We start from the raw sequence: 93,222 nt of genomic DNA, 5'->3' as shown, positions 1-93,222 counted from the left end.
GGCGTGCGCTTCCAGATCAACGCCCAGAACTGCGTCCACTGCAAGACCTGCGACATCAAGGACCCCAACCAGAACATCACCTGGATCACCCCCGAGGGCGGCGGCGGACCCAACTACGTCAATATGTAAGGGCCGGCACGAGAGAGGCCGCGCCCGTCGCATCGGGATGGCCGGGACTGCCCGGCCATCCCGCGAGGGCTCTTTTGCTCCGTCTTTGTCGGATCAAATCCTCCCCCTCGGGCGGCTTTTACGCCCACAGCGTCAATCTCCCCCCTTGCGACAGTTCGGGCGACGCGCCATTCTCCGGCCTGATTTGGCGCACATCTCCTTACATCCTGTTCCCGAGATGTCGCGATGATTGGAGCCGCGCTTCGTGCCAACGTTCAAATTATCTTTGACCCGCAAGGGTTTGTCTGTACTTGTTTTGATGGCGGCAGGACTCCTGGGCTCGCCGGCCCTGGCGGTCAATACGGACCCGAACGAGACTCTGATGCCCGCGCAGAGCCTCGAGGGCAACTTCCTCTCGGCCTATGTGGCCGGCTCCGCCCGTGATACTCAGGCCGCAGCGCTGTTCTTCCGTGAGGCCATCGAGGCCGATCCGCGCAATCAGGAGTTGCTGGAGCGCGGCTTCGTCGCGTTCCTCGGCAACGGTTCCATGCAGGAGGCCTATCGGGCGGCCGAACGCCTGTCCAAGCGCGATTCGTCCAACAACCTGGCCCAGTTCGCCCTTGCGGTGCGCTCCATGAAGGCGAAGAAATACGCCGATGCCCGCGCCCGTCTCGCCAAGGGAACGCGCGGCCGCCAGGCCGACCTCACCGCAACGCTTCTGACGGCCTGGGCCTATGCGGGCTCGAAGGACGGCAAGCAGGCGCTGGCGACCGTGGACAAGCTCAAGAGCGAGCAGGCCTTCAATCAGTTCCGGGAGTACCACGCGGCCCTCATTGCGGATGTGGTCGGCAACGCCAGAGAGGCCGAGAAGCGTTTCAAGGCTGCCTATGAAGGTGAGAAGAACACCTTGCAGGTGGTGGACGCCTATGGCCGCTTCCTGGCCAAGCGCGGCAAGAAGGACGAGGCGATCGCCGTCTACAAGGCCTTCGACGAGCTCGCTCCGCGTCATCCCATCGTGATGACGGCGCTGACGGCGCTGGAGCAGGACAAGCCCCTCATGCCCCTCGTCGCCAATGCCCAGGATGGTGCGGCCGAGCTGCTCTACGGACTCGGCGTTGTGGGCAACACCCAGGGCGACGAGCTGACCGCGATCATCTATCTCCAGCTCGCACTCGACCTGAAGCCGGAGCATCCGCTGGCCCTCATTACCCTGGGCGACGTCTATGAGCGCCTCAAGCAGTACGAGCAGGCCAACGCAATATTCGACCGCGTGCCGAAGGACTCGGCCGTGCGCACGAGCGCCGACATCGCCATCGGCCAGAATTACGAGCAGATGGGGCGCGGCGAGGAGGCCATGGCTTATCTCGACAAGCTCATGAAGGAGCGCCCGGACGACGTGGAGGTCGTCATGGCGCTCGGCAACGTGCAGCGCTCGCGCAAGAAGTTCGCGGAGGCGGCCGAGACGTACAGCCGGGCCATCGAGCTCGTCGGCACGCCCCAGCGCGGCCACTGGATCCTCTTCTTCTATCGCGGCACGTCCTATGAGCGGGCCAAGCAATGGGACAAGGCCGAAGCGGATCTCAAGAAGGCGCTGGAGCTGGTGCCCGACACCCTGCCGGCCGGCAAGGCGCAGGTGATGAACTATCTCGCCTATTCCTGGGTCGACCGGAACGAGAATATCGAAGAAGCCTTCGAGATGCTCACAAAGGCAGTGGAACTCGCCCCCCGCGACGGCATGATCATCGACTCCCTCGGCTGGGCCTATTACCGGATGGGCCGCTACGAGGATGCCGTGCGCGAGCTCGAGAAGGCCGTGGAGCTGAAGGCCGGCGATCCGACCATCAACGATCATCTCGGTGATGCCTACTGGAAGGTGGGCCGCAAGCTCGAAGCGAAGTTCCAGTGGGACCACGCCAAGGCCTCGAATCCCGAGCCGGAAGATCTTGTGAAGATCCTCAAGAAGATCGATAGCGGTCTGGAGGAGGAGCCGAAGCCAGCGGCTGCTGAAACCGCCCCCGCTCCGGCGCCGGCTCCCGTGTCGCAGAGCGGCGGGTAGTTCCTCATTCGATCACATGTTCTCCGCCATGGCCGTCCCCGGACTTGATCCGGGGATCAGTCACGGCGGTCCCGATCGGACGAGCGCCGCCCATCATGCCGTCGAGATGCCCGGCACAGGGCCGGTGCCGACGAAGCGAGAAGGGGGGCGGTGACGAAGAGGTGGGGGATGTCTCTTCCCATCATGCCGTGGCTCGGGCATGGAAAGAGCATGTCCCGGTCTCTCGCCACCCGCGCTCCAGCCAAGATCAACCTGACGCTCCATGTCCTGGGGCGGCGGCCTGACGGATATCACACGCTGGAGAGTCTCGTGGCCTTCGCGGATGTGGCCGACGATGTCCAACTGGTGCCGGGGTCCCGGCTTTCGCTGCAGGTCAGAGGCCCGACGGCCGCTCTGGCGGGAAACGATGCGGACAACCTCGTTCTGAAGGCAGCGCACCATCTGTCCGAGCGTGTGGAGGGGCTCAGGGTCGGAGCTTTCCATCTGGCCAAGCGCCTGCCCGTGGCCGCGGGAATCGGCGGAGGGTCCTCGGACGCCGCGGCGGCTCTGCGGCTGCTGGCGCAGCTCAACGATCTGCCCCTGTCGCATCCATCCTTGCGCGAAGCGGCACGGCTCACGGGGGCCGATGTGCCGGTCTGCCTCGACCCTCGAGCCCGCATGATGCGGGGGATCGGGGAGGAGCTCGGGCCCGCGCTCCAAATTTCGCCGCTATTCGCCGTGCTCGTGAATCCTCGCGTTCTTGTCGAAACTCCCGCCGTGTTCAGGGCGCTCGGATTGCAGCCGGGGCAATCCTTGGGAGGCGCGGCACATCCCGTCCTGGAGATGGCATCCGCTCATTCCCTGCTGGAGATTCTGAAGACTGCGCGCAACGATCTCGAACCGCCTGCTCTCGCCATTCAGCCGGTGATCGGAGCCGCGCTTGAACTCCTCGCCCGGACCGAGGGCTGCCGCCTTGCGCGCATGTCCGGCTCGGGCGCGACTGTCTTCGGATTGTATGAGGATTCTCGAACCGCGGCGGAGGCGGTTCGCGCCATTGCCGCCAGCAAGCCGGATTGGTGGGTGGAGGCGACGAGCCTTCGGTAGGCGTCGGGGGCATTTGACCGCCTTTGGTCATCACCGGCCTTGGGCCGGTGATGACGCAGGATCACCAATGGTGTGCAGGCAGCCGCTTACCAGGCCGGAATGATGGCGCCCTTGAAGCGCTCCTCCAGGAACTTCGCGACTTCGGGAGACTGGTAGGATTCCACGAAGGTCCTGATCTCCGGGCGGTTCTCGTCGCCCTGACGGGCCGCGACGAAGTTCGCGTAGGGATTGCCCTCGCGCTTCTCGACCGCGATCGTGTCCTCGCGGATGTCGAGGCCGCCGTTGAGGGCATGATCGGTGTTGATCACAGCCGCATCGAGATCGGGCAGGGCGCGGGGCAGCTGCGCGGCGTCCAGTTCGGAGAACTGGATGTTCTTCGGGTTCTCGGCGATGTCGAGCAGGCTCGGCGACAGGCCCTTGCCCTCCTTGAGCTCGATCAGACCCTCCTGGGCCAGGAGGTTCAGGGCGCGGCCGCCGTTGCTCGGATCGTTCGGGATGCCGATCTTCGCGCCCTTCGGCAGATCGGCGACGGACTTCACCTTGGTCGAGTACAGGCCGATAGGCTGCACGAACGTGAAGCCCACAGGCACGATCTTGTATCCACGCGCCGCGATCTGCGCATCGAGATAGGGCTTGTGCTGGAAGGCGTTGGCGTCAAGGTCCTTGCGCTCCAGCGCCTCGTTCACGAGGGCGTAGTCGGAGAAGGGAACGAGCTCGACGTTCAAGCCCTTGGAGGCCGCTACCTTCTTGACGACCTGCGCCACCTCTTCCTCGGCTCCAGACATGACGCCGACCTTGATGCTCTTCTGCTGGGCGGCGGCGGGCAATGCCGCGGTCAGAGCGGCACCGAGGGCGAAGGTCGCGGACAGGAGGATGCGACGGGTGAAGACGGACATGAGGGTACCTTTCGGGCAGAATCTTTCCAGGCTTCAACCCGAAGCCGGACATATGGTTCGAGGGAAGGAAGAACGATCAGGCCGCGAAGCGGCGACACCGCCCGACTCGGGAAGGCGGATGGGGCCACATGGTGGCCGACATGGGTGTTGGACGCGTCATGGCCGATGCTCCTCGTGAACCACGAGGCGGAAGTCGCTCGTGGCGCTTTAGCCTTTGGTCACGCGGGGCAAGCTGCTCGTCTCAAATCACCGCGGTCCCAAAGCGGCGGAGCCGCCCGGGACAGGAATGCTTTTAGGTCGCATGGATTTTATGTCAATCGATTTGTTCTGTATAAAGAACAAGCCTGCCATGCGGCTCAGTGCGCTCGGGCGATGCAGAAATCCACCGTGTCCAGCAGGGCCTGCTTCATGGGACTCGCCGGGAAGAGGGCGAGCGCGTCGCGAGCCATGGAACCGTAATGGCGGGCGCGCTCGACCGTGTCCTCCAATGCCCTGTGGCGGCGCATGATCGCGATAGCCTGCTCCAGATCACCGTCCTCGATCTCGCTCTGTTCGAGCACGCGTTTCCAGAAGGCGCGTTCTTCCGCTGAGCCGCGGCGGAAAGAGAGGACGACCGGCAGAGTGATCTTTCCTTCACGGAAATCGTCGCCCACGTTCTTGCCCAGCATCGCGGCCTTGCCGCCGTAGTCGAGCGCATCGTCGACAAGCTGGAAAGCGATGCCGAGATTCATGCCGTAGGAGCGGCAGGCGGCCTGCTCGGCCTTGGGCCGGTTGGCGATCACCGGGCCGACCTCGCAGGCGGCGGCGAAGAGCTCTGCCGTCTTGCCCCTGATCACAGCGAGGTATTCGTCCTCCGTCGTCTCAGTGTTCTTGGCGGCGGCAAGCTGCATTACCTCGCCCTCGGCGATCACGGTCGCGGCGGCGGAGAGGATGTCGAGGGCGCGCAGCGAGCCTACCTCCACCATCATGCGGAAGGCCTGACCCAGCAGGAAGTCGCCCACGAGCACGCTCGCCTCGTTGCCCCATTTGATGCGGGCGGCGACCTTGCCCCGGCGCATGTCGCTCTCGTCCACCACGTCGTCGTGGAGCAGCGTGGCCGTGTGCATGAACTCGACGGAAGCCGCGAGCTTCACGTGGCCGTCGCCCTCGTACTCCGACAGGCCGGCAGTCGCGAGGGTGAGCATGGGGCGCAGGCGTTTGCCGCCCGAGGAGATGAGATGGTTCGCAACCTCCGGGATCATGGTGACCTCGGATCCCGTGCGCGAGAGAATCATCGCATTGACCCGCTGCATGTCGGAGGCCACAAGGGAGACGAGCTTCTCGATGCCCGCATTCTTTTCAGGATGCTTATCTTCGAAAGGAACGACGACGCCCACGTCTCAAACCCGGGTTGCCGGCCGGCGTGGCCGGTAGGAATATCATTCATCGTGGCATGGCATTTTCCATGCTGCAATGCAAACGCTTACCGCAAAGGAAGGTTGTCAGCCGATGGTCGAAATCGTCCGCACGAACGATCTCGTTATGGTCGGCTTCCTACAATCCTTATTGGAGAACGCCAATATCCCAGTTCTCGTGGCGGACGCCCATATGAGCGCCCTTGAGGGGATGATCGGCGCCTTTCCCAGGCGGCTCCTCGTGCCCGACGACGACGCGGACCAAGCCCGGAGGCTGATCCGGGAGGCGGGCCTCGAAGCCGAGCTGCGTCATGGATGAGATCACGGAAGATTACTTGCTGGGCGGGCGCGTCCCCCTGGCCCAGCCCGCCAAGGGGCATCGGGCGGGAACCGACGCGGTGCTGCTGGCCGCTTCCGCTCCCGCAAAAGCCGACGACAGAGTGCTCGACGTGGGCGCCTCCACCGGGGCCGTCGGCCTCATGGTGGCAGCGCGGGAGAAGGGAGTGCATCTCGGTTTCGTGGAGCGGGACCTCGCTCTTGCGGAGCTTTGTCGTCGGAACTGCCGGGAGAATGGCATTGAGGCCGAGATTTTCGTGACCGACGTTCTGGACAAGGCCGCTCGCCGGGAGGCCGGCCTCCTTCCGGAATCGGCCGACCTCGTTCTGACGAACCCCCCGTTTCTCGAGGAGGGGCAGGCGCGAATCTCGCCGAATCGGGGGCGGGCGGCGGCCCATGCTCTTCCCGCGGGAGGGCTCGAGGCCTGGCTCAAGGCATGCCTGAGCCTCCTCAGGCCCAGGGGCCACCTCGTTCTGATTCACCGGGCCGACCGGCTGGCCGAATGCCTGGAGGCGCTGAGCGGCCCCTTAGGCGGAATCGGGCTCCGCTTCGTGCATCCCAGCGCCGAGAAGCCCGCCATCCGGGTTCTCATCTCCGGCACTAGGGGCAGCCGGGCCCCATTGGGGGTCCTGCCGCCTCTCGTCCTCAACGGATCCGACGGGCGACTCACGCCTCAGGCCGAGGCCCTGCACCGGGGGGAGGCGGATCTCCTGTGAAAAAGGCGCCGGAGCATCGGATGGTGACCGCTTTTGGGATCCATCCGATGCGTCATGCGCCCTTTTCGAAATTACCAGCGGCGGGGTCTGCGGACTGTGCGGCAGACCTCGACCGGGCGGCGGACCCAGCGGTAGCCGTTCCAGACCCGCTGCCGTTCGACCCAGCAGCGGCGAACCACGCGTGTCGGGCGATAGATGGGGGCTGGGCGGTAGTACCGGCGGCGGTAATGGGGGCGGCCATATTCATGGCGCACCAGTAGGGGACCGACACGGTATTCGACGGCCGGTCCCCGATAGCCGTAGCCGTAATAGGGCTGAGCCTCGGCCTGCGGGGCCGACAGGGCGGCAAAGCCAAGGGTCGCAAATCCGAGAAGACCGAAAAGCAATTTGCGCATGTCACTCTCTCCTTCGCCGCTCGCGCTCATGCCAGAGGCGGCGGGTACGATGGTTCATGCTCAGTGTTCTAAGGGGGATTAACTGAACGAACGCCGAAGGTTTCCCTAACGGTATGTTCATCTTGGGAAGCTGTGCTTGACGCACTACATGAGGGCTATGGCCCATACATCTCTCACCTCCATGCTTCCTGCCAGCCTCCAGGTTCTTCTTCCAAGCCGGTACCGCAGCTATCGTCATCCCATCGTGCCGGTCGTGCGCCTGTCGGGCGCCATCGGAACCGTCACATCCTTCCGCTCAGGGCTTGCCATGGCGAACGTGGCGCAACTGCTGGAACGGGCGTTTTCCGTGCCGGGCGCCAAAGCCGTGGCGATCGTCGTCAACTCCCCGGGCGGATCGGCGGCCCAGTCGCATCTGATCTTCAGGCGGATCCGCAGCCTCGCGGAGGAGAAGAAGCTCCCGGTTCTGGCCTTCGTGGAGGATGCCGCGGCGTCCGGCGGCTACATGATCGCCTGCGCGGCGGACGAGATTTTTGCCGACCCGGCTTCCATCGTGGGCTCCATCGGCGTGGTATCGGCGGGCTTCGGCTTCCAGGAGCTGATCGCCCGGATCGGCGTGGAGCGGCGCGTTCACACGGCCGGCGAGAACAAGGCGATGCTGGACCCGTTCAGGCCAGAAAACCCGGAGGACGTGGCGCGCCTCAAGGGGCTCCAAGCCAAGATTCACGAGGTCTTCGTGGACCTCGTGAAGACCCGCCGGGGGGAGAGGCTCAACGATTCCTACGAGGATCTCTTCTCCGGCGCCTTCTGGGTCGGCGCCGAGGCGGTGGATCTCGGCCTCGTCGACGGCCTGGGCGACGTCCGCTCCATCCTGCGCCAACGCTACGGCGACGATGTGCAGTTCCGCATGATCGAGCCCGCCCGCCCGCCATTCCTGGCCCGCCTGATCGGCCGCCGCCCCTTGATCGGAGGCAGCCTCCTCGACCCGGCGGAAGTCGTGGGGGCGCTGGAGGAGCGGGCCGCCTGGGCGCGGCTGGGGTTGTAAGTGCTTCGCCCCCAGGCTTGTCCCGGGGATTTGTGCCTTCCCGATCGGGGTGGCTGGGACGGGCCCGGCCGTGACGAGAGGGGGATCGGACCCCATCATGACCCTCCTCGCAAAGGGGAGGGGATGAAGGGCGGCGCTTGACTTGAAGCCCCCGTCATCCCAAGGGTTCGCCTGACATTTTCTCGAAACCGGACGCGACTGATGACGAGCGAACCCGCGCACATGAATCCTGCGCGCTCTTTCCAGGGCCTGATCCTAACGCTCCAGCGCTATTGGGCGGAGCAGGGCTGCGTCATTCTCCAGCCCTACGACATGGAGGTCGGCGCAGGTACCTTCCACCCGGCCACGACCTTGCGGGCGCTGGGACCGAAGCCCTGGCGCGCGGCCTATGTGCAGCCCTCCCGCCGCCCGAAGGACGGGCGCTACGGCGAGAACCCGAACCGCCTTCAGCACTATTACCAATTTCAGGTGATCCTGAAGCCGAACCCGCCGAACCTCCAGGAGCTTTATCTCGGATCCCTCGAGGCCATCGGCATCGACACGGCGGTCCATGACGTCCGCTTCGTCGAGGACGACTGGGAAAGCCCGACACTCGGCGCCTGGGGCCTGGGCTGGGAATGCTGGTGCGACGGCATGGAAGTGTCGCAGTTCACCTACTTCCAGCAGGTGGCGGGCTTCGAGTGCTCGCCGGTCGCGGGCGAGCTGACCTATGGGCTGGAGCGCCTCGCCATGTATCTGCAGGGCGTGGAGTCGATCTACGACCTCAACTTCAACGGCCTCGAAGGCGACCGAAAGGTCACCTATGGCGACGTGTTCCTGCAGGCCGAGCAGGAATATTCGCGCCACAATTTCGAATATGCCGACACCGAGATGCTGTTCCGCCACTTCCGCGACGCTGAAGCCGCCTGCCGTAAGTATCTCGAAGCGGGCGAGCCGCGGTCAGGCTCCAACGATAGCCGCCATCTCATGGCGCTGCCGGCCTACGACCAGTGCATCAAGGCCAGCCACGTGTTCAACCTGCTCGACGCGCGCGGCGTGATCTCCGTCACCGAGCGTCAGAGCTATATCCTGCGCGTCCGAGAACTGGCGAAGGCCTGCGGCGCGGCATGGCTGAAGACCGAGGGCGGGGGCGTGGCTGCTTAAAAGCCACGCGCTCACCCGTTCCCTCAACACCCAGATTTCAGATCTCCCATGCCCGATCTTCTCCTCGAACTCTTTTCCGAAGAAATCCCCGCCCGCATGCAGCGCCGCGCGGCGGAGGATTTGAAGAAGCTTGTGACCGATGCGCTGGTGGAGCGCGGCTTCCTCTACGAGGGCGCGCAGGCCTTCTCGACGCCTCGCCGCCTCGCGCTCACGATCATGGGTCTGCCCGTGAAGGGTAAGGACGTGCGCGAGGAGCGCAAAGGTCCGCGCGTCGGCTCGCCCGACGCGGCGATCCAAGGCTTCCTGAAGGGGGCGGGGCTCGCCTCCATCGATCAGGCGAGGATCGAGAGCGATCCGAAGAAAGGCGAGTTCTACGTGGCCGTGATCGAAAAGCCCGGCCGCGCCACCACGGACGTGCTGGCCGAGATCCTGCCGCAGATCGTCAGAAGCTTTCCCTGGCCGAAATCCATGCGCTGGGGCGCTGCCTCCGCCGAGGCCGGAAGCCTGCGCTGGGTGCGTCCCCTGCAATCGATCCTCTGCACCTTCGGCCCCGAGACGGAAGATCCGGAGGTCGTGCGCTTCGAGGTCGACGGCGTCTCCTCCGGAGATGCCACCTCCGGCCACCGCTTCCTTGCGCCGGATCCGATCCGCGTGAGGCGGTTCGACGATTACGTGCCCGCTCTTGAGCGCGCGAAGGTCGTGCTCGACGCCGACCGCCGCAAGGACATGATCCTGCACGATGCGAAGGACCTCGCCTTCGCGCAGGGCCTCGAACTCGTCGAGGACGAGGGGCTGCTGGAGGAAGTCGCGGGGCTCGTCGAATGGCCCGTGGTGCTCATGGGCTCGTTCGACGAAGCCTTCCTCGACATTCCGCCGGAGGTGGTCCGCACCACCATCCGCGCGAACCAGAAATGCTTCGTGCTGCGCGATCCGGCGACCGGAAGGCTCGCGAACAGGTTCATCCTTGTCTCCAACCTCGTGGCGGCGGATGGCGGCAAGACAATTGTCGGCGGCAACGAGCGCGTGGTGCGTGCGCGTCTGTCGGACGCCAAGTTCTTCTGGGAGACAGACCAGAAGGTGAAGCTCGAAGAGCGTCTCGAAAAACTCGAGAGCATCGTGTTCCATGAGAAACTCGGCACGCAGTACGAGCGCGTAGAGCGCATCGCGGCGCTCAGCAGAGAACTGGCGCCCGTCGTCGCCGCCGATCCCGCCTTGGCCGAGCGCGCCGCGCGTCTCGCCAAGGCCGATCTCGTCACCGAGATGGTCGGCGAGTTCCCCGAACTGCAGGGGCTCATGGGCCGTTACTACGCGACCTTGCAGGGTGAGAATCCGTCGGTCGCAGCCGCCATCGAGGAGCACTACAAGCCGCTTGGACCCTCGGACCGCGTGCCGACCGATCCGGTATCGGTTGCGGTGGCGCTCGCCGACAAGATCGACACGCTCGTGGGGTTCTGGGCGATCGACGAGAAGCCGACGGGATCGAAGGATCCTTATGCCCTGCGCCGCGCAGCACTGGGCGTGATCCGGTTGGTCTTGGAGAACAATCTGAAGCTTTCGCTGACCAGCCTTTTTGCAAAGCCTTTTGCCAGAACGGCAAGCTCCGCCCTTTTCGCCGAATTCTTGAAGGCGAAAGAGCTCATAGAAGCGATCGAGCAGAGCCCGTTTGCCCCTGTGGTGGAGCACCCATCGGTTTCGGAGCTGGCGGGTATTTTCAGGCAGCGGCAGATCGCCGAGGCAGAGAAGCTGGCGCGCATCATGCACGTGCGTGCGTTGGATCTCCTCTCCTTCTTCGCCGACCGTCTGAAGGTCTATCTGCGCGACCAGGGGGCGCGTCACGATCTCATCGACGCGGTGTTCTCGCTCGAAGGACAGGACGACCTGCTCATGATCGTCCGCCGCGTGGAGGCGCTGGGCCGCTTCCTCGACACGGAGGACGGCGCGAACCTGCTCGCCGGCTATCGCCGCGCAGCCAACATCCTGCGCATCGAGGAGAAGAAGGACGGACGCGCCTATGACGAGGCACCCGACCTCCAGATCGTGAACGATCACGGTCTCATCGAGGAGAAGGCGCTCGCGGTCGTTCTCCACCAGGCACGCCAGGAGGCTGCCACCGCCGTCGAATCGGAGGATTTCGAGGGCGCGATGCGAGCTCTCTCCCGCCTGCGTCAGCCGGTCGATGCCTTCTTCGACAAGGTGACCGTGAATGCGGAGGACCCGGCCGTCCGGGCGAACCGCCTGCGTCTCCTCAACAGCTTCCGGGAGGCGACCCGTACGGTGGCCGATTTCTCCCGGATCGAAGGATAACAGCGTTATTTCCTATCAAGGTGTTGCAAGAGGGGCACAGCCAAAAGCCCCTCTTGGCCCTAGGTACTTGGTCACACCTTTTCCGGTAGACCTGAGTCATGATCCGACGCCTGCTTCTCGGCGCTCTCCTGAGCGCCTCCCTTTCCGCCTGCCAAACCGCCCAGCAGACCTCTGCACCCATCGAGGCGCCGGCGAACGAATACGCGGCTTGGTACATCGGCTCCATGCCGGACAAGCCGTTCGATGTGCCGCTGGTCGATCGCCGGAGGATGGACGCGAGATACGCCAAGCAGACGGTGGCCTATCATGGTCCCGAGAAACCCGGCTCCATCGTGGTCGATATCGACGAGCGCATGCTCTACCTCGTGCAGCCCGACAAGAAGGCGATTCGCTATGGCGTCGGCGTCGGCAAGCAGGGCTTCTCCTGGAAGGGCGTGGCCTCCATCGGCCGCAAGGGTGTGTGGCCCGCCTGGTCGCCCACCAAGACCATGAAGAGCATCAAGCCGGACCTGCCGGACCACCTCCAAGCCGGTCTTGACAACCCGCTCGGCGCCCGCGCCCTCTACCTTTACCAGGGCGGCCGGGACACTCTCTTCCGCATCCACGGCACCAACGAGCCCTGGAGCATCGGCGAGCAGGTCTCCTCCGGATGCGTGCGCATGCTCAACGAGGACATCGTGGACCTCTACGAGCGTGTCCCGGTCGGCGCGACAGTCTACGTGAAGCGCAATGGGCGCTACCGGGTCTGACCTGACAATCCAGAAGACAGCACGGCCGGGCACGTCCCGGCCTTTTTGTTTCCCTCCAGCGTTATCTCCTCCGGCGCCACGTCATCACGGGCCTTGTGCCGGTGATCCCGATCCGTGGAGCGCAGCGCCTTTCTGATCGAGATAGCCGGGACAAGCCCGGCCACGGTGAATAAGGATGGCAGCTGCGCTCTTGAAGTGACACTTTGGTCGTCATCCTGCAACAAAGGAACCTTGGCTGTTCAGCTTGCGTTTGGGAAGCAGATGCTTCAAGCCATGATCAACGCTGCAGCAGGGCGTTTCACGATCCAAGAGGTTAAGCGATGACGCAGTGGGTCTATACCTTCGGAGACGGCAAGGCCGAGGGCCAGGCGGGGATGAAGAACCTGCTCGGCGGCAAGGGAGCGAACCTCGCCGAGATGTCCAATCTGGGCTTGCCGGTTCCTCCGGGCTTCACCATCACCACGGAAGTCTGCACCTACTATTACGACCATGGCCGTTCATATCCCGAGGAGCTGAAAGGTCAGGTCGAGAATGCTCTCGAGTTCGTGGGGCGCCTCACGGGCCGCACCTTCGGCGACGCCCAGAACCCGCTGCTCGTCTCTGTCCGCTCCGGCGCCCGCGCCTCGATGCCCGGTATGATGGATACGGTGCTCAACCTCGGCCTCAACGACGTGACCGTCGAGGCGCTCGCCAAGGGCGCCGGCGACGAGCGCTTCGCCTACGATTCCTACCGCCGCTTCATCACCATGTATTCCAACGTGGTGCTGGGGCTCGGACACCACCACTTCGAGGAAGTGCTCGACGAGTTCAAGGACCGCAAGGGTTACAGCCTCGACACGGACATGACCGCCGAGGATTGGAAGGCCATTCTTCCGCGCTACAAGAACCTTGTCGAGAAGGAACTCGGCAAGCCCTTCCCGCAAGATCCGCAGGAGCAGCTCTGGGGCGCCATCGGCGCCGTGTTCGGATCCTGGATGAACAGCCGCGCCATCAAGTACCGCGAGCTGCACGCCATTCCCGCGAGCTGGGGCACGGCGGTGAACGTACAGGCCATGGTGTTCGGCAACATGGGCGAGACCTCCGCCACCGGTGTCGCCTTCACCCGCAACCCCTCGACGGGCGAGAAGCAGCTCTACGGCGAGTTCCTCATCAATGCGCAGGGCGAGGACGTGGTGGCGGGCATCCGCACGCCGCAGGACATCACGGAAGCCGCGCGCATCGCTTCGGGCTCCGACAAGCCGTCCATGGAAAGGGCGATGCCGCAGGCTTATGCCGAGCTGGTGCGCATCTACGGCATTCTCGAGAAGCACTACCGTGACATGCAGGACATGGAATTCACGGTGGAGAAGGGCAAGCTCTGGATGCTCCAGACCCGCAACGGCAAGCGCACGGCGAAAGCGGCGCTGCGCATCGCGGTGGAGCTCGCAAGCGAGGGCCTGATCACGCAGGAGGAGGCGATCGCCCGCGTCGAGCCCGCGGCTCTTGACCAACTCCTGCACCCGACCATCGACCCGAAGGCCGAGCGCAAGATTCTCGCGTCGGGCCTGCCCGCCTCGCCGGGCGCGGCCTCGGGCGAGATCGTGTTCAACTCGGATGACGCGGAAGCCGCCAAGAAAGCAGGCCGCAAGGTCATTCTCGTACGCGTCGAGACCTCGCCGGAGGACATCCACGGCATGCATGCGGCCGAGGGCATTCTCACCACCCGCGGCGGCATGACCTCGCACGCGGCGGTGGTCGCACGCGGCATGGGCAAGCCCTGCGTGTCCGGTGCGGGCTCGATCCGCGTGGATTATCAGAAACAGACCATGACCGTCGCCGGCCAGACTCTCACGAAAGGCGATGTCATCACCATCGACGGCTCGAACGGGCAGGTTCTGCTCGGCCAGGTGAAGATGCTGGAGCCCGAACTCTCCGGCGAGTTCGCCACCCTGATGGGATGGGCCGACCAGGTGCGCCGCATGAAGGTGCGCGCCAACGCCGAGACTCCGCTCGATGCCAAGACCGCTCGCAATTTCGGGGCGGAGGGAATCGGGCTTTGCCGCACCGAGCACATGTTCTTCGAGGGCGACCGCATCATCGCCGTGCGCGAGATGATTCTCTCCGACGACGAGGCGGGCCGCCGCGCGGCGCTCAGCAAATTGCTGCCGATGCAGCGCAAGGACTTCGTCGAGCTGTTCACGATCATGAGCGGTCTGCCGGTCACGATCCGCCTTCTCGATCCGCCGCTGCACGAATTCCTTCCGCACACGGATGCGGAGATGGAAGAGGTTGCGAAGTCGATGAACACGTCCGTCGACAAGCTGAGGCATCGAGCCCGCGATCTGCACGAGTTCAACCCGATGCTGGGCTTCCGCGGCTGCCGTCTGGCAGTGGCTTACCCCGAGATCGCCGAGATGCAGGCGCGCGCCATCTTCGAGGCCGCGGTGGAGGCTGGGCGCAGCACGGGCGAGCCCGTGGTGCCGGAAGTCATGGTGCCCCTCGTCATGACGAAGCCGGAGCTCGATCTCGTGAAGGAGCGCATCGTCGCCATGGCGAAAGCGGTCGCCAAGGAAACCGGCGTGACGGTCGAGTATCAGGTCGGCACTATGATCGAGCTGCCGCGCGCTGCTTTGCGTGCGGGCGAGATCGCTCAATCGGCGGAGTTCTTCTCCTTCGGCACGAACGACCTCACGCAGACGACGCTCGGCATCTCGCGCGACGACGCGGCCTCCTTCCTCGGCGCCTACACGCAGAAGGGACTGCTGCCCACCGATCCGTTCGTCACCATCGATCAGGAAGGCGTGGGCGAGCTGGTGAAGCTCGCGGCCGAGCGCGGCAGGAAGACGAGATCCAACATCAAGCTCGGGATCTGCGGCGAGCACGGCGGCGATCCGGCGTCGATCCATTTCTGCCAGTCGGTCGGCCTCGACTACGTGTCCTGCTCGCCCTACCGGGTGCCGATCGCACGCCTTGCAGCCGCTCAGGCGGCGCTGGGCAACAAGGCGGCGAGTCAGGCGTAAAAGGCCGTGTCCCACATCAGGTTTCTCTATATCGGGGCGGTGCTGGTTTCCGGCATCGCCATCGGTTTCCTCGTCAGTCAAAATCCCGAATGGCAGCAGATGGCCGTGCCTCCGGCTGCGTGGCCCTTCGCGGTGTCGCTGATCATCGACATCGTCGTAAGCCAGCTGGCGGCGCAGGGCAGGGCCGAGCCGCTCACGATGAGCGATCGCTTCATCGCCGTGATCGGAGCAGGTCTCATCGTCACGCTGATCACGGCCCTGTGAGACCAGGATATCGGAAGGAGTTGAAATGGCTCTGTACAAAGGCTCGTGCCATTGCGGCCGGGTTGCGTTCGAAGTCGAGGCCGATCTTCAGCAGGCGATCGAATGCAACTGTTCCCATTGCAGTCGGAAGGGCTATCTCCTGACATTCGTAGCCCGGGCGGCCCTTAACGTCCTTCGCGGGGAGGAGGACCTCTCCACCTATACCTTCAATACGCACACGATCCGTCATCGGTTCTGCGCCACGTGCGGCTGCGCACCTTTCGGGGAAGGCAGAAAGCCTACAGGAGATGCGACGGCGGCCATCAACATTCGGTGCCTCGAAGACGTGGATCTGTCGCAGCTCAAGATCGTTCCCGTGGACGGGCGGAATTTCTGAAGCAGGCCCGGGTCTCACCGACTTCCCTTCCGGAACAGCTATTCGAGACGATTGATCCGAAACCAAATAGCATTTGAACAAAATGATCTTCGCATGAGGCGGCAATCGTTTCCCGATCAAACCAGAAAGGGGCAGCGTCGGCTGGGGAGGACTGACTCTGCATCCCTGAAAGCTCAGGATGCCCCACCGTTCGAGCGTTATGAACGATAACGTCACTCCCGATCTGCATGGCGCCCAGGTCGACGCCCGCGCTCTTGGCGCGCTCAACGCCGGGGGGGCGCAGCTCCTCGCCATCCTTCGGCAGATGCCCGGTTTCTTTTGCTGCCTGAACAGCCGGAGCGATACCGTTCTCCTGGCGAATGACACCTTTCGGAAGGTTGACCGGAAGCCTGGATGTCTCCGGCCTCTCCCTGGACGAGACGCCCCTGGCCCTTTGGCGAGGTTTCAAGGGGCGTCTCGAACAAGCCCGCGTCGGCATCGCTCCTCCTGTTTTCCTTCCGGTGCTTGTCTCTTCCCAAGCGGGCCCCGGGGCCACCGCAGAGGAGCGGTTCGTCGAGTTCTCGTTCCAGCCTGTCCGGGAGGGGAGCGGAATGCTTCTCAGAATAGCCGTTCACGGCAGCGACGTGACCGCCCGCGTCCTGCGGGAGCGCGAACTGAACGCCAGCAATGAGCGGTCGGAGGCGATCCTGGAAGCTCTCGGGGACGGCTTCGTCGTTTTCGATGAGGAGTTCCGGGTCACAAGGCTGAACCCGGTCGCCCTCAGGTACGATGGACGGCAGGCGGATGCGATTATCGGCTAGACCCATTGGGAGGCGTGGCCCACATCGGCGGGATCCGTCCTCGAGGACGTATACCGGAAATGCCTCGCCGAGCAGATGCAGCTCTCGATCGAGCGCCGCTGTCTCGGCTTCGGGAAAGACCGCTGGCTCGAGCTGCGTCTCTGCCCCGTTCCAGGCGGCACCGTGACCTTCTACCGGGACATCACCGACCGCAAGGCCTCGGAAGAGGCGCTGCGCGCCAGCGAGGCACGGTTCCGGGCTCTTCTCGAAGCAGTTCCCCATCAGGTTTGGGAGGCAGGGCCGGATGGATCGGCGGCATGGTTCAATGGACGGTTCCACGAATTCCTCGGCGTTACTCTCGATGAACTCGCAGGGGGCTTGGGAACCCATCATCCATCATGAAGACTATCCGGCCGTCGCGCGGGCCTGGGGCAGGCCTTGCAACAGGGGACACTCTTCGAAAGCGAGATCAGGCTCTGAAAGGTGAGCGTCAGGACTTGCCGCTGGTTCCTGTCGACAGCCGTTCCCGTTCGGGATCCCGCCGGAAGCGTCATTCGCTGGATCGGTACCAACACCGACATCCAGGATCGGAAGATGGCCGCGGAGGCATTGATCCATCTGAACGCGATGCTGGAGAAGCGCGTGGAGGAGCGGACGCGGGATCGGGATCGCCTCTCGCGTCTTTCGACCGACCTCATGCTCATCGGCGATTTCCAGGGAGCGATCGTCGCGGCCAACCCCGCCTGGAGCCGCATGCTCGGTTGGAAGAGCGGAGATCTCGCCCGGTCGCCGATCCTCGACCTCATTCACCCGGACGACCTGAACGATGCCCGCCGGACGGTCCGGCGGCTTGCCCACGATTCGAGTACCTGCAGCATCGACAGCCGGCTCCGCCACGGGGACGGATCTTATCGCTGGATTGCTTGGACAGCCGTTTCGGGCGAGCGTTTCATCCACGCGGTGGGGCGCGACGTCACTGCCGGGAGGGAGTCGGCCCAGGCGCTGAAACAGGTCGGGGAAGCGCTGCGGCAGTCGCAGAAAATGGAAGCCGTGGGCCAGCTGACCGGCGGCATCGCTCACGATTTCAACAATCTGCTGACCGGCGTGATCGGCAGCCTGGATCTCATTCGAACTCGCCTCGCGCAGGGGCGTAGTGGTGAAGTTGGGCGCTACGTCGAAGCTGCCATGTCCTCGGCGAACCGGGCTGCCGCGCTCACGCATCGTCTTTTCGCCTTTTTCAGACGCCAGCCGCTCGATTCCAAACCTGTCGATGTGAACAGCCTCGTGGCTGCGGTGGACGAGCTCTTCCGGCGCACAACCCGTGACACGGGTCGAGCTGAGGACCGGCCGGGATCTCTGGCCTATTCTCTGCGATCCGAATCAGCTGGAAAGCGCGCTGCTGAATCTCGTCATCAACGCCCGGGACGCCATGCCCGGGGGAGGGGCCATCGTCATCGAGACGGCGAATGTCGCGTTGGATCGAGCCTATGCCGCCACTCAGCGGGACGTGGAGCCCGGCCAGTATGTCGCCGTGTCGGTGTCCGATACCGGATCCGGCATGTCCGACGACGTGCTCGCGAGGGCCTTCGAGCCCTTCTGTCGGAGATGCGGGCCTCAGACGCCGTCTGCCGGAGGCGCTTGAAATTCGCGCCAAGGCCCATGGGACCGTGGTCGAGGACGAGCACGTCGTGCGCAATCTCATCGTGGAGATGCTCCACGAGCAGGGATATCGCGTTCTTCAAGCCGAGGATGGGCCGCAGGGGCTCGCGATCCTGCAATCCGAACAACCGGTCGATCTTCTGCTGACCGATGTCGGTCTGCCCGGCCTGAACGGGCGGCAGCTTGCCGATGCCTGCGCAACCGGCGGCCGGATCTGAAGGTGCTCTTCATGACCGGCTACGTGGAGCGCAATCTCCTCTCCACCGGGCTCCTGGGGCCGGGCATGGAAGTCATCGCCAAGCCCTTTGCTCTCGATGTCCTCGCGGCCCGGATCGAGGCCATCCTTCAAGGTTCCTGAGGAGGAGGACCTGTCCGGGGAGAACAGGCCCTTCTCGATCGAGGCCAGACATTCAGGCCGCAACGGCTTCCGACCGGCGCAGGCCGACGATCTGGAACTCCGCATACATCAGCACTACGAGCGCCTGCGCGATCACGAAGGCATAGCCTGCGCCGCTCGGCGACACCGATCCGCTGACGAGGAGCAGCAGGCTGTCGGCAGCCCAGAGAAGGTTGCCGAGAATGACGGCCCACACGAGAGCCTTGTGCATCTGTTCTCGCAGGCCGAGCCAGGCGAGCAGCGCCACGTAAGGAACGAGGATCGCGCCTGCGCCGCGCAGAAGCATTTCCGGCAATCCGAGCAGGTGGCTCAACGGTCCGGCGGCGAGCAGCATCAGGAGGCCGAACGCGCCGCTCGTGGTGGCGTCCGCCAGAAGCGCTTGGCGAAGGAGCGGGGAGGGGTGAAGCGTCGTCATGGCATGTTCCTCTCGAATGTGCGGTTGACCATCGCAACCGTATCGAAGGATCATCCAGCGGCGGAACGGCGTCGATTACCTCGGAAGTCATGGAGTTGGACGCGAGGGCGCGCTATCGTGCTGCCCATGAAACCTGCAAAGATCACGGCTTCTGCCGTTCAGCACTTCGGCGACTACCTCCGCGAATGGCGCCAGCGCCGCCGCATGAGTCAGCTCGACCTCGCGCTCGAGGCCGAGATTTCCACACGTCACCTGAGCTTCCTGGAAACCGGCCGCTCTCAGCCGAGCCGCGAGATGGTGCAGCTCTTGGCGGAAAAGCTCGACATGCCCTTGCGCGAGCGCAACGTGATGCTCGCCTCCGCAGGCTTTGCACCGGTCTATTCCGAGCGCCCCCTCGACGATCCGGCCATGAAGAGCATGCGCGAGGCCATTGATCTCGTGCTCAAAGGACACGAGCCGTATCCTGCGCTCGCTGTCGACAGGCATTGGTCGCTCGTCGCGTCAAACGGCGCGTTGCTCTCGCTGGTCCAGGGCGTCGATCCGGTGCTGCTGAAGCCGCCCGTGAACGTGCTCCGCTTGAGCGTTCATCCGGCGGGTCTTGCCCGGCGCATCGTGAATTTCGTGGAGTGGCGCGATCATCTCGTCGCGCGTCTGCACCATCAGGTGAACGTGACGGGCGATGCCGCTCTGTCCGCTCTGATCGAGGAGCTGCGCGCCTACCCGGTTCCGGATGCAGCGAAACGTTCCTCCGGCTCCCCCAGGGACCTTGGAGGCATCGTCGTGCCGCTGCAGCTGATGACGGAGGAGGGCATGCTCACCTTCTTCAGCACGACGACGATCTTCGGCACCCCCGTCGACGTGACCCTGTCGGAACTCGCCATCGAGGCCTTCTTCCCGGCCGATCCAGAGACGGCAGACATCCTGCGGCGCACGGCCGGGAAGCGGCAGGCTGACGCAGGCGCCTGATGCCGCCAGCCATCCTGTCTTAACCACCCATCAACCTTAACCCCGGATAACCATAAGGAACGGAAGCCTTTTGTCCGATGCTTCCCTGGTTTGAGTGGGTGTTCGCGTGCGTCTTCGGTATCGTCGCTCTCGGGTGAAATGGATCTGTGCCACGACGGCGCCCTGGGCGCTCGCGACGGGCCTCCTGATCTCGTTCACCGCCTCCGCCAGCAACGACCCGCAGACGGGCGTGAGCTTCGCAGCCCGGGGCCCGCTGGCGCGTCTGGCCCAGACCGATCTCGTTCCTCCCATCAGCATGTCGATCGCGGGCGGGAGGCTCGATTTCGAGCGCGACGTCCTGCGGTTCGTGCCGCGTTACGACCTGCCCGACGACATGGCGACCACGGTGCCGCCCAAGGACGACCGCAAGGCGGATGCGGGGCCCGATCCGGTGATCGACCGTTCCGGGAAGGGTGACCCCTTGGTCGCGCCGCACGTCACCCTGTCGCTGCGGGCGAGCCAGCTTCGCCCCGACCTCGCGCAGGCCGGCGGTTCGCGCATTCTCTTCGGTCAGGACGAGCGGCTTCTGCCGCCCACCGTCCTCATGGAGGGGGAACTGGAGGGGCCCGAGATGGACCGGGGCTTCGAGCCCTGGGAGGCGCCTGAATTCACCACCACGCGCCAATCCGTCTCCGTGCAGTCGCCCGCCGCGGCCGCTGCCGGTTCGACCGGGGCCGCGGCGAGCCTCACTACGCCCATCGTGAAGCGCGCCGTCACCCTGTCCTCGGCGACCCCGGCTCCCATGGAGGCGACGCCCATCGAGATCGCCGCTGCGCCCGTCTCGCTGCAATCGCCGCATTTCGACAAGGGCGGCTATGGCACGAGCCTCGTGCCGAAATCGGACGAGGCGGCGGCTCCGCGATATGCGGATCTGATCGATCCCGACAAGATAAGCAAGGAGCAGCGCTGCCTTGCAGAGGCCGTCTATTTCGAAGCGCGCAGCGAGCCGGAGGAGGGGCAGGCCGCTGTCGCGCAGGTGGTGCTGAACCGCGTGAAGAGCGGTCTTTACCCTTCGACGATCTGCGGCGTCGTCTATCAGAACCGTCATCGCCACCTTGCGTGCCAGTTCACCTTCGCCTGCGAGGGCAAGGCCCTGCGCATCACCGATTCCACCTCCTGGGAACGGGCCAAGCGGGTGGCGAGCGCCGTGCTCGAAGGCAAGACCTACCTCGCCGACGTGGGCGGAGCCACGCATTATCATGCCAACTACGTGCGTCCCTACTGGGCGCGCCGTCTCAAGAAGATGGACGTGATCGGCCGCCATATCTTCTACAAGCTGAAGCCGGGGCAGACGTGAGAGAGGGGTGCAGTGTCGGGGCAGGCTGCGATCCATCACGCTTCCTCATGCCAAAGCCAATAAACTTTCAATGTTGCTGATGCTTCGCTTCCGTTAGTATCCGCCCTCCGATTTGCCGCTCGAGGGCCGTGCCCATGTCTGCACCGATGTCCGCACCCACCGCTCAATCCCGCGTCTCCCCGGAACTGATCGTTCTCGCCGGATGCCTGATCGCGCTGATCACCTTCGGCCCGCGCGCCTCGGTGGGACTGTTCCAGATCCCGATGACCACGGAGTTCGGCTGGGGGCGCGACACGTTCAGCCTGGCCATCGCCGTCCAAAACCTCCTCTGGGGCCTCGGGCAACCCTTCGCGGGCGCGGTGGCGGATCGCTTCGGGGCCTTCCGGGTCCTCTGCATCGGCGCCGTGCTCTACGCCCTCGGCCTCGTGGTGATGGCCTATGCGACGACGCCCGGCATCCTTCATCTCGGCGCGGGCGTGCTCATCGGCTTCGGTCTCTCCGGCTCGTCGTTCAATCTCGTGCTCGGCGCCTTCGGCAAGCTCCTGCCGGAGCAGTGGCGGCCCATGGCCTTCGGCGCGGGCACGGCGGCGGGCTCCTTTGGCCAGTTCCTCTTTCCGCCCATCGGCAACGCGCTCATCGACTCCTTCGGCTGGCACCAGGCGCTCATCATCTTCGGGGGCTCCGTCCTGCTCGTGATGCCCCTGGCGCTGGCGCTCGCGACCCGTCCGGGGGGCGCGGCTCAGGGGAGCGCCGCCAACGTTCCGAATCAATCCATCAGGCAGGCCCTGACCGAGGCCTTCCAGCACCGCTCCTATGTGCTGCTGGTGCTCGGTTTCTTCACCTGCGGCTTCCAGCTCGCCTTCATCACCGCGCATCTTCCCGCCTATCTGAAGGATGCCGGTCTCTCGGCCTCCGTCGGCGGCTGGACGCTCGCCGTGATCGGTCTCGCCAACGCCTTCGGCTCCCTCGGTTCGGGCTGGCTCTCCACCCGCATGTCGAAGCGCTGGCTGCTGGCATGGATCTATTTCGGGCGCTCCGTGGCGATCGCCGTCTTCATCCTGCTCCCGGCCTCGCCTGCGAGTTCGATTCTCTTCGGCATCTCCATCGGCCTTCTATGGCTCTCCACTGTGCCGCCCACATCCTCCCTCGTGATGCTGATGTTCGGCACACGCTACATGGCCATGCTCTACGGCTTTGCCTTCTTCTCGCACCAGGTCGGCGGTTTCCTCGGCGTGTGGCTCGGCGGCGAGCTGTACGAGATCTACGGCAACTACAGTCTCGTATGGTGGCTCTCGATCGCGCTGGGCGTCGCATCGGCCCTGATCAACCTGCCGATCAAGGAGCGCCCGGTGGAGCGCGGCCCGGCGCTGCAGCCGGCCGAATAAGGCCCCGTCTCGTCCGAAGGGATGAGGCTCGCGCGCTTGCCCTGACCCGCTCCCGTGCCGACAATCGGCGCGAGGAGGAGGAATCTGCATGGGAACGTTCAAGGCGCTCGTCATCGACAAGACCGATGCCGGCCAAACCGTCGGCTTTCGCGAATTCGACGAAGCCGATCTCATGGACGGCGACGTCACGATCCGCGTGTCCCACTCCACGCTCAACTACAAGGACGGGCTGGCGCTCACCGGCAAGGCGCCGGTGGTGCGGCGCTTTCCGATGATTCCCGGTGTCGATCTCGTCGGAACCGTAGAGGCGTCGTCTCATCCCGAGTTCAAGGGGGGCGACGCGGTGATCCTGAACGGCTGGGGCCTGGGCGAGACGCATCTGGGCGCCTATGCGCAGAAGGTGCGCGTGAAAGGCGACTGGCTGATCCCGCTGCCCGAAGGCCTCACCCCCCAGCAGTCCATGGCCATCGGCACGGCGGGCTACACCGCGATGCTCTGCCTGATGGCCCTCGAAAAGCATGGGCTCACCCCTGAACGCGGTCCCGCCATCGTCACGGGCGCGGCCGGCGGCGTCGGTTCCGTCGCCGTCGCCCTGCTCGCCCAGGCAGGCTGGCACGTGATTGCCGCGACGGGACGGCCTCAGGAAGCCGCGTACCTGAAGAGCCTCGGCGCGGCCGAGATCCTGGAGCGCAGCGATCTTGCCGGACCTGTGCGGCCTCTCGGAAAGGAGCGCTGGGCCGCAGGAATCGACACGATCGGCTCGGTTCCCCTCGCCAATGTGATCTCCATGACGAGATATGGCGGTGCCGTCGCGGCCTGCGGTCTGGCGGCAGGCATGGACCTGCCCGCGAGTGTCGCGCCCTTCATCCTGCGCGGCGTGTCGCTCCTCGGCGTCGATTCCGTGATGGCGCCCAGGCCCCTACGCATCGAGGCGTGGAACCGGCTGGCGCAGGAACTCGATCTCGCCAAGCTCGCATCCATGACCTCCATCATTCCCCTCGAGGAGGTGATGGAGGCCGGGAGCCGGATCGTGGCCGGTCAGGTCAAGGGACGCGTGGTGGTGGAAATCGGCTGATCTGCCGGCTTCCTCCTGCCGTTGCCCTCGATCCAGCGCCGCTGCTTGCCGATCTCCGCGGCCATGAAATCCATGAAGGCGCGGACACGGGCCGATTGGCGAAGATCCGGATGGGTGAGCAGCCACAGGCCCGCCGAGAAGTCCGGGTTCACGTCGGAGAGGCGCACGAGGTTGGGCCTCGCATCCGCGATGAAGCAGGGAAGAGGGCCGATGCCGATGCCCGCCTCCACCGCCTCCGCCAGACCCAGCACCGTGTTCACCTTGTAGACGATGTTCTCCTGAGCCACGCGGTCCCGCACGAAACGGGCCGCCTTGAGGGTCGCAAGATTGTCTCCGAGCGCGACCCAGGGGCGATGGTAGAGCGCCGGGGAACCAAGATCCGCCGGCTCGGAATGGTCGGGGAAATCCTCCAATCGCCCATAAATGGCCCAGGCGATCGTGGCCACGCGCCGCCCGACGAGCGTCTCCGGCGGATCATCGGTCGCGCGGATCGCCACATCCGCATCGCGCTTCGACAGGTTGAGGGCCTGATTCGCGAGCACCACGTCGAGGCGCATCTCGGGGCAGGTCTTCACGAAGCGCGAGAAGATATGCGTCAGCATGTGGACGAGGAGCGTGTCGTTCGTGGTCACGCGCAACTCGCCCGCAGGTGCGACGGCCTGGCCCGCGAGCTTGCGCGTGAACGAGGTGACGTTCTCTTCCATCTGCTCAGCAAGCGCGGACATTTCCTCTCCGGCGGGTGTCAGCACGTAACCGGTCCGGTGCCGTTCGAAGAGCTTGACGCCGAGGTTTTCCTCCATTTGGCCGAGCCTGCGGAACACGGTGGAATGATTGACGCCGAGCCGCTCCGCCGCCCCGGCAAGGCCGTTTGCCTCGGCGATGACTTTGACGAGCCTGAAATCGTCCCAATCGAGCTGCTGTTGCTTGGCCATCTTCTCTTGCAATGCTGCAATGGAAACCCTGCATATCTATCACTGGTTATGCATGCTGGAAAGATTATCCTTCGGTCATTCCGCAGCCGTGGCGCGGACGGCATTCGCCGCCTCGGCAAATCCCATCGAAATGGAGCTCTCATGGCCAAGGTTCTTGTGCTGTATTATTCATCCTGGGGACATATCGAGCAGATGGCTTACGCCGCCGCCGAAGGCGCGCGCGAGGCCGGCGCCGAAGCAGTTGTGAAGCGCGTGCCCGAACTGGTTCCCGCCGAGATTGCTCAGGCGGCCCACTACAAGACGGACCAGAAGGCCCCCATCGCCACCGTCGAGGAACTGCCGGAATACGACGCGATCATCTTCGGTACGCCGACCCGCTACGGCACCATGGCGGCCCAGATGAAGAACTTCCTCGACCAGACCGGCGGTCTCTGGGCCCAGGGGAAGCTCATCGGCAAGGTCGGCTCAGTCTTCACCTCCACCGCCACCCAGCACGGCGGCCAGGAGGCCACCATCCTCACCACGCTGCCCGTGCTGATGCACCACGGCATGGTGGTCGTCGGTCTGCCCTACAGCTTCGCGGGCCAGTCGGGCGTCGAAGAGGTGAAGGGTGGGACGCCCTACGGTGCATCCACCATCGCCGGCGGGGACGGCTCCCGCCAGCCGAGCCAGGCCGATCTCGATGGTGCCCGCTTCCAGGGCCGGCACGTCGCCCAGATCGCCGCGAAGCTCGCGGCGAGGTAAGCGTCATCGTCATGGCCGGGCTCGTCCCGGCCGTCCCGATCGGAAAGGCACAGCGCTCCATCCAAACGGGATCATCGGCGCGGGGCCGGTGATGACGTGAGGCCTGAGGGCCTCAGCGGAAGCGGATCACCGCTCCGCGGCCGCGCGCCGGAGGCGGTCGTTGATGGCTTCGCCCAGGCCTGTGTCCGGAACTGGCCCAACGGCAATGGTTTCGGCACCCGACGCATCGAGTTGCCGGAGATACGAGAAGAGATGAGCGGCGGCCTCCCTGAGATCGCCGCTTTCGCTCAAATTGAGCATTGCCTTCGCGTGCTCGACGCCCCGCGGAGGCGTGGCGCCGTAGAGGAGGGCGGCCTCGTTCGGCCCGATCTCCGATGCGTTCAGCCGCACCTGCGCGCGAGGCGCGTAATGCGAGGCGAGCATCCCCGGTGCGAGCGGGTTTTTCTCGCCCGCGGCGCCGCTCTCGAGACGCATTCCGATCAGGGCTTCGATGGCCTCGCGCGGCACGCCGCCGGGCCGCAACAGGCGGGGCGGGCCGCCAAGGCACGCGACGATGGTGGACTCGACGCCGACATCGGACGCTCCGCCGTCGAGTACGGCATCGATGCGGCCATCGAGATCGCTCAAGACATGATCCGCATCCGTCGGGCTCACCCGGCCCGAGCGGTTGGCGGAGGGCGCGGCGACGGGCCGGCCGGTGGCCTTCAGAAGAGCGTGGGCGAGGGGATGGGCGGGGACGCGCAGGCCCACGCTGTCGAGCCCCGCGCGGGCGAGGTCCGAAACCGTGCAGGTGGATGCCGTCGGTACCACGAGAGTGAGGGGGCCGGGCCAGAGGGCCTCGGCCAGTGTCCGGGCGGTGTCGTCGAAGATGCCCTGCACCTTCGCGGCCTCGAAGCTGTCCAGGTGGGAGATCAGCGGGTTGAAGCTGGGGCGCTCCTTGGCGGCGTAGATGCCGGCCACAGCCTGCGCATTCGTGGCGTCCGCGCCCAGCCCGTAGACCGTTTCTGTCGGGAAGGCGACCAGTCCGCCACGGTTCAGAATGGCTGCGGCTTCCGCCAAGCCGGCCTCGTCGGAAGTGAGATGCGCCGTCCGTCGCATTGACCCGTGATCGTTCACGTCTAAACTATCTCCATCCGAGGAGTGATGATACCTTGGGCGGGTTTAATGACGTGTGGTAACGCGTCAATATCAAAAGCCGCTGCTTGAGAGGAAATGCTATGACCTACCGCGCGCCCGTGTCGGACATCGTCTTCACCATGCGCCATGTGGCGGGGTTCGACCGCGCCGTCGCCGATGGTCTCTATGGCGACCTCTCCGTCGATCTCGCCCAGACCATCCTGGAGGAGGCGGGCCGCTTCGCCAATGACGTGATCGCGCCGCTCAACCGCGACGGCGACAAGCATGGTGCGACCCTGCAAGACGGCGTCGTCACCACCGCTCCCGGCTGGAAGGAGGCTTACCGGGCATGGACCGAGGCTGGATGGAATGCGCTTCCCGGCCCGGCGGAATATGGCGGGCAGGGCCTGCCGACGCTCCTGAACTCGGCTTGCGTCGAGATGTGGAACTCCGCCTCCATGGCCTTCGGCATCGGCCCCGTGCTGACCCATGGCGCCATAGAGGCATTGACCCGGCACGCCTCCGAGGACCTGAGGAGCCGCTATCTCGAAAAGCTCGTCTCCGGCGAGTGGACGGCGACGATGAATCTCACAGAGCCGCAGGCCGGATCCGATCTCGCGGCCCTGCGCTCTCGCGCGGAACCGGCGGGCGACGGCACCTACCGCATCACCGGCCAGAAGATCTTCATCACCTATGGCGAGCACGACCTGACCGACAATATCATCCATCTCGTGCTCGCGCGCCTGCCGGATGCGCCGCAGGGCACGCGCGGCATCTCGCTCTTTCTCGTTCCGAAGACTTTACCGGACGGAACCCGCAACGACGTGCGCTGCCACAGCATCGAGCACAAGCTCGGCATCCATGGCTCGCCCACTTGCACCATGATCTTCGGCGACAACGGAGGCGCCGTAGGCTGGCTCGTGGGCGAGGAGAACCGCGGGCTGAACTGCATGTTCACGATGATGAACAACGCGCGCCTCGCGGTCGGATTGCAGGGCGTGGCGATCGCCGAGCGCGCCTACCAGCAGGCTCTCTCCTATGCGAGCGAGCGCAAGCAAGGCCGTGCCATCGGAGCCATCGAGGGCTCGAGCGCCATCGTCCAGCATCCTGACGTGCAGCGCACGCTTCTCACCATGAAGGCGCTCACCGCCGCCGCGCGGGCCATCTGCTACATGACAGCGGAGGCCATTGACCGCGGGCATCTGGAGCAGGATGCGACGCGCGCCAAGAAGGCCCACGAGCGCGCTTCCCTGCTGACGCCCGTCGCAAAGGCCTTCTCCACGGATATAGGCATGGAGGTCGCCTCGCTGGGCGTGCAGGTCCATGGCGGCATGGGCTTCATCGAGGAGACGGGCGCGGCGCAGCATTACCGGGACGCCCGCATCGCGCCGATCTACGAGGGCACCAACGGCATCCAGGCCATCGACCTCGTCACGCGCAAGCTGCCCCTGTCCGGCGGCGACACCGTGCATGCGCAGATCGCCTCCATGCGTGCCGTCGTCACGCGCCTCATGAAGGAAGGGACGCCTGCTTTCGGTGCTACGGCCTCGCGCCTGCGGGACGCCATCGAATGCCTCGACCGTGCGACGAGCTACATGCTCCAGTCTGTCGCCTCGAACGCACCCGCCGAGGCCTTGGCCGGCGCGACGCCGTATCTGCGCCTGTTCGGTCTTGCACAGGGCGGTGCGGCCTTGGCGGAGGCGGCGCTCGCGGCGAGTGCGCTGAGGACGGGCGGCGATACCGATCCGTCTTATGCGGGCCGGATCGCGCTCTGCCGTTTCTTCGCGGAGAACATCGCGGTCGGCGCAAAGGGACTGGAAGACTCCGTGCTCGGCGGCGCGGGCTTCCTGCAGGACGCGAACCTGGCGCTGGCGGGTTGATTCGATGAGCCTCACGGGAAAGACGCTCTTCATCACCGGTGCCTCGCGTGGCATCGGTCTCGCCATCGGCCTGCGCGCGGCCAGGGATGGCGCGAACGTGGTCATTGCGGCCAAGACCGCCGAGCCGCATCCCAAGCTGCCCGGCACGATCTACACGGCGGCGGAAGAGATCGAGAAGGCAGGCGGCAAGGCCCTGCCGCTCGTGGTGGATGTGCGTGACGAAGCTGCGGTGAGCGGCGCCATCGGCAAGGCTGTCGAAACCTTCGGCGGCCTCGACATCGTGGTGAACAACGCCAGTGCCATCAGCCTCACGCCCACGCCGGCGACGGACATGAAGCGCTTCGATCTGATGCACCAGATCAATACACGCGGCACCTACATGGTCTCGAAATATGCGATCCCGCATCTGGAGAAGACCGAGAACCCGCACATCCTCATGTTGTCGCCGCCGCTCGACATGAAGGAGAAATGGTTCGCGCCGCATCTGGCGTATTCCATCGCGAAATACGGAATGAGCTTGTGCGTTCTGGGACTGGCGGGCGAGTTGCGGGGGCGGGGAATCGCCGTCAACGCGCTCTGGCCGCGCACCACCATCGCGACGAGTGCCGTGAAGAACCTCCTCGGCGGCGACGAGATCGTGCGGGCGAGCCGCACGCCCGAGATCCTGGCCGATGCGGCCTATGCCGTCTTCCAAAAGTCCTCCCGGAGCTTCTCCGGCCATTTCCTCATCGACGACGTGTTCCTGAGCGAGGAGGGCGTGACGGATTTCGAGAAGTATCGGGTCGATCCCGGCAGACCGCTGATGCCGGACTTCTTCGTGCCCGATGATATTCCACCGCTGCCGCAATCGTCATAAAGGAAAGGCGACAACTCACCCAATGAGGCGGAGGCGGGGATGATCGTGATTCATAGGCCGGCGCGAACGGCGGTTTCCACGGGGGAAGCTCTCAACCGCGCCGTGCTGCCTCCGGGCGAGCCGATCCCCGAAGATGCGATCTGGGTCGATCTGATCGATCCGAGCCGGGACGAGGACAGGCTCGTCGAGCGCCATCTCGCGATCGAAATTCCCACCCGCGAGGAGATGGCGGACATCGAGCCGTCCGAAATCCTCTACAGCGAGAACAACGCGCGCTACATGACCGCGCGTGTGCTCTGCAGTTCTGACACCGAGAATCCGAAGCTCATCGACGTCTCCTTCATCCTCACCGAGCGGGCGCTCGTGACCGTGCGTTATGGGGAGCCGCGCTCCTTCAGCATGTTCATGGCCCGCGCGGCGAAGCCGGGAGGCTGCCGCCACCAGCCCGAGGCCGTGCTCGACGGACTAGTCGAGACGATCATCGACCGCGCGGCCGAAATTCTCGGCACGGTGGGGCAGCGCATCGACCGCCTGTCGCAATCGATCTTCGAGAACGAGAAGAAGGGCACGCGCCGCACCGCGTCCTTCCGCGCCGCCCTGAAATCCATCGGGCGCAAGGCGGACGTAATCTCCAAGGTGCGCGAGAGCATGGTATCCGTGGAACGGCTGCTGCTGTTCTTGTCCGCCACCATGCCGAGGCCGCAGAAGTCGCGCGGCTATCAGGCGGAATGGCGCACGGCCCTGCGCGACGTGCAATCCATCGAGGAGCACGCGACCTTCCTCTCCAACAAGGTCCAGTTCCTGCTCGACGCCACGCTCGGACTCGTCACGATCGAGCAGAACGACATCATCAAGATCTTCTCGGTCATGTCGGTGATCTTCCTGCCGCCGACACTGGTCTCGTCGCTCTATGGAATGAATTTCAAGCTCATGCCGGAGCTCGAATGGAATTACGGTTATCCCTGGGCGATCATGCTCATGATGCTTGCCGCCGGGCTGCCCTATCTCTTCTTCCGCTGGAAGAGGTGGCTTTGACATGACGAGAGATGTGGATGATCGACCAAGGCCGCCTCCGGACCTGATCCGGGGATGACGAGGAGAGGATGGATACCATGTGCGGGCGCTACGCCATCACCCTGCCTCCCGAGACGTACCGGGAGTTCTTCGGCTATCCGGAGCAGCCGAACTTTCCTCCGCGCTACAACGTGGCACCCACCCAGCCGGTGCCCATCGTGCTGGAGGATCGCGGCGCGCGGCACTTTACGCTGGTGCGCTGGGGATTCCTGCCGTCCTGGGTCAAGGACCCGAAGGATTTTCCGCTCGTCATCAATGCGCGCGGCGAGACGCTCGAGACGAAGCCGACCTTCAAGGCGGCCCTGAAGCGCCGCCGCTGCATCTTTCTCGCCGACGGCTTCTACGAATGGCGGCGCCATGGCCGCGACAAGACGCCGTTCCTGATCCGCCCGCGCTCGCGCAAACCCATGCCGATGGCGGGCTTGTGGGAGACCTACATGAGCCCCGACGGCGCCGAGATCGACACCGCCGCCATCGTGACGACGGATGCCAATGGTGTGCTCTCCGCCGTGCATGACCGCATGCCGGTGATCCTCCCGGAGGAGGACATCGCCGCCTGGCTCCATGTGCGTGACGAACGAGCCAACGTGATGCGCCTCGTACGGCCGTGTCCCGACGACTGGCTCGAGGTGGTGCCGGTCTCAAGCCGTGTGAACAAGGTCGAGAACGACGATCCGAGCCTGGTAGAGCCTCTGGCGCAGCCGGAAGCCGCGCCGGCGAGGAAGAGCAGGCCGACGGCGAAGAAGCCGCTCTCCAGCGACGAGGACGAGCAGGGGAGCTTGTTCTAGGATCGTGCTCGCTGTCCCCACGTCATGGCCGGGTTTAGCCCGGCCGCCCGATCATGGAGCCGTGCCCGCCCTGACCGGGATCGCCGCACAAAGCCGGTGATGACGGGGAGCGGGGCTGGCGGAAATCCCACTTCACCGCCGCTTCTTCACCGCGTCGCGCCTCAGGATGCCGATGACTTCGAGATGGGGCGAGTGCTTGAACTGATCGACGGGGATCACGCGTTCCAGGCGGTAGCCGCCGCTCGTGAGAATGGCGGTGTCGCGGGCGAAGGTAGCGGCATCGCAGGAGACGCTCACCACGAGCGGCACTTTTGACGCGGCGAGCTGCTTCGCCTGCGCCTCGGCGCCTGCGCGGGGCGGATCGAGCACGACTGCGTCGAAGGCGTTGAGCTCGGGCGTGAGAAGCGGGCGGCGGAAGAGGTCCCGCGCCTCGGTGGTGATGCGGCGAAGGCCCGGCGTTGCACGGAAGGCCTTGTCGAGAGCCGTCATCGAGCCCTGGTCGTGCTCCACCGCATGAACCTCGGATTTTTCAGCAAGGCGCAGGGCGAAGGGGCCGGATCCCGAGAAGAGGTCGGCCACGCGCTTCGCGCGCCCGCAGGCCTCCGTCACGAAACTGGCGAGCGTTTCCTCACCCAGGCGCGTCGCTTGCAGGAACGAGCCTGCGGGCGGCACGACGGAAGCGCGTCCCATCGCGATTGCGGGCGGGCGACGCTCCACGATCACGTCGCCATGGATCGAAAGGCGTGAGAGATCGAGCCTTTCGGCCAGGCCAATGAGGCTCAGGCGGTCCGAGTCCTTCAACGGCCCGTGCCCGCGCACATCCACATCGAAGCCCGTCCGCGTGTTGGTGATCTGGATGTCGAGTGGCTTGCGGGCGCCCTTGAGATGCTCGCCGATAGCACGCGCGATGACCGGAGCCTGCTCCTTCAGCCCGGGCTCGGCGATCGGGCAGAAGGCGATCGCGACGATCCGGTGGCTGCGGGCCGCCATGTAGCCCACATGCATGGAACGGTCGGGAAAGCGCACGTGCAGCGTGACGCGGCGGCGGCCGTCCCCATGGGCATCGATCATCGGCTCGACGGGTGTCTCAATGCGCGCCTGACGCAGGGTGCGCGCGAGGATCTCCTGCTTCCAGGCTTGATAGAAACCGTGCTTCATGTGCTGCGTCGCGCAGCCACCGCATTCGTCGAAATAAGGACAGAACGGCGTCTCGCGCTCGGGCGATGCCGCATCCACGCGGATGAGATCCGCGCGTGAGCCGTCGCGCTCAATGGTCACAGTTTCGCCCGGCAGCGTCTTGGGCACGAAGACGGGACCGGAAGCGGTTTCCGCGATGCCGTCGGCCTTCGCGCCCAGACGTTCGATAATCACCTGCTCACCCACGATGGGCTCCCAACAAAAATTCGCGGTTGCCGTCTCCGCCCTCGATGGGGGAGGGGACGACGCCATCGACGGAAAATCCAAGCGATGCGACGAAGGCTGCGATGTCGTCGCACACCGCGCGATGTACGGCCTCGTCCCTTACAATGCCCTTCTTCACGTGGTCGCGCCCGGCCTCGAATTGCGGCTTGACGAGAACGGCCAGCTTCGCGCGCGGCTTCAGCAAAGCGACCGCCGCCGGCAGTACGAGCTTCAGCGAGATGAAGCTCACATCGGATACGAGAAGATCCGCAGGCTGAGGGATGAGAGCGGCCGTGAGGGAGCGCGCATCCGTGCTTTCGAGATTGGTCACGCGCGGATCGCCCGCCACCGTCGGGTGAAGCTGCGAATGCCCGACATCGACGGCATAGACATGCCTGGCGTCGCGCATCAACAGCACCTCCGTGAAGCCGCCGGTGGAGGCGCCGATATCGAGGCAGATGCAGCCTTTCGGATCCATCCCGAAGGCATCGAGGGCCGCCGCCAGCTTCACGCCGCCGCGGGACACGTAGGGATGTGGCTGCACGGCGGTGATCACCGCGCCGTCCGCCACCGCGTCCGAGGGTTTCTTCACGACGACTCCGTCGGCGGTGACGAGGCCGGCTGCAATGGCTTCCTGCGCCCGCGCGCGGCTTGTGAAGAAGCCACGCTCGACGAGCACCATGTCGGCGCGTTTGCGGGTCATGGGTATCTCAACGTCATGTGAATTCAAATCCTCTCATATCCCGGAACCTGCCCTGGCGAGCGGACATATCCGGTCAACGATCCACTCAGCCAATGGAGCCCCCATGCTCAGCCGTCGCCATTTCCTGACCGGTGCAGCCCTGCTGGCTGCGAGCGCTGCCATTCCGCGGGTCTTCGCGCAAGCGTCCTCCGGCCCCTTCAAGCTCGATCCCCTGCCATATGCCCCCTCCAAGAACGAGCCTCACATCGATACCCGGACCATGGAGCTTCACCATGGAAAGCACCACGCATCCTACGTCAACAACCTCAACGCCGCTTTGAGCCAGAACGGGGAGCTGGCCAGGATGCCGCTCCACGAGATGCTGGCGAAGATCGCCGAGGTTCCCGAATCCCTCCGGACCGCCATCCGCAACAACGGCGGCGGTCATGCCAATCACACCATGTTCTGGCAGATCATGGGGGGATCGGGCGGCGAGCCCTCCGGCGAGCTGAAGAGCGCCATCGACCGGGATTTCGGCGGGTTCCAAAGGTTCCAGGCCGATTTTAACACGGCTGGGGAGAAGCAGTTCGGCTCCGGCTGGGTGTTCGTTACGGTGAAGCAAGACGGCAAGCTCGGGATCACATCGAAGCCCAATCAGGATACCCCGCTCATGGATGGACACATGGTCCTGATGGGCAACGATGTCTGGGAGCACGCCTATTACCTCGACTACCAGAACCGCCGGTCGGATTATCTCAAGGCCTGGTGGAACGTGCTGGACTGGAACCGGATCGGCGAGCGCTACGCCGCCGCGAAGGCGGGCACGCTGGCGCTTTAGACGGATGTCATTCCGGCTCTTGTGCCGGGGATCCCGCTTGCGTCAAGCGTTGCGCAATTCCGAACGGTATAGCCGGGATTGGTCCCCGGACCACGCCGGGGGCGGCTGCGACATGGTGACTTGTCAGGCCCGCGCCTGACGAGGCTCTTCTTTGCCGAGGGCCTCGAACACCTTGCTCACGATGCCCACGGCGTCGAGACCGGCCTGGGCATACATGCGCTCGGGCTTGTCGTGATCCTGATAAAGGTCGGGCAGCACCATGGAGCGTACTTTCACGGTGCCGCGATCGAGCGCCCCCTTGTCGGAGAGGAGCTTCAGCACGAAGGAGCCGAAGCCTCCGATGGAACCTTCCTCTACGGTAATGAGCACCTCGTGGTCGCGGGCAAGGCCGATGATCATCTCCTCGTCGAGGGGCTTGGCGAAGCGGGCGTCGGCCACCGTGGTGGAGAGCCCGCGGGCCTCCAGTTCCTCGGCCGCTCTCAGGGCTTCCGCGAGGCGCGTGCCGAGCGAGAGAATGGCGACGCGGCTGCCCTGTTTCACGATGCGGCCCTTGCCGATGGCGAGCGGCACGCCCTCTTCGGGCAGGTCGACGCCGACACCTTCTCCGCGCGGATAGCGGAAGGCGATGGGGCCGTCGTCATAGGCCGCGGCGGTGGCCACCATGTGCACCAGCTCCGCTTCGTCCGCGGCCGCCATCACCACCATGTTCGGCAGGCAGCCGAGATAGGCGATGTCGAAGGAGCCCGCATGGGTCGGCCCGTCCGCACCCACGAGTCCCGCCCGGTCCAGCGCGAAGCGGACGGGCAAGTTCTGGATGGACACGTCGTGCACCACCTGGTCATAGGCACGCTGCAGGAAGGTGGAATAGATCGCGCAGAACGGCTTGTAGCCTTCCGTCGCCATGCCGGCCGCGAAGGTCACCGCGTGCTGCTCTGCGATGCCCACGTCAAAGGTACGGGTGGGGAATTCCTTTCCGAAGAGATCGACGCCTGTACCCGACGGCATGGCCGCCGTGATGGCGACGATCTTGTCGTCCCTTTGGGCCTCCCGGATCAGGCTCTCGCCGAAGACCTTCGTATAGGAGGGCGCATTGGCCTTGGCCTTCGCCTGCGCTCCGGTCACCACGTCGAAGGCGGCCACCCCGTGATACTTGTCGGCGGCGGCCTCCGCCGGCGCGTAACCCTTCCCCTTCTGAGTGACTACGTGAACGAGGATCGGCCCGGTCTCGGAGTCCCGCACGTTCTTCAGAATCGGCAGCAGATGGTCCAGGTTGTGGCCGTCGATGGGTCCGACATAGTAGAAGCCGAGCTCCTCGAACATCGTGCCGCCGGTCCAGAAGCCGCGGGCGAACTCCTCGGCGCGCTGCGCCTTCTCATAGAGGAACTTCGGCAGCTTCTTGGCCAGCTGCTTGGCGGTCTCGCGGATGCCCCGATAGGTGCCGCCGGAGACGAGGCGCGCGAGATAGGACGACATGGCGCCGGTAGGCGGCGCGATCGACATGTCGTTGTCGTTGAGGATCACGATCAGGCGCGAATGCATGGCGCCGGCATTGTTCATGGCCTCATAAGCCATGCCAGCCGACATGGCGCCGTCGCCGATCACGGCGATCACGTTGTTGCGCTTGCCGTCCAGATCCCGCGCGACGGCCATGCCGAGGCCGGCCGAAATCGAAGTGGAGGTATGGGCGGCGCCGAAGGGGTCGTACTCGCTTTCCGAGCGCTTCGTGAAGCCTGACAGGCCGCCGGCCTGACGCAGCGTCCGGATGCGGTCGCGCCTGGCCGTGAGAATCTTGTGAGGATAGGCTTGGTGCCCTACGTCCCAGATCAGCCGGTCGCGGGGAGTATCGAAAACGTAATGGAGAGCTACCGTCAGCTCGACCACCCCAAGGCCCGCGCCCAGGTGTCCTCCGGTGACGGAGACGGCACTGATCGTCTCGGCGCGCAATTCGTCCGCGATCTGCCTCAGCTGGTTTTCGGGGAGCTGCCGGAGGTCTTCCGGAATCTTGATAGTATCAAGAAGAGGTGTATGCGTTGCGCTCACGTGGTCACCAGAATGCAGGTTTTCCTTCACCGGGAGCCCCAGCTTGGAAGCGCCGCAAAGGTTGAAAGCATCGAAGTCAGATGATAGACGGCCAGAAACAATATCCCAATTCCCGTTCCGGGAGGAGGATGCCGCTTCCAATGTTCTCCGTCCCTTCCCGACTGACATATGCTGCTGTCCGGCTGCGAAAGCAACTCGTTGACCCGAATTGGTCCAATTCCATCAGTGCGGCGGCATTCGTCATCTTCATTGCTGCGGCCTTTCTGGTTCGGGGGCACGTACTTCCTGTTGCCATGATCGTCGTGATGGCCCTCTTGGCCTTCATCAGCGGAGCCGCGGCGCAGGCATTTCGGCGGAACACCTGGCTCTGGTTCTTCTGGATCTTCTTCGTCGCCTGGACGGCGCTTGGGGTCATTGGCGGAGGGCCGGGATACGATATCTCCGACTCCCTCAACTTTGTGCTGCTGGGCGCATTCATCCTGTCCATGGCCCAGGTTCGCCGTGCGTTGAGCACGAGGCAGGTTCTGGCCATCGTCGCGGTTCTCGGCGGGGTGAGCGCTCTTGCGTCCATCGTGCTGCACTTTGCCTCATCCGGTGATGTTTTCGATCGCTTGACCCCCCTCGGACGAGGGCGCAACCCAATTCCAGGCGCCGGAGGGCTTGCGGTCGCGCTGATCGCGCTTGCTGCACTCTGGCTGGAGCGTGCTCCGGGACATCGTTTTGCATCGTCCTGCATCGGCCTCGCGATCATGCTTCTCGTGGCCCTGGCCTGGACGCAGAGTCGCGCTCCGATCCTCTCTCTCTGCTTGGCATTGCCCTTGGCATGGTGGCTTGAGAAGCGAGGCGGAACTGCCGCCCTGCTCTTGGCCTGCGGTGGCGTCTGGCTCTGCATCACCGGCCTTGGCATGTTGGAGCCGGTCATCAAGTCAGTGATCTGCGACGGGCAGGCGGATTGGTGCCGTCCAGCGCACAGGGTCGAGATCTGGGGCTGGGTGCGAGACCAGATCTCTCTCCATCCCGTGCAGGGCACCGGGCCTGGCTTCCGGTTCCAGAAGGCATGGATGAGCCATCCCCATAACGGCATCTTCGGGACTGCGATGTATTTCGGCTTCCCGGCTCTCGCGGCCTTTGGGGCGATGATCGGCTTTTACGCCAGAGAATTGACCCGGCAGGGAGATCGATCTCTGCGATTCTTCGGAGCGGCATCCATCATTTTCTCTTTCGGCTACATGGGAACGGATTTGTCGAACCCGTTTGCCTTCTTCAACATGCATTACCTCTTCCTCTGGATGCCCTACCTTCTCGTTCTGATGTCGAGTGAGGCTATGGGCCGGGATGAGGAAGGGCTTGCCCTATCGAGCTCCGACGAGCTCCGACGGATTTGACGGCACATCATGGCAAGGCATCATTCGGCCCTTCACCGAAGATTCGATCTCAAGCCCATAGCCTTCAAGGTGATGAAAGGCTTGACAGGCTCCCGCGCGGGGCTCCGGAAGGCGGTTTCCTTTTTTCCGGATTTCGGCTGGCCCGGTGCTGCGAAGGTGGACCTTCGGGAGGACAGCATCCGTTCCTTCAACCTCGTCCAGGAGCGCTACAGCCGTCAGCGCGCCTTCGTCAGCTCCTACGACGTGGACGTGATGAACCCGCATTGCCGGTTCCCGGATCCGGATTCGGCTCATCGGGTGATCGCACGCATTGCGGATGTGCTGATCCCGGGCCATACGCTGACGCCCGTCGATCCGGACACAGGACGGCAGATCGCGTTCGATACGACCGCGGACAGCAACTGGCACTTCTCCTATCCGGCGCCGGCCGCGCTCCACACGCGGCGGGTCCCGGGACTGGTTGCCGCGATTCCGCCCTACAAGCACTATGGTCACCTTCTTACCGACGTGCTGATGCCTCTGGCCTACGGACTACACCGCAAGGTGCTCGCTCCCGGTGAGACACTGACCATCGTGACGGCGCGCTCGGTCAATCCGTTGGTGGAGAATTTCGTCAAGGGTTTGCAGCGTAATGGCCTTCCCATACGCCACCTGAGGCTGGCTCCCTGGGAGCGGGTTCATGCCGAGCGCTACCTTTATGCGCGCAGCCATTGCTGCAATCTTGAGCGGGTGTTCGCAACTCCGGAAGCGCTCGACTACGCCCGCTCCATTTTCCAGGCCGCCTATGCGGATCGCCCGCTGCCGGAGGCTGCGCCCCGGGTCTATCTCACCCGTGGGCACACACGCCTCCGTCAGGTGGAAGGGGAAGCCGAGCTGATCGAGGGGCTGCGCGGGCGCGGGTTCAGGATCGTCGAGGCGTCCTGGTCGAACCATCACGAACAGATTCACTGGTTCAGCGAAGCGAAAACCATCATGGCCGTCCATGGAGCCGGTCTCGCCAACATTCTCTGGGCTCGCGGTCAGCCGCTCCTGATCGAACTGATGGCGCAGAATGCCCGCAAGAGCACCGGCCTCCACTGGGCCGCCGAGATAGGAGCGGATTACGAACCTGTCATTGGCGGGCCCGAGGGGCCGAGGCAGGCTTTCAGCATCGACCCTGCAGCCGTTCTGCGGGATGTCGATGCGATCCTCGCGAGATATCCCGCCCGTTGAGACCGCGTGCCGGCAGGAAGTTACACCTCGACGTCCAGCGGTGCCGTGCCGGAGGCGGCGCCGTCCGGGCCGACGGTGATCTTCTCGATCCGGGCCTCGGCCTTCTTCAGAAGCTGTTCGCAATGCTTCTTCAGGGCCTCGCCGCGCTCGTAGATGGCGATGGAATCTTCCAGCGGCACATCGCCGCGCTCGAGGCGCCGCACGATTTCCTCCAACTCGGCCAGGGCCTTCTCGAAGGGGAGGGTCTTGATGGAAGTGGTGTCGGTCATGCAGCTATCCGTCAAAATTCGTTGTTGAGCCGTTATCTCATGTGATTGCGGCATTGCCCGGCTGGCGGACGAGGAATCTCTGATAAACGAAGCCGATGCCGATGAGAACAAGCCCGAGGCCAATAAAGGACAGAGCCCGCATCATGCCTTCCAGATTGGATAGGTCGATGATGAAAACCTTCAGAACGGCGAGCACAAGATAGACTGCCGAGGCGATGCGCGCAAAGCGGTTGTCGCGGATGATGCCGAAACCGAGGAGGGCAATGCCGATGACGAGGAGGGCCACCGAATAGCTCCACTGCTCGCCCTGGGCAAAGCCGCCCCGGAAAAAGCCCAGCCCGGGGCCTTGGAAGATCCTCCGGATCTCCAGCGCTACGTAGGCATATTGAAGCAGCAGGCTCAAGACCGCCGAGGCGAGGGCATAGGAAACGGGTCGCGCACGGCGCTCCACGAAAGCGAGTATGCCCGCGAGGATCGAGGGCAGGAGATAGGCCAGGATCAGGCTGTTGAAGAGGATGCCACCTGAGATCTCGTCGTTCGTCAGAAGCGGGTTCTCGATCACGAGCAACCCGATGGCGGACAGGCCGAGAGAGGCGATCTTGAAGATCAGGGAACCCCAGCGATAGACCGGGTCGGGACGCCGGAGATCCATCCGGGTCAGCAGGATCGCGAAAGCGAGGCCTTCTGTCGCAAGCAGGCCCGCCTCCACGAGGCTGAAATCCGCCGCCAGTGGGCTTCCGGCATGCAGGGCGTGACGGATTTCGAAAAAGACCAGGAAGGCGGCGAAGACGATGGCGAGGCTCTCGGTGAGCTGGACGATCCTGTCGTGCCCCGTCCGCCCCAGCAGGCGGCTTGCCAGCCAGAACGCAACGGCGGGAGCGCCGTAGCCCCAAAGGATCCAATTGAAGATCATCGGCCCTGGGGCGTCGCCCACGATGGCGGGATCCCAGATCAGGCGGCCGAGCACGATGAGGCCGATAGCCCCCACCGCATAGCGCAAGGCCGGAATGGCGATACGCTCCGCGGCCCAGGCGGTGCCGAGAGCCGCAAGCGCGAAGGCGACCGTCAGCATGCCCTTCTCGAGCGCGAAGGTCAGGCCGAGCGCGACCGCTCCCAGCGCCGCCGAGGCGGTCGCCCCGATGCCGAGGCGGATGGCCGCACTTCGGTCCGCTTCCACGTGCCGCATGAGCCATTGGGAGACGAGCACGAAGGCGAGGGCCAGCACCCCCGCGATCAGGGCGAAGGAGAGGCTGCGCTCGAATTCGGTCAGGCGCCAGTAGGCGGCAACCAGCGCCAGGAGCGGCCCAGCGCTCGCAACTCCCGCATACCAGGCAGCGACTGGCAGGCGTAGGGATTGTGAGCGCGTCAGGCGCAGCAGGGAGGCTCCCGCAATTGCCGGCGGAAGGAGAGCCGCCAGGATAAGATAGGTGCTGAGCGCATGGGGCCGGACGGCAAAAGCATCCCCGCTCTGGAAGAACAGGCTTTCGGGACCGTCGCCGATCTCCGTGGCGAGAGGCCAGACCAGGAGCGCGCCCACAGCCAGTGCGGCGCTGCTTGCCGCTGCCGGAGAGGCATTGGCGATGCGCACGCCCGCGGCAAGCAGGATCAAGGCCATGGCGGCCACGAAGACCGGCCTTCCGTCGCCCATGGCGATGGAGCCGGCCACGACGATCCCGGCGCAAGCGAAAGCGAACAGTGCTCCGCTCGCCGCCCGATCAACTCGGGCTTCCTCATCTGGCACATGGCGATAGGGATCCAGCGCGAGGAAGAGCGCGGCAAGGCCCGCCTGGAGCACCAGATGCACCATGGCCGGAAGCACGTCCGATTCGTCGATGAAGGCGATCGGTGCCGTCCACAGGAGCACGCCGGTCGCGGCTGCGAGCGCGAGCCAGCGCCAGAGCCGGAGCCGCGCGACGCCATAGGCGGGCAGGACCACGAAAACGAGATAGATTACGAGCGCCCAGGGCTGCGGCCGGTCCGTGGAGACGAGGAGCGGGCTGCCCATGGCGCCGAGAAGGCCCAGCGCGGCGAGGATCGGCCCGTGTAGCGTCGAGGCGACCATGGCCAGAACGGCGACGAGCCCGAGCGCCACGAAGGCCGCGCCGGGGCCGATCAGCCCATAGAGCGCATAGGCCGCATAGATCGAGGCGAAGGCCGTGCAGGTTCCGGCGGCGGTGAGGATGCTCGGCACATGGGCGCTCGGAATGCCCGGCAGACCGAAGCTGCGTTCGCGGCGGCGCATCCATTCGCCCGCGCCGATGAGGGCGAGGGCGAAGAGGATGCCGAGCCCGATGCGGGTTCGGGGATCGAGCAGGCCCTGCTCGATGGAGTATCGGACGAGGAAGATGCCGCCGAGAGCCAGGGCCACGCCCCCCACCCACACGGCCCAGCGGGAGCCGATCTGCTCCTCCAGGCCCCGGCGGGGCGGGACCGGCCGGGCTGCGGCGGGAGGGACGGGCGGAACGGAGGTCGCGGCCGGTTGCGGTGGCGCTTGCCCAGGGGCTGTTTCGGCAATCGCCTCTTCGGGAGCCCCGGTCATCTCCGCTTCAGGTTTGTTCTGCAGCGCTTTAAGCAGGATCACCTGCTCCGAGAGAAGCTTCAGCCGCTCATCCAAATGAGCGAACTTTCGGCGCGCCGAGAGGCCGAACACGAGCGCAATGATACCTAGGACGACAACGCCGATCCCACCAATGAGGGCCAGCGCAATGGCAACAACAATGAAATCCACGAAGAGGCCCCTCAGCATTCCCGATCAGGGCGGCTCTCCAAGATGGAATCGCTCTAGCCCCTGTTAATCTGTAACATGAAGGGCGTGCCCTCCATAGCCTCGGCTCCCCGGCCGATGGCCCGGATGGCGTCCGCCATGCGGCCCTGCCTGCCGAGAAGGTCATCGGCCAGAGCCACAAACCGGACATTGGGCGTGGCGGAGGGAGCCGCCTCCCTCAAGGCGAGGGCGAGCTCGGTCTCATCCCGGTCGGGCGCGAGGGCGCAGGCGGCGATATAGGCCGCCGCCGTCGAGCGGCTGATGCCGGCCCAGCAATGGAAGAGCAGGGGGCTCTTGCGATCCCAGGCGCGGATGAAGGCGAGAAGCTGCTCTATGTGCTCGGGTCCCGCCAGCACATGCCCCTTCATTGGTTCCAGGATGTCGCTGACATTGATGACGAGATGACGATCGGGCGCAATGGAAGCCGGCCGTTCGATCGCCATGCCCATGGTCAGGAGGCTCACCACATGGCTCGGGCCAATGGCGGCGACGGTCTCTTTCAGGCGGGAGAGGGGGCAGACGTGGAGCACCGGCATGGCCTCAGGGCGTGGCGGAGAGAACGCGTTCCCGGAAGCGCTCTTCCGCCACGGCCACGGGCCAGGGTTCGAGAAGGGCATGAACGCCGCGGGGCAAGGACTCCGGTCGCCCAAAGAACTTGATCGCCTCCTCGCGCCCGAAGCCCGCGAGATGCGTCGCTTCGAGATAGGCAGCCTGCCGGTCGGCCTGCTTGATGAAGCGCTTCAGGGCGGCGCTGGGGGCGGCGGGCAGGCCGAAATGGAGATGGATCGCGCCGAGCAGGCCCGCCTCGATGGTCTTGTACGCATCGCCGATCACCGCCTTGAACGGGGAGATGATGTCGCCGATCACGTATTCCGGTGCGTCGTGCAGGAGTACGGCGAGGCGCGTGGCGCATGGCATGTCCGGATCGAGATGATCGGCGATGGCTTCCACGAGCAGGCTGTGCTGCGCCACGGAGAAAATGTGTCCGCCGATGGTCTGGCCGTTCCAGCGCGCTACCCGGGCGAGGCCGTGCGCGATGTCGTCGAGCTCCACGTCGAGCGGCGAGGGATCGAGCAGGTTGAGGCGGCGGCCCGAGAGCATCCGCTGCCAGACGCGGGGTTCCTTCGCCATTCAGAGCGTCTCGGCGAGAGCGGCGCATTCCGCATGGCGGTAGCAGCCGACGAGGTGGTCGTTCACCATGCCCACCGCCTGCATGAAGGCATAGACGATGGTGGGGCCGACGAAGTTGAATCCTTCCGCCTTCAGGGCTTTCGAGATGCGCCGTGACACATCCGTTTCCGCCTGCACGTCGCTCCGGCTCTTCAGGTTGTTCTGGATCGGGCGGCCGTCGACGAAATTCCAGAGGAAGCCGGAGAAGCCGCCGCGCTCCTGAAGGCTGAGCCATGCGCGGGCGCCCGCGATTGTCGCCTCGATCTTGGCGCGGTTGCGCACGATGCCCTGGTCGAGCATCAGCGCCTCCACATGCGACTGGTCGAACCGCGCGATCACGGCCGGATCGAAGCCTGCGAAGGCCTGCCTGAAATTCTCGCGCTTGCGCAGGATCGTGATCCACGACAAGCCGGCCTGGAACCCGTCGAGGATGAGCTTCTCGAACAGAGCCCGGTCGTCGAATTCGGGCACGCCCCATTCGTTGTCATGATAGGCGACGTAAAAGGGGTCCGTGCCGGGCCACCAGCAGCGGTGCCTGTTATCGGGGTGCAGGATCAGTCCGTCGGTCATGGGCAACGTGTAGCGGGCTTAAATGAAAACGGAAAGATCCGCCTCGCCGGAATGCACATCACCGGCGGGGAAGGGATTTTCGGTAATACACGACCCGCTCGGTCTCCTCGAAGCCGACGGCCAGGTGCATGGTTTGAGAGGTGCCGTTGTGGATCTCCACGTCGGAGGCGAGTTCCGCGCAGCCGAGACCTTCGGCCCAGCTTTCCACCGCTTGGACCAGGAGACGGGCGATGCCCTGTCTCCGGTGCGATGGGCGGACGTAGATCCCCTCGAGGAAAGCGACCGGGGACGTAACGCAGCCGTTCACGTAGTCGTGGCGCAGGACCGCCTCTGCGAAGGCCACCGCCGCGCCTTGGGAATCATGCGCGAGAAATGCGACGGACTGCTCCGGGTCGGCCAGGATGGCTTCGGCTTCCGCGACGTGATCCGGCCGGGACGTGTCCGGCCACATCTCATGTCTGAGAGCGACCCAGGCATCGACGGATTGCCGGTCGCGGGCTACGATCCGCATCACGCGCCTCGGGTGTCGACGAGTTCGGCCATGTGCAGGGCGCTCTCGTCGCCCAGGGCGCGCAGGCCTGCCGCCACGCCCCTGCGGTCGGCCTCCGGGCGGTTCTGGCTCACCTTCCACTTGCCTTCGATCCGCGTGATCTCGATCTCCACGCCCACGATGCCCTTCAACTGCGCTGCGAGGAATTCGGGCGGCGTGTCGTCGACCGCCCAGGGCTCCGGCCGGGCGGCTTCCTGAGCCGAGGTCATGGACGTTATCTGTTCCAGGAGCCATGCCGGATCCTCGATGACCCGCATGCGCCCATGGGCCTGAACGATGGCGTAGTTCCAGGTGGGCACGACCTTGCCGTGCTCGCGCTTGGTCTCGTACCAGGACGGTGTGATGTAGGTTTCCGCGCCCTGGAAGACCACGAGAGCCTCTTGGGCGGGGTCGAAATCGCGCCATTGCGGATTGGCGCGGGACAGATGGGCCCGCAGCGTCCCCAGCTGCGAGGCCGCTTCGTCAAGGGCGAAGGGAATGGGATTGGCGGCGAGACCCGCCTTCCCGACGGTCACGAGAAGACCGAGCGGATGCGCCCTGATGAGCGCGTGCTGGATGTCTAGGCGGTCCTCGCGGAAGTGCGGCGGCTGATACATGGCATTCCCATTCCGATGGAGCGGGAATGCTAATCGCAAGTCCTCGGGGCGGACCAATGAAAAATCGCGATTCCGGCCATCAACGTAATGGATGAGTGATCAGGAGCCGACCCGCAGCGCGCGCAGCTTGTCGGCCAGTTCCGTCCAGCGATAGGGCTTGCTGATGAAGGATATCCCCGCCTCGAATCCCTCGGACGGCAGGGCCGACATGGGGTAGCCGGAGGCGAGCAGAACCTTGATGCCCGGCCGCAGTTCGCGCGCCTTGCGGGAAAGCTCGACGCCGTTCATGCCGTTGGGCATGACCACATCGCTGAACAGCACATGGATGGGCACGTCCTGTTCCAGCACCTCGAGCGCCTGCTTGGCGTCGCACGCCGTCAGCACGTCGTAGCCCAGGCTGTCGAAGATTTCCGTCGCCACGTCCAGAACGGCCGGCTCGTCCTCGACGATCAGCACGGTTCCGGCGGTGTCGCGAGCGGGCCTGACCGTATCGGGGGATGCCTCCTCGTCGGACGCGCCCCGCTCGTCTCCATGGGCCGGGAGCAGCATGGAGATCGTCGTGCCCTGGCCCGGCTCGCTGTTCACCTCGATATGCCCGCCCGATTGCGTGATGAAGCCGTAGACCTGGCTCAGGCCGAGGCCCGTGCCCTTGCCGACCTCCTTCGTGGTGAAGAAGGGCTCGAAGGCCCTCGCCGCGACCTCCTTGCTCATGCCGAGGCCTGTATCCCGGACCGTCAGGGACACATAAGGACCCGCGGGAATGCTCCAGGCTGCCGCGTGCTGGTCATCCACGGAGGTCTCGCCGAGGGCGATCGTCAGCTCGCCTCCCTCCGGCATGGCGTCGCGGGCATTGACGACGAGGTTGAGGAGGGCGGCCTCGAACTGCGCGCCGTCCACGTTGATCGTGCTGATGCGGGCGGGAAGGGACAATGTGAGCCTCACCGTCTCGCCGCAGGCGCGGCGCAGGACGTTTTCGAAGCCTTCGATGAGTGTGCTCGGATCTTGCAGCGTCGGCTGGAGAGGCTGGCGGCGCGAGAAGGCCAGAAGCTGCTGGGTCAGCCTCGCCCCGCGTTCGGCGGCGCGCTGCGCGCTCTCGATGAGGCGGGTCTCGCGGGCGCCGTTCACGTGGCGGGTCAGGAGGTCCAGGTTGTTGACGATGATGGTCAGCAGATTGTTGAAATCGTGCGCGATGCCGCCGGTCAATTGCCCGATGGTCTCCATCTTCTGCGACTGGAACAAGGCGGCCTGAGCCTCTGCCAGCGCCTCCTGCGCTTTGCGGCGTTCGGTGATATCGCGCGTGATCTTGGCGAAGCCGATCAGTTCCTTGCGCTCATCGTAGATCGGGTCGATGACGACGCTGGCCCAGAAGCGCGTGCCGTCCTTGCGCACGCGCCAACCCTCGGCCTCGAACTTGCCTTCGCGCTTGGCGGTCTCGAGAGCGCGGTACGGCAAGTTCGTGGCGCGGTCCTCTTCCGTGTAGAAGCGGGAGAAGTGCTGGCCCCGGATCTCGTCCTCGGTATAGCCCTTGATGCGCTGCGCCCCCGGGTTCCAGTTCGACACGTGACCTTCGGGATCGAGCATGTAGATGGCGTAATCGGTGACGCCCTGCACGAGCAGGCGGAAGCGCTCCTCGCTCTCCCGTAAAGCGTCCTCGGCCTTACGGCGTTCGGTGAGGTCTCGGGTGATCTTGGCATAGCCGAGAAGATTGCCATGGGCGTCCCGGATCGGGTCGACCACCACATGGGCCCAGAAGCGCGTGCCGTCCTTGCGCACGCGCCAACCCTCGGCCTCGAACTTGCCTTCCCTGGCCGCGGTCTCCAGCACGCGCTGGGGCAGCCCCGCGGCGCGGTCCTCGTCGGTGTAGAACCGGGAGAAATGCTCTCCGAGAATTTCGCTTTCGACGTAACCCTTGAAGCGCTGCGCTCCGGAGTTCCAGCTTGCGATGATGCCGTTGGGATCGAGCATATAGATGGCGTAATCCGTGACGGCATCGACAAGAAGCTGGAAACGTTCCTTGTCTTGCGCCGTCGGTCGCGCTTGTACAGCAATCATCGAGAAACCCTTGGAATGGAACTCTTCGCGCATGACTTCCGGCACGTCAGAGGTCCGTTTGCGGCTAACGCAGTTTCGCTCGGTCCGGTTCCCGGAATCGGCTCCTAGGCCGGTCCTGCTCCCGATTGAGTAGCACCGTCCCCAGGGTAGGGAAAGTTCACCCAGCGCGGTTTTTCCAGGCGGACGGGGATTCCGCCGGCGAGGATGGGGTGTCCGGCCGCCAGCGCATCGGCGGCGCGGTCGAGGCGGATCATCAGGAGGCCCCGCCCTTCCATCGCGGTTCCGGTCCTGCCGAGTGCCTTGTCGCCGGCCGTCACCTCCACGCCGACATCGGCGGCGAAGCCCCCCTCGTAGATGGCGGGCACGATGCGTGTGCGCGCCGTCCCCCGGTGCTGCATGCGGGAGACGACCTCCTGACCCACATAGCAGCCCTTGTCGAAATCGACTCCGTGCAGCTGATCCATCAGGGCCTCGTGGGGGAAGGCGTCGCCGAACAGGAAGTCACGACCGCCCTCGGGCACGCCGAGTCCGATGCGGTGGGCGTGATAGGCCGCGGCCGGGACCTTCTCGAACTCCGCCGCATCCTGTGCCGCCACAATCGCGCGCCAGCCGAGTTCGGGCAGGCGGGGGTCCTCCGCGACGAGGCCGACCTCGTCGTCAGGTCTCGGCTCGTCCCAGCCCGCCACGATGGCCATGGCCTCCGACAAGTCCTCGATCGCCACCTTCGCGCGCAGTTTGTAGAAGCCGAGGCGCTTGGCGAGATCGGGGGCGAAGACCTTGAATGTATCGAGATAATAGCCGCCGCCGATCTCCTGGGGCGCCTGGAACACGATGAAATCGAACAGGATCTTGCCCTGGGGCGTCAGCAGCGCGCCGAGTCGCGCGGCCTGCGGCGAGACCCGGTCCAGGTCGCAGGTGACGAGACCGTCGAGAAAACTCTTGGCGTCTTCGCCCGAAACCCTTACCACGCCCCGGTCGGCTAAATGGACTGACGGCATGTCCCGCTCCAGTTGCTATTCGCGATGAGCGTGACATATGCCCCCTTCGCACGAGCCTCAAGGGATGAGATCGCCATGCCCCAAACCTTCGACCTGATTCTCAAGGGCGGCATCGTGGTGAATCACGACGGACGCGTCGAGCGCGATATCGGCGTGCGAGCCGGCACCATCGCCGCCATCGGCGATCTCTCGCGGGCCTCGGCGGACCGGGAGATCGATTGCCGTGGTCTGCACATCCTTCCTGGCGTCATCGACACGCAGGTGCATTTCCGGGAGCCCGGCCTCGATCACAAGGAGGACCTGGAAACGGGCTCCCGCGCGGCGGTCATGGGCGGCGTCACGGCCGTATTCGAGATGCCCAACACCGACCCGCAGACCACGAGCCCCGAAACGCTCGCCGACAAGGTGAGGCGCGGCCATCACCGCATGCATTGCGACTTCGCCTTTTGGGTCGGTGGCACGCACGAGAACGCGAAGGACGTGGCGGAGCTGGAGCGCCTGCCGGGTGCCGCGGGCATCAAGGTGTTCATGGGCTCGTCCACCGGCTCGCTGCTCGTCGAGGACGACGAGGGCATCGCCGACATCCTGCGCCGCACCCGCCGCCGCGCCGCCTTCCACTCGGAAGACGAAGCGATGCTGCGGGCTCGGAAGGAACTTCGCGTCGAGAACGACCCGCGCTCACATCCCGTCTGGCGCTCGGCGGAAGTGGCGCTCGCCTGCACGCAGCGTCTCGTTCGCATCTCCCGTGAGACCGGCGCGCGCATTCACGTGCTCCACGTCACCACGGCGGAGGAGATCGCGCTCCTGAAGGACCACAAGGATCTCGTCTCCGTCGAGGTCACGCCGCATCACCTGACGCTGGTCGCGCCCGACGACTACGAACGCCTCGGCACCTATGTGCAGATGAACCCGCCCGTGCGGGACGAATATCATCGCGCCGCGATCTGGCATGGGCTCGACGAAGGCATCGCGGATATCCTCGGTTCCGACCATGCGCCGCATACCCGCGAGGAGAAGGACAAGGCCTATCCGAACACGCCCTCCGGCATGACTGGCGTGCAGACGCTCGTGCCGATCATGCTCGACCACGTGAACGCGAGCAGGCTCACGCTGGAACGCTTCGTCGACATGTCCAGCGCAGGCCCCAAGCGCCTGTTCGGCATCGCCCGAAAAGGCCGGATCGCGGTTGGCTACGATGCGGATTTCACCGTGGTGGATCTCAAGCGCACCGAGACCATCACCAACGGCTGGATCGCCTCGAAATCCCAGTGGACTCCCTATGACGGCAGGAAGGTTACCGGCTGGCCCGTCGGCACCGTCGTGCGTGGGCATGTGGTGATGTGGGACGGCGGACTCGAGACGCCGTCGCAGGGCGAGGTGGTGCGGTTCGAGGAGACGCTGCGCCCTTGAGGGTGCGGCGGCCTCGTGAAGGCCGGCGCCGCACAGGCTCGTCCTGAAGGGGGCTGCTCTCCGGAGAGTCTCGTCCTTCGCGACGCGAGCAGGCTCGCTCCTCGGGATGACGCTACCCCGGTGCCATACCGCTCAATGCTTCAGCGCGCCCGCCATGGAGAACGCCCCGCTGCGGATCTTGTCCGCGAGCGACGAGGCGTACTGCGCCACCGCGTCCTCGCCGTAAGTCGCGACGAGTTCCGTGAAAGCTGCAAAGAGCGCGGCCTGCGCCATGCAATCGGCGTCGAGCCCGTCGAGCTCGGCCTCGGCGAAAGCCTCGTTCACATAGCTCAGGGCAGCCTGCTTGATGGAGCTGAGTTCGGGCAGCTCACTGAGAGGGACGTCGTTATCGTTCATGGATCCATGCCCCTTTATGGGGGCGGCGCGCGGGTCGGTTGAATCGACCTTAGATATAGCGCCGTCCCACCGCCAGCATCACCTTGCAAGGAGGTTAATGCGAGAGGGTTATTGCCGAAAAATGTGGATAAAACCCTTGATTTATTGCGAATTTGGCTGTGCTAAATCGTCACTCTCCTTGAACGGAGGGGCACTCGGCCGGTGTTTCGTCAGCCACCGTAGCGGCTGGTGATGTTGCGGGCGAGCTCCTCGCCCTCATGGATGAATCGCGCCGAGGCCTCCTGGGCGGATGGGGTGCAGATGCGGTACGTGAGGGCATAGGCCTGATAGCCCTTGTTGTAGGCCCCCGCCAGACGCTCGCGTCGGCCCGGGGTCGTGCCTTCCGTCTCGAGCAGGATCTGCATGCGCCGGCTCCATTCATGCGCATCGGGCGCGGTGCAGAGGGGGCGTAGCATGGCGAGGGCGCCCATGATTTCGGCGAGCCGCAGGAGTTCCTTTTCGTAGGGCGCGGGCGGCGGCTCCACCGGTGGAGCGGGCTCGGCCTGCTGCTGGTCCGGCTGCGGCTGGGGGGGCGGCTGCTGAGGCCGCCGTTGCTGCGGCCGCGGCTGCGGACGCGGGCGATATTGAGGCTGCGGCTGATAGCCCTGCCGTGGTGCGTTCGGATCCCGCGGGGGACCGAACAGGCGCTCGAAAAAGCTCTGCGCCGCCGCAGGCTGCAGCGGGACGGGCAGAAGCGCCAGGGCGGTGAGCAGCAGGATGGTCCTCCTCATGGGCGCGCGCGCTCCCGCGCGATCCTGAAGGCCTGTTCCAGAATGCTGCTGAGCCCCGCCGTCATGGGCAGATCCACGATGTCCCGTTCCGTAACCCAACGGATGTCCTTTGCTTCCGGTCCTGTCTGGGGTTCGCCGGAAACCCAGCGGGCTGCGTGGGCGGCGATGACGACATGATGCTTTATATGGCCTTGCGCGTCCCTTTCAATGAATTCCACGGGGGCGATCATGCCGATGAGCTCCGCCTCCACGCCGACCTCTTCCCGCAGCTCCCTCAAAGCCGCCTCGCCGAGGCTCTCCCCGGTTTCCACCATGCCGCCGGGGAGCGAATAGAGCCCCTCGCACGGCGGCTTGCCGCGGGCTGCGAGCAGAATCCGCCCGTCGCGGATCACCGCGACCGAGGCGGCGAGGAGGGGGCGGGAAGGATAGAGGCGGTCGCTTGTCACGGCGAGGGTCGCTCCTCGCCCACGCGATAGCGGGCGCGCGGCCGGATGAGCTGGGCCTGGCTGCGCTGCTCGATGGCGTGGGCGAGCCAGCCGGCGGTGCGCCCGACTGCAAACAGCGTGAAGGCCGCTCCGCGCGGGAGTCCATAGGCGCGCTCCAGCATCACCAGCGCCGTGTCGATGCTGGGCGTTCCGCCCGTTGCGCTCTCGATGGCCTGGAGCATCGTCGCGTCGGAGGCCAGCAGAGGCACGTGATCGAGGATCGCGGGCGTGCGGGGATCGCCCTCGGGATAGAGCCGGTGCCGGAAGTTCGGGGCGGGGATCCGGTCCGGGGCCTCCAGGAAGGCTCTCACCCGCTCGGTCATGCCGCCGTGATAGGGCCCGCTCAGGGCCGCCAGCCCCGAGATCATCGCGTGGCGCAGCGAAGCGCCTGTCGAGGCCGTGACCCGGACCGCGAAGGCGGAGGAGCTGAGCTCGTGATCGGCGCAGAGCACGAGTGCCCGGCGGATCGCTTCGGAAGCCTGGGGCGTCTTCCAGGCTTGGGCCAGGTGGCGGTGGAGGGGCTCCGTCCGTGGGTCCTCGCCGCTGCCCGCGGCAGCCAGGAGCCGCAGGATTGCCGCCACCTCCGCGGCGCGCATCTCCTTGGGGGCGGGCTCGGAGAGGAGGCGCACGGCGTTCGCGACGAAAGCGTGCATGCCGGTTGCGGGGGGCGGAAGGTTCCGCGGCAACCGGGAGGGCAGGCGGAAGGCTTCACCGTCGAGGCCGCCGATCAGAAGGAGGGCCGTGTCCTCAAGGGGCGCTGTCGCGGCCCAGGCAAGGGCGTCATGCCTCCGGTAGAACAGCCGCCCGTCTTTGATCTGGGTGATGCTGGTCTCCAGCACTGGCAGGCCCCAGTCGAGGGCCGTCGCGGCCGCGGCGGCCGGGCGGCGGAACCGGGTCTTGCGCGAGACCAGCGCCTCCACGTCGTCGAGCGCGTAGAGCCGCTGGCGGGGGTCGTGCGGAGAGGAAAAGGAGCGGATCAGCCCCCGGCTCACATAGGCATAGAGGCTCGCCCGGCTGATGCCGAGACGGGCGGAGGCCTCTTCGGCCGAGGTCAACTCGATGCTCATATGTTGATATGTTGATTCAAGATTGACGGTTTCGCAAGTCCGGCGCGAAGCTCCTCTCGAAAAGGAGAGGTCTCATGAGCAATGGACTTGATGACGTCGTCGCCGCCGAAACCGTCCTGAGCCACGTGGATGGCGAGGCCGGTCGCTTGATCGTCCGCGGCCACGACCTGGAGGAGCTGGCGGGCCGCGTGCCCTTCGAGGAAGTCACGGCGATGCTGTGGGACGGGCTGGTGCCCGGCGTATCCGCTGATCCGCGCGTACGCTTCGGCGAGGCGCGGGAAAGGGCCTTCCGCACCCTCTCGCCCCTCGCCAGGAACCTGTCTGTCCTCACGCCGGTCGAGGGTATGCGCCTTCTGCTCGCGGCCCTGCCGGATGCCGACGAGGATCCGGCCTTCCTGGCGGTCGGCGCATCGGCGGTCGCCGCCGCCATGGCGATCAGGGGCGCGAAGGGCCTCCCCCCGGTGGCGCCCGATCCTTCGGCGGGTCATGCGGCCGATCTTCTGCGAATGATCAAGGGGGCGCCCGCCGACGAGGGCGGGGCGAAGGGGCTCGACACCTACCTGGTGACGGTGATCGACCACGGCCTCAACGCTTCCACCTTCACGGCTCGGGTGGTGGCCTCCACCGATGCGGGGCTGCTCTCGTCGGTGGTCGCAGGGCTCTGCGCCCTGAAAGGGCCGCTCCACGGCGGCGCTCCCGGCCCGGTCCTCGACATGCTCGACGCCATCGGCGCGGCAGACAACGCGGAGAGCTGGCTCGACGGCGCCATGGCTCGCGGCGAGCGCCTCATGGGCTTCGGCCATCGCATCTATCGCGTGCGCGACCCCCGTGCGGATGTGCTCAAGGTGGCCGCCGCGAAGCTCAAGAACGAGAGCAATCGCATCGCCTTCGCCGAGGCCGTCGAGCATGCGGCTCTCAGGGTGCTCCAGCGCCGCAAGCCGGGCCGCCGGCTGGACACCAACGTGGAGTTCTACACGGCGATCCTGCTCGATTCCCTCGGCGTGCCGCGCGAGGGATTTACGCCGCTCTTCGGGGCGGGCCGCACGGCGGGCTGGGTGGCGCATGCCCTCGAGCAGGAGAAGGCGGGCCGCATCATCCGCCCGCAATCGCGCTATGTGGGGCCGTGGCCGGCGCAGGCGGCTTGAGAAACACACCCCGCCATGGCCGCACTTGTCGCGGCCATCCCCACGTCCTGACCAGCAGCCTTTCCTGAGACGTGGATGCCCGGCCCAAGGCCGAGCATGACGAGGTGAGCACTCAGACGTGCTGGCCGCCGTTGATGTGCAGCTCCGCGCCGTTCACGTAGGAGCTCGCCTCGGTGCAGAGGAAATAGATGGCCTTGGCCACTTCGTCGGGGGTGCCCAGCCGCCGCATGGGGATCTGCTCGACGATCTTCTCCGTGCCGGGCGAGAGGATCGAGGTATCGATCTCGCCGGGGGAGATGGCGTTCACGCGTACGCCCAGAGGACCGAAATCGGCGGCCATCTCGCGGGTGAGGGCGGCGAGGGCCGCCTTCGAGGTGGAATAGGCCGCGCCCGCGAAGGGATGGACGCGCGAGCCCGCGATGGAGGTGACGTTCACCACCGATCCCTTGGCGCGGGTCAGTTCGTCCTGCAGGCCGCGGGCGAGCATGATCGAGGCGAAGAAGTTCACCTGGAACACCCGCGTCCAGTCCTCATAGGCCGTGTTGATGGCGTTCATGCGTGCGCCGCCGGGGCCCTTCGGCGAGATGCCCGCATTGTTGACGAGCGCGTGCAGGCAACCGCCCTCGGTCGCGAGCCGCTCCTTCACCTCGGCGATGGCACGCAGGGTGTCCTCCGCATTTGCGAGATCCACCTGCAGGTGATCCTCCGGCCCCATCTCCCAGGGACAGTTTTCCGGGAAGCCGTGGCGCGAACAGGTGATCACCCTCCAGCCGGCGGCGGAGAAGCGCTTGACCGTGGCATGCCCGATCCCGCGGCTGGCGCCGGTGAGCAGCATGATGCGGCGGGAGGTGTTGGACGAAGAGGACATGGTGACATCTCTATGAGCGGGGGCGCATCCTTAACCGATCCGCAGGCGCAAGTCTCATGGATAAAGCTCTCACGGATAGAGCCGGACCTTTCGCCATCCGTCTCCCTCGCGGGTGAAAACCACCCGGTCGTGGAGGCGGAAGGGCTTGTCCTGCCAGAACTCGATGGAGACGGGCGCGATCCGGAAACCGGTCCAGTAGGGCGGGCGCGGCACCTCGCCGATGGCGTATTTCGCCGCGTTCACCGCTACGGCCTTCTCCAGGGCGAAGCGACTCTCGAGGGGGCGCGACTGCTGGCTAGCCCAGGCGCCGATCCGGCTGTCGCGGGGGCGGCTCTGGAAATAGGCGTCGGCCTCCTCGTCGCTCACCAGGGTCACCGGTCCGCGCGCGCGGACCTGGCGGCGCAGGCTCTTCCAGTGCAGCACGAGCGCCGCCTTCTTCTGACCCAGAAGCTCGCGGCCCTTGTTGGATTCCGTGTTGGTATAGAACACAAAGCCATTCTCGTCGAAGCCCTTGAGCAGCACCATGCGCACATTGGGAAGCCCCGTCTCGTCCACGGTGGCGAGCGCCATGGCGTTGGGGTCGTTCGGCTCCGATGCCTCCGCCTCCTTCAGCCAGGACTGGAACAGGGCGAAGGGCTCTTCCGATTCGGTGAAGTCACCGGTTATTAACTGGTTCAATGGTTTATCTCGGGGTGTGACTTTTCGATATGGGGGCCCGACGCGTGCCGTGGACCAATACGCGCCGTTATAGATCAGATGATTTCCTGCGCGAAGCCGGGAAAATTCTGACGGCTGGCCTGATTGCCCTGTCCGCCTCCGCCTGCAGCTTCTCTCTCGGCATGGCGGGCATGGACGTGGGGGAGCCTGAGACCACCGGCTCCATCGCGCCTGCGAGCGCTCGCGCCGAGCCGTCCCCGCTCTCGCCCGATCTGAACGAGGAGGACTGGCGCCGGGCCAAGGCGGCGCTCGGCGTTGCCCTCGACCCCCAGGGCCCCGGTACCCAGGTTTCATGGGACAATCCCGACACCGCCGTGAAGGGCAGCTTCACGCCCACGGGCTCGCCCTTCGTGAGGAACGACGAAATCTGCCGCGCCTTCGACGCCCGGCTGAGCGGCCCGACCCAGGCCGTCCTGCGCGGCACGGCCTGCCGCCTCTCGGGCGAGGAATGGACGATCAAGGAGATCAGGCCGGCCGGAGACGAAACGAAGCCCGCCATGGCACCCGTCAGGCCGGGGAAAAAGATCGTGAAGGCTTAAGCTCGGCCGAACTGCTCGTTGCAAAGCAGCAACACTTTTCCCATATGAACCGGGAGTTCCGTGGGGCGGTTCTGCCCCGATCCAACGGTTCATGGATTGTCCAAGATGCGAAACCCTTACGACGTTCTAGGCGTGTCCCGCTCCGCAAGCGAAGCGGAGATCAAGAAGGCGTTCCGCAAGCTCGCCAAGTCCTACCATCCGGACAGCAACAAGAACGACCCCAAGGCCAAGGACAAGTTCGCCGAGGCCAATGCCGCCTACGAGATCCTGGGCGACGCGGAGAAGCGCGCCCAGTTCGACCGGGGCGAGATCGACGCGGAGGGCAAGCCGCGTTTCCAGGGCTTCGAGGGTTTCGGCGGCCGGGGTACGGGAGCCCAGGGCTTCGAAGGCTTCGGCTTCGGCGGCGGCCCGTTCGGCCGGCGCGGCGCGCGAGGCTTCACGGGCGGGGAGACCAGCGACTTCTTTTCCGAGCTCTTCGGCGAGGCGTTCCGCTCGGCCGGAGCCGATGGCATGCGTCAGCAGAGCCGCGCAAACTCTCAGAAGGGCGCGGACGTGTCCGCCACCCTGACGGTGACCCTCGAGGAGGTGGCCGCAGAGGCGAAGAAACGCATCCGGCTGCCCACGGGCCGCGACGTGGATGTCGTCATCCCCAAGGGCGTCACCGACGGGCAGGTGATCCGCCTGCGCGGGCTGGGGCAGGGGGCGCCGGGTGTGAACCCGGGCGACGCGCTGCTCACGATCCAGATCGCGCCGCATGAGCGTTTCACCATGGAGGGTGCGAATCTCCGCCATCGCCTGCCGATCCAGCTTGAGGAGGCCATCCTCGGCGGCCCCGTGCGCATTCCGACTCTGACCGGCGCGGTGAGCATGAACATCCCGCCCATGACCGATTCCGGCCGCACCTTCCGCCTGCGCGGCAAGGGCCTGCCCATGAAGGGCGGAGGGCATGGGGATCTCCTCGTCACCGTGGAGATCAGGCTGCCGCAGGTCGTGGACGAGGAACTGATGGACTACGCCCGCAAACGCCGTTCCGCCAAGGCTCAGTAACCGAAAACCACGATATAACGCCTGGATTGGCCTTCTGGCGGCCAAGAGGGCTTCCCCATGCCTGCCGGGTCGGCTAAAGAAGCCGCTCTTTTCACGTGTCCAGCGACGATCTAGGTGAACTCATGGCGGAGACAAAGGCCACCGGCATCCTGGCCGGTAAGCGTGGCTTGGTGATGGGGGTGGCGAACAACCGTTCGATCGCCTGGGGCATTGCGCAGGCTGCCCGTCAGCAGGGTGCGGAGCTTGCCTTCACCTATCAGGGCGAGGCCCTGAAGAAGCGCGTGGAACCCCTGGCGAGGGAGCTCGATGCCCATGTCGTGGGCCATTGCGACGTGACCGAGGGCGACACGATCGATGCCGTGTTCGAAGAAGTGAAGGGCCTCTGGGGCTCCATCGACTTCGTCGTCCACTGCATCGCCTTCTCCGACAAGGACGAACTCACCGGCCGCTACGTTGACACCAGCGAGGGCAACTTCTCCAAGTCGCTCCTCATCTCCTGCTATTCCTTCACGGCCATCGCCCAGCGGGCCGAGAAGCTGATGCCCGACGGCGGCTCGCTCGTGACGCTCACCTATTACGGCGCCGAGAAGTGGATGCCCCACTACAACGTCATGGGCGTGGCCAAGGCCGCTCTCGAAGCGTCCGTGCGCTATCTCGCGGCCGATCTCGGCCCCAAGAACATCCGCGTCAACGCGATCTCGGCCGGCCCGATCAAGACGCTCGCCGCCTCCGGCATCGGCGATTTCCGCTACATCCTGAAGTGGAACGAGTACAATTCGCCGCTCCGTCGCACGGTCACCACCGAGGAGGTCGGCGAGACGGCCGCCTATCTCGTGTCCGACATGGCGCGCGGCATGACCGGCGAGATCCTGCACGTGGATGCCGGCTATCATGTGGTGGGCATGAAGAATCCGGAAGCGCCCGACCTGTCCCTCGACAAGGAGTGATCTGACCAATCATGCATTCGCCTCGCCCGACGATCTATTTCATTCGCCATGGCGAGACGGATTGGAACCTCGAGGGCCGCCTCCAGGGCCAGAAGGACATTCCGCTCAACAAGCTCGGGCGCGTCCAGGCCGAGGAGGCGGGTCGCCGCCTCCGTTCCGTTTGCCCGCATTATGAGGATCTCGCCTATGTGGCGAGTCCGATGCGGCGTACCCGTGACACCATGGAGATCCTGCGGGGAACCATCGGCCTCCCGCCCCAGGGCTATGGGGTGGACGAGCGCCTGATCGAGATCACCTTCGGCGCATGGGAAGGGATGACCTGGAAGGAGGTCCGCAGGGCGGAGCCGCAGCTGGCGGCCCTGCGCGAGCGGGACAAGTGGAATTACGTTCCCCCGGGCGGAGGCGAGAGCTACGCCATGCTCGTGGACCGCATCCGTCCCGTCCTCGACGATCTGACCCGCGACACGGTGATCGTCGCCCATGGCGGCGTGGCCCGTGCCTTTCTTTCCCTGTGCTGCGGCATCTCCTCGCGCCAGGCCGCGAGCATGGATATCTGGCAGGGCCGGGTGCTCGTGCTCCAGGACCGCAAGCACCGGTGGGTATGAGGAGCCTAGGCTCGCCCCCTGCCATGGCCGTCCCTTCCTCTCTCGTCACGGTCGGCTCGTCCCGGCCATTCCGGCGAGGAAAGGCGCGGCGCTCCGAGGGCCGGGATCACCGGCGCGGGGCCGGTGACGACGTGCGGGAGGGCGCGGCGCGGGTGCGGCCCGCCCATTGACCCGTCACCCTGCAACCGTGTTATCCCGTCACCGGAGCCGGGCGCACCCGCCTCTGGGGCGTCAGAACCCTGTCAGGGCGGCGCAAGCATCCGCCGCAACGATGCCTTCCCAACCTTACGGTCAGGGAGGCGATGGCGCATGTCCAGGGCGAAGGCCTAAAGGTCAGCGCGGTCGTCCCTGACGGCTTCTGAACTCCCCGGCCACCAGGGCTCCTGGTGGTCGCTTCATCTGAGGGAGTTGCGAGCGATGGACCAGCCCTACAGCGTCGTGGCCGATTGGCTCTCCAGGTTCACACCTGGCCGGAGACCATCCAGGCCCTCTGGTTCGTCGCCGTTCCCGCCACCGTGCTCGGCGTCACATGGATTCTGATGCGGGGCCTGCGGGACATCCTCCACGCCGTTCGACGAGACGAGGTCCGCCGGATCGGCGGGGTTGACCGGCATGCCCAGGGCCGCATCCTGATCGACCGGCGTGAGCGGACGCGGGACATCGAGCGGCAGACCCCGCCCGAGCTGATCGCGCGCGAGCCGCGTCCGTTCGGGCGAGCGGAGGAGTGAGCCCCGTCCCGGCGCCAAGTCCTCTGTTCGCCGCTCCGGAGGAACCTTCGGGAAGGCATCGAGGCTGCGGGAGGTGACACCCGCCCGCTTTGGCTCTAAGACGCCCTGAACCTTCGAAGAAGCGCCATGTCCCACAATACCTTCGGCCACCTTTTCCGTGTCACCACCTTCGGCGAGAGCCATGGCCCGGCCCTCGGCTGCGTCGTCGACGGCTGCCCGCCGATGATCCCGCTGGAGGCCTCCGAGATCCAGGCGGAACTCGACCGCCGACGCCCGGGCCAATCCCGCTTCACCACTCAGCGCCAGGAGCCGGACCAGGTGAAGATCCTCTCCGGCGTGTTCATGGATGAGCGCACGGGAAAGCAGGTCACCACCGGCACGCCTATCGCTCTGATGATCGAGAACGTGGACCAGCGTTCCAAGGATTACTCGGAGATCAAGAATTCCTATCGCCCGGGACACGCGGATTTCACCTACGATGTGAAATACGGGATCCGTGACTATCGCGGCGGCGGCCGCTCCTCGGCTCGCGAGACGGCGGCCCGCGTGGCGGCGGGGGCGGTGGCACGCAAGGTCCTGTCCGGCGTCACCATCCGTGGCGCCCTCGTGCAGATGGGGCCTCACGCCATCGATCGCGGCAACTGGGACTGGGACGAAGTCTCGCGCAACCCCTTCTTCTGCCCTGACGCCAAGGCGGCCGAGTTCTTCGCGGAATATCTGGACGGCCTGCGCAAGGCGGGCTCCTCCATCGGTGCGGTGATCGAGGTCGTCGCCGAGGGCGTGCCGGCGGGGCTCGGCGCGCCCCTCTACGGCAAGCTCGATTCCGATCTCGCCGCCGCGATGATGTCGATCAATGCCGTGAAGGGAGTCGAGATCGGCGAGGGCTTCGCCGCCGCCGCGCTGCGCGGCGAGGAGAACGCGGACGAGATGCGTCCCGGCAACCAGGGCGCGCCGACCTTCCTGTCGAACCACGCTGGCGGCGTTCTCGGAGGTATCTCCACCGGCCAGCCTGTCGTCTGCCGCTTCGCCGTGAAGCCCACCTCGTCGATCCTCACTCCCCGCGCCAGCGTGACCCGCACCGGCGCCGAGGCCGACGTCATGACCAAAGGGCGCCACGACCCTTGCGTCGGCATCCGCGCCGTTCCGGTGGGCGAGGCCATGATGGCCTGCGTGCTCGCCGATCACCTCCTGCGCCACCGGGGGCAGGTGGGTCAGGGGGCGTCCTGGCCGTTCGAGGGGTGAGCAACTCGGCGCCGCCTCATGCGGAACGAGCGGCTCGCCATTGGCGCGACGGGGAGAGGCCGAGGGTGAGGGCGGACATTCAGGACGCTCTGTCATCCCGAGCCTGCAACGATCATAGGGGCGTCACGGCCAGGCTTGCCCGGCCGCCCCGATAGGGAGAAACGCGGCGCTCCATCGAAACGGGATCACCGGCACAAGGCCGATGATGGCGTGAAGAGGTCCGGTTCGCCGGTCCACCAGTCGGTCTCTCGGGATGAAGGGCGGGATGCACTGCAGCCCTAATCGACGATTTTTAGTTTTACTAAAATCGTCTCATCCGCTAAATCGGCCGCATGAAGCTGGCTGAATGGTTGTCCCGCAATGGCATCTCGCGCGTGGAATTCGCGCGGCGGATCGGCGTCACTCCCGGCGCCATCACCCAGATGTGCAACTCCGATCATGCTTGGCTTTCGCGAGATACCGCGCAACTGATCGCCCGCGAGACCCGCGGAGCCGTCACCCCCAACGATTTTCTGCTCCTATCCGCCCAGGAGGCCCTGATGTCCAACTCCGTCACCGAAGCCATCGAGGCTTTTAGTCGCGGTGAAATCGTCATCGTCACGGATGACGACGACCGTGAGAATGAGGGTGATCTCATCGTGGCTGCCTCCCTCTGCACGCCGGAGAAGATGGCCTTCATCATCCGCAACACCTGCGGCATCGTCTGCGCGCCGCTCACCGCCGCGGAGGCGCGCCGCCTGCGGCTCGACCCCATGGTGGCCTCGAACGATGCGCCGCTCGGCACGGCGTTCACCGTCTCCGTTGACGTGAAGCACGGGCTCACCACCGGCATCTCGGCCGAGCAGCGTTCCAACACGGTGCGAGCGCTCGCCAACAACAACATGGGCGCGGCCGATTTCGTGCGTCCCGGCCACGTGTTCCCGCTTATCGCCAAGGATGGCGGCGTGCTCATGCGCTCCGGCCACACGGAAGCCGCCGTCGATCTCTGCAAGCTGGCGAATCTGCCGCTGGTGGGCGTGATCTGCGAGCTCGCCAACGACGACGGCACGGTGATGAAGGGCGCCCAGATCGACGCCTTCGCCGAGAAGCACAGCCTCAAGCGTATTTCGGTGGCCGATCTCATCGCCTACCGTCAGTCTCGCGAGAAACTCGTCGAGCGTATCGCTACCTTCCCGGTGGAGACGCCCTGGGGCTCGTTCACGGGCTATGCCTACTCGACGCCCTTCGACAGTGTGCAGCACATCGCGGTAGTCCACGGCCGCATCGGCGACGGCACCAATGTTCCGGTTCGCCTGCATCGCGCCAATGCGCTCACCGACGTGTTCGAAGGAGGCAGGACGGTGGCGGCCGTCATGCAGCGCTTTGTGAAGGAGGGCCGGGGCGTCCTCGTTTACCTGCGCGACGGCACGGCGGGTGTACCGACCACATCCTTCTCGGAGCACGAGGAGACCACATCCGAAGCCGCGCGCTCCAGCCAGTGGCGGGAGATCGGGCTCGGCGCGCAGATTCTGAAGGATCTCGGAGTCGCCTCGATTCGCAATCTCGCTACCTCGAGCCGCTCCTATGTGGGCCTCTCCGGCTTCGGCATCGACCTGCTCGGCCAGGAGCCGATCGAAGGCTGAGGGGCTGGCGTCGTCCGCGGTCTCGTGCCGGAAATCCGCGCCCTTCCGCAGAGCGGTTGCCGTGAGGCGTGGATGGCCGGATCAAGTCCGGCCATGACGGAAACCGCCACTACGCGTGCATCTCGCGTCCCATCAGGGCGTCGAGGTGGAACGCGGTCGATTTCGCCAGCCCTTCGAGGTCGTAGCCGCCTTCCAGAACCGACACGATGCGCCGCCCGCAATGTCTGTCGGCGAGATCCATCAGCTTCCGCGTCGCCCAGGCGAAATCCGTCTCGGTGAGGTTGAGGCCCGCGAGCGGATCGCGCCAATGCGCGTCGAAGCCCGCGGAAATGATGATGAGATCCGGCGCAAAGGCGTCGATGCGCGGCACGATCGCCGTGTCCACGGCCTCCCGGAAGGCTTCCGAGCCATCGCCCGCATTGAGGGGAGCATTGACGATGGTGTCGTGCTCGCCGGTTTCCGAAACAGCACCCGTTCCGGGATAAAGCGGGGCCTCGTGGGTAGAGCAGTAGAGCACGCTGCCGTCGTTCCAGAAGATGTCCTGCGTGCCGTTGCCGTGATGGACGTCCCAATCGAAGATCGCGACCCGTTCCACGCCGTGTTTCGTCTGTGCGTGCCGCGCGGCAATGGCCGCATTGTTGAAGAAGCAGAATCCCATGGCCCTGGCGCGTTCGGCATGGTGCCCCGGCGGGCGCATGGCGACGAAAGCATTCGTCACATGACCCGCTACGACCTCGTCGACGGCTTTCACCGCGCCGCCGGCGCTGCGGAGAGCTGCCTCGTAGGTCCCGGGCGACATCACCGTGTCATCGTCGATTTTCACCAGCCCCTCGCGGGGAGCCATGTCCCGCAGCCTCACCACATAATCCTCAGGATGAGCGAGAGTGAGGCTTTCCATCTCCGCCATGGGGGCCTGATCGCGGACGAGGGATGTAAAGCGCTCCTTCTCCAAGGCGCGCTCAATGGCGCGGATGCGGTCCGGCCTCTCGGGGTGGCCGAGAGGCGTCTGGTGATCGAGGCTGGACGGATGGCTGATGTAGAGCGTGGACATGCAAGCACTTGACCGGTGGTGGAAAAACAGTGTCGCAGCCGCGTGAGCGGTTGTCTATGTTGTTGCAATGCAACAGTGATCGCGCTGGAACCGTGGCATTGTTACGGTGATTCGCTAGATGGCCCGGCTTCAACCGCTCGAAGGTCATAGCGTACCTTCAACCCAAGCTGTCCCCTGCGGCAGTCAAGTAGAGCTTTGTTCCGATGCGCCTCTCGAGCCTCGTCTTCCTTATGGCAACCATGGCGGCCGCGCTGGCCGGGTGTACCTACAAGGGCGTTCCAGATCCACAGGTCTCCACCCGCGACGCGGAGTGGATGGCGCAGATCCCGGCAGCCCAGGAAGAGCCGCGCAACGGCCGTTATATCGTCGACGATCCGACGGGCGAGGCGCCGGGCACCATCGTGGTGGATACGAAGCAGCGCTTCCTCTATCTCGTGCAGGAGGGCAAGAAAGCCATCCGTTACGGCGTCGCCGTCGGTGACGAGGCCTATGGCTGGGCCGGCACGTCGCGCATCGCCCGCAAGGCGGAATGGCCGAATTGGAACCCGCCCGCCGAGATGAAGGCGCGCTGGCCGCATGTCCGTCCCATGAATGGCGGCCCCGCTAACCCGCTCGGCGCCCGCGCCCTGTATCTCTACGAGGGCAACCGCGACACGCTCTACCGCATTCATGGCACCAACGAGCCGGAGAAGATCGGCCAAGCCGTATCCTCCGGCTGCATCCGGATGCGTAATATCGACGTGATCGATCTCTACAACCGCGTGGCGCTGAATACGAAAGTCATCGTCCGCTAGATCATCGATCCCAAAAGGGGCCTGCATTTCGGAACCGGTCCGAAGGCCAAGAGATCCGAAGGCCAAGAGAAAAGCGCCACCTCGGGCGCTTTTTTCATTGCAGGCGGGGCGGGCTTACCGGTCCAGCATCGCCTCCTTGCGGAGGATCGCGGGAGGGTCGAACGTCCTGGTCTTTGCCGGGCGGGTGTTCAACGAACGCATGGCGGCGGCCAGGGCCGGGAGCGCGACGGGCTTGAAAGCGGGAATGGTCTGAGCGGCTGCTTTCGAGGTCGATTGCTGATCTCGATTTGGGGCATGCAAGGTCATCGGTTTCCTCCTGGTCATAGCGGGTGCTTGCACCTGCCGTCATGATCGGGAGAGACGCGACCTCTTTGAGGCAAACCCTCGACCATGTGCTTATTGTCCAACGGGTAATCGAAACAGGCTTAATCCAGAATGAACGCCGGCGGCGTCGCAGGGGCTGCCGGATCATGCGTCGGGCAAAGCTCTCGCCATCCCTCAGGCCCTGCGGATCCCATCGGGATTGGTGACGTCGAATTGGCCATAGGCACCGGCTCCGACCGCTGGTGGAGATGGGTCCCCGTATCCGCGGGATGACGCGGTAAAGGCGGGAGAGGATGGCGAGCGCCCTGCCGCCCTGCTCCTCGATCGGAAGCAACGGTTGGGCGGGCACGTTGTCCACGAGCCCGCCGTCGAGTGCCGCCATGCCTCCGACGCGGCCGACCGGCAAGAAGGGCGGCATACTGGCGCTCGCCGTCAGGGCCGCAATGATTTCGGCGGGCGAGGCGAGATCCTGAACAAGGACGATTTGAGGGGGCGAAGTCCAGCGCCGGCTGCCGCGCGGGTGGACGGGCGAGCGCCGCTTCTGCTCGATCTGATAGGTTGCGATCCCGAGTTGGATCGTAAAGGGCCAGGACGAGCCCTCGTTGCGCCAGGAGCGCCATTCGAAACTGCGGCGTGCCCCGAATACAGGCCTCCGCCACCATCGCGTTGGCCGTCCGGCCCAGGGCCAGGAGGCTGTAGCATGCGGACCACGCGCCCGCGCTCATACCGACCACCATGGAAGGGGCGAGGCGCGGGAGGGGAGCCACCGCCGGCGAACGCCACCTCGCCGAACATGGCTCCTATCGCCGCATTGCTGCGAGTGCTGCCTCCTCCTCGGCCCGGGCACGCTCGCGCCAGGCGAGCACGATGCGTTCGAGATCGGCGAGGTCCTGCTCGGGGAGAGAGCCCAGCGTGCGGTGCACATAGGCGCGCTGCGCCGCGATCCCCTTCTCCGCCAGGTCACGCCCCTTCTTCGTGAGGTACAGCGCGTTGGAGCGCCTGTCGCCCGGAATCGAGCGGCGCTCGACAAGGTCAGCCTCCACCATCCGGTCGAGGAGACCCGAGACATTCCCCTTGGTGACATACAGCCGCTCCGCCAACTCCTGCTGGCTCAAGCCCTCCCTCTCCGTCAGTGTGGACAGCAGATCGAATTGGGGAATCGACAGGCCGAGCGCCTTCAACTCGCTGGCGACCGTGTTGAGCGCGCGGCGATGCAGGCGAATGACGCGAAACCAGATGCGAAGCGGATCCGATCCGAGGTCCGCAGGGGCGGGGGAAGGGGAAGACACAGAGGAAGGCTCCTGTTGAGGGCGGATAGTTTATGGTGAAACGGTCCATGTCGTCATCCCCGCCCGGAGAGTGCCCGACGCAAACGAGGAGTCCGGCGCATGGAAACGGCCGTGAATGACACGTTCAGGTTATGATATATTGTTATGTGGGACGGCCCGTGCTAAGGCGGCCTATCTTCCGCGAAGGTTAGATCATGACCGCCACTCTCTCCTCCAACGTTCCGCTGCCCTCGCCTCAAGCGTCTTCCGTGTCCTTCTCGGGCCGAGGGGGCGAGTTTCTCAGGATGCTGGTGACCGGGAGCCTTTTCCAGATTCCCACCTTCGGCTTCTATCGCTTCTGGCTGATCACGAAGCTGCGCCGCCATCTGTGGGCGAACACCCAGATCGAGGGCGAATCCTTTGAGTACACGGGTACCGGAAAGGAACTGCTGATTGGCTTCCTGATCGCCATCGCCATTCTGGCACCGCTCTATATCGGGATCTTCCTGGCCTCGATCCTGCTCGAAGAGCAGGCCGCGTTCGCCAGCATCCCTCTCTTCCTGATCCTCTACGTGCTGGCGAATGTCGGCAGCTACCGCGCGCGCCGTTACCGCGCCACGCGGACCGTCTTTCGCGGCGTGCGCTTCTGGATGAGGGGCTCCGGCTGGGCCTATGCCTTTCGGGCCATCCTGTGGGATTTCGCCGTTCTGCTCACCCTCGGCCTCGCCCTTCCGTGGGCGATGGCGTCCCTTGAGCGCTATCGCATGCGCAACACCTATTTCGGCACCATTCAGGGGGACTTCTCCGGCGCGGGCTGGGCCCTGTTCAAGCGCGGTTGGTGGCTCTGGGCCCTGAGCCTCGCCTCTCTTGCCGGCACCATCGCGCTCGCCGGCTACGTGAGCGAAACCTATCCCGAGCAGGAGGAGGTGTTCGGAGCCATGGTGCTTCTGCCGATCATCCTGGTCGGCATCGGGATCTGGCCTATCGTCATGGCGATCTTCACCCGCTGGCATATCGACGGCCTTCGCTTCGGCGACGTGGCGGTGTCGAGCAGGCTCCAAGCAGGCACCATCTACGGCCTTTTCTTCAAGGTGCTCTTCTCATCCGTCGGCTGTTTGATCGCCTTCGGCGTCGTCTTCGCGATCGGAGCCTTCCTGGCCGGCCGGTTCCTCCAGGAGGGGCTGGACGACTTGCAGGCTGGTGAATGGACCGGAGGAGCGATGGTCCTCGGCATTCTGGGGGCTCTGGCCTATCTCGTGATTCTCTTCGGCCTCGGCGTCATTCAGCGCTATTTCTTCGGCCGTGGCTTGTGGGCCGCCGTCGCCAACACCACGTCGGTTTCGAACCTGCGTTCATTGGACAATGCCGGCGCCGTCGGACGCCCTATGGGCAGCATGGGCGAAGGTCTCGCCGATGCGCTCGAATTCGGCATCGGCATCTGAGAGGATGCGTGGTGGATGCGGTGTTCTATGACGGAGCGAGCGCCCGGCGACGGGCCGTCACTCTCAAGGTCACCGCATCGAGACTCGACCTCCATGAGGGAGGCGAATGGATCGCCTCCTGGCCTGTCGGCGAGGTCCGCCGGAAGGATGCATCCGATGGCGTCTTGCGCCTGGCGTGGGAAGGTGGATCGGAGCTGGCGCGTCTTGACGTGACGGATCGTGCCGCTCAGGAAACCGTTCGGTTGCATTGCCTTCACCTCGATGATCGCGAGACGCGGGAGAGGAGAGGACAGATTTTCCTCTGGTCCGCCGCAACCGCGATCTCGATCATCCTGTGCGTGCTTTACTTCATTCCGCTGCTGGCGGAGACGCTCACTCCACTGATCCCCGTGCCTTATGAGCAGCGCATCGGCAAGGCCGTCGACAATCAGCTGCGTGCTTTGCTGGGCGACGGACTTTGCGAAGCGCCCGAGGGAACGACGGCCCTGCGCAAGCTGACCGAACGCTTGAGCGGGGTGATGGACGTCGAAGCCCCTCTTGAGGTCGCGGTCCTCGATTCGAAGATCCCCAACGCCATCGCGCTTCCCGGAGGGCGGATCTACATCTTCCGCGGGCTCCTGGAGAAGGCGGAGACAGCCGACGAGGTGGCCGGCGTGCTGGCACACGAGATCGGGCATGTCGCCGCCCGGGACGGTCTGCGCATGATGCTTCAGTCGGGCGGCACCTCCTATCTCTTCGGCCTCCTGTTCGGCGACGTGACAGGCGGCGGCGCCATCGTATTCGCGAGTCGCTATCTCATCGACAGCGCCTATTCCCGCCAGGCGGAAGCGGCGGCGGACGATTTCGCGGGCCGCATCATGGTCTCGTTGGGCAGGCCCGCCCATCCCATGGCGCTGTTGCTCAAACGCATCGAAGCGGAGGTCGATGAGGACGAGGAGGAGGGTGACGGGAACGAAACGAGCATTCCTGCTTTTCTGTTGACCCACCCGATCACCGATCAACGCTTGAAAGCTTTGGAAAAACAGGTGCCATCCCAGTCCGGCGAGCCTCTTCTGAACCAGGAGGAGTGGCGCGCGCTCCAAGAGATTTGTAAGACCCCTTAATGCGTCGTCTCATCATCGAAGAGCCCTTTTCCCGTCCGGCCCAATGGTCGCCTACGGTGGCCTGGTTCGCGCTTGTCGTGACGGTTCTCTCGGTTCTCCTGATCCGATTCGGCCGCATCGACTATCAATCCGGTTTCATCGTCCTGGGAATCGGGCTTGCTATTGCCGGTTTCGCTGCCGGGCTTTCCTTCATTGCCTTCCTTCGCATTTGGCAGGAAGGACGGCGTGGCCTCGGCAGCGCCATCAAGGGGCTGGTGCTGGCTGCTCTCGTTCTAGGCTATCCGGCCGTGCTGAGCCTCAAGGCCGTGACGCTGCCGGCGATCAACGATGTCAGCACCGATACGGATGATCCGCCCGCCTTCTCGCGCTCGCGCGTCGCTCTCGATGCTCGCCACGGCCGCATCCCTCCCGATGTTTCGCCAGAGGAGCGCGAGTTGCAGCGGGAGGCCTATGTCCAGATTGCGCCGCTCTCGCTCGATATCCCGCCCGAGGATGCCTTCCCCCTGGTGCGCAGGGCTGCTGAAAACCTCGGGTGGCAGGTAATCGAGGCCGTGCCTCCCGGAGGACGGACGGGTGTCGGCCGGCTCGAGGCCGTCGACCGCACGCTTGTCCTGAGGCTTCCCAGTGACATCACGATACGCGTCCGGCCACGGGTCGACGGGACGCGCATCGATATCCGCTCCGCATCCCGCATCGGCCAGCACGATCTCGGCGCGAATGCCACGCGGATTCGCGCCTTTCTCGAAGAGGCCTCGAATCTGGCCCTGGCGGTGAAGTAATCCGCCTTCGCATCCTGCGCAAAAGTGGCGCCGGTTTTTCGCACGACGCGCTAGACCGGGCGATACTCCCCCTTGAGGCTCGGGGCGCCGTCCGTTGCCGCCATCTCTTTGGCGATCAGATCTTCCAGATGGGCAAAGACGGACAGTCCTGCGGCATTCAAGAGGGCCGGGTTGAGCCCCTGATAGATGGCGCTCACGATCTCAGGGATCGTCCGGTCGCCGGCTTTCAGGCGGTTGAGAATCGAAGTCTCGCGCAATCGCCGGTGATGGATAAGCGCGCGCACGAAGCGCTGAGGCTCCTGCACGGGACCTCCGTGGCCGGGCCAATAGACCGCGTCCTCGCGTCCTCTGAGCTTGTCGAGGGAGGCCATGAACGCGCTCATGGATCCGTCGGGTGGCGCGACGACGGTGGTGGACCAGGCCATCACGTGATCGCCGGAGAACAGGGCCTTCTCCTCGGGCAGCGCGAAGGCCAGATGATTGGCCATGTGTCCCGGCGTCGCAACGGCCTCGAGGGTCCAGTCGGGGCCTTGCACCACGCTGCCTTCGGCCAGTTCAAGGTCGGGAGCGTAATCCTTGTCGGAACTCGCCTCGAGAGAGTTCACTTCACCGCTGAACAGGGGGCGGGAGCTCCGGTGCGGGCTGCACCCGACGACGAGAGCTCCCGTCGCGGCCTGGATGGCTCGGGCGGCGGGGGAGTGATCCCGATGGGTGTGGGTGACGAGGATATGGGTCACTGTCTGGCGGCGGACGGCGTCGAGCAGGGCCTCGATATGCCCGGGGCTGTCCGGGCCCGGATCGATGATGGCCACCTTGCCCGAGCCGACGATGTAGCTGCAGGTGCCGGTGAAGGTGATAGGACCTGGGTTATTGGCGACGATTCGGCGTATGAGCGGGCTCACCCGCACGCATTCGCCCGACCGGGCCGGAGGACGGACATCGAAGGTGAGATCGTCTGCCATGAAAGATCCTGGGAAATCTCTGTCGGTTCCACATCGGGGCCGTGCCGCGGCTTGAGGCTGGCCTGCCCCTCCTATAGGGCTTTCCTTGCCGCCTGCGAATGGCGGATTGAACTGGAGATATGTTTCATGTCGACTGGCGCCACATCGCCATCTACTTCGTCGACCCTCGTCGGCCTGATCTGGCCCTCCCGGGACGACGCCCGTTTTGCCGCGCTTCGCGCCATCGTTCTGATGGCTGTCGGCACGGCGCTTTTGACCCTCTCCGCCAAGATCCAGGTGCCGCTGCCTTACGTTCCCATGACGCTGCAGACGCTCGTCGTGCTGATCATTGGCACCTCCTATGGTTGGCGTCTCGGCGGCGCCACCGTCGGTCTCTATCTGCTGCAGGGGGCGATGGGCATCCCCGTTTTCGCGGGCCCGACGGCCGGCATCGGCTATATGATGGGGCCGACGGGCGGCTTTCTCTTCGGCTTCCTGGCCGCCGCCGTCGTCATGGGCTTCATGGCGGAGCGCGGCTGGGACCGCTCGCTCCTGCGCGTCATCGTCATGATGAGCCTCGGCCATGCACTGGTTTTCGTGTTCGGACTCGCTCAGCTCTCGCTGGTCATGCCCTTCGCCAAGGCCTGGACCGTCGGCGCCGCGCCGTTCGTCGCCGCAACCGTGGTGAAGACCGCTTTGGCAGTGGCCCTGATGCAGGCGGCCTGGTCCGTCACCTGCCGTAGCGAACGGTCTCAGTAAGAGCCTTCGCAAAAGCCCATGATCGAAGCCGCCTTCCAGGCGGCTTCTTTCGTTTGAGGCCGCGTGTCGCGCTCAGCGTATGGTGGGAGAAAGTGGACCCGGTCCTTCGCTCCAAACGATGCTCTCTCCAAAGAGTGGAGCATCGGATTGGATCCCAAAAGTGGACCCGCCGATCCCGTCCGATGCTCTAGCCGACCGAATGGACGAGCCGGAGATTGGGCTTTGCCTTGATGCTGCCATGGCGGAACGTGAGCTCGACCCACTCTTCGTCGCCGCCTCCCTCGGTGACGCGATAGCCCATCTGCCTGGCAATCGCTTCCACCTGTCCGAGATTGGACCTGGAAATCCAGCGCGAGAATTCCAGAGTTTCCTGATCCATGAGAACGGCGACCATGCCGATCTCGACGCCTTGGTCAAAATCTTCGCTGCGGCCGGGAAAACGCAAACGCAAGCCCTCATCGAGATGGATATGTCGCATGGTGGGAGCCCCCATATCGCCGTGCGTGGCATTATTTTTTATAAGTGTAGCAACATTCCGTTAAGATCGGAAGGCGTCAAGGGCGCGCAGTGTTGCAACGGAACTTGGCTGCGACGCAAGAACAGCCGGAACCCTCCAAGGAAGCGCTCATTAGCCTTGCAGGACGGAAGAGCAATCCTTGGAGGCGGACTCATGGCCGAGCGCAGAATCACTGCTTTCTTCAACACCTATGACGAGGCGGCCAAAGCCGTGCAGCGGCTGGAGGCGGCGCACATGCAGAATTTCGAGATCAGTCTGATCTCCAACAACGCCGACGGCATCTCTTCGCACAGAGCGGCGCGCTCCGCCGAGGACGAGAGCCGCTCCCACGACTTCGCCGAGGCCGGAGCCGCGGCGGGCACGATCGCGGGCGGCGGTGCAGGGCTTCTGGCCGGGCTCGGCACGGTGGCCGTTCCGGGGTTGGGACCCTTGGTCGCAGGTGGATGGCTGGTCTCAGCGCTTGTCGGCGCAGGGGCGGGGGCTGCGCTCGGCGGCCTCGTGGGAGCGCTGGCCGATTCCGGCATGAGCGAAGAGGAGGCCAAGGCCTATGTGGACGGGATCCGCGACGGTGGAACCCTCGTGACCGTTCGCGTGGACGAGGCCGAGATCGATCGCGTGGTGGATATCCTGGACGACGAGGGGCGCATCGAGCCCGGCCAGCAGGAGCGGGATTGGCGTTCGGAAGGAGCCGCCCCCCCGATCGGAGCTGCGGCCTCGACGACGACAGGGCTCACGACGGACCTCATGCCGAACCCCCTCGACGAGGAGGATGACGGAACGTTGCATGTCGAAATGGAGGACGAACGTGTACGGCGCATGACCCGTCCGGGCGGCGAGCGGTCCTGAAACAGGCGGAAGGCCGTATCGGCCTTCCGCCTCCGCTCGCCGAGGTGTTACTCAGCGGTTCTTGCGCAGGAGATTGTCCAGGCTCCAGACTCCGCCCCCGGCAGCTACGAAGTAGAGGAACACAAAGCAGTAGAGAATCGCCGCATCGCCGCCGTTCAGCACGGGGAAGAAGCTCTTGGGCGCATGGGCGATCCAGTAGGCGCAGGCCATCAGCCCAGAGAGAACGAAGGCGACGGGGCGGACGAAGACGCCCAGAACCAGAAGGGCTCCCCCGAAGAGTTCGAGGACGCCCGCGATCCACGAGAGGCTGAACATGGCAGGCGAGGAGCCAGCGGGAAAGCCCAGGATTTTCTGGGTGCCGTGCGCCATGAAGATCAGCGCGGCCACGATTCGCAGAACGCTGAGAAGGCGGGGCGACCAAACGGCCTCAAGCGTGCTTGTATGCATCGGTTGTGTCTCCGGTAGATGGGATTGCGGCGCCGACTGAATGCGCGCCGTTTGCGATCCCCGGCTTTAAAGGTCACGCTTCTCCGTTTCCAGGTGCGAGGGCGCACGCTGCGGTAACGAATTGCTTACCACGTTCGAAGGACACTTTGATCGTTCCCTCATGCTCGGCGTTTTCCTCATGCCAACAGCACTGGAGGCTGCCATGACCATCCTCGATCCTCAAACCGGTCAACTCGTCACGATCGATCTCACGCCGCGTCCGCGTCCCTGAGAAGGAGGCGCGTTTCTTCCGGGAACCTGAGTTCCTCCTTTCCTTGTTCGTTTTTCGCGCAGATCATCGTGCCGCAGGGCTCCAAAAGGCTTGAGGTCCATTGTGCGGAACATCACCTTCCAACCTGGCTGCGCCTGGTTCCGGCGAACGGGCCGGAACCTGAAAGCCGCCCCTGCATTGGCCTTGCAACGGCAAGGTTCGATAGACGTTACGGCCGAGGTTTTACTCGCCCGTTGAGGCAACCTCGGCTTTGAAGCGCTGTATTTGCAGAATGCGGTCGAGTTGGGAGAGTTGAATGGCTCTGACGGGACGTTTTAATCTTCGCAAGACCTTTACGGGTCGCATCATCCTGCAGGTGGAGGAGGAGGTGCAGGGCTTCTGGGGCCGCATGATGGGCCGCCCCAAACTGCACCGCCGCTGGCGCGATGCCAATGTGCTCGACCTGGCGGCTCCGGAATTGCGCTCCCTGGTCGATCTGCGGTTCCGCCCCCGCTACATGCCGCAGGCCCAGGAAACCGTCCAGGACTGGCCAAAAGCCTCGCGTCAGCTGGAGGCGATTCCGGCTCAGACCCTTCATTACGAGACCTATGACGAGAACGGCCGCTTCTCGACGCACTAGGCGGTCGACCCGCCCCGGGGTGGCTGAGCCCGAACGGGCTCGGCGATCTCGGTCACTGTCTAGAGAAAGAATGGTCGGAGTGATAGGATTCGAACCTACGACCCCCTCGTCCCGAACGAGGTGCGCTACCAGACTGCGCTACACTCCGACACCGATTTTTCATCGGGAGGCCGGACTTATAGCGACGAGGGGCGGGGGCCGCAAGAGGGGATTTGCGCGTTTCGGGCGATATCTTTTCAATTTGAGACCTTCGCAAAACCGGGTTGCCAGGAACGGCTCCGCCGATTATGTACACGCCCACCATTGGGGCGTAGCCAAGCGGTAAGGCAGCGGTTTTTGGTACCGCCATTCCCAGGTTCGAATCCTGGCGCCCCAGCCATCTTTCTGTCTCAGTTCCTGAAATTTCGCCGATTGCTTCGACAAGAGCCGACACATCCGCCGGGGCGTGCGAAAGCTACGTTGTGGGTGAGACCGCGGAGGCTTGTGGCTAGTTCCTTGATCCCGGCATGATCGGAAGGGCCATCTGATAGAGCAATGCGGCCTGCCGGAGGTACCCCGAAGGATCCTGGTTCGTCCCTGGACGTCACCGAGCCTGCGGCCCTATTAATCTGCTGATGATCCAGACAGATGAAAACCAAGCGGCAGGAATCGGAGCAAGTTCCCTGAAGTTCGGGACCAGCGGGCTGCGAGGGCTCGTCACGGAGCTAAACGGCGTTCCGGCCTATGCCTATTCGTGCGCTTTCGCCGAGATGCTCAAGGAAGACGGTGCCACGGCCCGGGGGAACGGGATGGTGCTGGTCGGGCAGGATCTGCGTGGCAGCAGCCCCAGCATCGCGCAATTGTGCCGCGCTGCGTTAGAGGATGCCGGGCTGGTCCCCGTGGATTGCGGTGCGCTGCCGACTCCGGCATTGGCCTTCCATGGTTCGCAGCGCGGCCTCCCGGCGATCATGGTGACGGGGAGCCATATTCCTGAGGATCGCAATGGGTTGAAATTCTACCGGGCCGAGGGAGAGATCGACAAAAAGGACGAGGCCCGTATTCTCGCCCATCACACCAAGCTGAACATTCAGGCTGTGCCCGGCGCCATCCAGGAGGGGCGTTCCACTGCTCCGGACATAGACCTGCGCACCGCTTACAAAGCGCGCTACGTAGATTTCTTTGGAGCCGAGGCGCTCTCCGGGCTGACGATCGGCGTCTATCAGCATTCCTCTGTGGCCCGCGATCTTCTGGTTGAAGTTCTCGAAGCGCTTGGTGCCCGTGCCATTCCACTGGGACGCGCAGAGAACTTCATTCCCGTCGATACCGAGGCGTTGCGGCCGGAGGATGAGGCACTGGCGCGCCAATGGGCCAGCGAGGGCATTCTCGATGCAATCGTCTCGACCGACGGCGATGCTGATCGTCCTTTGATCGCCGACGGATCAGGCAGGTTCCTGCGGGGCGACCTCGTCGGCGCCATTACCGCGCGCGGCCTCGGCGCCGATGCCATCGTGACGCCGGTCACCTCCAATTCGGCTTTGGAGGCGTCCGGAGGGTTCAAGTCCGTCATCCGCACGAAGGTTGGATCACCCTATGTCATCGAAGGAATGGCTGAGGCGGTGCAAGCCGGAGCCCAGGTCGTCGTCGGCTTCGAAGCCAATGGCGGCGTCTTGCTAGGCTCGGACGTTGAGCGGCAGGGACGCCGCCTCGCGGCGCTCCCCACGCGGGATGCCATGCTGCCCATTCTCTGTACCCTAAACGAAGTTGCCGCACGTTCGCAGCCCCTCGCAGAGATCGCGGCTGATTTCTCCTTCAAGGCTGCCGCGAGCAACCGCTTGAAAAATGTCGCAAGCGAGAGAACTGGATCTTTTCTCTCTCGGCTCCAGCAGGACGTCGCTTTCCGCAGCGATCTGTTCTCTCCTCTCGGCGGCGTCGCCGGTCTCGATGCTCGTGACGGGCTGCGAGTCACCGCAAGCAACAGTGAAATCGTTCACTTCCGTGCATCGGGGAATGCGCCGGAATTGCGAGTGTATGTGGAGGCCGCAAGCCCAGCCCGGGCAGAGAGTCTGCTCGACTGGGGCCTTTCTCTCGCTGCACTGCAGATCAAAGGCTGATTGATCTTCCGAAGAGGAGAGCCTGCCATTGTTCGAGGGCAGGGGCCTTCGCATCGAGCACCTCTGTCGCCGTTTGAGCGAAGGGGCCTCAGGAGCAATGGAGGCCGAATGGCCACCAAGCTATGTAATGATACGACATTGATATGACGTGCTGGTTTGGGATAAAAGGGTTCGGCGTGGCGGAGCCTTGGCTGGGGAGCGCGAACTTCGCCCGCTGGGAGACAGAACCTTGAACTGTTTCGCGAGTCGTGTGGAAGTTTTCGCAAAGTCTCTGTCTCAGCGGATAATAGTCGTTATCATCGATGATCGTGCGGATCGTAAGATTGCTGTCTGGTGAATGTCATGGTGCTGGTTTGAATTTGGTCACGACATCCGTACGGGAAGCCTTGGCGATGATGTTTGGGTCAAGGGTGATCCTTGACTGCTGCAATCTTCGGGAGGCGCGATTCTCCGCTTTGGCTCCGAAGCTCTCACAGCGGTCGGCAGAAGGTTTGTCGAAATGACAAAACGCTTCCTGGTGACGGGTGGGGCCGGATTCATAGGTTCGGCGGTCGTTCGCCGCCTGATCGGCGCGACGCCTCACCAGGTACTGGTGGTGGACAAGCTGACCTACGCGGGCAATCTGGATTCCCTGGCTCCCGTTTCCGGCGAGCGCCGCTACGCCTTTGCGCGGGCGGACATCGCAGATGCGGCCCGGATCCAGGAGATCATCGCGCGTTTTCAGCCGGACGTGATCATGCATCTGGCGGCAGAAAGCCATGTGGATCGCTCTATCGATAGTCCGGGAGAGTTCGTGCAGACCAACGTCGTCGGCACCTTCGTGCTGCTGCAGGAGGCGCTGCGCTATTGGCAGGGCTTGAGCGGACAGCGGCGCGACGGCTTCCGTTTCCATCACGTTTCCACCGACGAGGTCTTCGGCTCGCTGGGAGAGGAAGGCTTCTTCCACGAGCGATATCCTTACCAGCCGAATTCCCCTTATTCAGCCTCCAAGGCAGCCTCCGATCACTTTGTTCGGGCTTGGCACCATACATACGGGCTGCCCGTTATCGTGACGAATTGTTCGAACAACTACGGACCCTACCATTTCCCCGAGAAACTGATCCCGCTGATGATCCTGAACGCCTTGGAGGGCAGACCGCTGCCGGTTTATGGCAGGGGCGAGAACGTGCGCGACTGGCTCTATGTGGACGATCACGCGGAGGCGCTCATCCTCGTCGCCGAAAAAGGCAGGATCGGGGAGAGCTACAACATCGGTGGCCGGAACGAGCGTAAGAACATCGATGTGGTGAAGGCCATCTGCAGACTGGTGGACGAGATGGCTCCCGATGCTCGGATCGGCTCCCGGGAAGAACTGATTACCTTCGTCGCCGATCGTCCAGGGCATGATCTGCGTTATGCGATCGATGCCACGAAGATCGAGCGGGATTTAGGCTGGCGTCCTGCCGAGACCTTCGAGACGGGCGTGCGCAAAACGGTGGAATGGTATCTCCGCAACCGGACATGGTGGGAACGAGTCCGCTCGGGTGTTTACCAGAGCGAGCGTCTCGGCGGCATTGTCTGAAGCCGCAGGAATGCGGGAGTTGTCCCTGTGAAGGTTGGTGAAATACTGGAAATGCTCATGCTGGATGTTCAACCAACCGCCATACCGGACGTGAAGATCGTGACGCCGAAGCGTTTCGTCGACCACCGCGGCTTCTTTTCCGAAGTCTACAGCCGGCGGTGCTTTTTCGAGGCAGGAATCACTGAGGAATTCGTGCAGGACAATCTCTCCCTGTCGACAGCCGCCGGTACCGTACGGGGTCTGCATTTCCAGAGCCATCCTTTTGCGCAAGCCAAGCTCGTGAGGGTGACACGGGGACGGATCATGGATGTAGCCGTGGATATCCGGCGATCCTCTCCTTCCTACGGGCAGCACGTGGCGGTGGAGCTTTCCTCCGAAAACGGGCGTCAACTCCTGATCCCGGTCGGGTTCGCCCATGGCTTTTGCACTCTTGAAGCGGACACGGAGGTTCAATACAAGGCCACCGCCTATTACTCAGCACCCCACAATCATGGCATTGCCTTTGACGACCCCGCCCTCGGCATCGAGTGGCCCGTGCGGTCCGCTCAGGCGATCCTGTCGGACAAGGATCGAAAACAGCCGCGGCTTGAAGAACTCACCGTCTGCTTCGACTGAGGAGTGGTGCATGTCTCGGACTGACAGGATAGGGGAAATGCAGGGGATCAACTCACAGATACCGCATTCTCTAGGTCCAAACCGGATCGCTTCCGCTGTCGTCGCTCAGACCGACGACGGAAGGGTATCATCGTGAAGGGCATCATCCTGGCCGGTGGAAGCGGCACACGCCTGTACCCGATGACTCACGTCGTGTCGAAGCAGCTGCTTCCAATCTATGACAAGCCAATGATTTACTATCCCCTCACCACGCTCATGTTGGCCGGGGTACGGGACATTCTCGTCATCTCGACTCCGGACGACTTGCCGCTCTTCCGTCATCTCCTCGGCTCAGGCGAGCAATGGGGCATTCGCCTGTCCTATGCCGAGCAGCCCAAGCCGGAAGGGCTGGCGCAGGCTTATGTCATTGGAGCGGAATTCGTCGGCGGAGAACCATCCGTCCTGATTCTCGGGGACAATGTTTATTACGGTCACGGCCTGACCGAGTTACTGCGTTCGGCGGCCGGTCGCAGTTCCGGGGCATCAGTTTTCGCCTACCACGTAACGGATCCCGAACGATACGGCGTTGTTGAGTTCGACGCTCATGGCCGGGCTATCTCCATCGAAGAAAAGCCCAAGGTCCCGCGCTCCAACTGGGCCGTAACCGGGCTCTACTTCTACGACCATCAGGTGGTCGACATCGCGGCCAAGCTCAAGCCTTCCGCGCGAGGTGAACTCGAGATCACCGACATAAATCGCACTTATCTCGAAATGGGTCAGCTCCAGGTCGAGTTGATGGGGCGCGGCTATGCCTGGTTGGACACAGGAACCACGGATAGCCTTCTTGAGGCCTCGGAATTTGTCCGGGCCCTGGAAAAGCGACAGGGCTTCAAAATTGCGTGCCCGGAAGAGATTGCCTTCACCACTGGCTGGATCAGTCGTGAACATCTCGCCGAGCTCGGTACCAAGTTTTCAAAGAGCAGTTATGGGCAGTACCTGTTAGCTCTTGCCAAAGGAAGTCGAAGGGCATGATTGCACCGCTGCCATCACTTCCGGTAACCGGTGAATTCAGGATGCCCGTAAAAGCATGATGTTGCCTTCAGATGTAGCGATGCTGAAGATCGAATTCAGCACAATAATCGCTGTACTTGCCTCGCATGAGCGATATTGTACTCAGAGCCATGAGGAGGATCTGCTCAGGCTTTGACCGTCCGTTCATTCGCAAGCCCTGCTTTCCCAAGACTGTTACGGGTATCAACCACCAGTCGCGCATGCTCCGCGACAAGGCCGTAATCTACATTGTCGTGGTCCGTGGCGATCAGGACGGCATCATAGGATGCCACCGTTTCGACCATGAGCGGAACGGAACGGCGGCCCGCAAGCGACCTGTGCTTTCTCGTCGGCGGCAGCTCCGGGATGTGGGGATCATGATAATCCACGCTCGCGCCTCGAGCTTCGATCAACTCGATGAGCTTCAGGGACGGGCTTTCCCGCATGTCGTCGACGTTCTTCTTGTAGGCCGCTCCTAGCACGAGAATGCGGGATCCGCTGAAGGGCCTGCCGCTGCGATCCACGGCCTCCGCCAGACGCTCCACCACGTAATAGGGCATATGGGTGTTCACCTGCCCCGCCAGCTCGATAAAGCGGGTGGTGATGTCGTATTCCCGCGCCTTCCAGGTGAGATAAAATGGATCGATGGGGATGCAGTGCCCGCCCAAGCCCGGCCCTGGATAGAAGGGCATGAAGCCGAAGGGCTTGGTCTTGGCGGCCTCGATCACCTCCCACACATCGATGCCCATGGCGGCGTAGACTACCTTCAGCTCGTTCACGAGGGCGATGTTGACGGCTCGAAAAATGTTCTCCGTGAGCTTTACCGCTTCGGCGGTCGCTGCCGAAGAGACCTGTACCGTCTGCACTACAAGTTGACTGTAGAGCGCATCCGCCAGGATCAGCGCATCGGGCCCGTCGCCGCCGACCACCTTCGGGATCGTGGAGGTGCCGAAATCGGGATTGCCGGGATCTTCCCGTTCAGGCGAGTAAGCCAGGAAGAAGTCCTTGCCGCTCTTCAGGCCGGTGGTTTCCAGAATGGGCTTGAGCACCTCGTCAGTGGTGCCAGGATAGGTAGTGGACTCGAGAACGATCAGCTGCCCCTTGCGAAGCCGCTCGGCAATGGTGCGGGTTGTTTTCTCGACATAGGATAAGTCGGGCTCGCGATGCTTCGTAAGCGGGGTCGGCACGCAGATGAGGATGGCATCGGCTTCGGGCAGGCGGTTGAAATCGGCCGTGGCTGAAAGCCGGTTGTCCGCCACCGCCTCGGCCACAAGCTTCGAAGGGACATGCTTGATGTAGCTTTCTCCCCGATTCAGCCGCTCCACGTACGAGCTGTTGATGTCGAAGCCCAGAACGCTGAAGCCCGCCTTGGCTGCCGTGAGTGCAAGGGGAAGGCCCACATAGCCCATGCCGATGATGCCGATGGTCGCCTGCCGGGCTTCGAAGCGGGCATGAAGGTCCGCAACGGTGGCCGGGTACACAGTTCCAGAGGTTTGATCACCCTTCATGTAGCTCTCTCTGCTCAGCTTTTTCTCGTGCCATGATGCGCTTCATATTCTGGTCAGAAGGACAATATCATTCCTGTTTCACAGGTGAGGGACAAGATCAGCTGAGGAGTAGAAGTCCCCCTGGCTCGTTATGATAATTTTCGGCCGATTCTCCAGTATATCTTGGCTCAAACTACAATCCGGGTGCGCGTAAGGCACTGTTGCTGAACCATGCTCCTGCTTCAGTTCTGAAGTGCCACGCTCTTATCGCTAAATCATTTCGGCGAAGCGGATCCGGTTCGCCATTTTAGAGCGTGGCGGGCCAAAGAAGGAGTTGGCCCCGCGCAATCAGAAACACTTTAGCGATCAACCTCAGTGGGGGGAACTGGCTCCGATATAGCGAGATCAATTTAACTCAAATGGCTGGTGACTGGCTGAGGAATGTGTCTTGGTGTGAGCACGCTCGCGGTTTGGCCGAAATTCCAGTCGATGGAATGACATGCTGCAACAATGGACGGCAGCAGGCACCAGGCCGGATGGCCTTCCATCGTCGGTTATTTGTCATGGACTGCTCAAGAGTGAAGGATCACCTTATCGCTCGCCGGGCTGTGTACGTTCCGCGGATCCACAGAGCGCCTTGGCATCTGCAGCCTTCAAACACCTAAGCCTGGGCGCCCTGAGAATGTCTCGGTTCGGCCCTGAAACTGCGGGTTAAATCGGGATTTCGTCTGCACCGGAGTGTCATGCGTCCTTTTCACGGGCCGGGACACCGTAAACGGTTGCGTTATCTGGACAGTTTCTGACAACCACCGCACCTGCGCCAATCGTTGCGGCGTGTCCGATCGCGATCCCTTCGATGATAGTCGCTGCCGTTCCGATATGAGAGTTTTCGCCAATGGAGACATTTCCGGAACAGGTGACGCCCGGAGCGATATGGGTGTGTTTGCCAACTCGGCTGTCGTGATCGATGCTGGCACGCGTGTTGACAATCACGTTGCTGTCAAGCTGCACTCCAGGCTGGACAACCGCACCAGCCAATATAACGCTGCCCAGGCCAATACTGGCGGAGCGCGCAACGGTCGCGCTGGGATGTATAACCGTCAGTGGTGTAAGGCCGGCGTCCAGTGCCAGTTCAAACAACTTCGGACGAAGTGTGCCGCCGCCGCGTACGCTGCCGATTCCGACTATAAAATGCGTGAGTTGGCGCTGAGCAACGATAGTAGCCAGCGCCGCGTCACTTCCCAGGTGAGGGTAGCCCAGCGACGGGCCGGTGCTCGCAGACGGCGCAACTAGCCCTGCCACTTCAACCTCTTCCGCAGGGAAGGCGAGCGCAAGCGCATCGAGTACGACCTTGGCATGCCCCCCTGCGCCGAAGCAGACAACCCGCTTCATCTGGCCAGCCCTTCAGATGCCTCAAGGTCGTCCTGCGTGATAGGCTGTCCGGCATCGAGCGAGTTCACGACGCGCCTTCCAATGACGGTCTCGTAAGAGCCAGGTGCCAAACCGCTAGCAGGGCGTAGGATAGCGATGTCGCTCTCCTGAAGAACCGTCCCTGCTTCGATGACCCGTGTAGCCTTCAGGCCACGGCGAACAAGCCTGCGTGCCTCGTATTCCGCTGGGCGCGCCTGCTTGATGCCGTCGCCCAACAGGGTCTCGACCTCGCGGATCTGTGCGATCATTGCCTTCAGTTCATCTGGTTCGATAGAGGCGGCATGGTCGGGACCGGGCATTGTCCGGTCGAGTGTAATATGCTTCTCAATAACGACCGCGCCCAGCGCCACTGCAATGGGCGATACAAAGGTGCCCAGGGTGTGGTCGGAGTATCCGATCGGCACGCCTAACTCCCGCGCCATGGTCTGCATGGCCAACAGATTGACATCCTCAAGGGCTGCCGGATAGGCGCTCGTGCAATGGAGAACGGTTAACGCCGGAGACGGTACTGACAGTTCACGTTGGACTTCGCGAACTGCTCCAACCGCCACTCTCACTTCCTCCAGGTCAGCCATACCCGTAGAAAGGATGATCGGCAGGCCACGTCGCGTACAATCCTTGATGTACGGAAGGTTGGTGATTTCGCCTGATGGGATCTTGATCCGTTTGATCCCTATATCGCACAGCATATCCATGGAACGCTTGTCGAAGGCTGTGGACATGAACTCGATGCCGAGCTCTCTGCAACGCTGCGCAATGATGCGATGATCTTTCTCGCTGAGCTCAAGCGATTTCAGCATGGCGTGCTGGTCCAGCGCCCCGCTCATCGCCTTCTGGTAGGCCACGGTTTGAGTGTTCGGTACGGCGAGGGCGTCGGCCGTGAAGGTCTGAAACTTGGCGGCTTGGGCGCCGGCCGCGTACGCTGCCTCGACAAGTTTGAGCGCAAGGTCAAGCCGGCCATTGTGGTTGACGCCGATTTCAGCGATGAAGAAGGTCTTCACAGCAGAGATCCTTCGTTGGAAAATTGACTAGTGACTTGTTAGCTTGTTTCCTGACGGGGCCGCAAGAATAATCCGAAGTTTGGCGGAGCATACATGCGCAAGATACTCATCGCGTCGGTTGGTCGGTCCGATTATGGCATCTACCGACAGATCATGGATCGGATCGATGCGTCCCCCGAGCTTGAATACTCACTTCTCGTAAGCGGGGCTCATCTTACGGAGGTGGGGCGTACGATCGACGAGATTCGGTCCGATGGACGCCCGATAGCAGTCGAGATTCCATTGTCGGAAACCTCTGCGGATCAAGCCTCTATGACGAAGGCGACGGGACAGGTGATCGTCGCTCTCGCAGACTACTTCTCAAGATGTCGGCCGGATATTCTGATGGTCCTGGGTGATCGCTTTGAGATGTTCGCTGTTGCTGCGGCAGCTGTTCCCTTCAATATACCAATCGCCCACATTCATGGGGGGGAACTCTCCTTCGGCGCTATCGATGATGTGTTCCGTCATGCGATCACCAAAATGGCCCATCTGCACTTTGCTGCGACGGAGGACTACGCAAGGCGGATTATTCGCATGGGCGAAGAACCATGGCGAGTGACGGTCAGCGGCGCTCCGGCTCTGGATAACGTGAGACTTGCGTCGCTGCCAAGCCGTAAGGAGCTTGAGGAGCGCTTTGGCCTGTCGCTCGCCGTCAAGCCGCTGCTGGTGACCTTCCACCCAGTGACACGCCAGCCTAGCGAGGTGGAGGAGCAGATTGCGGCGCTTCTTTCAGCCCTCGGCCGTTTCGATGTGCCCGTCGTCTTCACGGCTCCGAATGCCGATGCCGGCGGAGCAGTCATTCGCCGCCACATAGGGGAATTCGTCTCGGTCCATAGGGACAGCTATCTCATCGAGAACTTCGGTGCCCTCAACTATCTGGCAATGTTGCGTGAGGCGGTCGCCGTTGTTGGAAACTCGTCAAGCGGTCTGATCGAGGCGCCGTCCTTCAAGGTGCCTACCGTCAACATTGGTGACCGACAGAAAGGGCGCACCCGTGCAGCCAATGTCATCGATGTGCCAGCCGAACCCGAGGAGATTTTTAGGGGCGTTCAGACGGCTCTGTCCGAGCCTTTCCGCCGCAGTCTGAAGAACATGATCAATCCCTATGGGGATGGTCATGCGGCAGAGAGGATCGTGAATGTTCTAGAGAGAGTTGAGCTCGATGAGCGGCTCATCGCTAAAGGATTTTACGATGAGCCGTCCATCACTTGAAGGTCAAGCTCGGGGAGGAGCGGAATCCTCGCTCCCACATTTGCCCCCTCAGGCGCTGATCCTCTCCCTGGAACCCTGAAGAGCCCGAGTGGAAGCCCAAGTGAGCACAGCCTCAATAACGCTTTCCTGATCCTCGTTGCTGAGGTGGGTTGAGCATGGGAGCGTAACGATTCTGTCCCAAAGATACTCGCTCACCGGGAGCGCCGAGCGCGGGGCTTCCGCATAGGGAGCCTGCATGTGCATGGGTTTCCAGAACGGACGTGCATCGATGCCGGATGCACGAAGAATCTGGCGGACGTCAGCGCTCTTTGCCGCGCCATCCTCGCTGTCGAAGTAGAAGCCAGAGAACCAGGCTGCACTTTGACCATAGGCCGGGTCGGGGAAGGGGGAGAGCATCGTCAGGTCCCGAAAGGCGTGATTGTAGGTTGCCGCAATCCGGCGCTTGGCCGCTACGAACCCGTCAAGCTGCTCCATCTGTGCGCAACCGACAGCAGCCTGAAGATTGGTCATGCGATAGTTGTAGCCAACTATATCATGGTCATAATCAGCGCCGACGCGAGCGGTCGTGGTGAGATGGCGGAAGGCTCTCATCAACTCTTCGTCTGTTCCGGCAATTGCACCGCCGCCACCGGCTGTGACCGTCTTGTTGCCATTGAAGGAGAACATCGTCAGGTCGGCACCAAGTTCGCCAGGGCGTCGGCCCTTGTAGGTCGTGCCGAGGCCGGCGGCTGCATCGACGACGATCTTGAGCCCGAATTCACGGGCGACTGCTACGATGGAGTCCATGTCGGCCGAGATACCCAGCGTGAAGACTGGTACGATTGCCGATACGCGCCTGCCCGTCTGGGTGTGAATGAGAGAGCCCTCGACAAGGCTTGCGTTTCGGACGATCTCCTCCCGCATCAACTGGGGATCAAGCGTCCAGGTATCTCGGGACACGTCCATGAGCCAGGGAATGGCGCCACAATGGGCAATCGCATTCGCCGAGGCAATGAACGTCATGGCCGGGCAGATCACAAGGTCCCCCGGCTTCACGCCGACGGTCAGGAGCCCTGCATGCAGGGCGGTGGTGCCCGCCGATGTTGCAACGGCGAAAGGCGCCCCGGAGGCCGCGGCAACCATGTCTTCGAAACGCTTGACGAAGGGGCCGACCGTCGAAACGAATGTCGATTCCACGCATTCTTCGAGGTACTTGGCCTCATTGCCCGCGAGATTGGGGACTGCAAGCGGTATCATGGGAGCGTCCTTAGCGTCAGATTTGAATGCGAAACGCGGATTCGGATTGTTGCGTTTGTTTCATCGGCCTTCCCTGGAGGAGGCACCTCATATCCTCGTGCATCTCTCAAAGTGAGTGAGGCAGCATGGAGGGGGAATGGCTCATCCAGTCTTGATGGCGAGATTGTTGAAGAACCGCTCATATTCGCTATCTGCCTTATCCAAGTCATCGTGACGTCCGATGTCGAGCCAATATTCGTGCAGGGGAAACGCGGCACGCTGACTTTGCGGAACCTGCTCGAAGAGCGTGGGCATATCATAGAAGGTATCACCTGGAATAAGACTGAAGGCGTCGGGGCCAATGACATAGATCCCTGCATTGACGAAGAATTCGTATTTGGGCTTTTCGATAAAGCTCTTGATGCAGTTTCGATCCGTTTCGACGACGCCATAAGGCAGTTGGTAATGGTATTTATTAAGACCCATCGTCACCAGCGCCTTGTTGTCATAATGATATGACAATAACTGCGCGAAGTTGACTAAGGTAAGGATGTCTCCATTCATGACGATGACAGGGTAGAGCGGGCGTGGCTTCAGAAGGGATAATGCACCTGCAGTGCCCATGCGCTTCGTTTCACGCACGTACGAAATATTGACGCCGAACTTCGCTCCGTCCTCGAAGTAGTCTTCAATCACCTCGGCCAGATGGTTGACGCAGAGTGTAATGGATCGGAAGCCCTGCTGTTGAAACCGCTCAATGATGACCTCCAGAATGGGGCGGCCTCCCACGGGTATCATCGGCTTGGGGATGGTTTCTGTGATCGGGCGGAGACGCGTCCCAAGCCCCCCGGCCATGATGACCACTGGATGTAATGCGATTTCAGGGCGGAGAAGTTCGTCCGCATAGACGATGTCCACGACGATCCCGTCATCGGAAACGATCGGCATCTGCAGCAGGTTGTCGCTCCGGAGGCGTTCGGCAATCTCGCTCCTGGGGGTATTCTGGGTGGCGACGCGAGGCGACTTGTACATGACATCCGCGGCCACCGAATCGAGTGTTGCGCCCCGTAGGATGCCGCGACGGATATCTCCGTCTGTAATCGTGCCGACCAGTCGCCCTGCGTCGTCAACAACCAGGGCAATTTCACCACCACTCGCTTCGATCCGCGCAATGGCGGCCGAAAGGGATTCGTCCGGTTTGATGCTGATATCGCGGATTGAGTGATTTTTCATCGCCTGTTGACACTCTGAAGTCTTTGAGTGCCTACCCTATCAATGATTTACCCTCTCTTTGCAACGAATCCAGATGCCAGTCCAGTCGAAATTATACTTGATAACATTTTATGGTCGGTTCATAGAGCGCTCGGAGAGTTACGGCAGAGATTGAGACGTCCCAATGTCGACAGGTCAAACCGATTGCGTTGCATTGATAACCGCACGTGGTGGATCGAAGCGCCTGCCTGGTAAGAATGTGAAGCTCCTGGCCGGACGCCCGTTGATCGCATGGAGCGTGTTAGCTGCCTTGGAGGCCAAGAACATCCGGAGAGTGATTGTCTCCACCGACGATCCGCAGATCGCAGAGGCGGCGAGGCTGGCAGGGGCAGAAATTCCCTTCATGCGACCAGCTGAGCTTTCGGGCGACATGTCGTCGCATTATGATGTTGTGGCTCACGCCATTGATTGGCTGGAGAGGGATGAGGGCAGGCTGCCGGACTACCTGTGCCTGCTCCAGCCGACGAGCCCGCTGAGGCGGCCCGAGGATATCGACGGGACGATCGACCTCGTTGTCCAGTCGGCGGGTCAAGCGGATACAGCGATCGCTGTGTCCCAGGTCTCCGTTCACCCCCGCCTGATGTACAACCTCCGTCAGGGAAGGGCGCAATCATATCTCCCTCCTGCCCAAGGTTATGTCCGGACCCAGGATCTCGAGCCCGTGTTCTACGTGAACGGTGCCGTGTATGTACTGAGACCATATACGTTCCGGCAGCGCTCTACATTGCTTTCATCGGAGCCGGCAGCCTATGTGATGGACCATAGGCGTGCGGTTGACATCGACGACGCCGATGATTTTGAGTTTGCCGAGTTTCTGATGCAGCGTCAGGCGAAGCAATCCTGATTGAGCTATCGTCTGGACCGGAAAGCGGATACGACAACACTGCCGGGTTGCTACCAATAAACGAGCTTTGTACATGACTGTGCCGCCAATTCATACGATTGCCACTGGCCGCGAGGGATCGCTGTTTGATACTGACATCGCCGCAGTGGAAGAGCGGTTGCGCGACGGTATCAAGGGAAGTCGCATTCTCGTTGTCGGAGGTGCGGGGTCCATCGGGGCGAGTACCGTTCTGCAACTGGCAAAGCGCAAGCCCGCCGCTCTCCACGTCGTCGACCATAACGAAAACGGGCTGGCGGAACTGGTGCGCCAGTTGCGATCCAGGCCATTCGATTGGTCGGCCGACGATTTTAGGACCCTGCCACTGGACTATGGCTCTGCTGCGATGAGGCATTTCATCGGCTCGGAGCGACCCTACGATCTCGTTCTCAACTTTGCGGCTCTCAAGCATGTCCGTTCGGAGAAGGATCCCTATTCGACGCTGCAGATGTTCGAGACGAATCTCATCAAGCAGGCAAAGCTGATGACATGGATCGGCGAGGCCGGCTTCAAGGGGCGCCTGTTCACCGTATCAACGGACAAGGCGGCCAATCCATCCTCCATGATGGGTGCTACGAAGCGGGTTATGGAGCATGTCCTGTTCAACTCCAGTGTGTCCCACGCATTGAAAGGTCCTAAAGTTTCCGCTCGCTTTGCGAACGTGGCCTTCTCCAACGGATCCCTGCTTCAGGGCTTCGAGAACAGGTTTGCCCGTCGCGAACCGATTGCGGCTCCTATGGACACAAGACGGTACTTCGTCTCTTTAACCGAGTCGGGACAAATCTGCGCGATCGCGTCGGTTATCGTCCCGGGCCAATCTATTGTGGTTCCAAAGCTCGATCCGGAGGAGCATCTCGTTGCGCTGGACCGGATCGCTGAACGTTTCATCCGCTACCACGGTCTCGAGCCAGCGATCTATGAGGACGAGCAGAGCGCCTGCGCGAGCGTCGAAAGCGAATTGAAACAGGGACGCTGGCCTCTCCTTCTTACGCCGCGTGATACGGCGGGAGAAAAGCCTTACGAGGAATTCATGACTGAGAGTGAGACCTCCTTCGATCTTGGAATGCCAAATCTCGAAGCTGTTTCCTATGTTGCGGCAGACCGCCAGGCGATCGATCGAGTTCTGACAGCGACGTCCGAGTTGCTCAATGCTGACTTTGGAGCGCAGCCCCTGTTAACCAAGGAAAGATTGAAGGAGATCATTGCCAGCGTCGAGCCTTCATTTCTGGAGACGCACCGGGATGCCAAGGCAAACCTCGATCAAAGGCTTTGACGAAATCGCTTGCACCCGCGATCAGGCATTCGGCTGCCCGCCCCTGATGTCCCGGTTACGGTAAGCGTCCCAGCAATCTACGACAATCTGCTGCTAGGATTGAGGAATGAGCATCAACCAGAACGTCGCGGGATCCGCCAAGTCAACTGCTGACGGCGCTCAATGGGACCGGCTGTTTCGGTTCTTGAATAATGGCACGCAGCGCCAAAAGGAGCATGACTGGAGCTATCTTGAGCTGGACGTGTGGCCAATTGTTAAGGCCCAAGTCCTGATGCGTGCATCCAATATCTACAATGCAGGCCGCCCCATGCATGTGAAGGGCGCGCCTTCGAACGACAGCCCGCGAGGATTCAGCCTGCAAAGGCTCTTTGGGCTTAAGTCGAGACCCAAGTATCAGGCTTCGGATTTCCTTGATGGTTTCGAATGGCCTGACATCACAGAGTACCTCGCAGAGGATACGGTGCTTTGTCTCGGGTATTCAACAAACCATAAGAAGATCGGCTCGACGTACTTCCAGCTCTGTATGGACCCTTTGCGCGCAGCACTCGCGCTGAACGGGTATCATACAACAGGATTCATTACAGGATTTCCCGCTCATGACGAGGCGGTCCAGAATGCGGCTGTGAAGGACCTCACGAGTATCGAGAGACAGTTCCGGGACGTCAGGCGCCTGGCGAAGAAATTGCCTCCACTCGATCTCGACGACCTGCCGGGTTTCTCCGCCTGGTGGGCTGATATTCACCGCATGATGGGTGACGACATCTTCATCACCAAGGAGCATATCGAAGGCGTTATCAAGGAAACGGCAATCTGCGCCTTCTGGTTCTTCAGCCAGTTCAAGCGGCGAAGGCCGAAGGCGGTCGTTGTTTCTGCTTATTACGGTCTTGCCGGCCACGGCGCGAGCTGGGCTTGCCGCAGGCTCGGTATCCCGATCGCCGATGTGCAGCATGGCGTCGCGGGCGTCCGGCACCATGCTTATTCATGGCCGAACGCCCCCGAGAGAGGGTTCAACACGCTGCCTACTGCATTCTTCTGCTGGTCGGAGAACGAAGTGAGGGAGTTGCAGACCGGTTCGGGCAAGTGGAGGCCGGGCCTTCTGCAGATCGGCAACGTCTGGAGGCTTCTGGATCAGACGATCCTAACAGGCACAGCGCCGGGCATCTACAAAGAGGGAGGCATCGAGGCCGCTCATCAGGCTCTTTGCGAGGAAACGGCGGCTATCGAGAGAATAAAGCAAAGCATTGGAGGAGAGGTCGACATCCTCATTGCCCTTCATCCCGGCGAGCAAATCGATTGGTTCGACGAGTTGCGCGCACACGCCCCGAAAACCTGGCGGTTCTGGATAAGATTGCACCCGGGTGAATTGAAGAGCCGGAGTGCCTTGGAGGAGCGTCTTGCAGAAGTATCCGGGCCGAGAACATTTGTGATCGAACCATCGACATCTTCTCTGAGCACGATTCTTAAGGAAGTAGACGTAGTGGCGACGAAGTACTCTTCCGTCGTACTCGATGCATATGCATTCGGCGTACAAAGCATCGCCTACTCGGAGGCCGCTGCGAGACATTTCTTTGGAGCGTCGTGGGATGACAAGCTCATTTACGTCAATCCGACGGCCAAAGATATTGAGACTGCGATCTCCGCTTGTCTGTCTGCACGCGCCGGGGTGTCGACGCCGGAGGTCAAGCCCCTGAACGTGCTAGGTCAAGAAATCGCCGCATGTCTGTCCCTGAATGGCGTCGGTAGGCTCACATAGGAGGAGACGTGGAAGCGGTCGACCGAGCGCCGCTTCCACGCGTATCGACTTCAGTGTCTCTGCTGGTTCGGTGGAGCGTCCAGCAGCTTGCCGTAAAGCGCCAACAGCTTTCGCTCCTGGGCGCTCCATGAAAACTCATTGATCATGAATGCCAGTCGGTCGGGTGACGGACGCAGTTTGTCCCGGGTCTCGTAGGCTTCACGGCATGCCTTCGCTATCGCCTCGGGGGATTCCTCGGAGACGAGAATGGCATTGTGGACCTGCTCGACGAACCAACGCGTCGATGTCAGGTCGGAAACCACGATCGGGAGGCCGGCCAGGGAAAACTCGAACAGCTTGTTTGGAATCGTAAGGTCGATATTTCTCGTGTCTGGCCACATGAAGTAGATTCCAGCATCCGCATCAGCAATGTAGCTGGTAATCGCTTCGGCCGGGATAGAGCCCAGGATGTGCAACCTGCCCTCGATGCCGAGCCGTGCGGATAGTTCCGGAATTTGCTCGGCAGCGGTTGAGCCAAGCGGCCCCATGATGGCGAGGTGAAAGCCTTCGCACTGTGCCAGAGCCTCGATGATCATTCCAACGCGCTGGTTGCTGTTGAAAAGCTCATAGACCTTACCGACAAAGACGAAGAGCGGCGTCTGCGGATCGAGCCCAAGGGTCTTCCGGATCGTTTTACCACGCCACTCCTCGGGGAGGTGGTCGGTCACGGGCGCGTTGAATACGATGGTCGGACGCTCAATGCCCAGCTCCTTCACCATCTCATCGGCGATGGCGTTCGAGACCGTAATGCAAGCATCGGTCTTCGGTGCGTAGAATTTCTCCTGATCAATGATCCAGCGCTTCAGTCGCATATCGGTCATCTTGGTTCGATCAGCTTCAAGTTCATGGGCATCGTAGACTACCTTTGCACCTGTCCAGGCGGCGATCCTGACGGCGGCCTGAAGCGTGTAGAGGTCGTGTGCATGAATGACGCGCGGGCGAAGGCGCGCGACGGTCTCGCCATATTCGAGTGTCCTGAGAAAATAATGAGAGTAGTTAAAGACTTTTCGCCCCACCCCATACCACTTCAGTGCGACCTTCCTGAAAGGCAGCGCTACGGAGGAACTGTTAGATGAGATCTTTCGAAGTGCTCTGATCCATATGTATCGAATTCGGATGCTGAGATATCTATCGCATCGGATGATGAACCGCAGAAAGCGGGACAGCACGAGGCCGGCAGCGCGCACAACGGAGCCAAGGAGCAAGCCTAGCGGTGATCGCCCGAAGCGCCTGGCAATCTTGGCGCTTACTTTTTCTCTGCTGGCGTCAAAGCTGTGCAGGAGATCCGTCAGCCACAGGCTTTCATTGGACGACACCGGCCGGGCCCGCGGCTCTGCGCGTCTTTGAAGCGTCTCGAGAAATGTTGCGTGAACGGGAGGGGGAAGGACCTTCGCCTTCACTTTGAAATCTGTCCAGAAAAGTATCTTCTGAACAGACCAAGCCAACAGGCGTTCACGAAAGTTCAACCTTTGCCATACGCCGTTTTCTAGCAAGAGCTGCATGCGCGTGCCGTTGAGAACCCTGGGAACCGTAACGATGTCGACCCCATGAGCGTCCTTGAAGCGATTTCGCGCAAATGGATCGGCCTCTCGCCCGACTACCGCAACCGAGACACCATTGGAGGCCAGGCTGCGGGCCTGCTTGAGCGCTCGAACGTCCCAGCCGTCATTCGCAACAAGCATGACGACATCCACATCCAAGCCATCCAGGTTGGGAAGAAAGCCTTCATCAGGCTGAACGACAATGTTCTGCGGCTCGTCTATGGCTTCTGCCGAGATCGTCAACGAGTCGCTTCTCGGGGGGGCTTTTTCATCCATTCCAAGTTCGCTCAGAATATTTGTCATCAGAGGAAGGGCCTGTTTCAATTTGCTCTTTGATACCGGAGTTTTTAGCGCAGTCGCCATTGCGGACGCGATGGCGTCAATATCTGACTCGCACAAGGTGAAGCCAGTTGATTTACAAGCCGTTTCTAGAAATTCCTTGGCCAAAGGGGAATATGCGACAACAGGACATCCCACATGTGCGGCCTCTATGCCGACCGAAGAGTAACCGGTTACGGTCACGTCCACGTTGCCCAAAATGGAGGGGAGGGGGTAGTCGTCGACAAAGGTCAGGCCGGTGATGGAGGGGGGATCAGGATTGAGTTGCCGGACTCCCGGATGGCGGCGGACCCAAAGGGCAATATTATCTGGGAGTCTCCGTCTTAGTTCCTGAAGCCATCGATCATCTTCCTTGTATTGAAGAAAGAGACCTGCAACTTTCTTGCCTTCCTGCCGGGTTCTCCCGGCAAGTTCTGTCAGCGCGGCGGCAGCGGTGCAATAGTCGAGGCATGCTTTTGCCAGAAGCGGATTGGTGCCCGCATGGTCTCTGAGGAGCCGCTCGAGCTGGAAATGGCTAGGTCCGATGAGGGTGGCTTTTCCAGCGGTCAATGGGTACCGGTCAAGATTGGCGGCGTCGTCCTCGGTCCAGGTCAGGAAATGATCAGGGATGGGGCCGAGGGTGCGCGCATGGATCTCAGGCCATGAGTAGGCATGATGAAATCTTCCTTGGAGGCCGTGTTGGATATCGATTGTGCGCAAGCCCAGTATCTTCGCGGCCGCGCATGCGGCCCAGCCGTTCGGCCCATAGTAGTTCGTTGTAAATACAAGCTTTAGGTCGGGGTTCGAGGCAAAAATACTTCTGAATCTTGACCTCAAGCGGATGGTTGCAGATATTCTTCTTGAGACGTTGGCATGAGATTGCGCAGACCCTATGTTTGTGCGCCTGATGGCCAGCGATAGTTCAGCGCTGCAGGCAGACAATTCCTGGGAAGCATTCGGCGTTAACCTGGAAAAGCGACTGAGCTGCAGATGGCCCGCAAGGCCGATGCTTGGAAAGGCTGCGTCCTGAACTGACGAGATGTCGTAATAGGCGGCTAGAGTCCGGATCCCTTGTTCTTCCAGGTGATGGCGCAAGGGATCGAGATGAGGATTGAGCAGTATCCCATTCTGGCGGAAGGCAGGGGCGGAATTGGCGAGAAACAGCGCCTTGGCAGAGTTCAGGTGGGGAGTGAGCAAGCCGGAGGCCAGTTTCGGCCACTCGGTCCATGGTTTTGCTGCCGTTTGAACAAAATGTGTTCTCTGATCCCGATTGAGCGCTTCCATGACCAAGGTGGCCTTGACGATGGGCCACACGTCCAAGTCGTCGACCTTGAAAGTCCTCAAGGCTTCAAAGTGCTCACTGTGCTCAAGGATCTCCAGCAGAGAGGCCCACGTCCCGGACATCTGGACCTCTCGGGCGTCCTTTCCGGCGCCATTCTGCTGAGCATATTCGGGATTCATTCCTGCGAAGGTTTCCAACTGCTTGGGATCGGCCGGCGTCGTTAGTTCCATCACGCCTATACAATTTGTTGAGACAGCATGAAAGCGGCGCGGAGTGGCCAAAGGCGCAAAGAGTGACGGTGCGTTGGTGCCGTGCCACTAAGTCATTGAACAAGAGCGCTCAATTGGGTTGAACCTGCATGAGGCTTGGGGCATAGGAAGGCCTCTGAGTCCTGGGTTGCTTATACGACAAGCTGTGGTTCGGATTCAAAAATCTGTTGTGGTGGGATGTCGCATGGCTTCCATAGGAGGGATGGGCTCTGTGCATTCCGTAAATATAAAATGTAAGTTTGCTCTCCTGCTTGAGCAATCGAAAGAGTTTCCTGTAAGTTGAGGAGGGGGCGATGCAAAAGCCATATGGATTGATGCTCCATCATTTTAAGGATGAGAAACATCCTGATGGGCAGGGGGCAATTACATCTGA

92 protein-coding genes, 2 tRNA genes and 2 pseudogenes (1 of these 96 running past the window's edge) are annotated in these 93,222 nt (G+C 63.5%); 58 read left to right on the top strand and 38 right to left on the bottom strand.

Going from position 1 to position 93,222, the window contains the following annotated elements:
- The 3 genes from GR328_RS16200 to GR328_RS16190 all read left to right on the top strand — a co-directional run.
- On the top strand, nucleotides 1–129 hold a 129-nt coding region (locus GR328_RS16200), incomplete at its 5' end, for a 4Fe-4S dicluster domain-containing protein (protein ID WP_160885552.1).
- Between the two features lie 361 nt (nucleotides 130–490).
- Nucleotides 491–2,164 (top strand): tetratricopeptide repeat protein, encoded by a 1,674-nt coding sequence (locus tag GR328_RS16195; protein ID WP_246215915.1) that lies wholly within the window; start codon nucleotides 491–493, stop codon nucleotides 2,162–2,164.
- A gap of 210 nt (nucleotides 2,165–2,374) precedes the next feature.
- Nucleotides 2,375–3,247 carry a 4-(cytidine 5'-diphospho)-2-C-methyl-D-erythritol kinase gene (locus GR328_RS16190; RefSeq protein ID WP_160885567.1) on the top strand — a complete coding sequence of 291 codons (873 nt, stop codon included), beginning with the start codon at nucleotides 2,375–2,377 and terminating at the stop codon, nucleotides 3,245–3,247.
- An 86-nt stretch (nucleotides 3,248–3,333) separates the two neighbouring features.
- Here the strand turns inward: GR328_RS16190 and GR328_RS16185 are convergent, their stop codons facing one another.
- Together GR328_RS16185 and GR328_RS16180 are read right to left on the bottom strand one after the other, a co-directional pair.
- Nucleotides 3,334–4,143, bottom strand: a complete 810-nt coding sequence (locus GR328_RS16185) for a MetQ/NlpA family ABC transporter substrate-binding protein (RefSeq protein ID WP_160885551.1) — start codon at nucleotides 4,141–4,143, stop codon at nucleotides 3,334–3,336.
- Nucleotides 4,144–4,499: 356 nt separating this feature from the next.
- On the bottom strand, nucleotides 4,500–5,519 hold the full coding sequence (locus tag GR328_RS16180) for a polyprenyl synthetase family protein (RefSeq protein ID WP_160885550.1): 1,020 nt from the start codon (nucleotides 5,517–5,519) through the stop codon (nucleotides 4,500–4,502).
- 112 nt (nucleotides 5,520–5,631) lie between these two features.
- Here GR328_RS16180 and GR328_RS16175 point away from each other — a divergent pair, with 112 nt between their 5' ends.
- Together GR328_RS16175 and GR328_RS16170 are read left to right on the top strand one after the other, a co-directional pair.
- Nucleotides 5,632–5,856, top strand: a complete 225-nt coding sequence (locus GR328_RS16175; RefSeq protein ID WP_160885549.1) for a putative signal transducing protein — start codon at nucleotides 5,632–5,634, stop codon at nucleotides 5,854–5,856.
- Nucleotides 5,849–6,589, top strand: a complete 741-nt coding sequence (locus tag GR328_RS16170) for a tRNA1(Val) (adenine(37)-N6)-methyltransferase (protein WP_160885548.1) — start codon at nucleotides 5,849–5,851, stop codon at nucleotides 6,587–6,589. The genes GR328_RS16175 and GR328_RS16170 overlap by 8 nt, the downstream gene beginning before the upstream one ends.
- Before the next feature lie 71 nt (nucleotides 6,590–6,660).
- On the opposite strand, the gene GR328_RS16165 is transcribed toward GR328_RS16170, so the two are convergent.
- Nucleotides 6,661–6,984: a hypothetical protein gene (locus GR328_RS16165; protein WP_160885547.1), complete on the bottom strand. Its 324-nt coding sequence runs from the start codon at nucleotides 6,982–6,984 to the stop codon at nucleotides 6,661–6,663.
- Between the two features lie 157 nt (nucleotides 6,985–7,141).
- Here GR328_RS16165 and GR328_RS16160 point away from each other — a divergent pair, with 157 nt between their 5' ends.
- The 13 genes and pseudogenes from GR328_RS16160 (at nucleotide 7,142) to GR328_RS28045 (ending at nucleotide 18,657) form a co-directional block, all read left to right on the top strand.
- Nucleotides 7,142–8,026 (top strand): S49 family peptidase, encoded by an 885-nt coding sequence (locus GR328_RS16160; RefSeq protein WP_170304131.1) that lies wholly within the window; start codon nucleotides 7,142–7,144, stop codon nucleotides 8,024–8,026.
- 201 nt (nucleotides 8,027–8,227) lie between these two features.
- Nucleotides 8,228–9,169 carry a glycine--tRNA ligase subunit alpha gene (locus GR328_RS16155; protein ID WP_160885546.1) on the top strand — a complete coding sequence of 314 codons (942 nt, stop codon included), beginning with the start codon at nucleotides 8,228–8,230 and terminating at the stop codon, nucleotides 9,167–9,169.
- 48 nt (nucleotides 9,170–9,217) lie between these two features.
- Entirely contained in the window at nucleotides 9,218–11,473 is a 2,256-nt protein-coding gene (gene glyS, locus GR328_RS16150; protein ID WP_160885545.1) for a glycine--tRNA ligase subunit beta, read from the top strand.
- Between the two features lie 98 nt (nucleotides 11,474–11,571).
- Nucleotides 11,572–12,222: a L,D-transpeptidase gene (locus GR328_RS16145; RefSeq protein WP_160885544.1), complete on the top strand. Its 651-nt coding sequence runs from the start codon at nucleotides 11,572–11,574 to the stop codon at nucleotides 12,220–12,222.
- A 320-nt stretch (nucleotides 12,223–12,542) separates the two neighbouring features.
- On the top strand, nucleotides 12,543–15,221 hold the full coding sequence (ppdK, locus tag GR328_RS16140) for a pyruvate, phosphate dikinase (protein WP_160885543.1): 2,679 nt from the start codon (nucleotides 12,543–12,545) through the stop codon (nucleotides 15,219–15,221).
- Between the two features lie 6 nt (nucleotides 15,222–15,227).
- The gene (locus GR328_RS16135) at nucleotides 15,228–15,485 is read left to right on the top strand and encodes a hypothetical protein (protein WP_160885542.1); all 258 of its coding nucleotides are present in this window, start codon (nucleotides 15,228–15,230) and stop codon (nucleotides 15,483–15,485) included.
- A 25-nt stretch (nucleotides 15,486–15,510) separates the two neighbouring features.
- Nucleotides 15,511–15,861 carry a GFA family protein gene (locus GR328_RS16130; RefSeq protein WP_160885541.1) on the top strand — a complete coding sequence of 117 codons (351 nt, stop codon included), beginning with the start codon at nucleotides 15,511–15,513 and terminating at the stop codon, nucleotides 15,859–15,861.
- A gap of 377 nt (nucleotides 15,862–16,238) precedes the next feature.
- Complete coding sequence (locus GR328_RS16125) at nucleotides 16,239–16,661, top strand: PAS domain-containing protein (protein WP_160885540.1); 423 nt, start codon at nucleotides 16,239–16,241, stop codon at nucleotides 16,659–16,661.
- Between the two features lie 75 nt (nucleotides 16,662–16,736).
- On the top strand, nucleotides 16,737–17,042 hold the full coding sequence (locus tag GR328_RS16120) for a PAS domain-containing protein (RefSeq protein WP_160885539.1): 306 nt from the start codon (nucleotides 16,737–16,739) through the stop codon (nucleotides 17,040–17,042).
- A 192-nt stretch (nucleotides 17,043–17,234) separates the two neighbouring features.
- A pseudogene (locus GR328_RS27440) lies at nucleotides 17,235–17,828 on the top strand (PAS domain-containing protein); the annotation flags it as partial.
- Nucleotides 17,829–17,961: 133 nt separating this feature from the next.
- A complete protein-coding gene (locus GR328_RS27435) occupies nucleotides 17,962–18,282 on the top strand; it encodes an ATP-binding protein (RefSeq protein ID WP_343039405.1) in 321 nt (106 codons plus the stop codon).
- A 46-nt stretch (nucleotides 18,283–18,328) separates the two neighbouring features.
- A complete protein-coding gene (locus GR328_RS27430) occupies nucleotides 18,329–18,517 on the top strand; it encodes a response regulator (RefSeq protein ID WP_343039404.1) in 189 nt (62 codons plus the stop codon).
- An 11-nt stretch (nucleotides 18,518–18,528) separates the two neighbouring features.
- Entirely contained in the window at nucleotides 18,529–18,657 is a 129-nt protein-coding gene (locus GR328_RS28045; RefSeq protein WP_281351976.1) for a hypothetical protein, read from the top strand.
- Between the two features lie 52 nt (nucleotides 18,658–18,709).
- On the opposite strand, the gene GR328_RS16105 is transcribed toward GR328_RS28045, so the two are convergent.
- Nucleotides 18,710–19,111, bottom strand: coding sequence for a hypothetical protein (locus GR328_RS16105; protein ID WP_160885538.1), 402 nt, complete (start codon nucleotides 19,109–19,111; stop codon nucleotides 18,710–18,712).
- 126 nt (nucleotides 19,112–19,237) lie between these two features.
- Here GR328_RS16105 and GR328_RS16100 point away from each other — a divergent pair, with 126 nt between their 5' ends.
- The 4 genes from GR328_RS16100 to acuI all read left to right on the top strand — a co-directional run bounded on the left by GR328_RS16100 (nucleotide 19,238) and on the right by acuI (nucleotide 23,873).
- Complete coding sequence (locus GR328_RS16100) at nucleotides 19,238–20,077, top strand: helix-turn-helix domain-containing protein (protein ID WP_160885537.1); 840 nt, start codon at nucleotides 19,238–19,240, stop codon at nucleotides 20,075–20,077.
- A 106-nt stretch (nucleotides 20,078–20,183) separates the two neighbouring features.
- Nucleotides 20,184–21,413 carry a cell wall hydrolase gene (locus GR328_RS16095; RefSeq protein WP_343039403.1) on the top strand — a complete coding sequence of 410 codons (1,230 nt, stop codon included), beginning with the start codon at nucleotides 20,184–20,186 and terminating at the stop codon, nucleotides 21,411–21,413.
- Between the two features lie 134 nt (nucleotides 21,414–21,547).
- Nucleotides 21,548–22,798 (top strand): MFS transporter, encoded by a 1,251-nt coding sequence (locus GR328_RS16090; RefSeq protein WP_170304130.1) that lies wholly within the window; start codon nucleotides 21,548–21,550, stop codon nucleotides 22,796–22,798.
- An 88-nt stretch (nucleotides 22,799–22,886) separates the two neighbouring features.
- Entirely contained in the window at nucleotides 22,887–23,873 is a 987-nt protein-coding gene (gene acuI / locus GR328_RS16085; RefSeq protein WP_160885536.1) for an acrylyl-CoA reductase (NADPH), read from the top strand.
- On the opposite strand, the gene GR328_RS16080 is transcribed toward acuI, so the two are convergent.
- A complete protein-coding gene (locus GR328_RS16080; RefSeq protein WP_160885535.1) occupies nucleotides 23,837–24,805 on the bottom strand; it encodes a LysR family transcriptional regulator in 969 nt (322 codons plus the stop codon). The two genes, acuI and GR328_RS16080, sit on opposite strands and share 37 nt — an antisense overlap.
- A 141-nt stretch (nucleotides 24,806–24,946) precedes the next feature.
- On the opposite strand from GR328_RS16080, the gene wrbA reads away from it, so the two are divergent.
- Entirely contained in the window at nucleotides 24,947–25,549 is a 603-nt protein-coding gene (gene wrbA, locus GR328_RS16075; protein ID WP_160885534.1) for an NAD(P)H:quinone oxidoreductase, read from the top strand.
- Nucleotides 25,550–25,675: 126 nt separating this feature from the next.
- Here the strand turns inward: wrbA and GR328_RS16070 are convergent, their stop codons facing one another.
- On the bottom strand, nucleotides 25,676–26,665 hold the full coding sequence (locus GR328_RS16070) for an L-threonylcarbamoyladenylate synthase (RefSeq protein ID WP_425487043.1): 990 nt from the start codon (nucleotides 26,663–26,665) through the stop codon (nucleotides 25,676–25,678).
- Nucleotides 26,666–26,766: 101 nt separating this feature from the next.
- On the opposite strand from GR328_RS16070, the gene GR328_RS16065 reads away from it, so the two are divergent.
- The 4 genes from GR328_RS16065 to GR328_RS16050 all read left to right on the top strand — a co-directional run bounded on the left by GR328_RS16065 (nucleotide 26,767) and on the right by GR328_RS16050 (nucleotide 31,263).
- Complete coding sequence (locus GR328_RS16065; protein ID WP_160885533.1) at nucleotides 26,767–28,545, top strand: acyl-CoA dehydrogenase family protein; 1,779 nt, start codon at nucleotides 26,767–26,769, stop codon at nucleotides 28,543–28,545.
- Nucleotides 28,546–28,549: 4 nt separating this feature from the next.
- Nucleotides 28,550–29,401: an SDR family oxidoreductase gene (locus GR328_RS16060; protein ID WP_160885532.1), complete on the top strand. Its 852-nt coding sequence runs from the start codon at nucleotides 28,550–28,552 to the stop codon at nucleotides 29,399–29,401.
- Between the two features lie 39 nt (nucleotides 29,402–29,440).
- Nucleotides 29,441–30,436 (top strand): magnesium transporter CorA family protein, encoded by a 996-nt coding sequence (locus GR328_RS16055; RefSeq protein ID WP_160885531.1) that lies wholly within the window; start codon nucleotides 29,441–29,443, stop codon nucleotides 30,434–30,436.
- Nucleotides 30,437–30,513: 77 nt separating this feature from the next.
- Nucleotides 30,514–31,263 carry an SOS response-associated peptidase gene (locus tag GR328_RS16050; protein WP_160885562.1) on the top strand — a complete coding sequence of 250 codons (750 nt, stop codon included), beginning with the start codon at nucleotides 30,514–30,516 and terminating at the stop codon, nucleotides 31,261–31,263.
- 132 nt (nucleotides 31,264–31,395) lie between these two features.
- On the opposite strand, the gene GR328_RS16045 is transcribed toward GR328_RS16050, so the two are convergent.
- A complete protein-coding gene (locus tag GR328_RS16045) occupies nucleotides 31,396–32,646 on the bottom strand; it encodes a class I SAM-dependent RNA methyltransferase (protein ID WP_343039402.1) in 1,251 nt (416 codons plus the stop codon).
- Nucleotides 32,639–33,367, bottom strand: a complete 729-nt coding sequence (locus GR328_RS16040; protein WP_160885529.1) for a TlyA family RNA methyltransferase — start codon at nucleotides 33,365–33,367, stop codon at nucleotides 32,639–32,641. The genes GR328_RS16045 and GR328_RS16040 overlap by 8 nt, the downstream gene beginning before the upstream one ends.
- Nucleotides 33,368–33,470: 103 nt before the next feature.
- Here GR328_RS16040 and GR328_RS16035 point away from each other — a divergent pair, with 103 nt between their 5' ends.
- Entirely contained in the window at nucleotides 33,471–34,184 is a 714-nt protein-coding gene (locus tag GR328_RS16035; RefSeq protein WP_160885528.1) for a superoxide dismutase, read from the top strand.
- Nucleotides 34,185–34,307: 123 nt separating this feature from the next.
- Here the strand turns inward: GR328_RS16035 and dxs are convergent, their stop codons facing one another.
- Complete coding sequence (dxs, locus tag GR328_RS16030; RefSeq protein WP_160885527.1) at nucleotides 34,308–36,224, bottom strand: 1-deoxy-D-xylulose-5-phosphate synthase; 1,917 nt, start codon at nucleotides 36,222–36,224, stop codon at nucleotides 34,308–34,310.
- Nucleotides 36,225–36,364: 140 nt separating this feature from the next.
- Here dxs and GR328_RS16025 point away from each other — a divergent pair, with 140 nt between their 5' ends.
- Both GR328_RS16025 and GR328_RS16020 read left to right on the top strand, forming a co-directional pair.
- On the top strand, nucleotides 36,365–37,609 hold the full coding sequence (locus tag GR328_RS16025; RefSeq protein WP_160885526.1) for an O-antigen ligase family protein: 1,245 nt from the start codon (nucleotides 36,365–36,367) through the stop codon (nucleotides 37,607–37,609).
- An 81-nt stretch (nucleotides 37,610–37,690) separates the two neighbouring features.
- The gene (locus GR328_RS16020) at nucleotides 37,691–38,821 is read left to right on the top strand and encodes a glycosyltransferase family 61 protein (RefSeq protein ID WP_160885525.1); all 1,131 of its coding nucleotides are present in this window, start codon (nucleotides 37,691–37,693) and stop codon (nucleotides 38,819–38,821) included.
- A 20-nt stretch (nucleotides 38,822–38,841) separates the two neighbouring features.
- Here the strand turns inward: GR328_RS16020 and GR328_RS16015 are convergent, their stop codons facing one another.
- The 9 genes from GR328_RS16015 to ygfZ form a co-directional block, all read right to left on the bottom strand.
- A complete protein-coding gene (locus GR328_RS16015) occupies nucleotides 38,842–39,090 on the bottom strand; it encodes an exodeoxyribonuclease VII small subunit (protein ID WP_160885524.1) in 249 nt (82 codons plus the stop codon).
- A 37-nt stretch (nucleotides 39,091–39,127) separates the two neighbouring features.
- Nucleotides 39,128–41,818 (bottom strand): DUF2339 domain-containing protein, encoded by a 2,691-nt coding sequence (locus tag GR328_RS16010; RefSeq protein WP_160885523.1) that lies wholly within the window; start codon nucleotides 41,816–41,818, stop codon nucleotides 39,128–39,130.
- 53 nt (nucleotides 41,819–41,871) lie between these two features.
- The gene (locus tag GR328_RS16005) at nucleotides 41,872–42,390 is read right to left on the bottom strand and encodes a tyrosine phosphatase family protein (protein ID WP_160885522.1); all 519 of its coding nucleotides are present in this window, start codon (nucleotides 42,388–42,390) and stop codon (nucleotides 41,872–41,874) included.
- Nucleotides 42,391–42,394: 4 nt separating this feature from the next.
- The gene (locus GR328_RS16000) at nucleotides 42,395–42,985 is read right to left on the bottom strand and encodes an HD domain-containing protein (RefSeq protein ID WP_160885521.1); all 591 of its coding nucleotides are present in this window, start codon (nucleotides 42,983–42,985) and stop codon (nucleotides 42,395–42,397) included.
- Nucleotides 42,986–43,594 (bottom strand): DNA-3-methyladenine glycosylase I, encoded by a 609-nt coding sequence (locus tag GR328_RS15995; RefSeq protein ID WP_160885520.1) that lies wholly within the window; start codon nucleotides 43,592–43,594, stop codon nucleotides 42,986–42,988.
- Nucleotides 43,595–43,652: 58 nt separating this feature from the next.
- Nucleotides 43,653–44,105 carry an aminoglycoside 6'-N-acetyltransferase gene (gene aac(6') / locus GR328_RS15990; protein WP_160885519.1) on the bottom strand — a complete coding sequence of 151 codons (453 nt, stop codon included), beginning with the start codon at nucleotides 44,103–44,105 and terminating at the stop codon, nucleotides 43,653–43,655.
- A complete protein-coding gene (locus GR328_RS15985) occupies nucleotides 44,105–44,740 on the bottom strand; it encodes an FMN-binding negative transcriptional regulator (RefSeq protein WP_160885518.1) in 636 nt (211 codons plus the stop codon). The genes aac(6') and GR328_RS15985 overlap by 1 nt, the downstream gene beginning before the upstream one ends.
- A gap of 99 nt (nucleotides 44,741–44,839) precedes the next feature.
- Nucleotides 44,840–46,792, bottom strand: coding sequence for a hybrid sensor histidine kinase/response regulator (locus GR328_RS15980; RefSeq protein WP_160885561.1), 1,953 nt, complete (start codon nucleotides 46,790–46,792; stop codon nucleotides 44,840–44,842).
- A gap of 104 nt (nucleotides 46,793–46,896) precedes the next feature.
- Nucleotides 46,897–47,790, bottom strand: coding sequence for a CAF17-like 4Fe-4S cluster assembly/insertion protein YgfZ (ygfZ, locus tag GR328_RS15975; RefSeq protein ID WP_160885517.1), 894 nt, complete (start codon nucleotides 47,788–47,790; stop codon nucleotides 46,897–46,899).
- Between the two features lie 75 nt (nucleotides 47,791–47,865).
- Between ygfZ and GR328_RS15970 the strand changes: the two genes are divergently transcribed.
- Nucleotides 47,866–49,200, top strand: a complete 1,335-nt coding sequence (locus tag GR328_RS15970) for a dihydroorotase (protein ID WP_160885516.1) — start codon at nucleotides 47,866–47,868, stop codon at nucleotides 49,198–49,200.
- A 132-nt stretch (nucleotides 49,201–49,332) separates the two neighbouring features.
- Here the strand turns inward: GR328_RS15970 and GR328_RS15965 are convergent, their stop codons facing one another.
- The 4 genes from GR328_RS15965 to GR328_RS15950 form a co-directional block, all read right to left on the bottom strand.
- The gene (locus GR328_RS15965) at nucleotides 49,333–49,596 is read right to left on the bottom strand and encodes a hypothetical protein (RefSeq protein WP_160885515.1); all 264 of its coding nucleotides are present in this window, start codon (nucleotides 49,594–49,596) and stop codon (nucleotides 49,333–49,335) included.
- A gap of 209 nt (nucleotides 49,597–49,805) precedes the next feature.
- Entirely contained in the window at nucleotides 49,806–50,366 is a 561-nt protein-coding gene (locus tag GR328_RS15960; RefSeq protein ID WP_170304129.1) for a TIGR02301 family protein, read from the bottom strand.
- Nucleotides 50,363–50,812, bottom strand: a complete 450-nt coding sequence (locus tag GR328_RS15955; RefSeq protein ID WP_160885514.1) for an NUDIX domain-containing protein — start codon at nucleotides 50,810–50,812, stop codon at nucleotides 50,363–50,365. The genes GR328_RS15960 and GR328_RS15955 overlap by 4 nt, the downstream gene beginning before the upstream one ends.
- Nucleotides 50,809–51,918 carry a citrate synthase family protein gene (locus GR328_RS15950; protein ID WP_205790052.1) on the bottom strand — a complete coding sequence of 370 codons (1,110 nt, stop codon included), beginning with the start codon at nucleotides 51,916–51,918 and terminating at the stop codon, nucleotides 50,809–50,811. The genes GR328_RS15955 and GR328_RS15950 overlap by 4 nt, the downstream gene beginning before the upstream one ends.
- A 74-nt stretch (nucleotides 51,919–51,992) precedes the next feature.
- Between GR328_RS15950 and GR328_RS15945 the strand changes: the two genes are divergently transcribed.
- On the top strand, nucleotides 51,993–53,063 hold the full coding sequence (locus GR328_RS15945) for a citrate synthase/methylcitrate synthase (protein WP_160885513.1): 1,071 nt from the start codon (nucleotides 51,993–51,995) through the stop codon (nucleotides 53,061–53,063).
- 112 nt (nucleotides 53,064–53,175) lie between these two features.
- Here GR328_RS15945 and GR328_RS15940 read toward each other — a convergent pair whose 3' ends face one another.
- Together GR328_RS15940 and pdxH are read right to left on the bottom strand one after the other, a co-directional pair.
- Nucleotides 53,176–53,898 (bottom strand): SDR family NAD(P)-dependent oxidoreductase, encoded by a 723-nt coding sequence (locus GR328_RS15940; protein ID WP_160885559.1) that lies wholly within the window; start codon nucleotides 53,896–53,898, stop codon nucleotides 53,176–53,178.
- Nucleotides 53,899–54,000: 102 nt separating this feature from the next.
- Nucleotides 54,001–54,609, bottom strand: a complete 609-nt coding sequence (gene pdxH, locus GR328_RS15935) for a pyridoxamine 5'-phosphate oxidase (RefSeq protein WP_160885512.1) — start codon at nucleotides 54,607–54,609, stop codon at nucleotides 54,001–54,003.
- A gap of 44 nt (nucleotides 54,610–54,653) precedes the next feature.
- Here pdxH and GR328_RS15930 point away from each other — a divergent pair, with 44 nt between their 5' ends.
- The 8 genes from GR328_RS15930 to ribB all read left to right on the top strand — a co-directional run bounded on the left by GR328_RS15930 (nucleotide 54,654) and on the right by ribB (nucleotide 61,378).
- Complete coding sequence (locus GR328_RS15930; protein ID WP_343039401.1) at nucleotides 54,654–55,187, top strand: RT0821/Lpp0805 family surface protein; 534 nt, start codon at nucleotides 54,654–54,656, stop codon at nucleotides 55,185–55,187.
- Nucleotides 55,188–55,292: 105 nt separating this feature from the next.
- Nucleotides 55,293–56,234 (top strand): DnaJ C-terminal domain-containing protein, encoded by a 942-nt coding sequence (locus tag GR328_RS15925; protein ID WP_160885510.1) that lies wholly within the window; start codon nucleotides 55,293–55,295, stop codon nucleotides 56,232–56,234.
- A gap of 122 nt (nucleotides 56,235–56,356) precedes the next feature.
- The gene (gene fabI, locus GR328_RS15920; protein WP_160885509.1) at nucleotides 56,357–57,181 is read left to right on the top strand and encodes an enoyl-ACP reductase FabI; all 825 of its coding nucleotides are present in this window, start codon (nucleotides 56,357–56,359) and stop codon (nucleotides 57,179–57,181) included.
- Between the two features lie 11 nt (nucleotides 57,182–57,192).
- Entirely contained in the window at nucleotides 57,193–57,786 is a 594-nt protein-coding gene (locus GR328_RS15915) for a histidine phosphatase family protein (RefSeq protein ID WP_160885508.1), read from the top strand.
- Between the two features lie 23 nt (nucleotides 57,787–57,809).
- Nucleotides 57,810–57,956, top strand: a complete 147-nt coding sequence (locus GR328_RS15910) for a hypothetical protein (RefSeq protein ID WP_160885507.1) — start codon at nucleotides 57,810–57,812, stop codon at nucleotides 57,954–57,956.
- Between the two features lie 216 nt (nucleotides 57,957–58,172).
- Nucleotides 58,173–58,514: a hypothetical protein gene (locus tag GR328_RS15905; protein ID WP_246215912.1), complete on the top strand. Its 342-nt coding sequence runs from the start codon at nucleotides 58,173–58,175 to the stop codon at nucleotides 58,512–58,514.
- Between the two features lie 126 nt (nucleotides 58,515–58,640).
- Nucleotides 58,641–59,756 (top strand): chorismate synthase, encoded by a 1,116-nt coding sequence (aroC, locus tag GR328_RS15900; protein ID WP_160885506.1) that lies wholly within the window; start codon nucleotides 58,641–58,643, stop codon nucleotides 59,754–59,756.
- Nucleotides 59,757–60,088: 332 nt separating this feature from the next.
- Complete coding sequence (ribB, locus tag GR328_RS15895; protein WP_160885505.1) at nucleotides 60,089–61,378, top strand: 3,4-dihydroxy-2-butanone-4-phosphate synthase; 1,290 nt, start codon at nucleotides 60,089–60,091, stop codon at nucleotides 61,376–61,378.
- A 109-nt stretch (nucleotides 61,379–61,487) separates the two neighbouring features.
- On the opposite strand, the gene GR328_RS15890 is transcribed toward ribB, so the two are convergent.
- Nucleotides 61,488–62,429: a histone deacetylase family protein gene (locus tag GR328_RS15890; RefSeq protein ID WP_160885504.1), complete on the bottom strand. Its 942-nt coding sequence runs from the start codon at nucleotides 62,427–62,429 to the stop codon at nucleotides 61,488–61,490.
- Nucleotides 62,430–62,632: 203 nt separating this feature from the next.
- Between GR328_RS15890 and GR328_RS15885 the strand changes: the two genes are divergently transcribed.
- Complete coding sequence (locus tag GR328_RS15885) at nucleotides 62,633–63,223, top strand: L,D-transpeptidase (RefSeq protein ID WP_160885503.1); 591 nt, start codon at nucleotides 62,633–62,635, stop codon at nucleotides 63,221–63,223.
- A gap of 114 nt (nucleotides 63,224–63,337) precedes the next feature.
- Here GR328_RS15885 and GR328_RS15880 read toward each other — a convergent pair whose 3' ends face one another.
- Nucleotides 63,338–63,529 (bottom strand): hypothetical protein, encoded by a 192-nt coding sequence (locus tag GR328_RS15880; protein WP_160885502.1) that lies wholly within the window; start codon nucleotides 63,527–63,529, stop codon nucleotides 63,338–63,340.
- A 311-nt stretch (nucleotides 63,530–63,840) separates the two neighbouring features.
- Between GR328_RS15880 and GR328_RS28295 the strand changes: the two genes are divergently transcribed.
- Complete coding sequence (locus tag GR328_RS28295; protein WP_343039400.1) at nucleotides 63,841–64,020, top strand: hypothetical protein; 180 nt, start codon at nucleotides 63,841–63,843, stop codon at nucleotides 64,018–64,020.
- Here GR328_RS28295 and GR328_RS28290 read toward each other — a convergent pair.
- Nucleotides 63,939–64,124 (bottom strand): annotated as a pseudogene (locus GR328_RS28290) (patatin-like phospholipase family protein); the annotation flags it as partial. The gene GR328_RS28295 and the pseudogene GR328_RS28290 sit on opposite strands and share 82 nt — an antisense overlap.
- A 223-nt stretch (nucleotides 64,125–64,347) precedes the next feature.
- Nucleotides 64,348–64,836 (bottom strand): MarR family transcriptional regulator, encoded by a 489-nt coding sequence (locus GR328_RS15870; RefSeq protein WP_160885501.1) that lies wholly within the window; start codon nucleotides 64,834–64,836, stop codon nucleotides 64,348–64,350.
- A gap of 194 nt (nucleotides 64,837–65,030) precedes the next feature.
- On the opposite strand from GR328_RS15870, the gene GR328_RS15865 reads away from it, so the two are divergent.
- Genes GR328_RS15865 through GR328_RS15855 form a run of 3 tightly spaced genes read left to right on the top strand, consistent with a single transcriptional unit; the run spans nucleotide 65,031 to nucleotide 68,139 of the window.
- Nucleotides 65,031–66,257 (top strand): DUF898 family protein, encoded by a 1,227-nt coding sequence (locus GR328_RS15865; protein ID WP_160885500.1) that lies wholly within the window; start codon nucleotides 65,031–65,033, stop codon nucleotides 66,255–66,257.
- A gap of 11 nt (nucleotides 66,258–66,268) precedes the next feature.
- Nucleotides 66,269–67,360, top strand: a complete 1,092-nt coding sequence (locus GR328_RS28040; RefSeq protein WP_160885499.1) for a M48 family metalloprotease — start codon at nucleotides 66,269–66,271, stop codon at nucleotides 67,358–67,360.
- Complete coding sequence (locus tag GR328_RS15855) at nucleotides 67,360–68,139, top strand: DUF1499 domain-containing protein (protein WP_160885498.1); 780 nt, start codon at nucleotides 67,360–67,362, stop codon at nucleotides 68,137–68,139. Before GR328_RS28040 ends, GR328_RS15855 begins: the two co-directional genes overlap by 1 nt.
- A gap of 50 nt (nucleotides 68,140–68,189) precedes the next feature.
- Here the strand turns inward: GR328_RS15855 and GR328_RS15850 are convergent, their stop codons facing one another.
- A complete protein-coding gene (locus GR328_RS15850) occupies nucleotides 68,190–69,101 on the bottom strand; it encodes an MBL fold metallo-hydrolase (protein ID WP_160885497.1) in 912 nt (303 codons plus the stop codon).
- A gap of 126 nt (nucleotides 69,102–69,227) precedes the next feature.
- Between GR328_RS15850 and GR328_RS15845 the strand changes: the two genes are divergently transcribed.
- Nucleotides 69,228–69,839, top strand: a complete 612-nt coding sequence (locus tag GR328_RS15845) for a biotin transporter BioY (RefSeq protein ID WP_160885496.1) — start codon at nucleotides 69,228–69,230, stop codon at nucleotides 69,837–69,839.
- Nucleotides 69,840–70,026: 187 nt separating this feature from the next.
- Here GR328_RS15845 and GR328_RS15840 read toward each other — a convergent pair whose 3' ends face one another.
- Nucleotides 70,027–70,317: a hypothetical protein gene (locus GR328_RS15840; protein ID WP_160885495.1), complete on the bottom strand. Its 291-nt coding sequence runs from the start codon at nucleotides 70,315–70,317 to the stop codon at nucleotides 70,027–70,029.
- Nucleotides 70,318–70,509: 192 nt separating this feature from the next.
- Here GR328_RS15840 and GR328_RS15835 point away from each other — a divergent pair, with 192 nt between their 5' ends.
- The gene (locus tag GR328_RS15835) at nucleotides 70,510–71,202 is read left to right on the top strand and encodes a hypothetical protein (protein WP_160885494.1); all 693 of its coding nucleotides are present in this window, start codon (nucleotides 70,510–70,512) and stop codon (nucleotides 71,200–71,202) included.
- 51 nt (nucleotides 71,203–71,253) lie between these two features.
- Here GR328_RS15835 and GR328_RS15830 read toward each other — a convergent pair whose 3' ends face one another.
- Entirely contained in the window at nucleotides 71,254–71,649 is a 396-nt protein-coding gene (locus GR328_RS15830; RefSeq protein WP_160885493.1) for a DoxX family protein, read from the bottom strand.
- Between the two features lie 566 nt (nucleotides 71,650–72,215).
- Here GR328_RS15830 and GR328_RS15825 point away from each other — a divergent pair.
- A complete protein-coding gene (locus GR328_RS15825) occupies nucleotides 72,216–72,539 on the top strand; it encodes a hypothetical protein (RefSeq protein ID WP_160885492.1) in 324 nt (107 codons plus the stop codon).
- Between the two features lie 71 nt (nucleotides 72,540–72,610).
- Here the strand turns inward: GR328_RS15825 and GR328_RS15820 are convergent.
- A tRNA-Pro gene (locus tag GR328_RS15820) sits at nucleotides 72,611–72,687 on the bottom strand.
- A 156-nt stretch (nucleotides 72,688–72,843) separates the two neighbouring features.
- Here GR328_RS15820 and GR328_RS15815 point away from each other — a divergent pair.
- The 5 genes from GR328_RS15815 to rfbA all read left to right on the top strand — a co-directional run bounded on the left by GR328_RS15815 (nucleotide 72,844) and on the right by rfbA (nucleotide 77,816).
- Nucleotides 72,844–72,918: transfer RNA gene (locus GR328_RS15815), tRNA-Gln, on the top strand.
- A 268-nt stretch (nucleotides 72,919–73,186) separates the two neighbouring features.
- Entirely contained in the window at nucleotides 73,187–74,629 is a 1,443-nt protein-coding gene (locus GR328_RS15810) for a phosphomannomutase (RefSeq protein ID WP_160885558.1), read from the top strand.
- A gap of 499 nt (nucleotides 74,630–75,128) precedes the next feature.
- Complete coding sequence (rfbB, locus tag GR328_RS15805) at nucleotides 75,129–76,190, top strand: dTDP-glucose 4,6-dehydratase (RefSeq protein WP_160885491.1); 1,062 nt, start codon at nucleotides 75,129–75,131, stop codon at nucleotides 76,188–76,190.
- A gap of 57 nt (nucleotides 76,191–76,247) precedes the next feature.
- Nucleotides 76,248–76,805 (top strand): dTDP-4-dehydrorhamnose 3,5-epimerase, encoded by a 558-nt coding sequence (gene rfbC / locus GR328_RS15800; RefSeq protein WP_160885490.1) that lies wholly within the window; start codon nucleotides 76,248–76,250, stop codon nucleotides 76,803–76,805.
- 132 nt (nucleotides 76,806–76,937) lie between these two features.
- Nucleotides 76,938–77,816, top strand: a complete 879-nt coding sequence (gene rfbA, locus GR328_RS15795; RefSeq protein ID WP_160885489.1) for a glucose-1-phosphate thymidylyltransferase RfbA — start codon at nucleotides 76,938–76,940, stop codon at nucleotides 77,814–77,816.
- A gap of 164 nt (nucleotides 77,817–77,980) precedes the next feature.
- On the opposite strand, the gene GR328_RS15790 is transcribed toward rfbA, so the two are convergent.
- From GR328_RS15790 to neuB, 3 genes are all read right to left on the bottom strand, one after another.
- The gene (locus GR328_RS15790) at nucleotides 77,981–79,342 is read right to left on the bottom strand and encodes a nucleotide sugar dehydrogenase (protein WP_160885488.1); all 1,362 of its coding nucleotides are present in this window, start codon (nucleotides 79,340–79,342) and stop codon (nucleotides 77,981–77,983) included.
- 720 nt (nucleotides 79,343–80,062) lie between these two features.
- Complete coding sequence (locus GR328_RS15785; RefSeq protein WP_160885487.1) at nucleotides 80,063–80,713, bottom strand: acetyltransferase; 651 nt, start codon at nucleotides 80,711–80,713, stop codon at nucleotides 80,063–80,065.
- Entirely contained in the window at nucleotides 80,710–81,753 is a 1,044-nt protein-coding gene (gene neuB, locus GR328_RS15780) for an N-acetylneuraminate synthase (protein ID WP_343039399.1), read from the bottom strand. The genes GR328_RS15785 and neuB overlap by 4 nt, the downstream gene beginning before the upstream one ends.
- Before the next feature lie 93 nt (nucleotides 81,754–81,846).
- Between neuB and neuC the strand changes: the two genes are divergently transcribed.
- Nucleotides 81,847–83,007, top strand: a complete 1,161-nt coding sequence (gene neuC / locus GR328_RS15775) for a UDP-N-acetylglucosamine 2-epimerase (protein ID WP_160885486.1) — start codon at nucleotides 81,847–81,849, stop codon at nucleotides 83,005–83,007.
- A gap of 48 nt (nucleotides 83,008–83,055) precedes the next feature.
- Here neuC and GR328_RS15770 read toward each other — a convergent pair whose 3' ends face one another.
- Both GR328_RS15770 and GR328_RS15765 read right to left on the bottom strand, forming a co-directional pair.
- On the bottom strand, nucleotides 83,056–84,243 hold the full coding sequence (locus GR328_RS15770; RefSeq protein ID WP_160885485.1) for a DegT/DnrJ/EryC1/StrS family aminotransferase: 1,188 nt from the start codon (nucleotides 84,241–84,243) through the stop codon (nucleotides 83,056–83,058).
- Nucleotides 84,244–84,384: 141 nt separating this feature from the next.
- Nucleotides 84,385–85,455, bottom strand: coding sequence for a nucleotidyltransferase family protein (locus GR328_RS15765; RefSeq protein ID WP_160885484.1), 1,071 nt, complete (start codon nucleotides 85,453–85,455; stop codon nucleotides 84,385–84,387).
- Between the two features lie 163 nt (nucleotides 85,456–85,618).
- Here GR328_RS15765 and GR328_RS15760 point away from each other — a divergent pair, with 163 nt between their 5' ends.
- The 3 genes from GR328_RS15760 to GR328_RS15750 all read left to right on the top strand — a co-directional run bounded on the left by GR328_RS15760 (nucleotide 85,619) and on the right by GR328_RS15750 (nucleotide 89,400).
- Nucleotides 85,619–86,338, top strand: a complete 720-nt coding sequence (locus GR328_RS15760; protein ID WP_160885483.1) for an acylneuraminate cytidylyltransferase family protein — start codon at nucleotides 85,619–85,621, stop codon at nucleotides 86,336–86,338.
- Between the two features lie 73 nt (nucleotides 86,339–86,411).
- The gene (locus GR328_RS15755) at nucleotides 86,412–87,647 is read left to right on the top strand and encodes a polysaccharide biosynthesis protein (RefSeq protein WP_160885556.1); all 1,236 of its coding nucleotides are present in this window, start codon (nucleotides 86,412–86,414) and stop codon (nucleotides 87,645–87,647) included.
- A gap of 106 nt (nucleotides 87,648–87,753) precedes the next feature.
- Nucleotides 87,754–89,400: a hypothetical protein gene (locus GR328_RS15750; RefSeq protein WP_160885482.1), complete on the top strand. Its 1,647-nt coding sequence runs from the start codon at nucleotides 87,754–87,756 to the stop codon at nucleotides 89,398–89,400.
- A gap of 50 nt (nucleotides 89,401–89,450) precedes the next feature.
- On the opposite strand, the gene GR328_RS15745 is transcribed toward GR328_RS15750, so the two are convergent.
- Nucleotides 89,451–92,810 (bottom strand): glycosyltransferase family 4 protein, encoded by a 3,360-nt coding sequence (locus GR328_RS15745; protein ID WP_160885481.1) that lies wholly within the window; start codon nucleotides 92,808–92,810, stop codon nucleotides 89,451–89,453.
- A gap of 332 nt (nucleotides 92,811–93,142) precedes the next feature.
- On the opposite strand from GR328_RS15745, the gene GR328_RS15740 reads away from it, so the two are divergent.
- Nucleotides 93,143–93,222 carry the 5' portion of a polysaccharide deacetylase family protein gene (locus GR328_RS15740; RefSeq protein ID WP_160885480.1) on the top strand. 853 nt of this gene lie beyond the right edge of the window, so only the first 80 of its 933 coding nucleotides appear in the window; it begins with the start codon at nucleotides 93,143–93,145; the stop codon falls past the right edge of the window.

This window comes from Microvirga makkahensis (assembly GCF_009830105.1).
GTDB lineage: Bacteria > Pseudomonadota > Alphaproteobacteria > Rhizobiales > Beijerinckiaceae > Microvirga > Microvirga makkahensis.
Note: the sequence above shows the minus strand (reverse complement) of the source record. Positions and strands in the feature narration are given on the sequence as shown.

Coding starts and splice junctions, on each gene's coding strand:
- GR328_RS16025 (WP_160885526.1), top strand. CDS start 36,365: ATGTTCTCCGTCCCTTCCCGACTGACATATGCTGCTGTCCGGCTGCGA.
- aroC (WP_160885506.1), top strand. CDS start 58,641: ATGTCCCACAATACCTTCGGCCACCTTTTCCGTGTCACCACCTTCGGC.
- glyS (WP_160885545.1), top strand. CDS start 9,218: ATGCCCGATCTTCTCCTCGAACTCTTTTCCGAAGAAATCCCCGCCCGC.
- GR328_RS15745 (WP_160885481.1), bottom strand. CDS start 92,810: ATGGAACTAACGACGCCGGCCGATCCCAAGCAGTTGGAAACCTTCGCA.
- GR328_RS16100 (WP_160885537.1), top strand. CDS start 19,238: ATGAAACCTGCAAAGATCACGGCTTCTGCCGTTCAGCACTTCGGCGAC.
- GR328_RS28045 (WP_281351976.1), top strand. CDS start 18,529: ATGACCGGCTACGTGGAGCGCAATCTCCTCTCCACCGGGCTCCTGGGG.
- GR328_RS15915 (WP_160885508.1), top strand. CDS start 57,193: ATGCATTCGCCTCGCCCGACGATCTATTTCATTCGCCATGGCGAGACG.
- GR328_RS16145 (WP_160885544.1), top strand. CDS start 11,572: ATGATCCGACGCCTGCTTCTCGGCGCTCTCCTGAGCGCCTCCCTTTCC.
- GR328_RS16050 (WP_160885562.1), top strand. CDS start 30,514: ATGTGCGGGCGCTACGCCATCACCCTGCCTCCCGAGACGTACCGGGAG.
- GR328_RS16155 (WP_160885546.1), top strand. CDS start 8,228: ATGACGAGCGAACCCGCGCACATGAATCCTGCGCGCTCTTTCCAGGGC.
- GR328_RS15925 (WP_160885510.1), top strand. CDS start 55,293: ATGCGAAACCCTTACGACGTTCTAGGCGTGTCCCGCTCCGCAAGCGAA.
- GR328_RS15825 (WP_160885492.1), top strand. CDS start 72,216: ATGGCTCTGACGGGACGTTTTAATCTTCGCAAGACCTTTACGGGTCGC.
- GR328_RS15765 (WP_160885484.1), bottom strand. CDS start 85,455: ATGAAAAATCACTCAATCCGCGATATCAGCATCAAACCGGACGAATCC.
- GR328_RS15835 (WP_160885494.1), top strand. CDS start 70,510: ATGGCCGAGCGCAGAATCACTGCTTTCTTCAACACCTATGACGAGGCG.
- GR328_RS16080 (WP_160885535.1), bottom strand. CDS start 24,805: ATGGCCAAGCAACAGCAGCTCGATTGGGACGATTTCAGGCTCGTCAAA.
- GR328_RS16035 (WP_160885528.1), top strand. CDS start 33,471: ATGCTCAGCCGTCGCCATTTCCTGACCGGTGCAGCCCTGCTGGCTGCG.
- GR328_RS15770 (WP_160885485.1), bottom strand. CDS start 84,243: ATGATACCGCTTGCAGTCCCCAATCTCGCGGGCAATGAGGCCAAGTAC.
- GR328_RS15965 (WP_160885515.1), bottom strand. CDS start 49,596: ATGAACGATAACGACGTCCCTCTCAGTGAGCTGCCCGAACTCAGCTCC.
- GR328_RS15790 (WP_160885488.1), bottom strand. CDS start 79,342: ATGAAGGGTGATCAAACCTCTGGAACTGTGTACCCGGCCACCGTTGCG.
- GR328_RS15755 (WP_160885556.1), top strand. CDS start 86,412: ATGACTGTGCCGCCAATTCATACGATTGCCACTGGCCGCGAGGGATCG.
- ppdK (WP_160885543.1), top strand. CDS start 12,543: ATGACGCAGTGGGTCTATACCTTCGGAGACGGCAAGGCCGAGGGCCAG.
- GR328_RS15885 (WP_160885503.1), top strand. CDS start 62,633: ATGCGCCTCTCGAGCCTCGTCTTCCTTATGGCAACCATGGCGGCCGCG.
- GR328_RS15890 (WP_160885504.1), bottom strand. CDS start 62,429: ATGTCCACGCTCTACATCAGCCATCCGTCCAGCCTCGATCACCAGACG.
- GR328_RS16130 (WP_160885541.1), top strand. CDS start 15,511: ATGGCTCTGTACAAAGGCTCGTGCCATTGCGGCCGGGTTGCGTTCGAA.
- GR328_RS16170 (WP_160885548.1), top strand. CDS start 5,849: ATGGATGAGATCACGGAAGATTACTTGCTGGGCGGGCGCGTCCCCCTG.
- GR328_RS15940 (WP_160885559.1), bottom strand. CDS start 53,898: ATGCTGCTCACCGGCGCCAGCCGCGGGATCGGGCATGCCACGGTCAAG.
- GR328_RS15785 (WP_160885487.1), bottom strand. CDS start 80,713: ATGAAGCGGGTTGTCTGCTTCGGCGCAGGGGGGCATGCCAAGGTCGTA.
- GR328_RS16055 (WP_160885531.1), top strand. CDS start 29,441: ATGATCGTGATTCATAGGCCGGCGCGAACGGCGGTTTCCACGGGGGAA.
- GR328_RS15750 (WP_160885482.1), top strand. CDS start 87,754: ATGAGCATCAACCAGAACGTCGCGGGATCCGCCAAGTCAACTGCTGAC.
- GR328_RS16005 (WP_160885522.1), bottom strand. CDS start 42,390: ATGCCGGTGCTCCACGTCTGCCCCCTCTCCCGCCTGAAAGAGACCGTC.
- acuI (WP_160885536.1), top strand. CDS start 22,887: ATGGGAACGTTCAAGGCGCTCGTCATCGACAAGACCGATGCCGGCCAA.
- GR328_RS16185 (WP_160885551.1), bottom strand. CDS start 4,143: ATGTCCGTCTTCACCCGTCGCATCCTCCTGTCCGCGACCTTCGCCCTC.
- GR328_RS15985 (WP_160885518.1), bottom strand. CDS start 44,740: ATGTATCAGCCGCCGCACTTCCGCGAGGACCGCCTAGACATCCAGCAC.
- GR328_RS15980 (WP_160885561.1), bottom strand. CDS start 46,792: ATGATTGCTGTACAAGCGCGACCGACGGCGCAAGACAAGGAACGTTTC.
- GR328_RS16190 (WP_160885567.1), top strand. CDS start 2,375: ATGTCCCGGTCTCTCGCCACCCGCGCTCCAGCCAAGATCAACCTGACG.
- GR328_RS16015 (WP_160885524.1), bottom strand. CDS start 39,090: ATGACCGACACCACTTCCATCAAGACCCTCCCCTTCGAGAAGGCCCTG.
- GR328_RS16175 (WP_160885549.1), top strand. CDS start 5,632: ATGGTCGAAATCGTCCGCACGAACGATCTCGTTATGGTCGGCTTCCTA.
- GR328_RS15970 (WP_160885516.1), top strand. CDS start 47,866: ATGCCCCAAACCTTCGACCTGATTCTCAAGGGCGGCATCGTGGTGAAT.
- GR328_RS16105 (WP_160885538.1), bottom strand. CDS start 19,111: ATGACGACGCTTCACCCCTCCCCGCTCCTTCGCCAAGCGCTTCTGGCG.
- rfbB (WP_160885491.1), top strand. CDS start 75,129: ATGACAAAACGCTTCCTGGTGACGGGTGGGGCCGGATTCATAGGTTCG.
- wrbA (WP_160885534.1), top strand. CDS start 24,947: ATGGCCAAGGTTCTTGTGCTGTATTATTCATCCTGGGGACATATCGAG.
- GR328_RS15830 (WP_160885493.1), bottom strand. CDS start 71,649: ATGCATACAAGCACGCTTGAGGCCGTTTGGTCGCCCCGCCTTCTCAGC.
- GR328_RS15950 (WP_205790052.1), bottom strand. CDS start 51,918: ATGAGCATCGAGTTGACCTCGGCCGAAGAGGCCTCCGCCCGTCTCGGC.
- GR328_RS16195 (WP_246215915.1), top strand. CDS start 491: ATGCCCGCGCAGAGCCTCGAGGGCAACTTCCTCTCGGCCTATGTGGCC.
- ygfZ (WP_160885517.1), bottom strand. CDS start 47,790: ATGCCGTCAGTCCATTTAGCCGACCGGGGCGTGGTAAGGGTTTCGGGC.
- GR328_RS16040 (WP_160885529.1), bottom strand. CDS start 33,367: ATGACCCGCAAACGCGCCGACATGGTGCTCGTCGAGCGTGGCTTCTTC.
- GR328_RS15760 (WP_160885483.1), top strand. CDS start 85,619: ATGTCGACAGGTCAAACCGATTGCGTTGCATTGATAACCGCACGTGGT.
- GR328_RS15995 (WP_160885520.1), bottom strand. CDS start 43,594: ATGACCGACGGACTGATCCTGCACCCCGATAACAGGCACCGCTGCTGG.
- GR328_RS15960 (WP_170304129.1), bottom strand. CDS start 50,366: ATGAGGAGGACCATCCTGCTGCTCACCGCCCTGGCGCTTCTGCCCGTC.
- GR328_RS16090 (WP_170304130.1), top strand. CDS start 21,548: ATGTCTGCACCGATGTCCGCACCCACCGCTCAATCCCGCGTCTCCCCG.
- ribB (WP_160885505.1), top strand. CDS start 60,089: ATGAAGCTGGCTGAATGGTTGTCCCGCAATGGCATCTCGCGCGTGGAA.
- GR328_RS15855 (WP_160885498.1), top strand. CDS start 67,360: ATGCGTCGTCTCATCATCGAAGAGCCCTTTTCCCGTCCGGCCCAATGG.
- GR328_RS15865 (WP_160885500.1), top strand. CDS start 65,031: ATGACCGCCACTCTCTCCTCCAACGTTCCGCTGCCCTCGCCTCAAGCG.
- GR328_RS16165 (WP_160885547.1), bottom strand. CDS start 6,984: ATGCGCAAATTGCTTTTCGGTCTTCTCGGATTTGCGACCCTTGGCTTT.
- GR328_RS15910 (WP_160885507.1), top strand. CDS start 57,810: ATGGCCGTCCCTTCCTCTCTCGTCACGGTCGGCTCGTCCCGGCCATTC.
- GR328_RS15880 (WP_160885502.1), bottom strand. CDS start 63,529: ATGACCTTGCATGCCCCAAATCGAGATCAGCAATCGACCTCGAAAGCA.
- neuC (WP_160885486.1), top strand. CDS start 81,847: ATGCGCAAGATACTCATCGCGTCGGTTGGTCGGTCCGATTATGGCATC.
- rfbC (WP_160885490.1), top strand. CDS start 76,248: ATGCTGGATGTTCAACCAACCGCCATACCGGACGTGAAGATCGTGACG.
- GR328_RS15840 (WP_160885495.1), bottom strand. CDS start 70,317: ATGCGACATATCCATCTCGATGAGGGCTTGCGTTTGCGTTTTCCCGGC.
- GR328_RS16000 (WP_160885521.1), bottom strand. CDS start 42,985: ATGGCGAAGGAACCCCGCGTCTGGCAGCGGATGCTCTCGGGCCGCCGC.
- GR328_RS16065 (WP_160885533.1), top strand. CDS start 26,767: ATGACCTACCGCGCGCCCGTGTCGGACATCGTCTTCACCATGCGCCAT.
- fabI (WP_160885509.1), top strand. CDS start 56,357: ATGGCGGAGACAAAGGCCACCGGCATCCTGGCCGGTAAGCGTGGCTTG.
- GR328_RS28295 (WP_343039400.1), top strand. CDS start 63,841: ATGGCGAGCGCCCTGCCGCCCTGCTCCTCGATCGGAAGCAACGGTTGG.
- GR328_RS15850 (WP_160885497.1), bottom strand. CDS start 69,101: ATGGCAGACGATCTCACCTTCGATGTCCGTCCTCCGGCCCGGTCGGGC.
- GR328_RS16120 (WP_160885539.1), top strand. CDS start 16,737: ATGCAGCTCTCGATCGAGCGCCGCTGTCTCGGCTTCGGGAAAGACCGC.
- GR328_RS15945 (WP_160885513.1), top strand. CDS start 51,993: ATGAGCAATGGACTTGATGACGTCGTCGCCGCCGAAACCGTCCTGAGC.
- GR328_RS15845 (WP_160885496.1), top strand. CDS start 69,228: ATGTCGACTGGCGCCACATCGCCATCTACTTCGTCGACCCTCGTCGGC.
- GR328_RS16160 (WP_170304131.1), top strand. CDS start 7,142: ATGGCCCATACATCTCTCACCTCCATGCTTCCTGCCAGCCTCCAGGTT.
- GR328_RS16060 (WP_160885532.1), top strand. CDS start 28,550: ATGAGCCTCACGGGAAAGACGCTCTTCATCACCGGTGCCTCGCGTGGC.